Raw genomic sequence first — 115,343 nt, forward strand, 5'->3', positions numbered from 1 at the left:
ATTACAGATGCTCACAAACCAACAACCGAAATTATTGATGGTTTCGAAGACGTAAAACCAATGGTTTTTGCAGGTATTTATCCTGTAGATACAGAAGATTACGAAGAGTTGCGTTATTCTATGGAAAAACTGCAATTAAATGATGCTTCCTTAGTATTTCAACCAGAAAGTTCTGCAGCTTTAGGTTTTGGATTTCGTTGTGGATTCTTAGGAATGTTACACATGGAAATTATTCAAGAACGTTTAGAGCGTGAATTTAATATGACCGTAATTACAACTGTACCTAACGTTTCGTATCACGCATACACAAAAAAGGAACCTGATGAAATAATTATGTTGAATAACCCAACAGACTTACCAGATCCTTCTAGATTAGATAGAGTAGAAGAGCCTTTTATTAAAGCTTCTATTATTACAAAATCCGATTTTGTGGGGCAAGTAATGAGTTTGTGTATCGAAAAACGTGGGCAAATTGTAAATCAGACCTATTTAACCACACAAAGAGTTGAGTTAATTTTTGAAATGCCTTTGGCAGAAATTGTATTCGATTTTTACGATCGTTTAAAAACCGTTTCTAAAGGTTACGCTTCTTTCGATTATCATCCAATTGGTATGAAAACTTCGAAATTAGTAAGAGTAGATATTTTATTAAATGGGCAACCTGTAGATGCACTTTCTGCATTATTACACGCAGACAATGCGTATACAATTGGTAAAAAAATTGTTGAGAAATTAAAAACGTTAATTCCTAGACAACAGTTCGATATTCCTATTCAGGCTGCAATTGGAGCAAAAATTATTGCCAGAGAAACCACAAAAGCATTACGTAAAGATGTTACTGCAAAATGTTATGGAGGTGATATTTCTAGAAAACGTAAGTTATTAGAAAAGCAGAAAAAAGGAAAGAAAAGAATGCGTCAAGTTGGTAATGTAGAAATTCCACAAGAAGCATTTATGGCTGTTTTAAAATTGAATGATTAAGAAGTTTTGAAAATAATCTACTACAGAATACTAGGTGTAATAATTCTTATAATTTGTGCTTTAATACTTTTTTTGTACAAGTTTGAAAATGATGTTTTAGATTTTTTTACAGGAATTTTGGTTGCTGTAGGTATAGCTTTAACATTTGGTTTTTTGCCTAAAAAGAAAAAATAATTTTAAAAACATAGATAAAAACCTTTTTGAGAAATCAAAGAGGTTTTTTGTTTGAAGCTATTTCCAGCTTTTCGCACTCGCTTTTTTTTATGTTGAATTTATTTCAGCATCGTGCTACTAAAAGAATCTAATTTCATTATTTAGAATAGATACTGAATCGAGTTTAGCATAAAAAAAGAGCTCAAACAAATGCTACAATCTGGGCTAAACTTGTTTGATACATTATGCAAACCGAAAAACTTTTAACAAATTAAAATACATAAACCTCACAGGTTTTTAAAACCTGTGAGGTTTCTATAAAAAATTAACTCTCCAGCCACTTTCTAAAGTCAGAAGTTGTAGAAGAACTTGTCATTACTTTTTCTTTATGATTTTTAATAGAAATGAGTAATCTATTTTTAAAATGACTTTCTATATTTTCTATAAAATCGATATTTATAATTTCGCTTCTGTTAATTTTAAAGAACTTTTTAGGGTTTAATTGCTGATGAATTGCGCCTAAATTTTGAGAAATTGTATGTCGTTTTCCGTCTTTATCATTTACCAAACAAAAATCTCCAGAAGCAGTTATTAAAGCAATGTCTATGGCATTTAACAATTGAATTCCGGTTGTTTTTTTAATTACAAAACGTTTTTTATAAGTGTTGTTTTCTTCTTGCAAAGCCGATTTTAAAACATCAATAGTTTTATTATTTAAAGTATTGTATGAGCCTTTTTTAAATAAAGCTTGGTATTTTTGAATGGCTTTGTTAAAATCGTCTTGAGAGTAAGGTTTTAAAATATAAGCAATTCCGTTTGTGTTAAAAGCCTGAAACAAATAATCATCGTGAGCAGAACAAAAAATAATAGGTGCTTTTACATCAATACTATTAAATAAATCAAAAGACAAACCATCTAAAAGTTGAATGTCTGATAGAATAAAATCGTACGAATTTTCTGTTAAAAATTTTTTCCCATCAACAATAGAACGCGCCCAATCTTGCGATGTTTTTACATCAAAATAAAGATCTAAACATTTGGTTAGTTTTTGATATGCAGGAATTTCGTCTTCTAAAATTAATATTTTCATAGTTATCTTATTTTTCTACTTGCATTTCTATCTTTTGGAAAAATCTAATTGACAAAAAAATTAGCTGCTTAATTCAATAATCGGAATAAAAACTTCAAATTTAGTCTCCATATCATGAATCTGAATTTTTTCATCCGAAAGTAATTTATAGCGCGCTTTTAAATTCTCTAAACCCGTACCAAAAGATTCATTTGTAGATTTTGTTTTCGATTTAGAATTGGTAATTATCAACCAACCATCATTAATTGTTAGGGTTGTTTTAATGGCATTTGTTCCATCAGATTTGTTGTGTTTTACCACATTTTCTAATAAAGTTAAAATAGATCCTGTAGGGATAAATTTATCAATTAAAGTGATGTTTTCTTCTATTGTAAACTCATAATCATCCCCAAATCTAGTTTTAATTAAAAAGATATAGTTTTTTGCAAATTCAATTTCATTTGCAAGTTCCATAACTTCTGCGTCCTTTGTTTTAATTAAATACCTGTAAATTAAAGACAGGCGATTAATGTATTCTTTGGCTTTTGCAGGATTTGAATCAATTAAAGAGTCTAAAGTATTTAAATTATTAAATAAAAAGTGTGGGTCTATTTGCGAACGCAGTAATTTTAATTCGTTTTCCTTTTGTTGTTTTTGAACCTCTAATAAATCTTGTTGGCCTTCATAGAATTTTTTCATCAGTAAAACTCCTAAAGGAAAACCAACCATATCAGTGGCATTATACAAACCATTTTGCAAATAAGTAAAATAATTAGAAATAGTACTCAAAGATCCTCCTGAAGTTAATCTACCAATCAAATTTTCTACAGTACCAACAACAGTTAGCAATATTAAGCTAATGATAAAAAATTGCAAATAAGCTTTTTTATGAACTAAAAATGTAGGCACGATTTTTTGAATAAATACCAATATTAATACCGTTGATAAAAAGGCTGTTGATGGAAAATCTATTAAATATTCAATTAACTTATTCCCTTCTTTATAATAATCTATACAGCCTAAGAGAATAGTAACTCCGTAAATTAAGGAAAGAATTACCCAATCAGATTTGTTTAATTTCGTGTTCATAGTAGAACGAATATATTAATTACTATCGTTAATTCTGTTTTCTTCGTCTGTATTTCTGTTTCTGTTGGCTTTTTTCTTACCAAATTTAGAACCAAAACTATAAACTAATCTTAATTGAATATTTTGCCTAGAACCATTGCTTTCTACAGCTGCAGTTCCATTTCCATAATCTATAGAACCATTAAAACCTCTGTTTAGCATTTTACTAAAGCCTAGATTTATTTTTAGTTTATCGTCCATAAACTTTTTACCAAAAGAAAAATCTAAATCAGCAAACCAATCAGCTTCAATTTGCCCTTCTAAAGCTCCAGTTCCGTAATTTGCACTTAATTCAAAATTGATGTCCCAAGGTAACTGATAATTCGCTTGTAAAAACCAAATTAAGTTCCATTTGTTTAAATCTACACCATAAGTAGAAGATTGGTAATCTGTATTGGTAACAATTATACCTGTGTAACCTTCTAAACCTTTTGTAAAGTTTACAGGGGCAAACAATCTAAAATTCCAGTTGGCATTATTTTCTACATTTACATCTTGTTGTCTTATCTGTGCAGTTTCGTTGTCTTGTTTTATTAATTGAAAAAGTACATCATCTGTTTTACTATAACCTATTGTAAAAAAGGGTTGCCCTTCGTAAGTTAAGTTAAATTGATAGTTATTTGTGTAAGAAGGTGTTAAATTCGGATTACCTTCGCCAGCAGAATAAGGATCAAAATAGGTAGCAAAAGAGTTTAAACTGCTGTAAGAAGGTCTTTGAATTCTGTAGCTATAAGATAAGCTTGCACCTAAAATATCATTAAATTTTCTGCTGATAGAAGCACTTGGAAAGATTTTTTTAATTGGTCGTTTTTTTACTTCGGATATTAATACTCCATTGTCTAAAAAAGTTGAGGTTCCATCTGTATTACTATCTTCATAACGTAATCCACCAGAAAAAGACCATTTTCCAGAAGTTGCATTAATTTTAGAATACAAAGCAAAAATAGTTTCATCAATTACAAAACGACTGCTTTCATTATCATCTTTATCAAAATTACCATTTGTGTTTTGAGAAAAAGATTGTAAATCGTTGTCTGTTTTTACATCAGCAAAACGAGTACCAGCACTTACTTTTAAGTTGTCTGAAAATGTTTTTGTATAATCTGCTCTGTATGTTTTTATAGCATATGTACCATCTTGTATGTATTTTCTGTCTGTAAAAGAAATTGTACTACCTGCAACATCAGATAAAATGTTTGTATTGTCGTTAGTAAAATCTACATAATTAAAGTCGATAACTAATTTGTCTGTTTCTGTTTTGAATTCGTAATAAGGGTTGATGTTAAAGTTTTTTCGTTCTCTATCAAAACTGTTTTCAGAAAATAAAGTATTTGTAGTATTGTCATCAGAAATAATAGTTTCGCTAGTTGCAATTCTGTCTGAGTTTCTTGTATTTATTCTTGCTCCAATACCTATAGAATGTTTGTCGTTAATATAATAATCTAAACTACCACCAATTCTAAAATTAACAGGATCGTAAGGTTCTCTTGTTGCTTGGTCGTAAGTTTCATCGCCCACAGTTCTTATTAAAAACAAATCTTCTCTCCAAGTTGGTTGCGAGTAACCTGCATTTGCTTGCCAATTTAATTTGTTTTTATAGCTAGCAATCGAAAAACCAGAACCCCACTCAAAACCTTCGTCTTCACCAACCCAGGTATTTACGCTTCCATGTGTGCCTAATTTTACGTTTTTCTTTAAAATAATATTGATGATTGCTCCAGAACCAGAAGCTTGATATTCTGCACCAGGTTGTTCTACAACTTCAATTTTTGCAATATTATCCGCAGGAAAATCACGTAATAAAGTTTCAACATCCATATATTCTGTGGTTTTTCCGTTGATTAATATTCTAACCCCACTATTACCAGCAATAGATATTCCGTTGTTTGTTACTAAAACACCAGGTACTTTTCGCATAACATCTTGTAAGTTGGTATTAATCATTTCAGATTTTTCTAAATCAACAATTAGTTTTTCTGCTGTTTGTTTAATTACAGGTCTTTTACTTTTTACAACAACTTCGTTTAAGGTTTGTGTTTCTTCTTTTAAAGTGATGTTAAGTGTTTTGTCTGAATTTAAATCAAAAGCATCAATAATTTGAGATTTAAAACCTAGCATCGAAATTTCCATTTTGTAATTTCCTGTACCTATTTTTTCAAAAATATACGTTCCATCATCATTAGAAACTGTTCCATTTGGTTTTGCATCTTCACCTGTTTTGTACAAAATAATGTTTGCAAAAGGTAAAGGTTGATTTTGTTCGTCAACAATTTTACCAGAAATTTTATGTTGAGAAAATGTTGTTAAAATTCCGAAGAAAAAAATCATGGTAAATTTTAAGGTTTTCATAAGATTGATTTTTTTAGTTGCTGTTTTAATATTTGTTGATTTGTTTTAATAGAAATTGAGTTCAATTCGAATTTTTATAAACTGCTATTTTAATTACACTGTAAAATTGCTGGATTTGTAACTCTTTTAAAATGCAAATCTGATGAACTGGGTTAAAATTCCGATAAACAGATTTCTTTTTTCTATGTACACAAGACGCTTAAAATCAATAAAAAGTTTCCTGCATAAAAAAGCTTCGATTTTTATCGAAGCTTCATAATTAAAATATTTTATAAAAATGAGGTTAATCTCTACCACCTAAAACTTGCATTCCCCAATATAAAAGCATCGCTAAAGAACCCAAAGCAGCCACTAAATATGTTCTTGCAGCCCATTTTAGTGCATCTGTAGCACCTGCTAATTCTTGTTGAGAAACCATATTTTTGTTTCTTAACCAAGCTAAAGCTCTATTACTTGCATCGTATTCTACAGGTAAAGTAATAAAACTAAAAACAGTGGCAATTGCCATTAAAGCTAATCCAGCAACAGCTACATAATAACCAATACCAGCATTACCAGAAGCAGCACCTAAAATTAAACCTCCAATTACCATCCACTGAGAAAATTTAGAAGAAATACTAACAACAGGCACTAATTGAGAACGTAAAGTTAACCATTGATAAGCTTTTGCATGTTGTACAGCATGCCCAACTTCGTGCGCAGCAACAGCAGCTGCAGCAGCATTTCTTTGGTTGTAAACAGCCTCACTTAAGTTAACAGTTTTATCTTTTGGGTTATAATGATCTGTTAATCTACCAGGTGTAGAAATTACTTTTACATCAAAAATACCATTATCAGCTAGCATTTTTGTGGCAATTTCGGCACCACTCATTCCGTTTCTTAAATTAACCTGAGAATATTTTTTAAATTTTTGCTTTAATTGATTGCTTACTAACCAACTTACTAAAGAGATTACACCAATCAATATATAGAACTGCATCATATTTTATCTTATTTTAAAAGTTTATACCATATTGTTTGATAAATTTACAACATAAATTATTCCAATTTAATTTTTTAGGACTAAAGATATTTTATTGGCACAGATTTAAGAGTTAAAATTAAGAATTCATTAAGAATAGATGTCAAAATGGCAAAAAAACCTAATATATTAATTGTATATACAGGAGGTACCATTGGTATGATTAAAGATTATAAAACAAATGCGTTAAAAGCTTTTGATTTTAATCAGATTATAGAAAAGATTCCAGAATTAGAACAATTAAATTGTAATATAGAAACGATTTCTTTTGATGAGCCTATGGATTCATCAAATATGAATACACATTATTATAGAGAAATTGCAGAAACTATAGAAAACAATTATTATCAGTTTGATGGTTTTGTAATTCTTACAGGTTCAGATACCATGTCTTATATATCTTCTGCCATAAGTTTTATGTTAGAAAACTTACAAAAACCCATAATTTTTACAGGATCTCAATTGCCAATTGGTGATTTACGTACAGATGCAAAAGAAAATTTAATAACATCCATAGAAATTGCTTGTTGTCAAAAAAACAATAAACCCATTATTTCTGAGGTTTGTTTGTACTTCGAATACAAATTATATAGAGCAAACAGAACAACAAAAATAAATGCAGAGCAGTTTGAAGCTTTTACCTCTATGAATTATCCACCTTTGGCAGAAAGTGGAGTAAACTTAAATTTTAATCCCTATTATTTAAGTAAACCAGCATCCAAAGAAAAGAAACTTGTAGTAAGAAAACAATTGGTAAACGATATTGTCATTTTAAAGCTGTTTCCAGGTATTACAAAAAAAGTTATTCAAAGTATTTTTAATATCGATAATTTAAAAGGGATTGTTTTAGAAACTTATGGAGCAGGTAACGCACCCAATGAAATTTGGTTTCTAGATTTATTAAAAGAGGCAATTTCTAAAAATATAAGAATTGTAAATGTTACACAATGTTCTGGAGGTGGTGTTGTGCAAGGCCATTATGAAACCAGTTTAAAGTTAAAAGAAATAGGTGTAATAAGTGGCAAAGACATTACTACAGAATCTGCAGTAGCAAAATTAATGTACCTTTTAAATGAAAATTTACCATTAAACGAGTTTACAACCTATTTTGAACGATCAATTAGAGGTGAAATTACTGACGAATAACGTAAATTTTAACAATGATTTTTCAGAACACCGTTTTTTTCTAAATAAAACGTGTTAAAACCGAGAAATAGAGCAAAAAAATTTTTTTATGCATAACATTTTTTGTTACTTGGCAGTCTCTAAAACGAAAATGAAGCTGTTGTTCGTAAAAAATAGATAAAATGCTTTTTATTTTCTGTTTTTGAGATGAAAATTTATATCTTTAACCCGTTAACTATTAAAATTAATTTATAACTAAGATGAAAAAAGTAGTAAATGTCTTATCTGTAACAGGATTTATGTTTTTTGGAGCTGTACAATCCTCTTTTGCTCAAGAAGCAGCAACAGAATCACAAACGTTTCACCAAATATTAAAGCAAAACTTTATTGATGGTGGGCCAGGATTTATGGGAATTGTATTGGTAGCTTTAATTTTAGGATTAGCTATTGCCATTGAAAGAATTATTTATTTAAATATGGCTACAACTAATACTAAAAAATTATTGGCAAATGTAGATGATGCTTTAAGTTCTGGTGGTGTAGAAGCTGCTAAAGAAGTTTGTAGAAATACAAAAGGGCCAGTTGCATCTATTTTTTATCAAGGTTTAGATAGAGTTGATGAAGGTGTAGAAGAAGCAGAAAAAGCAGTAGTTTCTTATGGTGGAGTTCAAATGGGACAATTAGAGAAAAACGTTTCTTGGATTTCTTTATTTATTGCATTAGCACCAATGTTAGGTTTCATGGGTACTGTAATTGGTATGATTGGAGCATTTAACGATATTGCTGTAGCAAATGATATTTCTCCAGCCGTAGTTGCAGGTGGTATTAAAGTAGCCTTATTAACAACAGTATTTGGTTTAATTGTGGCTATTATTCTTCAAATTTTTTACAATTACATCGTATCTAAAATCGATAGTATTGTAAATAATATGGAAGACGCGTCTATCTCTTTGATAGATTTATTAGTAAAGTATAAAAAATAAAAATCAATATGAAAAGTAATAAAATTTTAAGTATTTTCATTGCTGCGATAGCCCTTATTGGTGGTGTCCTTTTCATAAGAATTTTTATGACAGATACTGAAGCAATTGAAACTGACGTAGAGGTAGCTAACAGTGTTGTTAGTCCGCTAATCTATTATTCAACTTGGTTGTTTTTAGCAGGTGTAATTATAACGATTGTTCTTTCTTTGATTAGTTTAATAAGAAATCCAGAGAACTTAAAGAAAACCTTAGGAGGTTTAGCAGTTTTAGCTGTTCTTTTAGTAATTGCATATTTCTTATCAGATAGTAACGCAGTTTATGATGCAAATGGAATTGCTGTTTTACAAGGTGGTGAAGAAGGTTCTTCTGTAAATCAATGGGTAGGTACAGGAATATGGTATAGTACAATACTATTAATTATTTCTGGAGCATTTTTTATTGTAGATTTATTAAAAGGATTAGTTAAATCGTAATATATGGCAAGAAGAGAAAATCCAGAAATTAACGCAGGTTCTATGGCAGACATTGCTTTTCTGTTATTAATTTTCTTCTTAGTAACCACTACAATGAACGTAGATTCAGGTGTCTCTAAGAAGTTATCAGAAAAACCACCAGCAGATTATGTTCCGCCAGTTATTAAAGAAAAAAATATCTTTGAAGTTAATATAAATAGAAATAACGAACTTCTTGTAGAAGGAGAACGTATGGAAATTAAAGATATTAAAGACGCCGCTGTTAAGTTTATTGACAATGGTGGAGGAATAGGAAAACCTGGTGAAGATGGGTCTCCTGGTAAGCCATGTGATTACTGTCAAGGAGAAAGAAGTGAGTCTTCTTCAGATCATCCTAATAAAGCTATTATCTCTGTACAAAGTGATAGAGGTACAAATTATGGAACTTACATACAAGTTCAAAATGAGCTATTAAGAGCTTACAGCGAATTAAGAAACAGATTGTCTAAACAACGTTATGGAATAACTTATGATGAATTAGAAGAATCGTTTAAAGACGCTAAAAAGAGTTCTGAGGGTGTAAACAGAGTAGAGTCATTAAGAAAGAAAGTTGAAGATATCAAAACTGCTTATCCTCAAATTATTTCTGATGCTGAGCCAACCTCATAATTAATTTAAATTTAAAACAAAACTATGTCTAAATTTAGAAAAAAGAAAAAAGGGATTCCTGCAGTTAATACAGCAGCCTTACCAGATATCGTTTTTATGTTATTATTCTTCTTTATGGTTACTACAACTATGAGAGAAACGGATTTAGTAATAGAAAACCCAAGATTACCAAGCGCAACTGAAATTAAAAAGTTAGAAGATAAAAGTTTGGTAAGCACTATTTATGTTGGTAAATCTAAAGATCCTAATACTTATGGTGTTGGTTATAACAAAATTCAGTTAAATGATAAGATTTCTACTGCAGATCAAGTTCCAGCTTTTATTTTTAGTAAAAGAGATAAAATAGCAGAAGCTATGCATCCTTTTATGACAACTTCTATAAAAGCAGATAAAGAATCTAATGTAGGTACAATTATAGATATTAGATTAAAATTAAGAGATGTTAATGCTCTTAAAATTAATTATTCATCTACTGCACCTGCTAATTAAGTAGTATAAAACTTTATATAAAAAGGGTTAATTCTTAAGAATTAACCCTTTTTATTTTTTAATAAGTACTTTTATATTGTTGTATATTTATATATCGAATATTTATAATGAAAAATTCTATTTACTTTTTATTAATGTTTTTTTGTAGCGCTACTATTTTTGCTCAAAAAGATTCGTTACAATTAGGAGATAGGTATGCAGAAGATCAAATTTATACTTCTATTTCTTACGCACAATTTTTTAATCAACCAGAAAGCATAAGTAGAAGCGGATTTTCATATGCTTTTTCTGTGGGTTTTATGAAAGATCTTACCCTAAATAAAAAAGGAAATGTTTCTTTTGCTCTCGGTTTTGGTTATGGGTTTGATTTTTTTAATCACGAGCTAAAAATTGAAGAATTCAATAATAGTACAAGTTTTAGTGATGGCAGTGATTTAACATCCAATATATTTAAATCTCATAATTTAGAGATTCCTATAGAGATAAGATGGAGAACATCAACCGCTAAAAAATATAATTTTTGGAGAATTTATGGAGGTGTAAAATTCTTATACAATCTTTCTAACACCTTCGAATTTGAAGAAAATGTAGCAGTTTCAACTTTTAAGAATGTAAGTACTTACAACTCTTTTCAATACGGATTAACCCTTTCTGCTGGTTTCGATGAGTTTAATATTAATATCTTTTATAGCTTAACTCCAATCTTTGAAAATGCTACTTTTAATGGCAAAGATATTAATTCTAGTATTTTAAAATTCGGACTAATTTTCTATATTTTATAACAAATAGTTTAAGATAAGTGGTGTAATTAAACCTATAAAAAAGCCAATATAAACCTCTTTTTTAGTATGCGCCTTAAGATGTAACCTTGCACTTGCTAAAATGCCAGATAATAAGATTAAAACAATAATTACAACAATAAAAGATTGCGAATAATTATTAGTCAAAACTAAAAAATAACCAGTAACAACACTTAGTGAAAGTAAATGTATACTAGCTTTAATTTTAAAATAGAAAAGTATGTATATAATTATTAGATCTATTGAGGTAGCATAGAAAAGTAAACTCAGTTCTCTTAAATTTGGGATACTTTGCATGGTATTTCCTAAGAAATAAAATAAGAAAACCATTAATGCAACTGGTATTTTTCTTTCGGTTATACTTTTTGTTTGATAATTTTTGATCAGTTTAAATTTCTTTAACAGAATTAATATTAAAAGCGGTATTAAATAAGAAGTTATAAAAACTAAACTTAAAATTTGGAACTTCCTTTCGCTATTTAAACCTATAGGAATTAATAAAAAGTATAACATTACTCCTAATGTAGGTATTACAGTAGGATGTAAAATTGTTGATATGAATTTATGTAAATTCACTAGATTTCTTTACGCAAACGAGCCACAGGTAAATCGAGTTGTTCTCTATATTTAGCTACTGTTCTTCTTGCAATTGGATACCCTTTTTCTTTTAAAATTTTTGACAATTTTTCATCTGTTAAAGGTTTCTTTTTATCTTCTTCTGCAATAACTGTTTCTAAAATTTTCTTTATTTCTTTAGTAGAAACATCTTCTCCTTGATCATTTTTCATAGATTCTGAGAAGAATTCTTTAATCAATTTTGTTCCATAAGGTGTAGACACATATTTGCTGTTTGCCACTCTAGAAACCGTAGAAACATCCATATTAATTTTATCTGCAATATCTTTTAAAATCATTGGTTTTAACTTGCGTTCATCACCTGTTAAAAAATAATCATATTGATAATGCATAATGGTATTCATAGTAACCAAAAGTGTTTGCTGACGCTGTTTAATAGCATCAATAAACCATTTTGCAGCATCTAGTTTTTGTTTGATAAAAAATACTGCATCTTTTTGAGATTTACTTTTAGTATTCGATTCCTTATAACCTTTAAGCATATTGTTATATTCTCTAGAAACGTGTAATTCTGGTGCATTTCTTGAGTTTAAGGTTAAATCTAATTCACCATCAATAATTTTAATAGAAAAATCGGGTACAATTTGTTCTGCAATTTTATTATTACCTGCATAAGAACTGCCAGGTTTTGGGTTTAATTTAGAAATTTCTTTGTTAACATCTTTGAGTTCATCTTCAGAAATATTAAACTTTTCTTGCAGTTTTTTGTAATGCTTTTTCACAAAATGGTCGAAAGCATTTTCTAAAATATCGATGGCTAAACTTCTGGTTTTATTGCTGGTTTTAGCTTTTAATTGAATAATTAAGCATTCTTTTAAATCTCTAGCACCAACACCAATTGGGTCTAAGGTGTGAACCGCTTTTTTTAATACAGAAATTACTTTTTCTTCGGATGTAAAAATATTTGCGGTAAAAGCTAAATCATCTACTAAATCAATAATTTCTCTTCTTATATAGCCACTATCGTCTATACTACCTACTAAAAACTCTGCAATTGCACGTTCATCCTCATCTAAATTATAGGTGTTTAATTGATTTTTTAATGATTGATGAAAACTTGTACCAGCAGCATAAGGTACATTCTTTTCTTCATCATCAGATGAGTAATTGTTAGCTTGAGTTTTATAATTTGGAATTTCGTCATCACTCAAATATTCATCAATATTGATATCTTCTGCATCTATTTTTTCTGTACCAGCATCATCATATTCGTTAGATAAATCCTCATCAAAAGTATCAGATTCATCTTTACCAGTGTCTAAAGCAGGGTTTTCTTCAATTTCTTGCTTTAAACGTTCTTCAAAAGCTTGCGTAGGCAATTGAATTAACTTCATCAACTGAATTTGTTGAGGAGATAATTTTTGAAGTAGTTTGTATTGTAAGCTTTGTTTTAGCATATAAACAAATATAAGAAATCGATTAAAATAAAATCGTCATTCTTTTTAGGAATGACGATTGGTTATAGAAATTTATAATTTTTTTAAAACTCTGCGTTTTGTGGTGTTCTAGGAAAAGGGATCACATCTCTAATATTGCTCATACCTGTTGTAAATTGCACCAATCTTTCGAAACCTAAACCAAAACCAGAATGAACAGCTGTACCAAATTTACGTAAATCTAAATACCACCATAATTCTTTTTCTTCTATATCTAGTGCTTTCATTTTTTCAACCAAAACATCATAGCGTTCTTCTCTTTGAGAACCGCCTACAATTTCTCCAATTCCTGGAAAAAGAACATCCATAGCTCTTACTGTTTTTCCATCATCATTTAACCGCATGTAGAATGCTTTTATATTTGCAGGATAATCAAACAAAATAACAGGGCATTTAAAGTGCTTTTCTACTAAAAAACGTTCGTGTTCAGATTGCAAATCTGCTCCCCAATCTGTAATAGGAAACTGAAATTTTTTCTTTTTGTTGGGTTTAGAGTTTCTTAAAATGTCTATAGCTTCTGTGTAAGAAACACGTTTAAAGTTGTTATCAACTACAAATTTTAATTTTTCTAGTAAACTCATTTCGCTTCTTTGAGCTTGTGGCTTACTTTTTTCTTCTTGGGTTAATCGTTGATCTAAAAAAGCTAAATCGTCTTTACAATTTTCTAAAACATCATTAATCACAGATTTTATAAAATCTTCTGCCAAATCCATATTACCATCTAAATCCATAAAAGCAACTTCTGGTTCTATCATCCAAAATTCTGCTAAATGACGAGTGGTATTCGAGTTTTCTGCTCTAAATGTTGGCCCAAAAGTGTATGCTTTACCTAAAGACATGGCAAAAGTTTCTGCTTCTAATTGGCCAGAAACAGTTAAGTTGGTTTCTTTACCAAAAAAATCTTTAGAATAATCTATTTTACCATCTTCTGTTAATGGCGCTTTATTGTCTTCGAAACTGGTAACTCTAAACATTTCTCCTGCGCCTTCTGCATCAGAACCTGTAATAATTGGCGTGTTTACATAATTAAAGTCGTTTTCTTGAAAATATTTGTGAACAGCAAAAGACAGTTTAGAACGCACACGCATTACTGCACTAAAAGTGTTTGTTCTCATTCTTAAATGAGCGTTTTCGCGTAAAAACTCGAAACTATGTTTTTTAGGTTGTATTGGATATTCATCTGGATTAGAATCTCCTAATATTTCAATTTCTGAAACTTTTATTTCTACAGTTTGTCCTCTACCTTGGCTTTCTACTACAGTACCTTTAACCGCAATTGCAGCACCAGTTGTAATTCTTTTAAGTATGTTTTCGTCTGTGTTTTCGAAATCGATAACACATTGTATGTTTTTTATTGTAGAACCATCATTTAAAGCTATAAACCTGTTACTTCTAAAAGTTCTTACCCAACCCTTTACGTGAACTTCCTGTAAAACTGTATCCGTTTTTAAAATTTCGGCAACGTTTTTCTCTGTCATATTTTACTATTCTTTGATTTACTACAAAATTTACTGAAATGTAAAGATACTTTTTTTGAAATAAAATTGGTAATGTTTTTTTTCTTGAAATTTAAAAAACTAAAAATAATCTATCTTTGGTTAGATTTACTTAGGAATGAAAAAAGCAATTACAAACACAAAAATTTTACAACAGTTAAAGGCAGATTTAATTGGTAAAGATTCTTATAGAGGTATTACCTTAACGTATGCTTGGCTTGCCAACCAATTTGGGCACATATCTTTAGGGTTTATTCCTACATTTTTAATGTTCCATTTCTTTGAAATTGCTGCTTTAAAAGCGGCAATATATGTTTCTTTAGCTTGGTTGTGTTTCGAGATTTATAACTTTCTAGGGCCATTATTAAGTAAAAAAGAATCTGATTCTGATGTTGTTTTTATCCCTAAAAAAGCACGGTATAGATTTAGTCCTAAATGGGGTAATGTAGCTTTTGATACGTTTACGGATGTTTGCTTTTTTACCTTAGGTGCATTTTTATACTATTTGTGTATAGCAGAAAAAATAGACAATTACGTGTTACTTTTTTTAATTCTTTTAAGCATTTATCTGTTTTTTGCTTCTAGGTATTGGTTTGTTACAAAAATGTATCAATTTTATGCCAAGTTTCCTTTTCAATTTCGGTTAAGTCAATGGGATTTTAATATCAGTACAGAAAACAAGAACAAAGTAGAACGTTTTTTAAAATCTGAAAAAGGTGAAGGAAATCATTTATTAATTTACGGCAATTTTGGAACAGGTAAAACTAGTTTAGGGGTTGGTATTTTAAACGAATTAAGTATTAAAAACAATTGTAGCTCTTATCTAAATGCGATAAAAATTTTTAATTATTTTTTTGATGAAGATGATACTTTAGAAGCTTATGAAATTTGGAATTGGAAAACTGCAGATTTTTTAATGATAGACGATATCAACCCAAGTGAACCTATTCAGGATGAGTTAATATCACCCAAAAAATTATTAAGTTTTATTGATACTTTACAGCCAGAAAATAAAAAGAATAGGGCGTATTTAAAAAGTAAAAATGTAATTTGGGTTTTAGGTAGCAAAAAGTCTTTAGAAAAGGAAAAGCACAATAAATGGAAAGAAATGCTATTGCAAATTGGTGTAAATAACAATAAGATTTTTGAAATAAATTTAGAATGAAAATAAATTATAAAATGTAATTATCGTATGCAAAACTAACCAAGTGAGGCAAACTTTTAACATTAAACCTTTTGTATAAAGGTATAATTCGTTTTTCTATAGCAGATTGACTAACACCAAGTTTAAAGGCTATTTCTTTAAAAGCATAGCCTTTAGAAGCTAATTCTAAAGCTTCTTTTTCTTTTCTAGAAATACCAAGTTTGTTAAATAATTGTTCGTTTAAGGTGTCTTCAAAACCTTCTTTTTCTGGTCCGAAAGCTGCATATTGCATTACATTACCTAATTTTCTGGCATGAATTTTTTCAGAAATACCAATAACCTCTAAAATATTTCCTTGATAAGACTTGTAAACTCCAACTCTAGAAAACAAAGGAACAACCTCACCATTTTTATGAATTTTTTCTACTTCTATAGTAAAGCTATATTTATCTAAATCTTTCTTTTTGGTTTTTAAAAACTGTAAAGCTTTGTCATTTAATTCGTTAGAGAAATTTATGTGCCTTTTAGAAGAACAGCTAACAATTTTTAATAAAGTTATCTCTTCGTCTTTATAACCTAATAAATCTTCCCAACCAAAAGCATAAACCATTCTTTGTTTTACAAAAGAGTAGATATACACAGCTTGCCCTGCAAATTGAGGTACTTTTTCTTTGTATTCTAGATAAATAGGGTCATTAACATCAAAAGGAATGTCTGAAACTCTTTCTCTTGTATATTTACCAAAATTATCTTTCATACCTACAAAATTAGTAAAAACTACGTGAAAACACAGTTGATTTAACATTTTATCTGCACTATGTTTGTAATGAAAGAAAAAGTTTGTTTTTGAAACGAAAATTGCTATGAAAAGGAAAATTTAGTTTTAATAATAATCTACTCCCCAATATTTATTAATAGAAAAGCCTTTACTAAAACTATAATTTTAGTAAAGGCTTTTTGCATCATCTATTTAAAAAAAATTACTCTTCTTCTGGAGGTATAATTTTAATTTTAGGCTCTTTAAAAACTTTTTTATTCGCTATTTTCTTTTCGAAAGTTAGTAATAAAGAAGGTAGCAATAACAAGTTAGAAACCATGGCCAAAAGTAAAGTTACAGACACTAAACCACCCAATGCAATTGTACCTCCAAAACTTGATAAAGTAAAAGTTAAAAACCCAAAAAACAGCACAATAGAGGTGTAAAACATACTTACTCCTGTTTCTTTTAAAGCGGCATAAACAGAGGGTTTAATCTTCCATTTGTTCGCTATTAATTCTTGTCTGTATTTGGCAAGAAAATGAATGGTATCATCAACAGAAATACCAAATGCAATACTAAATACCAAGATTGTAGACGGTTTTATAGGGATGTTAAAAAAGCCCATTAAACCAGCAGTAATTAATAAAGGTAAAATGTTAGGTACTAAAGAAATTAAAATCATTTGTGGCGATCTAAACATCCAAGCCATAAAAATTGCGATTAATAAAATGGCTAATGATAAAGATAAAACCAAATTTGAAATTAAATAATTGGTTCCTTTTATGAAAACTAAGGCTTTTCCGGTAAGCGAAACTTCGTATTTTTCTGATGAAAATTCTTTATCTACAACAGCTTTTAATCGTTCTTGAATAACATCCATTTTGTCTGTACCAATATCTTTCATATAGGTTGTTATTCTTGCATAACGTCCTGTAGAATCGACAAAATTATTTAACAAACCAGCATCGCTATTTGTATTTTTAGTGTAAGAAAAAATATAGCTTTCTTCTTGTCTTGTTGGCAATTGGTAATATTTAGGATTGCCTTTGTAATACGCCTGTTTAGAGTATTTTACTAAGTTTACTATAGATATTGGTTTCGATAATTCTGGAAAAGATTCTATGGTTTCATTAATTTTATCCATCTTTTGTAAGGTAGATAATTTCATTATCCCTTTTTCTTTTTTGGTATCGATTAAAATTTCTAAAGGCATTATACCTCCAAATTCATTTTCAAAAAATTTAATGTCTTTATAAAAGCCCATACTTTTTGGCATGTCTTCTATTAAACTTCCAGAAACTCTAATTTTATAAACGCCAATAATGCTTAAAACAATAAAAAGAACTGTAGTAAAATAGACCGCAATTCTTTGTTCTCTTACCATTTTTTCCATCCAATTCACTACATTTTCTATCCATCTTCTTTCTAGGTGGTTTAAATGTTTTTTCTTTGGATGAGGCATAAAGCTATAAATGATAGGTATAATCAATAAAGCAAGAATAAAAATACTGATGATATTTACAGATGCTAAAATTCCGAATTCGCGAAGTAAATTACTTTTAACAAAAACAAAGGTTGCAAAACCAGATGCAGTTGTAATGTTGGTCATTAAAGTAGCATTACCAATTTTAGAAATTACTCGTTGTAAAGATTTTGCTTGGTTACCGTGTTTTTTTATCTCTTGTTGATATTTATTAATCAAGAAAACTGCATTTGGTACTCCGATTACAATAATTAAGGGCGGAATTAAGGCTGATAAAACTGTGACTTCGTAATTAAACCATCCTATAAAACCAAAAGCCCAAATAACACCAATTAATACTACTAATAAAGTGATAAAAGTTGCTCTAAAAGATCTAAAAAAGAAAAAGAAAATAATAGCTGTAATTACTAAAGCACCTAAAACAAATAGTAGAATTTCGTCTTGTATATTTTGTGCGTTTAAGGTTCTAATGTAGGGCATACCAGATATGCGTACATCTACATTATTGTCTTTTTCAAATTTTTCTACAATAGGGATAAGACTATCAAAAATAAAGTTTTTACGTTGAGGCGTATTTATAATTTCTTTATTAATGTAAATAGCAGTTTGTAATGTACCTGTTTCTTTATTAAAAAGTAAGTTGTCGTAAAAAGGAAGTTTTTCGAACAACTGTTTCTTTATTTCGAATACTTGTTCTGAGGTTTCAGGCTCATCATCATATAAAGGCTCAAGTACAAATTTTCTTTTGTTTCTATCTGCTTTTAATTTTTGAACATCTGCAATAGAAAGTGTAAAGTCTATTTCTTCTAGCTCATCAAACTCATCAACCAAACGATTCCAAGCATTAAATTTTTGGGGTGTAAAAACAGTAGAATCTTTTATACCAAGAATCACTAAGTTACCTTCTTCTCCAAAAATTTTTAAAAATTTGTTGTATTCTAAGTTAGCTTCATGATTTTCTGGCAACAGATTAGCTTCTGTATGCGAAAATCGAATGTTTTTCATTTGCGAGGCTAATAAGCCTGTAATGATAGCAATACCTAATAAAACCAAGTAGCGGTTTCTTAAAATTATACCCGCAACTATTGTCCAGAAATTCATTTAAAAAAAATTTGTGCAAAGGTAGTTAAAAAGTAGTGGGTAATAGAAACAAAAAAGAGTGTTTTAAAAACACTCTTTTTTATGGTTTAAACAGGTATTAAACTGTCATTATTTCTTTTTCTTTTACAGAGAGAATGTCGTCTATGTTTTTAATAAAAGTATTGGTTAACTCTTGTACATCGCCTTCTGCATTTTTTTTCATGTCTTCTGAAATGTCTGTTTTTTTGATGTCGTTATTGGCATCTTTACGCGCATTTCTAACACCAACTTTAGCGTGTTCTGCTTCTGCTTTAGCTTGTTTAGCCAAACCTTTTCTGCGTTCTTCGGTTAAAGGTGGTACGTTTATCATAATTACATCACCATTATTCATTGGGTTTAAACCTAAATTTGCAATTTGAATTGCTTTTTCTATAGGTTGTAACATGTTTTTTTCCCAAGGTTGAATGCTTAGTGTTCTTGCATCTGGTGTATTTACATTGGCAACTTGGCTTAATGGAGTTTGAGAGCCATAGTAATCTACCATAACTGTACTTAACATAGCAGGTGTTGCTTTACCAGCTCTAATAGAGCGTAATTCTTTTTCTAAATGCGCTATGGCATTGTTCATTGCTTCTTTAGCCGTATCTAAAATAAATTCAATTTCTTCATCCATCTTTTTAAAATTTAAAGATTCTTTTATAAAACATCAACAACAGTACCAATCTTTTCTCCAGAAACTAATTTCATTAAGTTTCCTACTTTATTCATATCAAATATAATGATTGGTAATTTATTTTCTTCACTAAGGGTAAAGGCAGTCATATCCATTACTTTTAATCCTTTTGTAATTACATCTTTAAAAGAAATAGTATCAAATTTTACTGCATTTTTATCTTTTTCTGGATCTGCATTGTATACACCATCTACTCTTGTACCTTTTAAAATAGCATCTGCATGTATTTCAATTGCTCTTAAAACAGCAGCTGTATCTGTAGTAAAATAAGGATTACCAGTACCAGCTCCAAAAATTACAACTCTCCCTTTTTCTAAATGTCTAATCGCTTTTCTTTTAATGTATGGTTCTGCAACTTCTTTAATTTCTAAAGCGGTTTGTAAACGTGTATGTACATCTTCATCTTCTAAAGCACTCTGTAAAGCCAAACCATTTATACAAGTTGCTAACATACCCATATGATCTCCTTGTACACGATCCATACCATTACTGGCTCCTGCAACACCTCTAAAAATATTTCCACCACCAATTACTATGGCAACTTCTATACCTTTATCCACAACTTCTTTAATTTCTTTAGCATATTCTGCCAGACGTTTTGGATCTATACCATATTGTCTATCGCCCATTAAAGCTTCACCACTTAATTTTAAAAGAATTCTTTTGTATTGCATTTTAGTTGTATTTAATCCCAATTATATGGGAATTCTGGTTTGCGCAAAATTAAGTATTTTTTTTATTTATCATCTAATCACTGCTACAGTTTTAGTTTTTAATTCTTTAGAGAAATTAAATACGATTCGAAATTACTGAAATAGAACTGTTTAAAGAGTTGTGAAATCAATTTAATTGATTAATTTTGCACTCGATTTTTTAAGAACTAGATTAAAGAGAAATGAATATTACAAAAGAGAACGTAGATGCATTAAATGCAGTTGTAAAAGTTGATATTGTTGCAGAAGATTATCAAGCAAAAGTAACAGAGGTTTTAACAGATTACCGTAAAAAGGCAGATATTCCTGGTTTTAGAAAAGGCCATGTACCAATGGGTATGGTTAAAAAACAATATGGTAAATCTGTAATGATTGATGAAGTTAACAAGCTTTTACAAGATTCTTTAAATAAATTTATAACTGAAGAAAAATTAGATATTTTAGGTAATCCTTTACCAAGAATTCAAGACGATTTTAATTGGGATGCAGATACTTTTTCTTTTGAATTTGAATTAGGATTAGCTCCAGAATTCGAAATTGATTTATCAGCAAAAAATAAAATTAAGCAATATAATATTGTGGCAACTGATGAATTATTAGAAGAAGAAGTAAAAAACATTCAGACTCGTTATGGAAAAATGAGCTCTTTAGATGAAGCTACTGAACATTCTAACGTTACTGGTACATTTGTTAACGAAGAAAAAGAAATCAACAAAAAAGGTACTTTTTTAGTTAACGATTTAAAAGGTAAGAAAAACGAAAAGAAAGTTATTGGTGCTAAAGTAGGTGATGTTATTGAGTTAGAAACTAAGAAATTATTCGAAGACGATCATAAATTACAACACTTATTAGGTGTTTCTCACGATGAAATTCACGATTTAGATATTACTGTAACTTTTACTGTAGAAGAAATTACAAAAACAGAACCTGCAGAATTAGATCAAGAATTGTTCGATAAATTATTTGCTGATGGTAGTGTTACTACAGTAACTGAATTAAAAGAAAAAATTAAAGAAGATGCTGAAAAGCAATTCGAACAACAAGGAGATCAATATTTATTAAATGCTGTACAAGAGTATTTAATAGAAAATACAAAATTCGATTTACCTGCAGAATTTTTACAAAAATGGTTACAAACTGCTGGCGAAAAAGAATTAACGCCAGAAGAAGCAAAAGAAGAATATAAAAAATCTGAACAAGGTTTACGTTATCAATTAATTGAAGGTAAGCTAATGAAAGATAACGATATTAAATTAGATTATGCTGAATTGGTAGATTACGCAAAAGGATTTATCAGAACGCAAATGGCTCAGTTTGGTAACATGAATCCAGAAGAAAAAGAATTAGACGATATTGCTGGTAGAATTTTACAAAACCAAGAAGAAGCGCAAAAGTTACAATCTCAATTAATTAGTCAAAAATTATTGACTTTCTTTAAAGAGAACATCAACTTTAAAACAAAAGAAGTTTCTTACGAAGAGTTTGTAAAAGAGGCGTACAAGAAGTAATTTTTTGATGATATTTTATCATCTTTAGTAAAGAAGAGATATCATAAAATATGATAAAACCTGAATTGAAAAATTCAGGTTTTTTTGCCTAAAAACTGTAACATAATATTAAGAGAATAGTTCTTATCTTTACAAATCAAAATATTTTAAAAGAATCAAGAAATGAATTACGGAAAAGAGTTCGAAAAATATGCTACTAAACATCATGGAATCAGTAGCACTGCATATACCAAAATAACAAGTAGTTTAACCCCATACATTATGGAAGAACGCCAAATGAACATTACTCAAATGGATGTTTTTTCGCGTTTAATGATGGATAGAATTATCTTTTTAGGTACAGGTATAAACGATCAAGTAGCTAACATTATACAAGCACAATTATTGTTTTTAGAAAGTGTAGATGCTAATAAAGATATTTCTATTTACATAAATTCGCCAGGTGGTGGTGTTTATGCAGGTTTAGGTATTTATGATACCATGCAATTTATTAAGCCAGATGTGGCTACAATTTGTACAGGTATGGCAGCTTCTATGGGTGCAGTTTTAATGTGTGCAGGGCAAAAAGGAAAACGCTCAGCTTTACCACATTCTAGAATTATGATTCACCAACCTTTAGGAGGTGCACAAGGTCAAGCTTCTGATATAGAAATCACTGCAAGAGAAATCTTAAAGTTAAAAGACGAATTGTATGCTATAATTGCAAATCATTCTGGGCAAACAATAGAAAAAGTGCATAATGATTCAGACAGAGATTACTGGATGAAAGCAGACGAAGCTAAAGAATATGGAATGATTGATGAAATTTTAGCTAGAAAATAAAAAGCCATAAGCTATAAGCCATATGCAATTTGTTTAAAAACCATTTTGCATAAGGCACAAAGCATATTGCCTAAAGCCAATTAAATGTCGAAAGAAGAAAACTTAGAGTGTTCGTTTTGCGGACGTAAAAAATCTGAAACAGATTTACTAATTGCAGGTATGGATGCTCATATTTGTGATAAATGTATAGAGCAAGCACATGGTATTGTAGAAGAAGAAATTTCTGAATCTAAATCGAGTAGTTTATCTAAAGATTTAACTTTAAAAAAACCATTAGAAATTAAGCAATTCCTAGATCAGTATATCATTGGTCAAGATGAAACAAAAAGAGCAATGGCTGTTGCAGTATACAACCATTACAAAAGATTGTTACAAGAAGACACAGATGATGATGTAGAAATAGAAAAATCGAACATTGTTTTGGTGGGTGAAACTGGTACAGGTAAAACCTTAGTAGCCAGAACAATTGCAAGAATGTTAAACGTACCTTTTTCTATTGTAGATGCTACTGTGTTAACACAAGCAGGTTATGTTGGCGAAGATGTAGAAAGCATTTTAAGTCGTCTTTTACAAGCAGCAGATTACGATGTAGAAAAAGCGCAAAGAGGTATTGTTTTTATTGATGAAATTGATAAAATTGCAAGAAAAGGCGATAATCCATCCATAACCAGAGATGTTTCTGGAGAAGGTGTACAACAAGCCTTATTAAAATTATTAGAAGGTGCTGTTGTAAACGTAGCTCCAAAAGGAGGGCGTAAACATCCAGAGCAAAAATTTATCGAAGTAAATACAAAAGATATTTTATTTATTGCAGGTGGTGCATTTTCTGGCATAGATAGATTAATTAGCAAACGATTAAATAGGCAAGCAGTTGGTTTTGGAGCCTCTTTAGAAGAAGACAAAATAGACGAAGAAAACTTATTACAATACATAACACCTTTAGATTTAAAATCTTTTGGTTTAATACCAGAAATTATTGGGCGTTTACCGGTTTTAAGTTACATGAATCCTTTAGATGCTAAAACATTACGAGCTATTTTAACAGAGCCAAAAAACTCAATTATTAAACAATATGCAAAGTTGTTTGTAATGGATGATGTAACGTTTACTATAGAGGAAGATGCCTTAAATTATATTGTAGAAAAAGCAGTAGAGTATAAGTTAGGTGCAAGAGGATTGCGTTCTTTATGCGAAGCTATTTTTACAGATGCAATGTTCGATTTACCAAGTTCTGAAGAAAAAGAATTTAACGTTACCAAAGAATATGCAGAATCTAAATTGTCTAACAGCACTTTAAAAAAGTTAAGAGCAGCATCTTAATTTTTTTGCGTTACCTTTCAGGTCAGGCTTTACACTATATCTTTTTTCCGAAAAAGAAAAAAGGATGTCGTTTCAATCCTTAACGCATATTGCTAATTTTAAAGTGAAGTTCGCAAAAACAACAAAAAGAAATAAGGCTTTTTAATATTTAAAAACCCTTCAGGTTTTTATTGCCTGAAGGGTTTAAAATTTAGAAATAAACAAATGATTTCCAGAAGTACCATAGACCGAGTTTTTGAAGCTGCAAGAGTAGAAGAGGTTATAGGTGAATTTGTACAGCTTAAAAAAGCAGGAAGTAACTTTAAAGGTTTAAGTCCGTTTGCAGACGAAAAATCACCATCATTTATGGTATCTCCTGTAAAGCAAATCTGGAAAGATTTTTCTACAGGTAAAGGGGGTAATGCCGTTTCATTTTTAATGGAACACGAACATTACACTTACCCAGAAGCTTTAAAATGGCTAGCAAAAAAGTACAATATAGAAATCGAAGAAACTGAGCAAACATCAGAAGAAAAAGCTCAGATGAACGAAAGAGAAAGTATGTTTTTGGTATCTAGTTTTGCCAGAGACTATTTTCATAACACAATGCTAAATACAAATCAAGGTAAAGCCATTGGTTTAAGCTATTTTAAAGAACGTGGTTTTAGAGAAGAAACCATAAAAAAATTCGATTTAGGATATTGTATAGACGAGTGGGATAATTTTACCAAAGCAGCTTTAGACAAAGGTTACGATTTAAAATATTTAGCAGCAACAGGTTTAACCATTGTAAAAGAAAACAAACAATTCGATCGTTTTAAAGGGCGTGTAATGTTTCCTATACATTCTATGTCTGGTCGAATTTTGGGTTTTGGAGGTCGAATTTTAACTGCTGATAAAAAAGCTGCAAAATATCTAAACTCTCCTGAAAGCGAAATTTATCATAAGAGCAAAATTCTTTACGGAATTTATCAAGCTAAAAAAGAAATTGCCAAACAAGACAACTGTTTTTTAGTAGAAGGATATACAGATGTAATTTCTTTTCATCAATCTGGTATAGAGAATGTTGTGGCTTCTTCTGGTACAGCATTAACATCAGATCAAATACGGTTAATAAACAGATTAACTAAAAACATTACAGTTCTTTTTGATGGTGATGCAGCAGGAATTAGAGCTTCTATTCGTGGAATAGATTTAATTCTAGAACAAGGAATGAACGTAAAAGTAGTTCAATTTCCTGATGGAGAAGATCCAGATAGTTTTGCAAAAGCACATTCTAATGCAGAATTAAAAGCGTATTTAGACACTTCTGCTCAAGATTTTATCAACTTTAAAGTGTCTATGCTCTTAAAGGATTCAGACAACGATCCTATAAAAAAAGCGAGTGTAATTCGAGATATTGTTAGCAGTATTTCTAAAATTCCAGATTCAATTCAGCGTGAAGTTTATGTGCAAGAATGTTCTAGAATTATGGAAATTTCAGAACGTGTTTTGTTTAGTGAATTAGCTCAATTGCTAAAGAAAAATCTACAAGAAAAAGCGAAAGCAAGTAAAAAGCAAAGCGCTCCACAACAAGACCCAAATGAGCCACCTCCAGAATATTTTATGGAGCAAGAACATGCACAAATGGGTTTGGTAAAAGGGGGCAGTATTTCTTCTCAAAAAGTAGATCAATTATCAATCTTAGAAAACGAAATTATTAGATTGTTACTTTTATTTGGTAACGAAGAAGTTGAGTTTTCTGAAGAAATTGTAAATATTGATGAAAACGATAAAGAAACCATTACCATTAGAAAATATTTAAATACAGTTTCTGCAGAAATTTATGTGCATTTGCACGATGATGAAATTGAGTTTTCGAACGCTACTTTTCAAGAAATTTATAACGAGATTATTCATCAATTAAATCAATTAGAAAAAGTAGATATTGATGGTTTAATCAATCATAAAAATTCTGAAATAGCCAATACAGTAACTTCTATTTTAATGGACGAAGAGAAGCATCAATTAAGCAATTGGGAAGCTCAAAACATATTTGTAACTGGTGCACTAGAAGTTTTAAAGAAAGCTGTTAATGATGCTGTTTTTAATTTACGACGAATTTTAATTGGCGAAAAAATTGATGAATTAATGAAAGAAGCAACAGAAAATGAAGCCATTCATATCGATTTAGAAACCATTAGAAATTACACAAATCTAAAAATGCGACTTTTTGAAAAGCTAAATAGAGTGGTGTAATTTATAATTAAGTTCAACTCAATAAAGAATACTTACAAACTTGCGGAAAAACACACTTTATGTAAATCTTTAGCCCCTAAACACGTATTTAATCTTTGAAAATAATTGTATATATTTGATAGTCTGAATTTTAGGAATTGCATTCTTTTGCGTCTAAACTTTTGTAATGTTATTAAATGTTTAAAAAGGGGGTTTTTCCTGTGTAGAGTTTTTCTTTCATTAATTTCTTTTGTGTACATTTGTTGTACGAAAAAGAACAAAAAGACTATTATGAAAAAAGTATTACAAATTTTAAAAATCATTTTTATGTTCATTTCATTGCCTTTCGAGATTTCTAAAGGATCTAAAAGAAGAGCTCACGTGAAAATTAAAAAAATGATGATTGCAGCTAACCTACTTTAACGAGTAGCCAAAAAGTTTCACAAAAAAATACCTTAACAAAACCAAGTTAAGGTATTTTTTTTGTGATATGGTATTAGAATTGATGAAAAGACAATTCTAACAAATTCTTAAATGTGACTAAAGTTTAAATTTATGCGTCTAAATAAGTAGACAATATCATTTAAATGAAAATAACTTTACTTTTTAAAATTCTTTTACACCTTGTAATGCTTCCTTTTCAAATTTCTAAAGGTTCTAAAAGAAGAGCGCATAAAAAAATTAAAAAATTAATGGTAACTGCAAATTTACTTTAAACTTTCTGGTATTTCACAAACGGGTATAGGTTGCATTTTATGCTGATTAATGGTATTTAATCTTGTGTAAATTTTAAATACTTCTTGCTCTCTATCTTTAAAATCATCTACAGTTTTACCTTTATCTTGCATTTTCATTGCCCATTCTAACTCATCATAAGATGCACCAATTTGGTCTTCATCAGTTCTACTATCACCAAACAAACCATCTGTAGGTTGAGCAACTTGTATAGAATTTGGCACACCTAAATAAGCTGCTAACTCATACACTTCAGATTTCATTAAATCTGCAATGGGACTTAAATCTACACCTCCATCACCATATTTTGTGTAAAAACCAACACCAAAATCTTCTACTTTATTTCCTGTTCCTGCAACTAAAGCACTATTTATACCTGCTAAATAATACAAAGTAGTCATTCTAATTCTTGCTCTAGTATTGGCTAAAGACAAATCTACTTTAGCTTTATCGTCTATAGAAGGCACTGCACTTTTAAAATCTTCGAAAGTAGAGGTTAAATCTACTCTAACTTCACTAACATTATCAAAGCGTTTTTTTAATTGTGCTATATGTTCTTCTGCTCTAGAAACTTGACTAGCTGCTTGGTGTATAGGCATTTCTACACACAAAGTTGGCAAACCTGTTTTTGCACATAAAGTGGATGTTAATGCAGAATCTATTCCTCCAGAAACTCCAACAACAAAACCTTTTACTTTTGCATTAATTGCATAATCTTTTAACCAATTGATGATGTATTCAGCTACTTTTTCGGTTTTCATTGATAAACTATTTTAGTATTTTTATCGTTCTTTAATTCAATGACTAAGATACAAAGAATATGAGATTTTTTTTTGCAGTTTTAATGGTTTTCTGTTTGTTTTTTTCATGTTCTGATAAAAAACAGCAAAAAATAGATGTTTCTAATGTAAAAGTAGACTTTTCTGTAAACAGATATGAGGTAGATTTTTACAATGCAACCAGAACAACGCTGCCAAATGTTAAGCAAAAATATCCATATTTATTTCCTGATGCATTTACAGATAGTTTAGCTTTGGTAAAAATTAATGACAAAGACGAGCAAGAATTGTTTGCAGAAACTCAGAAAATTTATGCAGATTTTTCTGATGTAAAAGCACAACTTACATCACTTTTTAAGTATGTAAAACACTACAATCCGAAGTTTAAAACACCTAATGTAGTTACACTTTTAAGTAATATAGATTATGAGAGTAGAGTAATTTATGCAGATAGTTTATTGCTAATTTCTTTAGATGTTTATTTGGGGAATACACATCGATTTTATGCAGATTATCCTAAGTATATTAAAGAAAATAATACCAAAGAACATTTAATTGTAGATGTTGCAAATGCTATTATAGCAAAACAAATGCATCCTTCTTTAAAAAGAAGATTTATAGATAAAATGATTTATGAAGGGAAAAAATTATATCTATTAAATGCGTATTTGCCCGAAGTTTCTAGTCGAGAAAAAATTGGTTTTGCAGAAGATAAATACAATTGGGCAATTGCTAATGAAGAACAAGTTTGGATGTATTTTATCGATAAAAAGCTATTGTTTAGTACAGATACTAAACTAAATCAAAGGTTTTTAGACAATGCCCCGTTTTCTAAATTTTATATGGCAGAAGATAATTTATCTCCTGGTAGAATAGGAGTTTGGTTCGGTTGGCAAATTGTAAATTCTTATATGCAACATAATGATGTATCTTTGCAAGAATTATTAAAAATGGATGAAGATATAATTTTTACAAAATCTAAATACAAACCCAAAAGATAATGGCTGTTAAACATAATTCTGAAGTAAAATTTAAAATAGGTTTAGACGAAAATAAAGTTCCTGAAGCAATTTCTTGGACTGCAAAAGATGGTGGAATTGATAAAGAAACTTCGAAAGCAGTAATGATTTCTGTTTGGGATCATAAGAAAAAAGACACTTTACGTATGGATTTGTGGACCAAAGATATGCCTGTAGATGAAATGAAACAGTTTTATCATCAAACTTTAGTTTCTATGGCAGATACTTTTGAAAGGGCTACAGACGATCAAAAAATGAGTGCAACAATGCGCGATTTTTGCGATTACTTTGCAGAAAAATTAGAACTTAAAAAATAAGGTTTATCCTTTTTTTATTTGATTGATGATATTTGTGTAATCTTCAGGATTATTTACAAAATCGAGTTCAGAAACATCAATTACTAAGGTGTTTAAGTTTTGCTGCGTGCTTATAAAACTTTTATAACCATCGTGAATTTTTTGTAGATAAGAAGCTTCTATATTTTGCTCATAATCTCTACCACGTTTTTTAATGTTTTGTAAAAGTCTGTCTGTATTTTGGTATAAATACACATACAAATCGGGTTTTGTAATTTCTTTGTACATTAAATCGAACATTTTTCTGTACAATAAATATTCATCTTTATGTAAGGTGATTTGAGCAAAAATTAACGATTTAAAAATATAATAATCAGAAACTACGAAGTTTTTAAACAAGTCTAATTGCGCCAAATCATCTGATAATTGTTGATAACGATCTGCCAAAAAACTCATTTCTAAAGGAAAAGCATAGCGTTCTTTGTCTTCGTAAAATTTGGGTAAAAACGGATTATCAGCAAAACGTTCCAATACAATTTTAGCATTAAACTCATCAGACATCATTTTAGAAAGTGATGTTTTACCTGCACCAATATTCCCTTCTATAGCAATATAATTGTATTTTTCTGATATAGGAATTGGACGTTTTAATCTCTCTGAAATCACAGAAATTTCAGAAGAATCAACGCAATTTTGCAAACAAACCGATATTTTTTGTTTTTCTATAGGATGAATAATAGAACCTGCAATTTCTGATAATGGAACCATGACAAAATTGCGTTCTAGCATTTTAGAGTGAGGTACAATCAGTGTTTTAGAAAAGATAATTTCATCATCGAACAATAAAATATCAATATCTATATTACGATCTGCGTAACCTGTTGTTTTATTACGTTCTCTACCTAAATCACTTTCAATATTTAAGAGAATTTGCATCAATTTTTCTGGAGGATGATAAGTAGTAACTTTTAAGCAGATGTTATAAAAATCATCACTATCAAAACCCCAAGAAGCCGTTTTGTAAACTGAAGAAATTTTAAGAACAGCACCTATTTTATCAGCAATTAAATCTATTGCTTTTTGTAGGTTTTCCAATTTATTTCCTTGGTTTGTTCCTAAAGATAAATAAGTAATTCTTTGAATTTTCATAAGAAACACAAAGAAACGAAAAAGCATAAAAAAATCGCCAATTATCATTGGCGATTTTTACTATCATTTTAAAAAGATACTGAAACGAGTTCAGTATAAAATTTAATCTTCTTTTCTTTCTCTAGGTTTACGATCATCACGTCTGTTATCACGTCCACGATTATCTCTACCTCTGTTGTTGTCTCTTCCACGATTGTTATCTCTAGGTGGTCTTTCTTTAAAACCTTCTGGTTTTGGTAAAATTGCTTTTCTAGAAACTTTTTCTTTACGCGTTCTTGGATCAATCCCGAAATATTTTACATCTAAAACATCACCTAAATTAACAACGTCTGTTACATTATCTGTACGTTCCCAAGCTAATTCGCTTACGTGTAATAAAACTTCGTTTCCTGGAGCTTCTGTATATTCTACAACAGCACCAAAATCTAACATTTTAATTACTTTTACTTCGTAAACAGAACCTTTTTCAGGTTTAAATAACATTGATTCTATTTTAGCAATTACAGCATCCATTCCAGCTGGTTTAGTTCCTAAAATTTCAATAATACCTTCTTCTGTTACTGGGTCTTCTGTAATTACAATTGTAGTTTCAGTTTCTTTTTGTAATTCTTGAATATGTTTACCACCTGGACCAATAAATGCACCAATCATATCATTAGGGATACGTCTTGTTATCATTTTTGGAGCATGAGCTTTTACATCAGTATTAGGTGTTTCTATTGTATCTGTTAATTTCTTTAAGATATGTAAACGACCTTCTCTGGCTTGTTTTAATGCGTTTACTAAAATCTCGTAACTTAATCCTTTGATTTTAATATCCATTTGACAAGCTGTAATACCATCTGCAGTACCTGTAACTTTAAAGTCCATATCACCTAAATGATCTTCATCACCTAAAATATCAGATAAAACTGCATAATTATCACCATCAGAAATTAATCCCATAGCAATACCAGAAACTGGTTTTTTTAATTGTACACCTGCATCCATTAACGCCATTGTTCCAGAACAAACAGTTGCCATAGAAGAAGAACCATTAGATTCTAATACTTCACTTACAACTCTTACAGTATAAGGACAATCTGCAGGAATCATTCCTTTTAATGCTCTTTGAGCTAAATTTCCATGCCCCACTTCACGTCTAGAAGTTCCTCTTAAAGGACGAGCTTCACCTGTTGAAAAAGGAGGGAAGTTATAATGTAAATAGAATGTTTCTTCACCTTCGAAAGATGGCATATCTATTTGGTTTGCTTCTCTACTTGTACCTAAAGTAACTGTTGCTAATGCTTGAGTTTCTCCACGAGTAAAGATTGATGAACCATGTGTAGATGGTAAGTAATCTACCTCGCACCAAATTGGTCTAATCTCGTCAGTTTTACGGCCATCTAAACGTAAACCTTCTTTTAACGTTAAATCACGAATTGCAATTTTTTGAGCTTTTGCAATATACTTAGAAATTAACTTACCATATTCTTCTTGCTCTTCTTCAGAAAAAGAGTTTACTACTTCTTCTTTAATTTCGCTAAAAGCAGCACTTCTTTCATGCTTTGCAGAACCTGCTTTAGCAATTTCGTAAGTTTTATCGTATACTAAATCGTGAATTTTAGCAGCTAATTCTTCATCAGAAGCTTCTGTAGTATATTCACGAGTTTCTTTTTTGCCAAATGCTTCTGCTAATGCAACTTGAGCAGCACATTGTACTTTAATAGCTTCGTGCGCAAATTTAATTGCTTCTGCCATTTCTTCTTCAGAAATTTCATCCATTTCACCTTCTACCATCATTACTGAATCTGCAGAGGCACCAATCATCATGTCAATATCAGCTTCTGCTAATTGAGCTCTTGTTGGGTTAATTACAAACTCGCCATTTACTCTACCCACTCTTACTTCAGAAATTGGGCACTCGAATGGTAAATCTGATAATTGAATAGCAGCAGATGCAGCTAAACCAGCCATTGCATCTGGCATAACATCGTCATCATGAGACATCATCTGAATCATAACTTGTGTTTCTGCGTGATAATCTTTTGGGAATAATGGACGTAAAACACGGTCTACTAAACGCATTGTTAATACTTCTCCATCACTTGGTCTTGCTTCTCTTTTAAAGAATCCTCCAGGGTAACGTCCTGCAGCAGCAAATTTTTCTCTATAATCTACAGTTAATGGTAAAAAATCTACATCTGCTTGTTGATAATTTGACACTACTGTACATAGTAACATACATTTTCCTGATTGTACAACAACTGAACCGTGAGCTTGTTTTGCTAATTTACCGGTTTCTAATGAGATAGTTCTTCCATCTCCAAGGTCTATGACCTCTCTAAATACTTTTGGAATCATAAAATTTTTAAATTCTAATTTTTAATTTGTTTGTTGTTGTGTTGTAGTTGTTGTGTGTTTTTCCAATGGAAATTCAAAAGGGTTGTTACTTCTCTTGATTTTTTTATGAGATTCTGTTTGTTAGGCAGAATAAATACTTTTTATTGATTCCTGTTTTTGCAGGAATGATAGGTTTTCGACTTGAAACAAGTTTCAAGACATTTACCAATAAAAAAGAGGCACGTTTATAGAGCCTCTTTTTGTTAAGAAATTATTTTCTAATTCCTAATTCTTTAATAATTGCACGATATCTTGCAATATCTTTTTTCTTTAAGTAATCTAATAAACTTCTACGTTTACCTACCATCATTACTAAAGAACGCTCTGTATTAAAATCTTTACGATTTGCTTTTAAGTGCTCTGTTAAGTGGTTGATTCTGTGTGTGAATAACGCAATTTGACCTTCTGAAGAACCAGTATCATTTTTTCCTTTACCGTGTTTTTCGAAGATACCTTCTTTAATTTCTTTTGTTAAGTACATGCCAATATTATTTAAATGATTTTTATGTATATCAATGATATTTTCATTGAAGCTGCAAATATAGAATTATTTTTTTAAAGAAAACCAATAAAAGGTTCACTTTTATTGGTTTATATAACTTGTAAAGTTTTAGCTTTCTAAGCTTCTACTTCTGTTCTTATTGGTAAATTCTGAATTAAATCGATATATAGATTTACTTGTTTCTTTAGGTGTTTGCGTTCATAAATGGCATCTAAAAAACCATGTTCTAAAACAAATTCAGATTTTTGAAAACCTTCTGGTAATTCTTTACCTGTTGTATCTTTTACCACTCTTGGTCCTGCAAATGCAATTAATGCATTTGGTTCTGCAATATTAATATCGCCTAACATTGCGTAAGAAGCTGTTGTACCACCAGTTGTTGGGTCTGTACATAAAGAAATGTAAGGTATTTTTACTTCTGCTAATTGTGCTAATTTTGCTGACGTTTTTACCAATTGCATTAAAGAAAGCGATGCTTCCATCATTCTAGCTCCACCAGATTTAGAGATCATTAAAAAAGGAATTCTATTTTCTATAGAGTAATTAATTGCACGTGCAATTTTTTCTCCAACAACAGAACCCATAGAACCACCAATAAAAGCAAAATCCATAGCAGCAATAACAATATCTTTTCCTAAAGATTTACCAACTGCTGTTCTTACAGCGTCTTTTAATTTTGTTTTTTCTTGTGCCGCTTTTAATCTGTCAGGATATTTTTGAGTGTCTTCGAATTTTAAAGGGTCTTTAGAAGTCAATTTTTCGTTTAATTCTTCAAACTTATTATCATCAAAAAATAATTCGAAATATTCTTTACTACCAATTCTTACATGGTAACCATCTTCTGGACTAACATATAAGTTCTTTTTTAATTCTTCTGTATCTATAATTTTACCACTAGGCGTTTTATACCATAGACCTTTGGGTGTGTCTTTTTTGTCTTCTGTAGCAGTTTGTATTCCTTTATCAGTTCTTTTAAACCAAGCACTCATAGATTTGTTTGTTTAAAATTATATTTGTTTAATGGTTTCTTTTTTAAGAGAAACGGATTACAAATGTAAAAGATTTTTTATGAAGTATTTATAGCAAACAAAAAAAAAGCATTTTGATTTAATCAAAATGCTTTTTTAATAATTTTATTTATAAAATATTATAGCGTATCTACGTTATTTAAGTCTGCAAAAGCTTGCTTTAAACGAGCTTTAAAAGTTTCTTCACCTAAACGTAACCATTTTCTTGGGTCGTAATATTTTTTGTTTGGTTGGTCTGCACCTTCTGGATTACCAATTTGAGTTGCTAAATAATCTGCTTTACCTTGCATATAATCTCTAATGCCTTCTGTAAAAGCAAATTGTAAATCAGTATCTATATTCATTTTAATTACACCATAACCAATAGCTTCTCTAATTTCTTCTAAAGTAGAACCAGAACCACCATGGAATACAAAATCGATATGATTTTCTTCTACACCGTATTTTTTAGTGATAAATTCTTGAGAATTCTTTAAAATTTTTGGTGTTAATTTTACATTACCTGGTTTGTAAACTCCATGTACGTTACCAAATGCAGCTGCAATAGTAAATTGCGGAGATACTTTCATTAACTCTTCATAAGCATAAGCTACTTCTTCTGGTTGTGTGTACAATTTAGAAACATCTACATCAGAATTATCTACACCATCTTCTTCACCACCAGTAATACCTAATTCAATTTCTAAAGTCATACCCATTTTGCTCATTCTAGCTAAGTATGTTTTACAAATTTCCATATTTTCTTCTATAGGTTCTTCAGATAAATCAATCATATGAGAACTGTAAAGAGGTTTTCCTGTTTCTTCGAAGTGTTTTTCTGATGCATCTAATAATCCATCAATCCAAGGTAATAATTTCTTAGCACAGTGGTCTGTATGTAAAATTACAGGAACTCCGTAAGCTACTGCTAATTCATTAACGTGTTTTGCACCAGCAATACCACCAGCAATAGCAGCTTTTTGATTTTCGTTAGATAAACCTTTTCCTGCATTGAATTGCGCACCTCCATTAGAAAATTGAATAATTACAGGCGAGTTTAATTCTTTTGCTGTTTCTAAAACACTATTAATTGTATTAGAACCAATTACATTAACTGCTGGTAAAGCAAATCCTTTTTCCTTAGCATAATTAAAAATTTCTTGTACTTCTTTTCCTGTTGCTACACCAGGTTTAATATTATGACCCATTTTTTAGTTTTTTAATTGAAATTATTTATCAAAAATACTAAATTTAGTAGGCTTTTTTATAAAAAGAGTGCATAAAATAACGAAAACGTTATCTTTTTTTAGAAAGGATAATTGATACCTATATTGTACACAGCATCATTAAATGTGTAATTTTTAAACCATTTATTGCCATCTAAGTAGGGTTCGTAGGTTTTAAAACCAACATCTAAACGAATTATTAAGAAGTTAAAATCTAATCTTGCACCAAAACCAGAACCAACTGCAATATTTTTGAATGATGATAAATTGTTAAACTTTGCATCATCTTCTATAAAATTTGAACCAGAAATATCCCAAATGTTACCAGCATCAACAAAAATGGCGCCTTTTAATCTGCTAACAACATCAAAACGATATTCTGCACTTGTTAAAAATTTAAAACTACCCACATTGTATTCTAAACCAGAATCTCTTGCTCCAGGACCAAGTTCGTAGGTTTGCCAAGCTCTAATATCATTAGAACCCCCTGCAAAGTAACTTTTTGTAAAAGGGATGTCTGAGTTATCATAAGTAATAATTGCACCTAAAAATGTTCTAAAAGCAAAAACAGAATTACCAGTACCAAGTGTCCAGAATTTTTTATATTCAATGTCAGTTTTAAAATATTCTGCTAAAGGAATGCCCAATAACGTTTTTTTACCATTTGCATTTTTGTTTTTTGATAAAAGCCCTAAAATATTTCCAGAATTGGCAAGTCTAACTCTAAAGAAAGAAAAGTTATTGTCTTTAAAATCTGATTGATTATTGTAAGTATAATTATAAGCAATTGTAGGAATTAAAAAATCTGAAGTAATAATATTATATCTGTCTAAAATATTTAATGTGTTGTTAAATTCTTCTGGATTTGAGCTTTGAAAATCGTTATCATTTGCAACAGTATTCATAAAAGAAATGGCTTCTTCTGGTAAATCTAAGGTTCTGTCTGTGTTACTGTAATTAAAATTATCATAAGATTGGGCCACTTCATTTAAACTTTCGTATTCAGAATTGTAAATGGTAAAGAAACTATTAACATTTAAATTTTGAATATACTGTGCGTTAATTACCTCTAATTGTATGGTTTTTTTAGCATCATATTGCCATTTATAATCCGTTAAAAATGTAAAGGTTTGCCTGTCTAAACCAATGTTTTTTTGAAAACTAGAACCTAAAGAAAATAATGTTCTTGGAGACATTTCTTTGGGAACTAATTTACCTAATCCAAAAGGCAACAAAAATCTTGGAATTTCTATAGAAGCATCTGCACCAATTTCCCAACCAGGACCTGTATTAGAATTAAACCAAGAACCTAAAAGCGATAGTTTTAACAATTCTGCACCTTTAAATGTATTTCGATTTGTAATAGAAAATTTACCAGAAACACCAAAATTTCTGATATTAGAATGGGTTAATTCTGTTTCTACACCTAATGTATATTTTTCTAAAGGAGATAAAAAAACATCCATTTTTAACTCATCATTTGTACCAGGAATTGTGCTAAATGTTATGTTGGTAGATTTAAAATTTTGCAAAGATTTTAAATGAGATCTTGTAAGATTTCTAAGTGTATCTTTATAAATTTCGCCAGGTTTTAAAAACAAGGATTGTGATAAATATTTTGGATTGTATTTTAGTTTGCCAAAAGCCGAAAAGTTTATGCCATTATAAGTAGTGGTATCACCAAAAGATTTTCCATTTTTAGTGTAAGAATAATCTGTGATTACATTTACTTCTTTAATGGTGTGTACTTTGTAAGGTTTTTCTTTGTATTGCCCATCTTCATCTATCAACCTATTTGCAGAGATTATAAAATCTACATTGGTTTTGTAATCTGTTCTGGTAGAATCTACGTAAAATCCTAATGCGGATTCTGTAAAATGATAAATTCCTTTATTTCTAAACAGTTTTACAACATTTGCAGCTTCTTTTCTAAAGGTTTGATCTTTGTATTGGTTGCCTGTTTTTAATTCACTTTCTAAATTGGCATTTCTATAAATAGAATCTAAGGCTGGCGATTCTATTTTAATATTTATAGTGTCTAAAATAGTAGGTTTTCCTTTGTTTATAAAATAAGTTACTGTTGCTTTTTTATGAGTAGAATCTCTTTTAATTTTTGCATCTACAGAAGATTTAAAATAACCTTGAGTTTTATAATATGCCCATAAATTGTCTGCAGTTCTTTTAACTTTAAGATCGCTTACAATTTCTGGAGCTTTATAATCTAAAAAAGATTCATTTAGGTTGATAAAAGATTTTGCGTAAGCAATACTTTGTTTTTCAGAAAAAATGCTTTTTACAAAATTATAAGATCGTGGGTTTTCTTTTGCCCATTCTGTAGGAGTTTTTGGTTTATCATGATTTCCTAAATTGTGCAGGTATAAACCTAAAGGCAAACCCAAAAAACGAGGATTTGGTTTTTGTAAAATGTATTTTTGTAATTCAGAACCTTTGGTTTTTGCGCTATCGATAATTATTTCGTTTTTAATAAGCATATGCTCTCCATCATTTACATGTTTTGTAGAATTACATGAAATTAAAAAGAGGATGAATAAAAAATAGAACGAAAGTTTTTTCATTATTTTAGCAGTCCAAAGAATATCAAAAATAATACTTTTTACACGGTTTATTTCCATTTATAAATAATTAATGAATATCACTAAAAATCAACTTAAAACTATAACAAGTTTATCTCAAAAAAAGTATCGACAAAAATACAATTTGTTTATTGCAGAGGGGGTAAAAGTTGTTAATGAACTTTTAAACTCTTCTTTTAAGGTTGATGTTTTATTTGCTACTGATGATTTTGAAACTTCGATTTATAATGATAAAATTATCCGAATTTCGGAAGCTGAATTGCAAAAAATAAGCAAGTTAAAATCGCCCAATAAAGTTTTAGGATTATTTAAAATTCCGGATGAAAAACCGCTTCAAAAAAACGGATTAATTATTGCTTTAGATGCCATTAACGATCCTGGAAATTTAGGTACAATTATTCGTTTGTGCGATTGGTTTGGAGTATCGCAATTAATTTGTTCTAAAGACACTGTAGATTGTTACAACCAAAAAGTTGTGCAAGCAAGTATGGGTTCTTTAACCAGAGTTTCTATAAAATATTTAGATTTAGAAACGTATTTAAATAAAACTACTTTGCCAACCTTTATTGCTGATATGGATGGCGAAAATGTTTACAAATCTGAATTACCAAAAGAAGCCATTTTAATTATGGGTAATGAAGCAAATGGCGTTTCTGATGAAATTAAAAAGTTGATAAAAAATATAATATCTATCCCTAGATTTGGAGAAACTAAAGAAACTGAAAGCTTAAATGTAGCCACTGCAACAGCTGTTTTGTTGAGCGAGTTTAAAAGAAGTTTTGAAGATTAAAAATCAACAATCCTCTTTTTATTCAAATGCAAAATTTAAGAAAATACCACGAGTTCCCATAAAATTTATTGGAGCTGTCCAATTGCTATTTGGGTCATCATCGTATTTTATTTCGTTATTGATGGCAAAAACGCCACGAATGGAAGGAGAGAATTTAAAGAATGATAAATAAATATCAATTCCTATTCCTGCTTCGTACATAAAATTGCTAGTTGTCATTCTAAATTGTCCAGAAGAATTATCATCTTGATTGGCTTCGTTGCTAGAAAAGTTATGATCGTAAGAAATACCAGCTAATAAATATGGGCGAATGTTTTTGTATCTGTCTGTACTAAATTTAAATACCAAAGGAAAATGCAAATATGTAGAACCAATTTCTCTGATACTGTCTTGTGGATTTGCGCTAGAATTTAAGTGCTTAAAAATTATATTTTTCGAGTTACTTACCAAACCTGGCTCTAAACGCAAACTCAAGTTTTTATGCAAACGTAATTCTGCTATTAAACCAACATTAAAGCCATAAGTTGGTTCTACAGTAATATCTGCATCAAAAATGTTGCTATTTCTTAAATTGAGCTTAAAATCATTTTGATTTATTCCTAAATAAAAGCCATAATGTATTTTTCTTTCATCGAAAGTTGGTAGGTTTTCTACACGCTCTCTTTGTGCAAAAAATGTTGCTGAAATCATTAAGAAAAATCCAAAAAGAATAATTTTTTTAATCATTTTTATTTGCTTGCAGTGTAAATTGTGGCAACTCCAAAAGTTACTGGTGTGTCTTTTGTATGTGTAAACCCATTTTTTTGTAAAATATTGTTGAAAGCCTCTCCAAAAGGAAAAGAATTTGCAGATTCTGATAAATAAGAATAAGCAACTTTATCTTTAGAAAACAATTTACCAATAATAGGTAAAAATAGATTTGTGTACAATTTATACCCTTGTTTAAAAGGGAATTTTACAGGATTAGAGGTTTCTAAAATAACCAAAACTCCTGTTGGTTTTAAAACTCTTGCAATTTCTGTTAAACCTTTATTTAAATTGGCAAAATTTCGAACACCAAAAGAAACAGTAATAGCATCGAATGTATTGTCTTTAAAAGGTATAGCTTCAGAATCGCCCACCATCATTTCTATTTTATCAGATAAATCTGCTTTTGCAATTTTTTGTTTTCCTACTTCTAACATTCCTGCAGAAATGTCTAAACCAACAATTCTATCAGGATTTAAATCGGCCATCATTAAAGCCAAATCTCCTGTACCAGTTGCAATATCTAAAATTTGTTTCGGATTGTTTTTGCCAACAATTTCTACAACTTTTTTACGCCATTTAACGTCTATTCCTAAAGAAATTACTCTGTTTAATCCATCGTAATTTTCAGAAATATTATCAAACATTTGGGCAACTTGTTCTTTTTTGCCGAGTTTAGAATCTTTATATGGGTTTATTTTTTCTGCTGACATTCTTATCCGTTAATTGCTACAACTTCGTTAATTTGATTTGGTAACATTTCTTTTAATAAGGTTTCTATTCCGTTTTTTAAAGTTGCAGTAGAAGAAGGGCAACCACTACAAGCGCCTTGTAAAACAACACTTACAACTTTGTTTTGTTCATCATAAGAACGAAACGCAATATTACCTCCATCACCAGCAACAGCAGGTTTTATATATTCATCTAAAATATCTGCAATTTGTGCAGGTACACCTTCTAGTGCTACTTTTGGAGCTGTATTTTCTGTTTTTGTTTCTGTTGATGTTTGATTTGGTAATGCTGCAATAATCGTTTTTCCATCAACTAAATACTCACGAATATAAGTTCTAACTTCAGCAAAAACTTCTTTCCATTCTACCATATCATATTTGGTAACAGAAATATAATTGTCAGAAATAAAAACTTCTTTTACAAACGGAAAATTAAAAATAGCTTGCGCTAATGGCGATGATTTGCTTGCTTCTTCGATGTTTTTAAATTCAACATCGGTTTGTGTTAAAGATTTATTTGTGCCAAATTTCATTACAGCAGGGTTTGGTGTAACTTCTGCATAAACTTCAATGGCTTCTTTTTTGGTTGATGAAGTTTGTTCGTTTACAACAACATTTCCATTAGAAATATAAGCTTCAATTTGTTCTGCAACTTCATCTTGTACATCAATCCATTCTACAATATCAAAACGTTGAATTGCTATGAAGTTAGCAGTAATAAATATCTTTTTTACAAAAGGTAAATAGAATAATTGTTGTGCTAAAGGAGAGTTTTTAGCTTCGTCTATATTAGAAAATTCGTAACTACCTCCGTTTATTAAAATTTTGGTACTGTTAAATTTTAATATGGTATTATTTGTAGTTTCTTGTATGGTAATTTTTGTCTCTTGCATAATCATAATTGTTAGTCGCAAAATTACGCCAAAAAACTGAAATGCAATAAAAAAGACCTTGTATGTTTTAGAAATACAAGGTCTTTTTTAAAAATGTCTTTTGTTATTAAAGGCTTATCGAAATTGTAGCCGTAAAAACTCGGTTATCTAATGTTAAGTCTGCAGCATTTACACCAAAACCAGAATAAAAATTATAAGCAGCAGTTCTGTTGCTATCACTATAAGCAAAATCTACTTTAAAATTACCAAAATTATAGCCACCACCTAAAGAGTAGCCTTGTAAATCGTCAGTTTCTATGGCAGCAATATCTGGGCTTTGTTCAAATTTGTAACCACCCCTTAAACTAAATCTATCAAAACGCCATTCTGTACCAATATTAAAGTTGTGCGTGTTTTTGTAATTGTCTTGAAAGTCTTGGTTTTCTGGAGAAAAATCTGCACCAGAAAGTCTGATGTTTTTGTAATTTTTGTTAGTATAATCGAAACTTAATAATCCTTTTTTCCCAAAAATAAGTGCGCCACTTGCTGTTAATTTACTTGGTGTTTTTAATCGATAGACAAAGCTTTGAATTGGAAAACCACCAAAATCTGTGTTTCTGTAAGTTAAATTACTATTACTTACAACAATTTCTGTATCTCCAAAATAACCATCATTATCGAGTATGTTAGTTTCTTCTATAATTTCTGTAAACCAAGTAGGTGTTTGGTAAGATAATCCGAATCTAAAATTTTGGTTGGCTTTGTAAATAAAACCAACGTTTGCAGAAAAACCTGTTCCTGTAGAAAAGTTTTCTTGGTATAAATATGCATCTAATTCGTTGCCATTAACATCGCTATTAAACTCGGTTAAATTAGATTGCTGACTAAAGTTTAAGTCATAAAAATTAAGCCCTAAACCAACATGTAGTTTATTTTGATGTACAGAAGAAAAACCAACAGAAAATTCACTTAATTCGCCACTGTAATTGTTTTCAAAACGTTGTTCGTCTGCAATATTATAGTTTAAAATTGGATCGTTGTTATCTAAAGGGAATTCATTAAAAGTTGTTACGCCACTGTTACCAGTTGCAAAAAAACTATCATTAAAATCTTTGGTAATTCTGTAGTTAAAACCAATAGCAAATTTTGTCCAATCGCTTTTGTAAGCACTATCAAAAACCAAAACAGCACCAACTTGAGATAAGTTTACGTTTTCGTTTTGAGTTAAAACAGAATTGCCATAATAGTTGGCAGTAATATCAGAATTTCTAGCATTTAAAGTACCTGTAAATAAACTGCTATTAAATACAGTTAAACCTGCAGGATTAATATTTAATGATGAGATATCTCCACCTAATGCTCCAAATGCACCACTCATTGCTGTAAAGCGAGCTGTACCATTATTGTCGTCTTGAGAAAACAAAAGGCCTAAATCTTGGTATCCTAAAGATTGAGAAAAAGACGTAAAAGTTACTGCGAACAAAGCCGCCATTGTAAAAAATCGTTTCATATTGTTTTGAATTTTTTCTAAAGAATTTTATTAATTACCTCTTCTAGATGATGAACTACTGCTAGAACTTCTAGATGATGAAGATGATCTGCTGCTGCTTCTTGTAGATGATGACCTAGATGAGCTTCTTGTAGAAGAAGAACTTGCTCTGCTGCTAGATGATGAACTTCTTGAAGGTGTGTAGCTTCTGCTGTTTCTACTGCTAGTAGAAGATGATCTTCTTGTGCTAGAACTATTGTTTCTAGAACTAGTACTACTTCTTCTGGTTGTTGTACTACTTCTTGTTGGTGTAGATCTACGCGTTGTTGTAGTACTTCTTCTTGTTGTAGAAGAATTTCTAGTAGGAGATGTTGTAATTCTATTTCTACTACTAGTTGTAGTTGATGATCTTCTAGATGTTGTAGAAGTATTTCTTCTGCTAGTATTAATTCTGCTTACACTATTTCTTCTGTTGTAACTATTGTTGTAAGCAATTCTACTACCATAGCTATAGTTTCTGTAATATCTGTTGTTTCTCCAAAATCGATTGTTGTAAAAGTTTGTGTAAAAACCGCCATTCCAACCCCAGTAGTTGTGATAAGGATGCCAATAAGGATTGTATCTCCAGCTTCTGTATCCCCAGAAACGATTGTTCCAATAAGGATCTCCATAATAATTCCAGCCATTAAATACAAACGGATTATAACCAAACCAATAAGGATCTGATATTAAGTTTACATTTACTACAACATCATTATCTTCATAACCCCAAGGCTGATTGGCATCATAACTTAATGTTTCGTCAATAGTTTCATCATCTACATAAGTATCATCATAATCATCAACATCTGTAAATATTTCATTATTATCTATCGTTTGTAAGTTGTTTAGGCTTTTGGTAAAGTAATTGTCTTCGTAATCTTGATAATCATCATCATTAAGAACAATTACTTTTTTCTCTTGTTCTCTAGTTTGCGAATTATCACCATAAATACCATCATCATTATTATTGTAAACACTTTGGTAAGTTCCGCAAGAAACTAACATAACATTAGCCGTTACAAATAAAATCAGTTGGTTTAGCTTTAAGTTTTTATAATGTAGTTTCATAATATTTTATTTTTTGATGTACCTTTATTAATGAAATTTTGCTTTATAAACGTTAAATTATAGTAGTTTTGTATCAATTTTAGAAAAAGATACATTTAACAAAAATTTCACTATAAAGATAACAATATTTGTGCCAAAGATTAAATTATGAGTAAGAAGTTAACGAAAAGAACAGAAGATTATTCTAAATGGTATAATGAATTAGTAGTAAAGGCTGATTTAGCAGAAAACTCTGCAGTAAGAGGTTGTATGGTAATTAAACCTTATGGTTTTGCAATTTGGGAAAAAATGCAGGCTGAATTAGATAGAATGTTTAAAGAAACTGGGCACGAAAATGCCTATTTCCCATTATTTGTTCCTAAAAGTTTGTTCGAGGCAGAAGAAAAAAATGCAGAAGGTTTTGCTAAAGAGTGTGCAGTTGTTACACATTATCGTTTGCAAAATGATCCTGATAATGAAGGTAAACTAAGAGTAGATCCTGAAGCTAAATTAGAAGAAGAATTGGTAGTAAGACCAACTTCTGAAGCAATTATTTGGAATACCTATAAAGGTTGGATTCAATCTTACAGAGATTTACCTTTATTAATAAATCAGTGGGCAAATGTTGTACGTTGGGAAATGAGAACCCGATTGTTTTTAAGAACAGCAGAATTTTTATGGCAAGAAGGGCATACAGCACACGCAACAAGAACTGAGGCAATTACAGAAGCAAAACAAATGCAAGATGTTTATGCAACTTTTGCCGAAACTTTTATGGCTATGCCAGTTGTAAAAGGTGTAAAATCTGATAGTGAACGTTTTGCAGGTGCAGAAGATACGTATACTATAGAAGCATTAATGCAAGATGGTAAGGCGTTACAAGCAGGAACATCGCACTTTTTAGGGCAAAATTTTGCCAAAGCTTTTGATGTAAAATATACATCTAAAGAAGGAAAGCAAGAATATGTTTGGGCCACTTCTTGGGGAGTTTCTACTCGTTTAATAGGTGGATTAATTATGACGCATTCAGATGATAACGGTTTGGTGTTGCCTCCTAAATTAGCTCCAATACAAGTTGTAATTGTTCCTATTTATAAGAATGATGAGCAATTAGAAGCAATTTCAGATAAAGTAAATACAATTGTAAAAGATTTAAGAAAAAAAGGGATTTCTGTTAAGTTTGATGATAGAGATACTTTTAGACCAGGAGCAAAATTTGCAGAATATGAATTAAAAGGAGTGCCAATTAGAATTGCAATTGGTAATCGTGATTTAGAAAATGGAACATTAGAAATTGCCAGAAGAGATACATTTGAAAAGATAACTGTCTCTCAAGATGATGTTATTGCTTACGTAGAAAATCTTTTAGAAGAAATTCAAGAAAACTTGTTTAATAAAGCTATTGAGTATAGAAAAGAATATACTACAGTTGTAAACGATTTTAAAGAATTTAAAAAGGCAATTAAAAAAGGAGGTTTTGTTTCTGCTCACTGGGATGGAACAGAAGAAACAGAAGACAGAATAAAAGAATACACAAAAGCAACCATTAGATGTATACCAAATGACGCAAAAGAAGAAGTTGGAGCTTGTGTTTTAACGGGTAAACCATCAACAAAAAGAGTGCTTTTTGCAAAGGCATATTAATTTTTTGAAAAAAAAATAAAAAAAGGTTGCAGAATTTAAAAAACGTTGTATATTTGCATCCGCAATTGAGAGATATTTAATTGTTATGGTCCGTTCGTCTAGGGGTTAGGACGCCAGGTTTTCATCCTGGTAACACGGGTTCGATTCCCGTACGGACTACAAAAGTTTTAATAAAAAACGAAAAATAAAATTATGGCAAATCATAAGTCAGCATTAAAAAGAATTAGAAGTAACGAAGCTAAGAGATTACGTAACAAATATCAGCATAAAACAACAAGAAATGCTGTTAGAGACTTACGTGCTATTGAAGATAAAACTGAAGCAGAAGGGAAATTAGGAAATGTAATTTCTATGATCGATAAATTAGCGAAGAATAATATTATTCATAAGAATAAAGCTTCTAACTTAAAATCTAAATTAACGAAGCACGTAGCTGCTATCTAAGATTTTAAATTAAAACATTTAAAAGCTCTGAAATAGTTTATTTCAGAGTTTTTTTTGTGCTCAAATTTTAAGTTTTTTATTAAAAATCGTAGTTTTTATGAGCATCTAGTCTTATAAAGATAAAAAGCAAAATGGTAAAACCCCAAAGAGAGGAACCTCCGTAGCTAAAAAAGGGTAGAGGTATACCTACTGTTGGTAACAGGCCTATAACCATACCAATATTTACAATTACATGAAAAAATAGGATAGAAGCCAAGCCATAACCATAAATTCTTCCAAATTTATTACTATGTGTCTCTGCTAAGTAAATGATTCTGTAAAGTAATAACATAAACAGAATTACAACTAAGCTACTCCCAATAAAACCCCATTCTTCGCCAACTGTGCTAAAAATATAATCTGTATGTTGTTCTGGCACAAAATCTCCTTGGGTAAGATCTCCTTTTAAAAATCCTTTGCCTTTTAAACCACCAGAACTAATTGTTAATTCAGATTGATAAGAATTGTAACCAATACCTTTATTATCGACTTTTTTACCTAATAAAATATCAAATCTATCTTTTTGATGCACGGGTAATACATTTTTATAGATGTAACCTGTACCCACAATAAAAACTCCGATAATGAGATAAACACTCAGAATTTTGTGCCAATTGAAACGGAAAAAACGTTTACCTCCTCTATAAAATAAATAAATAACAAGTAGTGTAATCAACAAAAACGATATTGTTACCACCCATTTAGAGCCAAAGAAAATAGTTAAAATAAAAAGGATAATAAAGCCAGATCCTAAAAGGATGTAATTTAAAGTTAAACCTTCTCTATTTAACACAAAAAAGAATGATAAATAAATGATAGCTGATCCTGCATCTGGTTGTAAAAAGATTAAAAAGGCAGGAAAAAATACTATTATAAAAGCTTTTATTTGATTCTTTACTAATTTAAAGTTGTATTGCCTATCACTTAATAATTTTGCCACAGCAAGAGCTGTACAAGCTTTAGCAAACTCTGAAGGCTGTAAACCCATAAAACCAAAATTAAACCAAGATTTAGCTCCATTAATTTCTTTTCCGAAAGGAAAAAGTAGAATTAAAGAGAATATGGAAATCAGATAAAGTATACTAGCATATTTTTCGTAGAATTTTGAGTTAAAAAAAAGAATAGCAATTACCAATGGCAAGCATAAACCAATCCATATTAATTGCTTTCCATACTTTGTTGTAAGGTCTAATAGTTGATGATTGTCTTCGGATTTAGAAGCTGCATAAATATTTAACCAACCAAAGCCAATTAAACCCATGTACAGAAATACTAATATCCAATCGATACCTGCAAAAATATTATTTCGTTCTTGACGCAATTTCTATCGGTTTTTGTAATTGAATATCATAAATGTCTTGTAGACTTTTATTTAACATATTTAACTCTCTGTATTTGTTTCTTGGTGATATTTCGCCATTGATGTATTTCTCAATCAATAAACTGGTTATAGGTGCTGCAATTGTAGATCCATATCCACCATTTTCAACAAAAACAGCTAAAGCTATTTTAGGATTATCTTTGGGAGCAAAAGCAACTAAAATAGAATGATCTTCTAATTGTTTTTTAACGCCTTCAATAATAACAAAGTTTTCTGCGGTTCCTGTTTTTCCGCAGATTTCGATACCTTTTACCTGGCTATATTTTCCTGTACCTGTTTTAAATACCTCGTGCATTGCTTCTACAACAGGTTCAAAATGTTTTTTATCTATAGTTGTTTTTTTTGCTTGTGTGTATTTTGGATTATCAATAAAACTAGAGTCGATCTTTTTAACAATATGTGGCGTATAAAAATATCCTCTATTTGCAATTGCTGCTGTAAAATTTGCTAATTGAATAGGTGTTGTTAAAACTTCTCCTTGACCAATTGCGTTAGATATATTTGTAGAAGCATTCCAAGAATATCGATATCTACTATCATAATATTTACCATCAGGAATTAATCCTTTTTGACCTGCAGGTAAATCGTAACCTAAATAATTACCCAATCCAAAACTAGCAACATGTCTGTGCCAATTATCTAAACCTTCTGATGGATTATTGTCTTTTTCTACAATTCTTTTATAGGTATTAGAAAAATAACTGTTACAAGATCTAGCAATTGCAGTTTTTAATTTTAGAGGTCTTCCGTAAATATCGCAATGGCATTTCATAAATTCATGAGCTCTATTACCATATCTGTAACCACCATAACAACTAAAACCTGTTTGTTCTGTAATAACATTTTCTTGTAAACCAATTAAGGCATTCATCATTTTAAAAGGAGAACCAGGAGCATAAGCAGCTAGTAAACCTCTATCATAACTTGGTTTGCTAATTGTATCGTTAAATAATGCCACAGAATTTTTAGATCGTTTTCTACCTACTAACATATTCGGATCATAGGAAGGAGCCGTAACTAAAGCTAAAATTTCTCCAGTTGCTGGTTCAATTGCGACAATCCCACCTCGTTTTCCTTTCATTAATTTTTGTGCGTAAGCTTGTAGTTCAATGTCAAGAGTAAGCATAAGATCTTTTCCGTTTTCTGGTAAAGTATCGTAAATTCCGTCTTTAAAAGAACCTGTAATTTTGTTAAAACGATTTCTATGTAAATATTTTTTTCCTTTTCTACCTCTTAAAACATCTTCATATTGTCTTTCAATACCATCTTTACCTTCTAATTCTCCTTGTTCATAATAATCGTTTTTTCTAGCTTTTTCTTCATTTACTTCACCAATATAACCCAAAACATTAGCAGCTGCTTTTATAGGATAATCTCTAATAATTCTTTTTTGGATGTAAAAGCCTCTGAATTTATGTAGTTTTTCTTGTAAAAAAGCAAAATCTTCTTTAGCCAATTGTTTTAGAAAAACGGATGGTAAATATGTAGCATATTTTTCTGCTCTTTTAAATCGTTTTAAGAAATCTTTTTTATCAATATTTAAAAGTTTACAAAATTCTAGCGTGTCTAATTCTTTTACTTGATTGGGTTGTACCATAACATCATAAGAAAGTTGATTGGCAATTAATAACTTTCCATTTCTGTCGTAAACATAGCCACGTTCTGGATAATCGTAAATAATTTTAACAGCAGCATTATGAATAGGATCATAACTTTCGTGTTTAATTATTTGCAATTGAAACAGTCTTCCAATAAAAATTAACCCAATAAGGGTGATTAAGAAATAGAGTAAAAAACTTCTTTGCATTATTCGTTCTTAGTAAAAATATAGGTACCTAAAAAATACAAAAGTAACGTAAAAATACTCGAATATATTGTGTTTAACAGTACGTTTGAATAATTATAAAAACTAAAGTTAGCTAAAGAAAAGTAAATTAGGTGATGAATAAAAGTTAAAGTTGTAACGTAATTAAAAATTTTACCAAAAGATTCTGAATTTAAGTTAAAAAAAGGAAAATCTGCAGCTACTTTTTTAAAATATAGCCTAACAAAAAACAACCTAATATAAGCTATGCATAAAATAGAAAAGGCATGAATACCACCAGAATCTGAAAAAAAGTCGATAAAAATACCTAATAAAAAACTAAGAAAAAGAAAAGCAAATCGGTTTTCTTTTAATGGATATAAAAAAACAAAAGCAATGTATATATAAGGATTTATATAGCCCAAAAACAAAATATTGTTGAGCACAAAAACCTGCAAAAAAAGCAGGAAAAAAAACAATATGGCCATGCTAAATGGTTTATTCATTCTGTGCTTCTAAATTTTTTATTTCTTCTTTATCTAAGTTTTTAATAACTTGAACATAACCAAGATTACTCATGTCATTAAAAAGTTTAACATCAACTTTATTATCTGCTGTATTCCCTTTATTGATTTTTGATATGGTTCCAATTAAAATTCCTTCAGGAAAAATTGTAGATCTTCCACCAGTTTCTATGGTGTCTCCAATTTGTAAAGGCGCTTGTCTTGGTATGTCAGAAAGCTGAACTGTATTATAGTTTAGAGCATCCCAACTTAAAGTACCAAAATAATTGCTATTTTTTAAACGTGCATTTATCTTACTATTTCTGTTTAATATAGATTGTACTCTTGCATAACCACTATTTGCGTTATCGGTAATACCAATAATTCCCTTGCTATTAATTACAGCCATTTCTTTATCTATACCTTGATTTTTTCCTTTATTAATGGTGATAAAATTAAAGGCTTTAGAAAAATTATTATTTATAATTTTTGCTGTGGTATACGTGTATTTTTGATGGTATTTTATAGTATCTAAAACGATAGAATCTATTTGATGTATGGCAACATTCTCTTTTGCTAATAAATTTTTTAAACGGGTATTTTCTTCTGCTAAAAGTTTGTTTTCTGATTTTAAACTCCAATATTCAGAAATATTTGTAGCTTGAGAATATAACCCTCCAGTTACAGTGTTAGCAGAATTTATAAACTTACTTTTATGAAAATTAAGGTTACGAAATGTTAATGTAAGTGATGTAAGTGCTAAAAATAAAAAAAAAAGAAAATATTTAAATTTCTGTAAAAAAAAGATAAGTTGCTGCATTGTTAAACCTTAAAAATGCTAATTCATTAATACATTCTTGTATTTGTTTAGTTCCTTTAATGCAATACCAGTTCCACGAACTACAGCTCTTAAAGGGTCTTCTGTAACATAAACAGGTAAATCTGTTTTTCTAGACAAACGTTTGTCTAAACCTCTTAACATAGAACCACCACCTGCTAAATAAATACCAGTATTGTAAATATCTGCAGCTAATTCTGGAGGAGTTTTAGATAAGGTTTCCATAACAGCATCTTCTATTCTTAAAATAGATTTGTCTAATGCTTTGGCTATTTCTCTAAAAGAAACTTTTACTTGTTTTGGTTTTCCACTTAATAAATCTCTACCTTGTACAAGCATTTCTTCTGGTGGCGTATCTAAATCTTCAGTAGCAGCCCCAATTGTAATTTTTATTTTTTCTGCAGTAGTTTCACCAACATGTAAGTTGTGTTGCGTACGCATATAATACATAATATCACTAGTAAATAAATCACCAGCAACTTTTACAGACTGATCGCATACAATACCTCCTAAAGCAATAACAGCAATTTCTGTTGTACCACCACCTATATCTATAATCATATTTCCTTTAGGTTCCATAATATCAATACCAACACCAATTGCAGCTGCCATTGGTTCGTAAATTAGGTAAATTTCTTTGGCATTCATATGTTTTGCAGAATCACGTACAGCACGTTTTTCTACTTCTGTAATACCAGAAGGTATACAGATTACCATTCTTAAAGCTGGTGGAAATATTTTTTTCTTAATTGATGGAATTTGCTTTACAAATTCTTTGATCATTTCTTCTGATGCTTGAAAATCTGCAATAACTCCATCTTTTAAAGGACGAATAGTTTTAATATTTTCATGGGTTTTTCCTTGCATTAAATTTGCTTCTTGACCAATTGCAATAATTTTACCAGTAATTCTATTTCTGGCAACAATAGAAGGGCTATCTATAACCACTTTACCATTGTGAATTATTAGCGTATTTGCGGTTCCTAAATCGATCGCAATATCTTCGGTCATAAAATCAAAAAAACCCATAAAATATTTTTCTTATTTTTAAGTATGTATTCTTACAAATTTACTAAATTAAATCTGTAACTCTGTTAATTTCTTAATGTTTAAAATGTCTAGTTCCGGTCATCACCATAGAAATATTGTTGTTGTTACAATAGTCTATACTTAGTTGATCTTTTATAGAACCACCTGGCTGAATTACACTTGTTATACCTGCTTTGTCTGCAATTTCTACACAGTCTGGAAAAGGAAAAAACGCATCACTTGCCATAACTGCTCCTTTTAAATCGAAACCAAAGCTAGTTGCTTTTTCAATAGCTTGTCGTAAAGCATCAACTCTACTTGTTTGTCCTGTTCCGCTTGCTAATAATTGATTGTTTTTAGTAAATACAATCGTATTCGATTTTGTATGCTTACAAATTTTAGAAGCGAATAATAAATCTTTTATTTCGCTTTCTGTTGGTTTTGTATTGGTAACATAAGTTAAATCTTCTAAAGTATCTGTTTTAGCATCTTTATCTTGTACTAATAATCCGTTTAAAGCAGTTCTTACATTCTGAACAGGTAATTCTGTAGTTTTCTGAATTAAAATAACTCTGTTTTTCTTTCCTTTTAAGATTGATAAAGCTTCATCAGAATAACTTGGTGCAATAACCACTTCACAAAATAATTTATGAATTTCTGTTGCAGTTGCTAAATCAATTTCTGTGTTAGCTATTAAAACGCCTCCAAAAGCAGAAACAGGATCACCAGCTAAAGCATCTACATAAGCTTGTTTTATTGTGCTTCTTTGTGCAAAACCACAAGCGTTGTTGTGTTTTAAAACTGCAAAAGTAGGATCTTCGCCAATAAACTCGTTCATTAAATTTACAGCAGCATCTACATCTAACAAATTGTTGTAGCTTAATTCTTTACCATGTAATTTATCGAACATTGCGTCTAAATCTCCAAAGAAATATCCTTTTTGATGTGGATTTTCTCCATATCTTAAAGTTTTAGAAATGGTTTCGCTAGCTTTAAAAACTACTTCATCTTCATTAAAATAATTAAAAATTGCAGTATCGTAATGAGAAGAAATATTAAATGATTTTGCAGCAAACTTTTTTCTTTGGGCTAAAGTAGTTTCGCCATTATTTTCTGATATAATTGATAAAAATTCATCATACTGTTCCATAGAAGAAACTGTAAAAGTATCTTTAAAGTTTTTTGCTGATGCTCTAATTAAAGAAATACCACCAATATCAATTTTTTCTACAATATCTTGTTCTGCAGCTCCAGAAGCCACAGTTTTTTCAAAAGGATATAAATCTACAATTACTAAATCTAATTGCGGAATTTCATATTCTTGCATTTCTGCAACATCACCTTCGTGATCTTGTCTATTTAAGATTCCTCCAAAAACTTTTGGATGTAAAGTTTTTACTCTTCCTCCTAAAATAGAAGGGTAAGAGGTAACATCTTCTACAGGAACTACATCTATGCCTAGTTCTTTAATAAAATTTTCTGTACCACCAGTAGAATAAATTGTTACTCCTAATTCGTTTAATTTTTGTACAATTGGTGCTAAGCCATCTTTATGAAATACAGAAATTAATGCAGATTTAATCGTTTTTGAAGTGCTCATTTTTAGTTGTATTGTTAAGCACGCAAAACTACATAAACCTTAAAGAAAACACAATAAAAGATAGTAACAAAATAGGGTAGTAATTAACAATTTGTTAATCTAGAAAATTTACTCGGCATTATCTAAAAATTCTCTAATCCAATCTCTAAATTGATAAATTAAAGATTGTTTTTTTGAAGCATAATTAGTAGATGATTTTTGTGAAGAAAAAGTAGCAGTAGTGTCTTGATTTCTCATTTTTATAGTTTGATAGTTACGAATTTGAATTATATTCATCAAATTTAAGAAAAATGATAATAAAAATCAATAAAACTAAAGAATATGTGATAATTTTTCACAAACATACTCTAAAAGCTCCTCATCTTTTGCGGAAAATGTATTTGCAGTATGAGAATCTATATCAATTTGACCTATATTTTCTCCGTTTACAAAAATAGGAATTACAATTTCAGATTTCACTTTCCAACCACAAGAAATATAATTGTCTTGTTCAGAAACATCTTGCACAACAAAATTTTGGTTACTCACAGCAACTTGTCCACAAATTCCTTTACCAAAAGGTATAATGGTGTGTTCAGTTTCTTCGCCTGTATATTGTGCTAATTTAAGTTCTTCTTTGTCTCCGTTTTTAAAATAAAAACCCACCCAATCATAATAAGAAACTTCACCTTCTAAAAAATCGCAAATGGTTTGCAGTTTTTTTTCAATAGCTGAAGCAGATGTAATTATTTTGTCGATTTCTTGTTTTAAAAAAGGTATGTTCATAATGTTATAAAATTGTCTGCAAAAATAAACCAAAAATTTCATTATTTAAGAGCTCTATTTTTTATTTATTTTTTTAAAATCACTTTAATAAAATTTTTAATTTACTTCTTGTATTTTTGCAGCATAGAAATGAAAAAATATATTACTAAAATAACTTCTATTGCTTTAGCACTCTTTGTGTTAATTTCTACATTGTCTTTTACTGTAGAAAAACATTATTGTGGAGATTTTTTAGTTGATGTATCTTTTACAGGAGAAACAGTAACTTGTGGTATGGAAATGAATTCGGTTTCCGAAACCAAAATGAAAAGCTGTTGTAAAGATGAGGTTCAAAAAGTAGAAGGGCAAGACGAATTGCAAATTCAAAAAATTGAACAATTATCTTTTGAAAAGCAACAGTTTTTAGCAGCTTACTTTTTATCATTTAAAGAATTATGGGTAAAAAAGGCATCAAATAGCGTTTTTTATAAAGATTTTTCTCCTCCAGACCTCCCAAAAGATTTTCAGGTATTGCACCAAACTTTTTTAATTTGATTTTATTGATAAGAGTCGTTTAGCCGTTTTTAAGGTTGTCAACTCTTTAAAAATGTTGTTTCTGTAATTACAGAAATTTAGAAAATTTATGTCCTTTTTTAGGATGAATTTTTACATCAAATCAATAAAAACACAATAATGAAAAAAAATATTATAAATAGTTTACTGCTATTTGTGCCTTTTCTCATCTATGCTCAAACTACTTACAAAGGGATGATTATGGATAAGAATAATCCGAAAGATAATTTGGGTGTAGAAGGTGCATCAGTGCATTGGCTTAATACAAATGTTAGTGCAATAACCAATAGTAAAGGATGGTTTACAATCGATTATAAAAAAGAATACACTAAATTGGTAATTAGTTATTTAGGTTATCATACAGATACTGTAACTGTTGAAAATTTAAAACCAATTCATCATTTTTTAACCCCAGAAAATGATTTAGAAGAGATTACAATTAAAAGCAAAAGAAACGCTGTTCAGAAATCTTTTTTATCAACCACAAATATGTTTACCGTAAATTCTGCTGAATTGTTAAAAGCTGCTTGCTGTAATTTAGCCGAAAGTTTTGAAACAAATCCGTCTATAGATTTAAGTTTTTCAGATGCTTTAACAGGTACAAAACAAATACAAATGTTGGGTTTAACAAGTCCGTATTTGTTAATTACCCAAGAAAATATACCCTCTGTAAGAGGTGCTAGTCAGGTTTTTGGGCTAACATTTACACCAGGTACTTGGGTAGAAAGTATACAAATTACAAAAGGTGCAGGTTCTGTTGTTAATGGTTTTGAAAGTATTTCTGGACAAATAAATGCAGAGTTGGTAAAACCATTTACAGATAATAAATTCTTTTTAAATGCTTATAGTTCTATAAATGGACGTCTAGAATTAAACACACATATTAATAAAAAAGTGTCTGATAAATGGAGAACAGGTTTGTATGTTCATGGTAATTATAGAGGCGAAAAGTTTGATAAAAACAATGATAATTTTTTAGATATGCCATTGTCTAATCAAATAAATGTAATGAATCGTTGGCAATTTACAGATGCAGAAAAAGGTTGGGTAAGCTTTATAAATCTTCGTTTTTTAAACGATGAAAAACAGACTGGTGAAATTAATTTTAATCCCTCTACAGATAGAGTTTATCCAGAAACTACTTTAGTTGGTAATGAGTTGTGGGGAAGCGAAATAGCCACAAAACGTTATGATTTATCTGCTAAATTGGGGTATGTTTTTCCAGAAATGCCTTTTCAAAGTATAGGTTTTCAAATGGCATATAGCAATCATCAACAAGATTCTTATTTTGGTTTAAATGTGTATGATATTCAGCATGAAAGTGTCTATTCAACAGTTATTTTTAATTCCATTATTGGCGATACTCGAAACAAATTTAAAACAGGTTTAAGTTTTGCTCACGACAATTATAGTGAGTTGGTTAATGTATCTGATTATGATAGAAAAGAAAATTCTTTAGGAGCTTTTTTTGAATATGCTTTCGATAATTTAGAAAACTTTAGTTTAACAGCTGGCTTAAGAGTAGATACGCACAATTTGTTAGGTACTTTTGTAACACCAAGATTGCATTTACGTTACGTGCCTTGGGAAAAAGGTGTATTTAGAGCTTCTGTAGGTAGAGGAAAAAGAAGTGCGAATATTTTTGCTGAAAATCAACAGTTATTTGCGAGTTCAAGACAGATTCAGATAGATAATGTTGGTGGAGAAATCTACGGATTAAATCCAGAAATTGCTTGGAATTACGGAGTTTCTTATTTGCAGAAATTCAATTTATTTGATAATAAAGGTGATATTACTTTCGATTTTTATCAAACCAATTTTCAAAATCAAGTTATTGTTGATTGGGAAAATCCGCAAGAAATTTCATTTTATAATTTAGAAGGTAACAGTATTGCAAACAGTTTTCAATTAGAGGTAAATTATAACTTGGCACCTAATTTTAATTTAAGAACGGCATATAAATATTTTGATATTTCTACGGATTATAAATCTGGTAATTTGCAAAAACCTGTTCAGCCAAAAGATCGTTTTTTTGCAAACCTTTCTTATGAAACTGAATTGACAGAAAAAGATGCACAATGGAGGTTTGATATTACTTTTAATAATATTGGTACACAGCGTTTGCCAAATACAAGTTCTAATCCAGAGCAATATCAATTACCAGAAAATTCTGAGCCTTATCAATTGTTAAATGCTCAAATTACAAAGGTGTTTAACAGTAAATTTGAAATCTATTTTGGAGCTGAAAATCTTACAAATGTTCAACAAAATAATCCTATTTTAGCTAGTGATGATCCTTTTGGGCCAAATTTTGATACAACAATGGTATTTGCACCTATTTTTGGAAGATCGATTTATGCAGGATTAAGATTTAAAATAAAGTAAATAATAAACAACAACAACAACAATAATTTAAAATATAATAAAAATGAAAAAAATAATCTTAGTATTTAGTTTGTTTTTGATTGGATTTTCGGTTCAATCTCAAGAAGTAAAAAAGAATAAAAACGCAAAAATTTCTTTTAAAGTAGATGGAGTTTGTGGTATGTGTAAAAAGCGTATAGAAACTGCAGCTTTAAAAACCAAAGGTGTAAAGTTTGCCATTTGGAGTATAGAAACACATCAATTAAACCTAATTATGGACGAGCGTAAATCTGATGTTGCTACTGTGCAAAAAAATATTTTAGAAGTTGGTCATGACATCCTTTTAGAAGAAGATAAAAAATTGGTAGCTGAAACAGAAGCATATAATTCTGTGCATCCTTGTTGTAAATACAGAGAAGATGAAATTGTTTTAGAGCATGAAGGAGAGTTGAAAAAGCAGAAAAAAAAGAATTAAAATAGTAACCCTTTCAGGTTTTAAAATCCTGAAAGGGTTAATTGAAATTAATCAATAAAAAAATCCGATAGAAATATTTCTATCGGATTTTTGTTTTAAGATTTCTCACTAAAGTCGAATTGACTATAGCCAAGAAATATAATTTATCAATGGAGATTCTCCATTACATCATTCCTGGCATTCCACCACCCATTGGAGGCATTCCACCACCTGCAGGTGCATCTTCTTTAATATCAACTAAAGCACATTCAGTAGTTAAAATCATACCAGCAACTGAGGCAGCATTTTCTAAAGCAACTCTAGTTACTTTTTTAGGGTCTATAATACCAGCTTCTAACATGTCTACATAAGTTTCTGTTTTAGCATCGTAACCAAAGTCTTTTTTACCTTCTAAAACTTTGTTGATTACTACAGAACCTTCGCCACCAGCATTTTCTACAATTGTTCTTAAAGGTGCTTCAATAGCTTTGTTTACAATTTGTACACCAGTAGTTTCGTCTAAATTATCAGTAGCTAATTTTTCTAAAACTTTTTTAGCGCGTACTAAAGCAACACCACCCCCAGCAACAATACCTTCTTCTACAGCAGCTCTTGTTGCGTGTAAAGCATCATCAACTCTGTCTTTCTTTTCTTTCATTTCTACTTCAGAAGCAGCACCTACATATAAAACTGCAACACCACCAGCTAATTTAGCCAAACGTTCTTGTAGTTTTTCTTTATCGTAATCAGAAGTAGTAGTTTCTATTTGAGCTTTAATTTGAGAAACTCTTGCTTTAATGCTATCTGCATCACCAGAACCATTTACAATTGTAGTGTTGTCTTTATCAATAGTAATTCCTTCTGCAGTTCCTAATAAATCTAAAGTTGCATTTTCTAGAGAGAATCCTCTTTCTTCAGAAATCACAGTTCCACCAGTTAAAATTGCGATATCTTCTAACATTGCTTTTCTTCTGTCTCCAAAACCAGGAGCTTTTACAGCAGCAATTTTTAATCCGCCACGTAATTTATTAACCACTAAAGTAGCTAAAGCTTGTCCATCTACATCTTCTGCAATAATTAATAAAGGTCTACCAGATTGAGAAACTGGTTCTAAAATTGGAAGAATTTCTTGTAGGTTAGAAATCTTTTTATCAAACAATAAAACATAAGGATTTTCTAAATCTGCAATCATTTTATCTGCATCAGTAACAAAGTAAGGCGATAAATAACCTCTATCAAATTGCATACCTTCTACAACATCTACATAAGTATCTGTACCTTTTGCTTCTTCTACAGTAATTACACCTTCTTTACCAACTTTATCGAAAGCAGTTGCAATTAAATCTCCAATAACAGAATCGTTATTTGCAGAAATTGAAGCTACTTGTTGAATTTTATCTGAAGAATTACCAACTTTTTGAGTTTGTTTTTCTAAATCTGCAACAATTGCTTCTACAGCTTTATCAATTCCTCTTTTTAAATCCATTGGGTTTGCACCTGCAGCAACGTTTTTTAAGCCTTCTTTTACAATTGCTTGTGCTAAAACAGTAGCAGTTGTAGTTCCATCACCAGCTAAATCGTTCGTTTTAGAAGCTACTTCTTTTACCATTTGAGCTCCCATGTTTTCTAGCTCGTCTGCTAACTCTACTTCTTTTGCTACAGAAACACCATCTTTGGTAACAGTTGGCGCACCAAAAGATTTAGAAATAATTACATTTCTTCCTTTTGGTCCTAAAGTTACTTTTACTGCATTTGCTAATGCATCAACTCCACGTTTTAAGCCATCTCTAGCTTCTATATCAAATTTTATATCTTTTGCCATTGTTTTTTATTTAAAGTTCCAAGTTTAAAATTTCGAAAAATTTACTCGGAATTAATTATTTTTTAGTTTAGTTATCAGTTTTACCATAAACTTTCTAGTTCCTTCCCTTAGGGAAGGCTAGGATGGGCATTATTTATATAATTGCCAAAATATCAGATTCACGCATCATTAAATAATCTTTACCTTCTAGTTTTAAATCAGTTCCACCATATTTACCATATAACACAGTATCACCAACTTTTACAGTTAAAGGCTCATCAACTTTACCATTTCCAACTGCAACTACAGTTCCTTTTTGAGGTTTTTCTTTTGCATTATCTGGAATTATTAATCCAGAAGCTGTTTTTGTTTCTGCTGGAGCAGGTTCTACAAGAACTCTGTCTGCTAAAGGTTTAATGTTTAAACTCATTGTTTATAAATTTTTAATTAATTAAATTATTAATAACGTTTTTAAATAGTCAGAAATTATGCCATCAAACTAAAACTGACAATTTTACTTTGATTGTTTTTTTCTTTAACTTTTGTGTAAAAAAAAATGCCAACGTGTCATTTTTACGTTGGCATTTAAATTTTGTATTGATAGTTTGTTAAATACTATCGTTAGTTGCAGGAGCATCATTCTCTACAGGTATTGTAGATTCTATACCATCTAAAGTATTGTCTAGATTAACACCATTATCTCCTGCTCTTGGAATAGCAACATTAGAAATTAGTATTAAAAAAAACATAGCTATAGCCAATGTCCATGTAGTTCTGTCTAAAAAGTTATTTGTGTTTTGTACGCCACCTAAAGATTGTGCGCCTCCACCTCCAAAAGAAGAAGATAATCCTCCACCTTTAGGGTTTTGAACCATTACTATTAAAATTAAAGCTACTGCTACAATTAAAATTAGGATTAAAAATGCTGTATAACTCATTATTTATGTTTTTGTAAAATTTGTACTCTTTTAATTTGGTCTGCAAAGAAACCACTTTTTTCTGGATATTTCAAACTTAAAATTCGGTAAGCTTGTATTGCGTTTTCATACTTTTTTTGTTCTAGATAAACTTTGGCCAAAGTCTCTGTCATTAAAGAGGAATCTTGGGTGTTTTTTGCTACAGAAATTGATACTTTTTTATCTTTAGAAAGTGGTTCTATTTTTGGATTACTCTGAATGAATTTTTCTATAATCTTTACTTTTTTAGCAATCGGTTTTGGTGTAGTTTCTTTTCTAACCACTGGTTTTTTTGTAGATAATTGCAACCATTGATTAAAAGAATGACTCTCTGAACTGTTAAATGTAATAGGTTTACCAATTTCTAATTTTTCTTCTGTTTCTTTTACTGGTTCTATAACAGTTTCTTCTATTGGTTTTTCAGTAACATCAATCTTTATTTCTTCTGATGTTGTTTCTCCTGATGTTGTTTCGTCTTTTTTAGTTGATGTTACTTCTGGCTGTTCATTTACAGATTCAATAAAAGTTTCATCAGAAATTTTATCAATTATTTTTTGATGAATTTCTTCGTTCGGATTTGTGAATTTTTTAGAAGTAATAAAATCAAACAAAATAGTTCTGTCTGTGGTATAAGCAGCCGTTATTTTTAATTCGTTGTTGTATTTAAAACTATCCTGATTTTTTAATCCTTTTAAATATAATGCTCTTGCCGATTGAAAATAGGGGTAATTGTCTATAACCGTTTTTAATTCAACAGTTTCTAATTGCTGAATTTTTTGTTTTTCGCTTATAACTTCTATGAACTTATTTTTATTCAAACTTCTTTTTTTTAATCTAACTTCTAACTTACTACCACTTTGCAACAGAAGCATTAAAAATATCTTGTGTTATTCTTTCTATAATTTCATCCAAAGCCGCTTCTAGAACGCTTCCTGTTAGTTGAGAATTTGCATCAAAATCAGAATAAAAAGAAAACGTTTTTTCGAAATCGTCTTTTTCTTCTAGCTTGTTTTCAAAACGAACATTTACAGTAACTGTTAATCTATTTTGTGCAGCAGTTTGGTCTGATGTTCCACTCATTGGTGTTACTCTATAGCCTGTAATTTCTCCACTAAAATGTAAATCACCATTTTTGTTTGTAAGTGTTAAATTAGTTTGACGAGTAAACAAATCTTGTAATTCGTTAGTAAAACGTTGTGTTAAAGCAGGTTCTACTAAAGGTGCTTGATTTGGGAAAAAATCAATTTGAATAGTTTTTGCATCACCAGTATTTCCTCCAGTAAAAGAGTAAGCTCCACAACCAATTAAAGTTGTAATTATGATTAAGGATAAAATTATTTTTTTCATTTTAAAAATCATTTGCAATTGATAGGTTTAAAATATCTTGTGTAATTCTTTCATTGATTTGATTTATCAAATTATTTAGAAGGTCTCCAGAAAGTTGAGCATTTGCATCGAAATCAGAATAGAATGAAAATACTTTCTCAAAATTTTTATTACTATTGTTTTTATTCTCAAATCTAACATTAACTGAAATTGTTAGTCTATTTTGTGCTGCAGTTTGATTTGATATTCCACTTACAGGTCTAATTCTATAGTCTATAATTTCACCACTAAAATACAAATCTCCATTAGAGTTTGTTAATTGTAATTTGGTTTGTTCAATAAATAAATTTTGAAGACTCTCTGTGAATTTTTGACTTAGTTGTGGTTCTATCAAAGGTGCTTCGTTTCTAAAAAAATCTATTTGTAAGGTTTTAGCGTTACCGATATCAAAATTTTTGAATGTATATGTTTTACATCCTACTGAAATTAATAATGTTAAGGCTAAAAGTGTTTTTTTCATTGTTACTTACCAAGTTCTTTGCAAAAAAATTACAAATCGTATTGTTTTATTTTTCGGTATAAAGTTCTTTCAGAAATACCTAATTCTTTAGCTGCCAATTTACGTTTATTGTTGTTTTTTTCTAAAGATTTTTTAATCATCTCTATTTCTTTGTCTTGTAAAGATAAAGATTCGTCTTCTTCAATGGTCTCAATAAAATCATAATCTTTTTCTTTGGATGAATTCTGAGGTATGTTTAAAACTTCGATGTCGTTTTCTCGTAATTCTTTATCGCTGTAAATTTTTTCTAACAAATGATGATTTTCTTCTTGTACTTCTTCTACATTTCCGTTTTTCATCAAATCTAAGGTCAATTTCTTTAAATCGTTGATGTCATTACGCATATCAAACAAAATCTTATACATAATATCACGTTCAGTAGAAAAATCATTTTCTTTTTTACCGCCAACAATTGCAGGTAAATTGCCAGAATTATTTGGTAGGTATTGTTGCAGTTTTGATGCAGAAACTATTCTATCTTCTTCTATTACAGATATTTGTTCTGCTAAATTTTTTAATTGACGGATGTTACCAGGAAAACGATAATTTAATAAAATGTTTACTGCATTTTCATCTAATCTGATAGAAGGCATTCTGTATTTTTGGGCAAAATCTGAAGCAAATTTTCGAAACAATAAATGAATATCTTCATTACGATCTCTTAAAGCTGGCAAGCTAATTTCAACAGTGCTTAATCTGTAATATAAATCTTCTCTAAACTTTTCTTTTTGAATAGCAGATCGCATATTTACATTGGTTGCTGCTACAATTCTAACGTTAGTTTTTAGTACTTTAGAAGAGCCTACTTTTATAAATTCTCCATTTTCTAAAACACGCAACAAACGTACTTGTGTGGTTAAGGGTAATTCTCCAACTTCATCTAAAAAAATAGTTCCACCATCAGCAACTTCAAAATATCCTTTTCTATCTTGTGTAGCTCCTGTAAAAGCTCCTTTTTCGTGTCCAAATAACTCACTGTCTATGGTTCCTTCAGGAATTGCACCACAGTTAACCGCAATATATTTGGCATGTTTTCTGTGCGATAAAGAATGTATAATTTTAGGAATACTTTCTTTACCAACACCACTTTCTCCTGTTACTAAAACAGAAATATCAGTAGGCGCAACTCTAACTGCTTTTTCTAAAGCTCTGTTTAATTGAATATCGTTACCAATAATTCCAAAACGTTGTTTTAATGCTTGTAAGTTTTCCATAAATAAGCCCCTTTTAATTTCCTCAAAGAGGAAAAATTTGCACATCCTAACCTTCCGAAAGGGAAGTAATTCTGAACGTCTTTTTTATTCCTTTGTCTTGTATTTTTTTTAATTTTTAAAACTCCAACCTAAATACCCCAATTTTCCACAAAGATTGGAGTTCCTCCCTTTTGGGGAGGTTAGGAGGGGCTTATTTAGTTGTTATCAGAATACCCAACAGCAGTTCCTTTTAAGGTTGCTGAGGTACAATCTTCTACTTTTACATTTACAAAATCTCCTAATTTATAATGTTCTTTAGGAAAAACGATTACTGTATTTTGTGTGTTTCTTCCTTTCCATTCATTAGGATTTTTCTTAGAAGTACCTTCTATTAAAACTTCTTCTATTTTGCCTAAATGTTGTTGTGTTCTATATAATGAGTGTTTTTGTTGTAAATCGATAACTTCTGTTAAACGACGTTTTTTTACAGCTGCTGGTACATCATCATCCATTTTTTTGCCAGCTAAAGTTCCTGGTCTTTCAGAATACGCAAACATAAATCCGAAATCGTATTTTACATACTCCATTAAATCTAAAGTGTCTTTATGATCCTGTTCTGTTTCTCCACAAAAACCAACAATCATATCTTGTGATAAAGCCATTTCAGGAATAATTTTATAGATATTATCTATCAATTCCATATATTCTTCACGTGTATGTTGTCTGTTCATGGCTTTTAACATGGCATTACTTCCACTTTGTACAGGTAAATGAATGTACTTGCAAATGTTTTTGTGTTTGGCCATAGTGTGAATAACATCTAAACTCATATCTTGAGGGTTTGATGTAGAAAAACGGAAACGTGTTTTAGGAAATTTTGTAGCACACATATCTAAAAGCTGAGCAAAATCTACTGCTGTAGCTTGCGCCATTTCAGAAGCTTTATTAAAATCTTTCTTTAAACCACCTCCATACCAAAGAAAACTATCTACATTTTGACCTAAAAGCGTTATTTCTTTAAAGTTTTTATCAACCATAGATTGTATTTCTTCTAAAATACTTTTTGGGTCACGACTTCTTTCTCGTCCACGAGTAAAAGGCACTACGCAGAACGTACACATATTATCACAACCTCTAGTTATAGAAACAAAAGCGGAAACTCCGTTAGAATTTAAACGCACAGGAGAAATGTCTCCATAGGTTTCTTCTTTAGATAAAATTACATTTACAGCATCTCTACCTTCGTTAACTTCTTCTAATAAATTTGGGAGGTCTTTATACGCATCTGGCCCAACAACTAAATCAACAATTTTTTCTTCTTCTAAAAACTTTTCTTTTAAACGTTCAGCCATACAGCCCAAAACGCCTACTTTCATTGTTTTGTTCGATTGTTGTTTTACTCTATTATATTTCTGTAATCTTTTACGAACTGTGGTTTCTGCTTTTTCGCGAATTGAGCAAGTGTTTACCAAGACCAAATCTGCCTCTTCTAAAACCTGAGTGGTGTTATAACCTTGCTTGTCTAAGATAGCAGCTACAATTTCACTATCGTTCATATTCATTTGACAGCCATAGCTTTCTATGAATAATTTTTTAGAATTTTCATTTTTATTTTCAGTAACAAGCGCTTTGCCTTGTATTCTTTCGTCGATAATTTTTTCTACTTGTTCCATCTCTAAATTTATCATTTGAAGGTGGGCAAAGATACAACCAAATTTATATTTTAATGACAAATTGGCAGAAAAAATATTGTGCTAAATCTGTTAATTATTTATCGAAAAGTGATGAAAAAATTTTTTTTAACAAAAAACTGACTACTTTTGCAGTAAGAAAAGCTACGTTTTTAAAGCGTTTTAGTGATAAAAGAAAGATAAATGGCAAAGAATTTAGTAATAGTTGAGTCACCTGCAAAAGCAAAAACCATCGAAAAATTTCTTGGAAAAGAGTTTCAAGTAGAATCGAGTTATGGTCATATTGCAGATTTACCATCTAAAGAATTGGGTATTGATGTAGAAGGAGATTTTAGTCCTAAATATATTATATCAACAGATAAAAAACCAGTTGTTAAAAAGTTAAAAAATTTAGCAAAAAAAGCAGAAACTGTTTGGTTAGCAAGTGATGAAGATCGAGAGGGAGAAGCAATTGCTTGGCATTTAAAAGAACAATTAGATTTAAAAGATGAAAATACCAAACGTATTGTATTTCACGAAATTACTAAAAAAGCCATTTTAAAAGCTGTCGAAAATCCTAGAGATATAGATTATGATATGGTAAACGCACAGCAAGCACGTAGAGTTTTAGATCGTCTTGTGGGGTATGAGCTGTCTCCAGTTTTATGGCGTAAAGTAAAAGGAGGATTGTCTGCGGGTAGAGTACAATCTGTGGCTGTACGTTTAATTGTAGAAAGAGAAAGAAGTATTTTAGATTTTAAAGCAGAAACACATTATAAGGTAACTGCAGAATTTACAAACGAAGAAGGTAAAAAGTTTAAAGCTTCTATTCCTAAGAATTTTGATACTAAAAAAGCTGCAGAAGACTTTTTAAAATCTTGTGCAAATGCAGATTTTTCTATTGCAGATTTAACTAAAAAGCCAGCTAAAAAATCTCCAGCTGCGCCATTTACAACATCAACATTACAACAAGAAGCATCACGTAAATTAGGTTTTGCAGTTGGTAGAACCATGCAAGTTGCACAACGTTTGTACGAGGCAGGTTTAATTACTTATATGAGAACAGATAGTGTAAATTTATCTGTAGATGCAAGAGATGCTGCTGAAGAAGAGATTACCAATTATTATGGTGCAGAATATAGCAAACAACGTGTTTTTAAGTCGAAAGCAAAAGGTGCTCAAGAAGCTCACGAAGCTATTCGTCCTACAAACATGAAAATGCATGCTATAGATACTGAATACGATCAAAATAGATTGTACGATTTAATCTGGAAAAGAACTTTAGCGTCTCAAATGAGTGATGCTCAGTTAGAAAGAACCAACATAAAGATAGAGAATACCGAAAACAAAAAAATCTTTACTGCTAATGGAGAAATGATAAAGTTTGATGGTTTCTTAAAAGTGTATTTAGAAGGAACTGATAACGAAGAAGAAGAACAAGCAGGAATGTTACCAAACTTAAAAGTTGGTGAAAACTTAAATTACGCTTTTATTAATGCTACACAGCGTTTTACAAGTCCTCCTTATCGTTTTACAGAAGCGTCTTTGGTAAAGCAGTTAGAAGAATTAGGTATTGGTCGTCCATCTACATATGCACCAACAATTTCTACAGTTCAAAGAAGAGGTTATATCGAAAAAGGACAAAATGAAGGGGAAGAAAGAAATTATGAACAAATGATTTTGGTTGATGGAACTGTAAAAAGTCAGAAATTAACAGAAAAAACAGGTTCTAATAAAAATAAACTAGTGCCTACAGATATTGGTAATATTGTAAACGACTTTTTAGTGGCCAATTTTTCGAACATTTTAGATTTCGGATTTACTGCAAAAGTTGAAAATTCTTTTGATGATATTTCTGAAGGTGATGAAGATTGGATAGAAATGATAAAAAGTTTCTACGCAAAGTTTCACGACAATGTAGAAGATGTAAAAGAAAATGCAGAAAGAGAATCTGGTGAGCGCATTTTAGGAAAACATCCACAAAGTGGAAAAACAGTTTTAGTACGTTTGGGTAAATTTGGGCCAATTGCTCAAATTGGTGCTCCAGAAGATGAAGAAAAGCAATTTGCAAGCCTAAATAAAGATCAACATTTAGGAACAATTACATTAGAAGAAGCATTAGAATTGTTCTTGCTTCCAAAAACTTTAGGTACTTACGAAGGCGAAGAAGTAATTGTTTCTAATGGTAGATTTGGACCTTACATTCGTTTTGGAAAAATGTTTGTTTCTTTAGATAAAGGAGAAAACCCTATGGAAGTAGATTTGCCAAGGGCAGAAGAGTTAATAAGAGCTAAGCAAAAGGCAGATGCACCAATTTATCATTACGAAGATTTACCAGTACAAAAAGGTGTAGGACGTTTTGGGCCGTTTATAAAATGGAATGGAATGTTTATCAACGTAAATAAAAAGTACGATTTTGATAATCTTTCTGATGATGATATTGTTGAATTAATTGAAGTTAAAAAACAGAAAGAAATTGATAAAGTAATCCATAATTGGGAAGATGTTGGTATTCGTGTAGAAAAAGCTAGATGGGGGCGTTTCAATGTTTTAAAGGGTAAAATTAAAATTGAATTACCAAAAACTACAGAAATTGAAAAACTTTCTAAAGAAGAGGCTGTTAAAATGATTGAAGCAAAAACGCCTAAGAAAAAAGCGACAAAACGAAAAACAGCTAAAAAGAAATAAGATTTTTTATATCTTGCATATTCAATAAAAATTGATGAATAAAGAATTCTTGTCCCCTGTAAAAGATACGGCTTTAGCACACTTGGTGCTACACTCACCTTTTTGTTTGGGTAATAGAATTAAAATCTATACAGAACAAGAGGGGTTTCCTGATTTAGGTGATGTTAAACTAGCTATTTTTGGTGTAGAAGAAGACCGAAACTCTGAAAACAATTTTGGATGTGGAGATAATCTGCATTTTATCCGTAGAAAATTATACGAGTTATATCCTGGAAAATGGGATGCAGAAATTGCAGATTTAGGTAATATTTTAAAAGGAGAAGCTGTCTCTGATACTTATTTTGCGGTTTCAGAAATTATTACATCACTCTTAAAACAAAATATTATACCCATTATTATTGGTGGTGGTCAAGACCTAACTTACGTAAATTACAGAGCTTACGATTCTTTAGAGCAAACTGTAAATATTACTGCAGTAGATAGCCGTTTTGATTTAGGAAGTTTAGAAGACGAACTTACCTCACAATCTTATTTGAGCAAAATTATTATGCAAAAACCTAATAATTTGTTCAATTATAGTAATGTTGGATATCAAACCTATTTTAATTCGCAAGGAGAAATTGATTTGTTCGATTCTCTTTTTTTTGATACTTGCAGACTAGGTAAAGCCAAAGAATTAGAAAATATTGAACCTGCTTTTAGAAATGCAGATATTGTGTCTATAGATATTGGAGCTGTAAGGCAAAGCGAAGCACCAGCAAATAATAATGCATCTCCAAATGGTTTTTATGGCGAAGAAATTTGTGCCATAACAAGATATGCTGGCATTAGCGATAAAGTTACCTCATTTGGTATTTACGAGTATAATTCTAAATACGATAACAATCACCAAACAGCAAGTTTAATTGCTCAGATGATTTGGTATTTTATAGAAGGATATAATTTTAGAGTAAAAGATTATCCTTTTTCAGGGAAAGAAAACTATCAAAAATTCACTGTAATCTTAGAAGATGATGATCCTTTAATCTTTTATAAGAGCAATAAAACCGGAAGATGGTGGATAGAGATTAATATTTTGTCGGATAATAAATACAAAAGACATGCGTTAGTACCATGTACATACAGAGATTACACAGAAGCTACAAAGCAAATAATACCAGAAAGATGGTATAAGGCAATGCAGAAAATGATGTAATTTAAGAATATAATAAAAATCATAACGTTAAAATGTAATTTCAACATTGTATTTTAGCAAAAAAAATAATAGGTTTACGAACTTTTAGTAAAGACAAAAATAAAATATGAAGAAAGCAGCAATATTTGCACTTTTAATAACCGTTTTTTACAGTTGTGGTTCTAATGATAGAGGAGAATTAGTAGGTGTAAAGTCAAAGAAAAAGTGGTTTTCAGAAAAACCTTATGGAATGGCCTTAATTCCTGGAGGTTCTTTTACCATGGGTAAGCAAGATCAAGATATTTTAGGAACACTAAACACCCCTACAAAAACAGTTACAGTAAGGCCTTATTATATGGATGAAACTGAAATTACAAACAAAGAATACAAAGAGTTTGTTTTTTGGGTTAGAGATTCTATAGTTAGAACAAAATTAGCTGAACAAGCTGAATTTGCTTCTTTAGGAGCTACTCCAAACCCAAATGGTAATAACAGAACTTCTGGTATTCAGAGTTATGCCTATAAAGCTTCAGATACTACAAATTCTAATGCGTATCAAAAATATATGAATGAAAACTATTGGAGTTTTGATACGATTAAACCCTTAAATTGGGATGAAGAAATTGTATGGAATAAAGAAGATTATCCAGATGTAGATTATGTAGAAGTTATGGATTCTGTTTACATCAGTAAAGAAGAAGCTGTAGATGGAGTAAGAACATTTAATACCAAACTTTTAAATTATAAATATTCTTGGTTTGATAGAGATAATGCTGCTAGAAAAGGTGGTAGTAGAAAAGATTTTGTACAAACAGAAGTTTTAAACATCTATCCAGATACTACAGTATGGGTTAGAGATTTTAATTATTCTTATAATGACCCTATGCACCAAGATTATTTTTACCACCAATCTTATGGAGATTATCCTGTTGTGGGTGTTACTTGGGGGCAAGCAAATGCTTTTTGTAACTGGAGAACAAAAAAGAAAAACGATTATTTAAGAGAGAAAAAAGGTTCTACTTTAGTACCTGACTTTAGATTACCTACAGAAGCTGAATGGGAATATGCAGCAAGAGGTGGATTAGAATTTGCTACTTATCCTTGGGGGACAGGAAGCACAACTAGTGATAGAGGTTGTTTCTTGGCAAACTTTAAACCTGTAAGAGGTAATTACGCTGTAGATGGTGCTTTGTATACGGTTGAGGCTGATTCTTACAACGCAAATGATTATGGTTTGTACAATATGGCTGGTAATGTTTCTGAATGGACAAACACTGCTTATAATTTATCTTCATATTACATGGCATCAACGATGAATCCAAATGTGGAGGATAGAAAAAATAAGAGAAAAATTATTAGAGGTGGTTCTTGGAAAGATGTAGCCTATTATTTAGAAGTAGCTTCTAGAGATTATGAATATGCAGATACAGCTAGAAGTTATATAGGTTTTAGAACAGTACAAAACTACATTGGTACAACAAATAAGTAAAAAAAGTTAAAAAAAAGCAAGAAAAAGGATTAGTAATCAAATAACAAACACAAAAAAAAATGGCACAATCAAAAACAAAAAAAAAGTTATTTAATATTGCATACAACGTAGGAGCATCAATCGTAATTTTAGGAGCTTTATTTAAATTAAATCATATTAGTTATGGCCCTTTAAATGGAGCAACTGTATTAGCAGTTGGTTTATTGGCTGAAGCTATTATATTTCTTTTATCTGCTTTTGATACTCCAGAAGAAGATTTAGATTGGTCTAAAGTGTATCCTGAATTAGGAGAAGACGGATTGTCTACCAAAGACACATTACAAGAAGAAAAAGTTGGAGCAGAAGGTTTATTGTCTCAAAAATTGGATAATCTTTTAAAAGAAGCTAAAATAGACGCTTCTTTAATGTCTAGCTTAGGAAACAGTATGAAAAACTTCCAAAATGCTGCAGAAGGTTTATCTTCTGCATCAGAGTCTGTTGCATCTACAAATAAATATAACGAACAAGTTTCTTTAGCTGCAGTTCAAATGGAATCTTTAAATAGCCTATATAAGGTTCAAGTAGAAAATACATCTAAACAAGCATCTTTAAATACAGAAGTAGTAGAAAATACTCAAAAATTAAAAGAGCAAATGGATGCTTTAGCAAATAACTTATCTTCATTAAATGGAGTGTATGGTAATATGCTTTCTGCAATGTCTAGCAAATAATTAGCTGAATTAAATGTATAACTTTAAAAAAACTAATTAAGCTATGGCTGGAGGAAAAATGTCTGCAAGACAGAAGATGATAAACCTAATGTATCTTGTTTTTATTGCAATGTTAGCAATGCAAATGGATAGGGAAGTTTTATCAGCTTTTGGTTTTATGAATGAGAAACTTACCGAAAATAATATTTCTACAACAGAAAAGAACAATGAAGCTTATGCTAATTTAGCAACTAAAGCTTCTGAACAAGCTGCAAAGTTTGGAGAATTAAACAAACAAGCGAATCAAATAAAAAATTACTCTAATGAATTTTATGCTTATCTAGGTGACTTAAAAACCACAATCACTTCCGATTTAGAAGATAAAAAGGATTATGAAACTATGGATAAAACGGAAGCTTTAGACTTATATTTCTTTAAAGGTGATGGATATACTGCAGAAGGTCAAGAGTTCTTAGATAAAATTAATAATTACAGAACTAATGTAATTAATGTTTTAGGTGAAAACAGCAAATTTACACCTATTTTAACTGATAGATTTTCTACTGAACCTGTTAAAAACAGTAAAACTGGAATTAAAGAAGAATGGTTAAAGGCAAGATACGAAGGTTTTCCACTAGTTGCTTCTTTAACAAGCTTAACACAAATGCAAGCTGATATTAAAAACACAGAAGCAGATATAGTAAGTTCTTTATTAGGTGGTAAATTAGAAGAAGCGCTATCGTTAAATAATTATAAAGGAATTGTTGCTTTAGATAAAAATGCATATTTCGCAGGTGAAAAAGTAACAGGTAAAATTGTTTTAGGACGTTATGATGCTACTATGATTCCTGATAATGTAATTTTAAACGGAAAAGATTACGAAAACATCCAGTCTGGACAAGTAATTATAGACATGCCTGCAGGTAATGTGGGTAATCATGATATAAAGGGTAAGATTACTTTTACTCAAAATGGAGAACCAGTTGAAGTACCTTTTGAAAGCTCATATTCTGTAATACCAGAACCAAGTAATGCAGTAGTTTCTGCAGATAAAATGAATGTAGTTTATAGAGGTTTAAGTAACCCTATCTCTGTTTCATTACCTGGTGTTGGCGATAACAATTTAAATGTTTCTGCTTCAGGAGGATCATTATCTGGTAGTAGAGGTAAATATGTTTTAAAACCAGGAGGTGGTAAAATTGCAACAATTAATGTAAGTGCAAAATTAAGTAGTGGTAAAACTGTAAACTCTAAAGCAACTTTTAGAATTAAAGATATACCAGCTGCAATGGGTTCTGTTCGTGGTCAATATGGTACTGTAAGAATGCCAAAATCTGGTTTATCTAGAACACCAATATCTGCTGGCTTACCAGATTTTGAATTCGATTTAACAATAAAAGTACAAAGCTTTCAAATAAAAGTGCCAGGACAATTAACAATAACTGTTAACGGTACTACTTTAAGTGCGGCTGCTAAAAAAGCATTAGCAAAAGCTAAAAGAGGAGACCAAATTAATATTTTTGGTATTAAGGCAACTGCTAATGGTGTACCAATTAAAAAAGTATTGCCCGTAAATATAGAGCTTACTAATTAGTATAAAAGATTAAAATATGTATAAAAAAGTTTTCATATTATTTATAACCCTTTTAACTACGGGTTTGGTAAATGCACAAGCAAACATACTAAACGCTAAAACCGCAGAAGAAATTGGTGAAAAAAATGAACAACAATTACTTTCTGATAACGATGGTCCTATACCTTATGGCTATGTAGATGATAGAGATGTAATGTGGTCTAAAGTGGTTTGGGAATTTATAGATTTAAATCAAAAAATAAATTTACCTTATTATTTTCCAATAGACACCATGAACATTTCTCCAAACAGAAGATCTTTGTTCGATACCCTTTTAAAAGGGATTAGACAAGGCAGAATTAAAGATGTTTATACAGATTCTTTTTTTACATCAAAAATGACTCAAGAAGACGTAGAATCTCTTTTAGTAGACATGAGAGAAGTTGATGGATATACTGATGCATATAATTTAACTTCAGAAGATATTGGAGGATACATGATAAAAGGAATGTGGTATTTTGACAAACGTCAAGGAGAAATGAAATATCGATTATTAGCACTAGCGCCAATGGGTAAAGATGTAAAAACAATTGGTGTAGAAGGCATAGAAGAAGATCAATCTTTGTACGAGTTATTTTGGATATTTTTTCCATCAGCAAGAGAAGTTTTACACGATGCTAAAGTATTTAACCCAATGAATGCTTCACACCCAATTTCTTACGATCATTTATTAAACGCAAGAAGATTTAGTGGGGTAATTGTAAAAGAAGAAAATATTTATGGTAACAGATCTATTTCAGATTATGTTAGAGGTAACTCTTTATTTCAGCTTTTAGAAGCCGATAAAATAAAAGAAGATATCAGAAACAAAGAAATTGATATGTGGAACTATTAATGTTACTTAATTAAAAAATATCTAAAATCGTTTACGCAAGTAAGCGATTTTTTTTTGAAGCTATTTCCAGCTTTTCGCACTCGCTTCTCGATTAAAATCGAGAGAGCTCAAACAATTGCTACAATCTGGGCTAAACCAGTCTATAAACTTACAGAAAACTAGTAAAAGCAAGTAAAACTTATTTATTTTTGTATTGTGAAAGTAGATTATATAATTGTAGGTTTAGGGTTAGCTGGTTTAGCTTTTATAGAAGAATTATTAGCAGCCAACAAAACATTTTTAGTTTTTGAAGACGATTCTCAAACATCATCATTAGTAGCAGGTGGCGTGTATAATCCTGTTATTTTAAAACGATTTACGCCAGTTTGGAATGCCAAGCAACAGTTAGAAGTCGCTTTGCCTTTTTATAAAAGTTTAGAAACAAAATTCAACAGCAAATTTGATAAGAAATTTGAAACCAAAAAAGTATTTAAATCTATAGAAGATCAAAACAATTGGTTCGAAGCTGCAGACAAACCTTTATTGTCAGATTATATAGATCCAGAAATAGAATCAAAAAAAATTAAAGGAATAATAGCCGATTTTGGTTTTGGAAACGTTAAACAAACAGGAAGAGTAGACACCAAAAAATTGGTAGAAATCTATAGAGTTTATTTAAAATTTGCTCATAAAATACGTTTCGAAAAATTTGATCATCAACAAATAAACTTTGATGTAGATTCTGTTGAATACAAAAACATTACTACAAATAGAATTGTTTTTTGCGAGGGTTATGGAATGAAAGAAAATCCATTTTTTAATCAGTTGCCCTTAAATGAAGCAAAAGGAGAATTAATTACCATTTATGCACCTGAACTTAAAATCAATTTCTTATTAAAATCTACATTGTTTGTTTTTCCTTTAGGCGATAATCATTATAAAGTTGGTGCCACTTTTAACTGGAAAGATAAAACCTCTAAACCATCAAAAGCAGGTAGAGAAGAATTGATAGAAAAATTAAAGAAAGTAATTACTGTTCCTTATAAAATTATAGATCAAACAGCTGGTGTAAGACCCACAGTTAAAGATCGTAGACCTTTGGTTGGCGTACATCCTACATATTCTAACTTAGCAATTTTAAACGGCTTAGGAACAAGAGGTGTAATGATTGCACCTACTGTTGCCAAACAGCTATTTCATCATTTAGAAAAAGGAGAGGAGTTAGATCCAGTTACAGACATTCAAAGATTTGAGTAGTTGTAACCGGCAATTTATAACGTCTAAGATTATTCTTTTTCTTTATAATTCACAAACATATTAATCCAAAGAATTCGAGATAAACGCAAGTTTATTGGTGCCAAAACCACCAAAGCTACAATCACAGATAAAAAAGATTGCAATAGATCAAAATCTAAAAATAGTTTTGTAATTACAAAAACAGCAATAGAAATGGCAACTGTAATTCCGTAATTTACATACATAGCTCCATAAAAAAATGAAGGTTCCATCATATATTTTAAATTACAATTTGGGCAATTATCGTGTAATTTTGTAACTTTTGATGGATGAAAAGTAAAAGAATATTTAAAGAAATCTCCTTCATGACATTTAGGGCATTTACCATTTGCAATACTATATAATTTTGTGCCTTTTTTAAACATCATAACTTTAAATTTTATCTACTTTTGCAAAGGTAAATTTTTTACCAATCTAATTAAGTAACAATTATTACAATTCATGTTAAACGTTCATAATTTAACAGTTTCATTTATGGGAACTGATTTGTTTTCTGGCATAACTTTTAAATTAAATAAAGGAGATAGAATCGGTTTAATTGGTAAAAACGGAGCAGGAAAATCGACTTTATTAAAAGTGCTTTCTAAAGATATAGAAAGTAGTGGAGGCACAATGGCGTTTGATAAAGATGTACAAATTGGCTTTTTAAGACAAGATATAGATTTTGTAGAAGGTAGAACTATTTTAGAAGAAGCGTATCAAGCTTTCGAAGAAATTAAAAAAATTGAGTTAGAATTAGAAGATATTAATAATCAGTTAACAACTAGAACAGATTATGAAAGCGATTCTTACACGCAATTAATACAAGATTTAACAGACAAACAAGAACGTTACGAACTTTTAGGAGGATACAATTACCAAGGAGATACAGAAAAAATATTACAAGGTTTAGGTTTTCAAAGAGAAGATTTTAATAAACTTACAGATACATTTTCTGGTGGATGGAGAATGCGTATAGAATTGGCCAAATTGCTTTTACAGAATAATGATATTTTGTTGTTAGATGAGCCAACCAATCACTTAGATATTGAATCGATCATTTGGTTAGAGAACTTTTTAAAAGGATATTCTGGAGCTATTGTCTTGGTTTCGCACGATAAAATGTTTTTAGATAACGTAACCAACAGAACTATAGAAATTTCTTTAGGACAGATTTACGATTATAAAAAACCATACACTCAGTTTTTAGCATTACGAGCAGAAATTAAAGAAAAACAGTTACAAGCTCAGAAAAATCAAGAAAAAGAAATTAAGCAAAAACAACAACTGATTAATAAGTTTAAAGCTAAAGCCAGTAAAGCTTCTATGGCGCAATCTTTAATGAAACAGTTAGATAAAGTTGAGCTTATAGAAGTAGATCAAGATGATAATGCAGCAATGAATGTACGTTTTGCCATTTCTAAAGAGCCTGGAAAAATTATTATTGAGGCAGAAAAATTATCGAAAAGTTATGGAGATAAACATGTTTTAGAAGGTGTAGATTTATTAATAGAAAGAAATAGTAAAATTGCTTTTGTTGGTCAAAATGGACAAGGAAAATCAACTTTGGCTAAAATGATGGTTGGCGAAATTCCGTTTGAAGGGCATTTAAAACTCGGTCATAATGTAGAAGTTGGGTATTTTGCACAAAATCAATCAGAATATTTACCACCAGAAAAAACAGTGTTAGAAATTATGGAAGATGCTGCAACAGACTCTAACAGAATGCGAGTTAGAGACATGTTAGGTTCTTTCTTATTTGGTGGAGATGCAGTAGATAAAAAAGCCAAAGTGCTTTCTGGAGGTGAAAGAAACAGGTTAGCTTTATGTAAATTATTATTACAACCTTTCAATGTTTTAATAATGGATGAGCCAACAAACCACTTAGATATTGCCTCTAAAACTGTTTTAAAAGAAGCGTTGAATAATTTTAATGGTACTTTAATTGTGGTTTCTCACGACAGAGAATTTTTACAAGGATTAACAAGTACTGTTTACGGATTTAAAGACAAAGAAATTAAAGAATATTTAGGTGATATTGATTATTTCTTAGAGCAGCACAAAATGGAAAGTTTGCGTGAAGCTGAAAAGAAAACTGTAGTTAAAGTAGAAAAAGATACTTCTAAAAACGAAGCCTTTCAATTGTCTAGAGAGCAAGAAAAGGAGTTGAAAAAGCTAAATAATAAGCTTTCTAAAATAGAAACTGAAATTGCAGATTTAGAAACTGAAATTGAAAAACTTGACTTAGAATTGGCAAATAATTACGATGAAGTTTCTGCAAGACCTAATTTCTTTAAAAACTACAAAGCTAAAAAAGCCAAAGTAGATACTTTAATGGAAGATTGGGAAAAGGTAGAAGAGCAGATTTCTAAGTTTTCTTAATAATTGGTAAGTAAGTTCATCTTTGGAAATTAAAAAATGGATTTTGATAAACGTTATATTTCCGAAAACCAAAACATAAACCTTCCAATTCTGGAAGAAAAAAAGATTGAACTCTGTATTAAAAGAGAAGATCTAATTCATCCTTTTGTTTCTGGTAATAAATTTAGAAAATTAAAGTACAATCTACAACAAGCAAAACAGCAACAAAAAGAGACTTTACTTACTTTTGGTGGGGCATTTTCTAATCATATTGTGGCAACAGCTGTTGCAGGTCATTTGTCTAATTTTAAAACCATTGGTGTTATTCGAGGTGATGAATTAGGCGAAAATTTAGAAAAAACCTTAGCTTCAAATTCAACTTTAAAAGAGGCACACAAAAACGGAATGACCTTTGAATTTGTTTCTAGAGCTCATTATAGACATAAATCTGATGACGATTTTATACAGCAACTTAAAGAAAAATTTGGCGATTTTTATTTAATTCCTGAAGGAGGTACAAATGAATTTGCCATAAAAGGTTGCGAAGAAATTTTAACAGCAGATGATTCTAATTTCGATTATATTTGTTCTGCAGTTGGCACAGGTGGTACAATTTCTGGTTTAATTAATGCTTCTAAACAGCATCAACAGGTAATTGGTTTTCCTGCGTTAAAAGGAAATTTTTTAGCAAAAGATATCAATTCGTTTGTCAATAAAAAGAATTGGCATTTACAAACCAATTATCATTTTGGTGGTTATGCTAAATATAATGATGAGTTAATTCAATGCATCAACAATTTTAAACAGAAAACGAATATTTTATTAGATCCTATTTATACAGGTAAAATGGTTTTTGGTATCTTAGATTTGGTTCAAAAAAATTACTTTAAACCAGGAACAAAAATTTTAGCAATTCATACTGGAGGAATTCAAGGCATTGCAGGTTTTAATCAAAAATTAAAAAGAAAAGGACAACAAATAATACAATAGATATGAAATTTAGGATTTTACTTTTTTTAAGCTCAATTTTGTTTTTTGCCAGCTGTGGTTCTAAAAAAAAGGTGGTTAATAAAAAAAATCCTGGAGTTGTAATTGTAGAGCCTAAACCAATTGAGTTGCCTTCTGTAAACGAAAAGGAATTAACCAGAGAATTAAAAAAGAAAAATCCGTCTTTAGACAAATATACCCTTGCTTATATTAGAAAATATGCGCCAATTGCAGTAAAAGAAATGCACGAATATAAAATACCTGCAAGCATTACATTAGCACAAGGAATTTTAGAATCTTCAAGAGGTAGAAGCGAATTGGCTTTAAAATCGAACAATCATTTTGGTATAAAATGCCACACAGGTTGGACAGGCGAACGTGTATATCATGATGATGATGAAAAAGGAGAATGTTTTAGAAAATACGTTTATCCAGAAACTTCTTATAACGATCATTCTTTATTTTTAACCCAAAGAAGACGTTATGCTTTCTTGTTTGATTACAATATAAAAAACTATAAAAAATGGGCTTATGGCTTACGAAAAGCGGGTTATGCCACAGATAAAAAATATCCTGCCAAGTTGTTAAAGATTATAAAAGATTATAAATTATATGAATTTGATGATGTTAAAAAAGGCAAATACACCAAAGAAATTAAAAAACTAAACGAAGGTAAAACTTTTAAAAAACCGGTTGTAATTAAAAAAACAAAAGAGAATATGTATCAAGTTAGAAAAGGAGATACTTTGTATTCTATTAGTAGAAAATTTGGAATTACCGTAGATTTTTTAAAGAAAATAAACAGCTTAACAGACAATACCATTTCTATAGGTCAGCAATTATTGGTAAAATAAAAAAGCCTGTAAAATAGATTACAGGCCCTAAACAAATCTACCAACCACTAAACTACCAACTGTAGTTTTTCAACTTTGCTTGTCTTTTTATCGCTTTAATCATAACATTATTTAGAACATCTTTTTGAGTTCCTTCTTTTTGTTTTTTTGCGATAAAACTTCTCCTTTTTGCATCTAATTCTTTAATTTTTTCTTGAATTTCAGCTCTTTCTTTTGCTTTTTGTTTTACATAATTTTTTAGTTCTGCTTCAGATTTGTTTTGTAAATATTTTGGTAATTTATTCTTTTCTATAGTTTTATAATCTACTTTTCCTTTTTTATCAGCATCAATTAAATCCCAATTGGCATTTTCATACAATCGAGAACTTTTACTTACGGCTCTTTTTACAGCAACAACTTCATCCATTTCAATAGCATTTATATCTTGTTCTTTTTGATTTGAATATTTTGCATATCCAGCATTGCCAAAATAAACATAAGTAGCATTTAGTTTTTTGTTTAAAATGATAATATCATTATCATAAGGAGTAATAATATGCACTACTTTTTTATCTTGATTAATGGTTAAATAATCTCCACCACCTAAATCTGCACCATCTTTCCACATTACAGAAATTCCATTAGAATAATTGCCACAAAAAATAGTATTGATTACCACATCCTTTTCTTTAGCATCTGTAATTGCATTTTTATAATTAATTTTTCCTTGCGTAAAAGGTTCGTTACCAGCAATAAATAATAATTTTAAATCGTTTTTGTTGTTGCCCCAATCTAGTTCATTTAAAGAAGTTTGAATTACTTGTCCGCAAAACTCATTTCCACCATTTGTGGTCAGTGAAAATAGTTTTTCAGAAATTTCATCTAAATCGTTACTAAACTGTAAAACTTGTCTAATAAATCCTTCTCTAGAAGGTAAATTTGAGTTTCCATATTCATACAAAGCAATTTCTAAATCTGGTTTTTGCATTCCGTATTTGGCATAAGAAAGTTCGTTTACAATTTCCCAAAGTTGTGCTTTTGCTTGATTGATTAATCCGTCCATACTATTACTAGTATCTAATAACAACGCCACTTTTATGGTTTGTTTTTTTAGTTTTTCTTTTTCTGATGGATGATTAGCATAACCCAAAGTGGTTGCTAAAACAAATAGAATTGAGGTTACTTTTAACGCAAGAGATTTCATAATTAATGTTTTTAAAATTGATATTTTGATTAAAAGTTTGGTTTTTGTTGATCTTATTTTATTTCGAATTTTACATAAATAGATGAACTGATTTTTATTTTTTTGAATTCTACAGCTCCATTTTTTACGTTTCCTGTTTTGCTTAATGATGCATAACCACGAGTTTGTTTAATATAATTTGCATTTACAAAATTAGGTTGTATGCTGTTATTGATCTCATTTATAATAATGGGTTTTCCTGTTTGATTGCCTATTGCATTTAGTAAATAATCAGCTTTTTCTTTTGCAACTTTTATTGCTTTAATTCTATTTTTCTTCTTTAAGTCTATTAAATCTGAGTGTGTAGCTTTTATTATATTTACATCAGAAATTTTCATCTTTTTAAAGTTCTCAAAAAGTAATTTTAGTTTGTTTGCACCATTAACTTTTAAGGTGTAATTGGCAATTGAGAAAACCTCTTCTTTCCACCAACCGGTTTTTGCTAGCACTGCATTAACATCAGAAATAGAAAGATTTTTTTCGGGTATACCAATCTTCCTTAAAACCATTTTTAATTCATTTTCTAAATAGTCAATATTTAATTTTTTCCCATTTTCATTTCTTTCTTTTATGCAGATGTCTAAATAAATTTCATTGGGTATAATTTCAGTTTCAGCAACACCAGTTACTTCAATATATGGTTTTTGAACTTGTGCTTGTGCAAAAAATGTAATTGTAAAAAGGCAACAGATGAGCAGGTTAATTTTTTTCATTTTATAATGTTTTATTTGTTTAATGTTATCCAATATTAATGCCAACTTTTTTCTAAATAAAACCAGAATGAGTAAAGAGGTTCATTGAGTGAGTGAACAAGAATATAAATTGAGTAAACCCTGTTTTTGGATTGTTTTTATAGGCTATTACTCACTTTAGTGATTTTTTTGGATGCTAATTTGTGTATATGTTTACAAAGAATTTAAATCGATTTACTATGAAATATCAAATTACTATACCAAAACCTTGTCATGAAGATTGGAGCAAAATGACATCAACAGAAAAAGGAAAGTTTTGTAAAAGTTGTAGTAAAGAAGTTATTGATTTTACAAATTTATCAAACTCAGAAATTGCTAATAAAGTAAGAAAACACAAAAATCTTTGTGGTCGTTTTAAAAACAATCAATTGAATACAGAGTTAGCAGTTTTAAAGAAAAATAATGTATCGAAAGTTGCTGCTGGTTTGGCTTTAATTTCTGCAATTTCGGCTTCAGAACCTGTTTTTACGCAATCCAAAAAAGAAAATGTAGAAGGAGTAAGTATTAGATTGGGAAAAGTTTTTGTTGAGAATGATTCCATTCAGAAAGACATTATCATTACTGGTAAAGTGAAAGATTCTTTTGATGTTTTACCTGGAGTCAGTATTGCGTTAAAAGGATCCACTTTAGGTACAGAAACCGATTTTGATGGAAATTTTTCCATCAAAATACCAAATAAAAAGGCAAAGTCAACTATATTAGTTATCTCTTATTTGGGGTATAAAACACAAGAAATTGATATTTTATCAATCAAAAAACCGCTTATCATTGAAATGGAAGAAGCTAATGAACTTTTAGGAGAAGTTGTAACTGTAGGAATGGTTACTATAAAAAGACCAAATATTTTTAAAAGAATTGGAAACCTTTTTAGAAAAAAGGAAAACAGAAGATATTAAATGTTAAAAAAAACGTACATATTATTCACTTTTTTATTGTTCAGTTTTGCAACAATTTGCAGTCAAGAAAATATTATTACTCAAAAAGGAGTTGAGTTTTCTGTAAGAATTACAATTGTTGATGATAGTACTAACGAAAAAGTAAAAAATGCTGAAGTTTCTGTAAATGGTATTACCTACAGTTACCCAGATATAAGTGGCAGGTATATTGTAAAAGCTAAAGTTGGTGATGAACTTAGAGTATCTCACCCAGATTTTGAAACGATTTATTATAGATTAAAATCGAGTGAAGATATTAAGATTTTAGTTGAAAATGCTGGAAATAGTAGAAGTGGAAATTCAAAATATTTAAGTAAAACTAGAAGTCAAGATTTGTATTTGCAGCATTTAGATTCTGTGAAGTTTTACAAAGAAAAAGACATCGAAAAAAGTTTGTCTTTTATAGAAAAAGCCTTAGAAAATAAGCAAAATAAACAAAGAAATGCAGCTACATACAAACTGCTTGCAGATGTATATCTGTACTGGAAACAATACGATTTGGCTGTGTATAACTACAAATTATCGCATCAAATTAAAGAAGATTTAGCCACTAAATTGGCATTAGCAAATGCACAGTTTTTACAGAAAAAATATACAGATAGCCAACAATCATATCAAGAATTATTAAAAGAAAGATTAAGCAATTACGAAGAAATTCAGGTTTTCGAAGGTTTAGGTGATGTAAATTTTGCTCAAAAAAAATGGGATATAGCAAACGATAATTATCAAAAAGCGTTGCAAATTGCCAAAGAGAATTCAATATCGCCTAAAATTACAGATATAAGTTCTAAAATAGCAGATGTTTTGGCAGCACAAGGAAAAATTAATGAAGCTGAAAATCAATTTAAAAATTCTTTAAATTTTGCTAAAAAAGAAAATCCAGAAAGAGCTTTAGAAGAAGAAGAAAAAGTAGCAGATTTTTACAATTCTAATCAACGTTTTGATGAAGAAATAGCCATTCGTAAAAAGAGTTTACAGAAGGCAGAAAGTAATTCTGCGAGGATATTATTGAATGAAAAAGATTCAATTACCCCGCAAAAAATTAATTATAAAATTGGGAATGCTTACCTTTTAAAAGAAGATTACCAAAGTGCCATTCCGTTTTTAGAAAAGAGTATAAATGATGCAAAAGAGAAAAAAGATATTGTAGTTGCTAAAGATGCCACAAGAAAAATTTCTGAGGTTTTTGCCAATTTAGGTGATAACGAAAAAGCGCTTAAAAATTATAAAGAATATGTGGCTTTGGTAGATTCTTTGTATGTTAGAAAAGAACAAGAAATTCAAAGAGCCAAAAGGTTTTCTAAAAACATTGCAGACAATCAAAATAGAATTGCAAGCTTAGAAAAAGACAAAGAATTGGCACAAAGTAAAATCAGTTTAGCTTATATAGATCAAAAATTATCAGAAGAAAGCAATCGAAGACAACGATTAATTATTTACTCTTTAATTGGTGGTTTTTTGTTGATGAGTTTGCTAGCTTATTTTATGTTTAGAACAAACAAACAACAAAAATTAGCTAACAATTTATTGGCTTTAAAATCGATGCGATCGCAAATGAATCCGCATTTTATTTTTAACGCACTAAACTCTGTAAACAGTTTTATTGCTGTAAATGACGAACGAAATGCAAACCGTTATTTAAGTGAATTTTCGGTTTTAATGCGTTCGGTTTTAGAAAATTCTGATGAAGATTTTATTCCGTTAAACAAAGAAATTGAATTGCTAGAATTGTATGTAAAATTAGAACACAATCGTTTTAAAGACAAGTTCGATTATAACATTTCTGTTGATAAAACTATCGATTTAGAACAATTTTCAATTCCGCCAATGTTATTGCAACCGTATATAGAAAACGCAATTTGGCACGGATTACGTTATAAAAAAGAGAAAGGGAATTTAGAAATTTCTATTCAAAAAAAAGATGATGACACTGTTGTAATTTCTATTGTGGATGATGGAATTGGACGAAAAAAATCGCAAGAAATTAAGACTAAAAATCAGCTAAAACAAAAGTCTAAAGGAATGAGTACCATAAAAAATAGAATTGCCATTTTAAATGATATGTACAAAGAACGCATTGCTGTAAATGTTACTGATGCTTTAGCAAATGGAGAAGGAACAAAAGTTGAGTTGTTTTTAAAAAAGAAATAGTTATTTCACAGAGTTTCGCAGAGAAAACGCTGAGTTCCACAAAGCATTTTTTCAAATTACGAAAAGAAAATGTACTGGTAACAACCTTTAAAAACATTGAGGAAAATATAAATTGAAAACTTTGAGAAAGCTCTGTGGAAAAAACTCTGTGAATCTCAGTGTAATAATAAAAAACAATGAAATTAAAAGCCATAATAGTAGAAGACGAACAAATTAGTAGAGAAATTTTACGCAACTATTTAGGTAAATATTGCCCAAATGTTTCTTTATTGGGCGAAGCCGAAAATATTGATGAAGCGTATCAATTAATACAAAAACACGAATTAGATTTGGTGTTTTTAGATGTAGAAATGCCTTTTGGCAACGCGTTTGATTTGTTAGAAAAAGTAGAAAACAGAACTTTTGAAACGGTTTTTGTAACGGCTTACGATCATTATGCAATAGAGGCGTTAAACAACCATGCAAGTTATTATTTGTTAAAACCAATTTCTATTGATGAGTTGATTAAAGCTGTAAATATTGTATCAGAAATTAAAGAAAAAGAAAATGAATTACAGCATCAAATATTGGCACCAAAAACAAAATCTGCAGAAGGTAAAATAACCATTCCACAACAAGATGGTTTTGAAGTTTTAAATATTGATGACATTGTTTTTTGCAAAGCCGATGATAATTATACAGAAATTCATTTGGCAAATTCTAAAAAATTAGTGAGCAAAACGTTAAAATATTTTGAAGAAGCTTTAACAGAATACACGTTTGCAAGAATTCATAAATCGTATTTGGTAAATGTAAACGCAATTACCAAATACAAAAAAGGAAAAGGAGGAAGTGTAATTGTTTCTAATGGAAAAGAAATTTTGGTTTCTGCTTCGCAAAAAAGTAATTTATTATCTTATTTTAAATAAAAAAAGCCCTTCTTATTCTTCCCAAAAGAAAGTGTAAGTAGATTGAAAATTATTGGAATTAATTTGATTTTTTATCAAATTTCTATTCAGGTATTTTTTTAATTTTTACATTTACTGCTAAACTAAAAGACAAAAGAATATGCCTATCATAAAATCAGTAAGAGGAAATCATCCACAGATACCAGAAGATTGTTATATCGCAGAAAACGCTACTATTTTAGGTGAAGTTTCTTTAGGTTCAGATTGTTCTATATGGTTTAATGCTGTGATTAGAGGCGATGTGCATTTTATAAAAATTGGTAATAAAGTAAACATTCAAGATGGAGCTGTAATCCACGCAACTTATCAAAAATCGCCAACAACAATAGGGAATAATGTTTCTATTGGGCACAATGCAATTGTGCATGGTTGTACAATTCACGATAATGTTTTAGTAGGTATGGGGGCTATTATTATGGATGATTGTATTGTAGAATCGAATTCTATAATTGCAGCAGGTGCAGTAGTTACTAAAAATACAAAAGTAGAAAGTGGAAGTATTTATGCAGGTGTACCCGCTAAAAAAGTAAAAGACATTTCAGAAGAATTAATTTCTGGAGAAATTGATAGAATTGCCAACAATTATTTAAAATATTCGAGTTGGTTTAAAGAGTAGAATTTAACTCTGCTTTTAACGAAAGAAAATATCAAACAAAAAAAGAAACCTAAAAAATATTTTTTGGAAGATTTTTGTGCTGTTTTAAAAGCATAAAAAAAGCCCAATTTCCTCTAAAGGAAATTGAGCCAGATATAAACCAATCAACCAAATCAGTTGCTTTTAATCTCTTTTTTCTCTTGCCATTCTGCGTTCTTTCATATCTTTTTTGTTCCCCTTCATTTTTCTTTTCATCTTTCTGCCTTTATTCATTTTCTCAAACTTTTCAAATTGCTCATCATTTAAGATTTTTTTCATGTTGCTCTTAAATGCAATTTGAGCGTCTAAACGTTTGCTTTGCATTGCATACATTTCATCAGCAGTAGGCTTCTCATCATTTTTTCTAGCCTCTTTTCTTTTTTCCATGGCTGCTTTTCTTTCTTCTGCTTGTGCTTTAATCAAAGGTTTAATTTGATTTTGTTGCTTGTCAGATAAATCTAAAGCCAATGTCATTCTTTTAACAGCCAATTCTGTATGTTGTTCAACTGTCATTTTTGATCCTTTATTACCTCTTTTTTTCTGTGCTTGTGCAGTTAAAGTAAAAACGAATACTAAAACTACTATACCTATTATTTTTTTCATGATTTAAATTATTTTTGTTATGCTTCTTTGACATCAAAAAAATTAAAAGGTTTAAATTTGTTTCATTAATTAACAGCTGTTTAACAAATTATTGATATGAAAAAACTACTTATTTTTATTTATTTACTAACCTTTTTAACTCAAGCTCAAGAAAATGTTACTGTAGATTTAAGTAGCCCAAAATCAACAGTTTATACGCATATTTATTTTTTGCAGAACGATTCTTATCAACCTAAAAAAGCAGCAAAATCTATTTTAGGTTTGCCCGAAAAAGAAGCGATAGAAAAAGCCATAAAAATTAAAAAAGTTTTAGATGGTAAAGGTTTATTTATCGATTTTAATAGAGTTCCATCAGACCCAAATTACAAAGATTCGTTAGATTTTACCACTAAAGATAGGTATGTATTGTTTCCGCAAAGAATGCCAAATATTTATGTAGAAAAGGTAGAAAATAGTTGGTATTACTCATCAGAAACCATTGCGAGAATAGATGGTATTTACAAAGAAGTTTTTCCTTGGTATGTAGATAAATTTCAAGATTTTATTCCGAATTCTGGTTATAAAAAAGTGTTAGGAGTTGAGTTGTGGCAATTTGCAGCTGTAATTATTTTGTTTATTTTATCTTTTTTAATCTTTCTCATTTTCAGGAAAATTGCCTTTTTAATTTTACAGAAATTACAACATTATATTACAAAAAGTAATACCAATATTGGTATAAATCAAGTGTTAAAAAAGTTAGCACAACCCATTAGTTTATTGGTTGCTGTAAAATTTATTGATACTATTTTTCCTTCTTTACAGTTTTCTTTAACCATTAATAAATGGGTGTTTTTATCAATAAATATTGCAGAAACTGTTTTTTGGATTTATGTTTTCTTGAAATTGGTAAAAGTAATTATGAAAATCTATTCAGAATTTACCTCTAAAACAGACAATCGATTAGATGATCAATTAGTGCCAATTTTAAATAATTTACTAACAGGTGTTGTTTTAATCTTTGGTTTCTTTAAAGTTTTGCAATTATTTGGTGTAGATACAACAACCATTTTAGCAGGTGCTACCATTGGAGGTTTGGCTTTTGCATTAGCCTCTCAAGACACTGTTAAAAACTTTATTGGTACTGTTGCCATATTTTTAGACAAACCTTTTCATATAGACGATTGGATTTCTGCAGGCGAAGTTACAGGTACTGTAGAAGAAGTTGGTTTTAGATCTACAAGAGTTAGAGCTGCAGATACAACTGTGTATCAAATTCCGAATAGTAAATTGGCAGAAATGGTAATTAACAATAGTGGTTTACGTTTGTACAGACGTTACAACACCAATTTAGGATTGCGTTATGACACACCACCAGAATTAATAGAGGCTTTTGTAAACGGAGTTCGTATTATTATTAAAGAACATCCAGAAACAAAATCTGATTCTTATAATGTAGAGTTTACTGGTTTTGGAGATTCTGCTTTGTTGGTAATGATGAATGTTTATTTTAAAAGTTTGGCTTGGAGCACAGAACAATCATCAAAACACAGATTGCATATGGCTATTTTAAAATTAGCTGCAGAATTGGGAGTAGAATTTGCTTTTCCGTCTACAACTGTTTCTATTGAGCAATTTCCAGATAAAAGCAATTTATCACCAAAATACAATACAGATAAAGAAAAAATTAAAAAATCTTTAGATAAGGTTTTAGAAGATTTTAGAAACGATACTCCACCAGAAAATACGCCAGAAAGCTAGTGAAACGTTTTTTAAAATTTATTTTTCGATTTTTTTTACTGTTGATAGTAGCCTTTGTCGTTTTCTTTTTTTGGGCTTCTTCATCTACCTTAAACAAAAGTGAGTATGAAAAGTTAACAGAAAAAAAAGTAGATTATCAACCAAAAAATGATTCTATTTTTAGCATTGTTACTTATAATATTGGTTATTTAAGTGGAATGACCAATAACTTACCTGTTGCAAAACCAAAGAGTTTGTTTGATGAAAATATGCAACAAGTTTTATCAGAAACAAAAAAGATGAATCCAGATATTATTGCATTTCAAGAAATCGATTATAATGCTTCTCGTTCTTACAACATAAATCAGGAAGAAGAAATAGCAAACTTAGGTTATGGTTTTAGAGCAACAGCTGTTAATTGGGACAAACGTTATTTACCTTTTCCTTATTGGCCTATTTCTATGCATTTTGGTAAAGTAGTTTCTGGGCAATCTATTATTAGTAAATATTTGTTAAAAGATCAACAGAGATTTGTTTTGCAAAGAGTTGCAGATGCACCTTTTCATAGAAATGCTTTTTATTTAGATCGTTTGGCGCAAATCGTAAAAGTTACTTTAAATAAACAAGAGGTTGTTTTAATAAATGTGCATTTAGAGGCTTTTGATAAAAATACCAGAGTTAAACAATTTGATGAGGTTTTAGCATTATTCAATCAATATAAAAAGGATTATCCAACAATTTTATTGGGTGATTTTAATTCTAAAGCTAGAGATAAATATGCTATTATTCAAAAAATGTTTGCTTTAGAAGATATTGGAAATGCAGCTTTTGATGCATCAGATATTAAGAATACTTTTGATTCTAAAGCGCCTGCTAAAAGAATTGATTATATTTTTTATACCAAAAACTCAATCGAATATATTTCTGGAAGAGTCTTAAATGAGTTTGAACAAGCTTCAGATCATTTACCTGTTTATATGCAATTTAAACTTAAATAATCGAATTAAATTTATAAAAAAAAGCATCAAAATTAATTGATGCTTTTTTTATTAATATTAACTAAAAATACGTATTTATATTAAAACTCGCCAACCATAAGGATCTTCAGTTTTATTAGTTTGTATGTCTGTAATTAACTTCTTTAATTTTGCAGCATAAGTATCTTCTAATTCTGGTAAATCATAATCACTATCTTGATAACCAAAACCAGAAATTGGCGATATTACAGCAGCAGTTCCTGCTCCAAACATTTCTTTTAAACTACCATTTTTAGCAGCTTCTACAACTTCACCTACAGAAATTTTTCTAATTTCAGTATCAATGCCATTATCTTCTGCAATTTGTAAAATACTTTTACGTGTAATTCCGTCAAGAATTCTATCACTTGTTGGGCTAGTAATTAAAGTATCGTTAATTCTTACAAAAATATTCATGGCTCCAGCTTCTTCAATAAATTGGTGCGAGTTATCATCTGTCCAAATTACTTGATTGTAACCTTTCTCTATAGCCAGTTGTGTTGGGTAAAATTGCGCAGCATAATTACCACCAGCTTTAGCATAACCAACACCACCATTTGCAGCACGTGCATATTTTTCTTCGATTAAAACTTTTACTTTACCAGCAAAATAAGGACCAGAAGGAGCAGAACAAATAATAAACTTATAAGCGTCTGCAGGTGATGCATGAAAACCATTACCAGAAGCAAACATAAAAGGTCTTATGTATAAAGAACTTCCGTCGTTTGTAGGTATCCAATCACGATCAACTTCAAGTAAGGCCTTTAAACCATCCATAAAAATATCTTCAGGAATTTCTGGTATAACCAAACGTTCAGCAGATTTGTTTAGTCTTTTACAATTGTCTAAAGGTCTAAAAAGCATCACATTGTCATCAGCATCTTTATAAGCTTTCATCCCTTCAAAAATAGATTGCCCATAATGAAAAATCTTAGCAGAAGGGTCTAATGTAATAGGTGCAAAAGGTACAATTTTAGGCTCTTGCCATTTGCCATTTACAAAATCGCAAGTTAACATATGGTCAGAATATACACTTCCGAAAGGTAAATTATCAAAATCTACAGAAGCTATCTTCGAATTTTTAACACGTTGAATTTCTATATTTGATGTCATTTTTTGTTGATTATGTAACAGCAAATGTACGTAATTTATTTATTCAAAACTCATAAGTAAATTCACATTTCTCATTAAATTTAGTACTTTTGTTAGGAATCTATTAAAAAAATATAAGATGAAAAATTTGATAAAATTCTGTGCCGTATTTCTTTTAGTATTTACCGCTTGTAAAACTTCTAAAGAAGAAAAAGCAACTGTAAATGAAGAAAAGGTAGCTATGAATTTCGATTCTTTTGGCGATAAAATTTCGGCAGATAAAGCATTATCATCAGAAGAAATGTTGGCAAAATTCAACACTTTAAATGTTGGTGACACTATAAATGTAAAATTTGCATCTAAAATTAATGAAGTTTGTTCTAAAAAAGGATGTTGGATGAAATTACCAGTTGGCGAAACTGAAACAATGGTTCGTTTTAAAGATTATGGTTTTTTTATGCCTTTAGATGCTAAAGACAGAGAAGTTATTGTAGAAGGTAAAGCATTTTTAAAAGAAACTTCTGTAGATGAGTTAAAACATTATGCAGAAGATGCAGGAAAAACAGAAGAAGAAATTGCTAAAATTACAGCACCAAAAAAAGAATTTTCTTTTGAAGCTAATGGTGTTTTAATGAAAAAATAATGAAAAAATTACTTTGTATGTTGTTGTTTATAAGTATTTTATCTTGTGTCGATAAAAAAGAAAACAAAGTAATTATACAAGAAAATAAAGCATATCAGCAGTCAGAAATGGCTGCTTTAATGCTTAGTATGTACCAAGTAAATTTAGAAAACAAAAAACTGATTTTAGAAGGGAAATCTCCTGAAAAATATCATCAAGAATTTTCTAAAATTCACACTGCAAAACTTACAGATTCTACAGATAGAAATACCGTTTTTAAAGGTTTTTCTGACTTTTATTTAAACAATTATAAAATGCTTTTTGAAACACCAAAAGACTCTTTAAAATTTAGTCATAATAAAACCATTAACAGTTGTATTGCTTGCCATAAAACTACCTGTATAGGGCCTATACCTAAAATTAAAAAACTATTGATTCAATAATTTGAAAAGAGAAATTATAACAACTTCTGATGGTTCTACGTCCATACATTTACCAGATTGGAATGAGCAATACCACTCCAAACACGGAGCTATACAAGAAGCGTATCACGTTTTTATAAAAGCAGGTTTTGAGAAGTTTTATAATGATTTTCTTGTAGAAGTTGATAAAAACAAGTTTGATGAAATATCTATTTTAGAAATTGGTTTTGGCACTGGTTTAAATGCATTTATTACTTTTTTAGAAGCCCAAAAGAAAAACTTAAAAGTAGATTATATTGGTGTAGAAGCTTATCCTGTTTTAGATGATGAAATTCTTAAACTAAATTATGTTTCTGAATTAAAAGCGCTAAAAAATAAATCAGAATTTGAACAAATGCATCAAATTTCTTGGGATGTAGAACATCAAATTTCGGAGCTTTTTAAACTCACTAAAAGAAAACAGTTTTTCGAAAATATAAATGATGAAAATCGATTCGATATCATTTATTTTGATGCTTTTGGAGCTACAAATCAACCAGAATTATGGACGGAATCTATTTTTAAAAAAATGTATCACGCTTTAAAAATAGAAGGTGTTTTAACTACCTACTCTGCAAAGGGCAGTGTAAGAAGAGCCATGCAAAGTGTTGGTTTTTATGTAGAAAGATTAGAAGGGCCTCCAGGAAAAAGAGAAATGTTAAGAGCAATCAAAAAGAAATTAGATTAATTTTTGTATTATTTTTTTGATGAAAATAACATCCTCTTAAGATTGGCAAAACTATCAATAACATTTACTAGCTTTACATCTAAATTAAAAACAACAATTAAAGCAATGGAATTCAAAAGAAAATTTGGAAGAAAAAAAGAATCGAAACCTGCAAAAGGGCTTTTTTTAGTTATATTATTGGCATTGGCTTTGTTTTTATGGTATAATGCAGAATCGCTTTTAAAATCTTTATTTTAACTATTTGGCGCTAGAAAAAATTATTTTAGGAATAGACCCTGGAACAACAATAATGGGTTTTGGAATTATAAAAGTTGTGGGTAAAAAAATGGAATTTATTCAAATGAATGAATTAATTCTAAAAAAATACGACGACCATTACCTAAAATTAAAACTCATTTTCGAAAGAACAATAGAACTTATAGATACCTATCATCCAGATGAAATTGCCATAGAAGCCCCATTTTTTGGTAAAAATGTACAATCTATGTTAAAATTGGGCAGAGCACAAGGAGTTGCAATGGCTGCTGGTTTATCTAGAGAAATTCCTATAACAGAATATTTGCCAAAAAAAATTAAAATGGCAATTACAGGTAATGGAAGTGCAAGTAAAGAACAAGTGGCTTTAATGTTAAAATCGCTTTTAAACTTAAAATCATTACCAAAAAATTTGGATGCTACAGATGGTTTGGCTGCTGCAGTTTGTCATTATTATAACTCAGGAAAAGTTGTTGGTGGTAAAAATTATTCGGGTTGGGCTTCATTTGTTAAACAAAACCCTTCTAAAATTAAATAAATGAAAATTAGATTAATTTTCTTTATTTTAATTCTTGTTTTTGGTTCTTCTTTATTATTAAAAACTCAGTTGAAAAAAATGGATATTTTAAATTCTGGAAAAGAAATCAGAATCGAAAAAGATAATTTTTCAACACCAATTAATTGCGAGTATTTAAGTAAGAATAATTCAAAATTTTTAAAGTTTAACTACAAAAATAAATCACATTCTTTAAGAATTAAATCAAAAGATTGTATGAAAATTAAAAAACAAAATTTTCTTTTGTTAATGACCAATAAAAAACAAAATGTTTTCATTTATGATATTAATTCATTAAAAATAGAGTTGATTTCATCTTTTTTGATTTTTCTACTTGTAATAATTTGTGCATTTAAGTTTTTAATTCATAATTATAATCAATGAAGATTAAAAATTTATACACAGATAGGAGTTCCTCTCCTTTGGAGAGGTTAGGAGAGGCTTCAGGAATCTACATACACATCCCATTTTGCAAACAAGCTTGTTATTATTGCGATTTCCATTTTTCTAAATCATTAAAAAAGAAAGAGGAGTTAATTGCTTGTTTAATTAAAGAGATTGAAATTAGAAAAGAAGAGCTGAATCAATCAAAAATAGAAACCATTTATTTTGGTGGCGGAACTCCGAGTTTATTATCAACTAAAGAAATAGAAAAGTTGGTAAATGCTGTTTATCAAAATCATACTGTTGTAGAACATCCAGAAATTACGCTCGAAGCAAATCCTGATGATTTATCCGAAGAAAAAATAATTGAGCTTTCTAAATCACCCATAAACAGATTGAGTATTGGTGTGCAATCTTTTTTTGAACACGATTTAAAATTGATGAATAGAGCACACAATGCATCAGAAGCCAAAAAGTGTTTAAGGCTAGCAACCAAATATTTTAAAAATATTTCTGTGGATTTAATTTACGGAATTCCAGATTGTACTAATGAGCAATGGATTGCAAATATTGCAACTGCTTTAAGTTTCGGAATTCCTCATATTTCGAGTTATGCTTTAACAGTTGAGCCAAAAACTGCGTTGGCAAATTTTATACAAAAAGGAATTATTAAAAATGTTGATGACGAAAAAGCCCAAGAGCAATTTCATATTTTAATTGATGAATTAGAAAAAGCCAATTTTGTACATTATGAAACTTCTAATTTTGGTAAAGAAGGTTTTTTTAGTAAAAACAATTCTGCATATTGGTTGGGCAAACCGTATTTAGGTATTGGTCCTTCTGCCCATTCTTTTAGCGGAAATCAACGAAGTTGGAATGTTAGAAATAACGCAAAATATATAAAAGCAATTCAGCAAAATCAGCTGCCTATAGAAAGAGAAACCTTATCGAAAACAGACAGGTATAATGAGTATATTATGACAGGTTTACGAACTATTTGGGGAGTTTCTATCAATAAAATTAGTAAAGATTTTGGAGCTCATTTTGCAGCATATTTAGAAAATCAATCTAAAAAATACATTAACGAAGAATTATTGTATATTGAAAACCAAATTTTAAAAACCACAAAAAAAGGTAAATTTTTATCAGATGGAATTGCTTCAGATTTATTTATGCTGCATTAAAAAAAGCATTTGTAAATTAGCATTTTAAAATAAGGTATCAATTTGTTTTTAGCAGTTCTAGAAATCAAAAGAAAGTAATTAATTATAATAAAAAATACTGAAATCAGTTCAGCATAAATGAAAGCAACAGTAGAATACAACTCAAGAAAAATAATAGTAGATATTTCTAATCCTATAGACATTTCAATTCCTATTGATTCGTCTAAAAAAAATGTAAATGCTTGGTATACAGATGGACCAAAAATTTCTGCAGAAACCCAAGAAGGATATGAAATAAGTGTTGCAAATGGAGCTGTGGTTAACTTTAACAGTATACATTTTAATCCACATTCGCACATAACACATACAGAATGTGTGGGGCATATTACCAAAGAAGTACATTCTGTAAATAAGAATTTAAAGTATTTTATTTTTTTAGCAGAAGTGGTTACTATTGCTCCTTTGTTTCATAATGGCGATTTTTTAATTGGCGTAAAACAATTAAAAACTGCTTTAAAAAACAAAAAAAGAGATGCTATTGTTATTCGTACATTACCCAATTTAGAGGATAAAAAAAGTATGGAATATTCGAATACAAATCCTACGTATTTATCAGAAAAAGCGGCCATTTATTTAAGAGAAAAAGGGATTAAACATTTGCTTATAGATTTACCTTCTGTAGATAAAGAAAAAGATGATGGTAAACTTTTATCGCACAATGCTTTTTGGAATACAGCAGGAGAAATTAGAATGGATGCCACCATTACAGAGTTTATTTATGTGCCAAATTCTGTAGAAGATGGTGAGTATTTATTAAACTTAATGATTGCACCTTTTGAGAATGATGCTACACCAAGTAAACCAGTTTTGTATGAAATTATAAAGTAATTTTTTGCTTTTGTAAAAGGTTTTTTGTTGATGAAAGCACTTCTTAAAAATACCAAACTTTTGCTTGTGTTTATAACTTCGCTATGTATTTATTTATATATGGAGTTTTCAGAAAATATAAAAAACCTACTCAATTTATTAGTAACAAGTAACAATTCCTATGCCTTTGGATATTATCTATTGATTCAAATTGCCAAATGTGCTGCCTTTCTATTTAGCCTAATTTCATTAATTTTTCTGATAAAACTAATCGTTGTTAAAAAGAAAAATTAAAACCATTTTTTACGTTTAAAATACCAAACAGCAATGGCAGTTACCAAAACCATAATACCTAACAAAATAAAATAACCATTCTTGTATTTTAATTCAGGGATATTTTCAAAATTCATTCCGTATATACCTGCCAAAAAAGTAAGCGGAATAAAGATTACAGAAAAGATTGTTAAGGTTTTCATCACCTCATTTAATCTATGACCTTGTATACTAAATATCAGGTTTATCTTACTTTCTAATTCTTGCAATTCAAAATCTATATTCGCAGTTAAATTATTGGTTTGTTCTTTTAATTCGCTAAAATATTTGATATCAAAATGATCAATTTCTATTTTTTCGAGTTTAATAATAGTATCTCTTAAACTTAAGGTTGCTTTTTTAAAATTGAACAATTCTTGCTTTCTTTTTTCTACTGCAGCAGTAAATTCTGGAGTTGGTTTTATCTGAGTAGAGTTTAATTTATCTGCACTTAAAGCTGCATTTTTTTGATACGTTTCCTGATAATTATCTACAATCGATTCTAAAATTAAAAACAATAAATAATCTGTTTTCTTTTTTCTAACAATGCCTTTATTGGCTTCTAAACGCTCACGAATCCAATCAAAATAATCGCCTTCTTTTTCTTGAATACTCCACAAATAACTAGAAGAAACTACAAAAAGCATTTGTTCAGATTCTAAAGTTTCGCTTTTGGTAATTAAAACACGAGTAGACACAAACACCAAATCGTCTAACAAAATAACTTTATTAGAATGCTCATCATCCATAAATAATTTTATCAAAAAATCGTCTAATTTATTGTGGTTTACAATAGTTTTAAAAATTTCTGAATACTTGTTTCCATAAGTATTTACCCATTCTGTAGAAGGTGTTTTGTTCGATAAAATAATATCAGAAATCGCATTGTAAGTATTCTTTTGATAATGATTTACAGAATAACTAATTAGCGATGTCTGTTTTAAAAAATCCTTCTCCATTTTAAAATTAATTGTAGATTTGGTTTTATAAAGATACTTTTTTAAAACCAACAACTAAAATGCACATAGAACAATTACGAGATTTTTGTATGGCTAAAAAAGGCGTAACTGAACATTTTCCTTTTGATAATGTTACGCTTGTTTTTAAGGTGATGAACAAAATGTTTGCTTTGGTGGGCTTAAATCATTGGGAAAAAGGCGAGCAGAAAATCAACCTAAAATGTAACCCTGAAAAGGCTTTAGAATTGCGTGCTGAATATGAAGGTATTTACCCAGGTTTTCATATGAACAAAAAACATTGGAACACCGTAAAAATTAACACTGCTGATGTTTCTGATGAATTAGTTTTTGAGTTGATACATCATTCTTACGATTTGGTTGTGCAAGGTTTAACAAAAAAAGTAAAAGCTGAATTAGCCAATTTGTAAAATGAAAAAAGCCGAACTCAGAAAAATATACAAGCAAAAAAGGCAAAATTTATCTTCGGATGAAATTCATCAGCTTCAAGAAAGTATCTACAATCAAATTTATGATTTGGATATTTCGAACATTAAAACCATTCATATTTTTCTTTCGCTAGAAAAGTTTAAAGAGATTGATACAAAACCAATTATTGATTATTTTAGAGATAAAAAAATAAAAATTGTAGTTTCTAAAAGCGATTTTACAAACAATACCTTAACTCATTTTTACTTAGAAAAAGACACAGAAATAGAAGTAAATACATACGGAATTCCTGAACCCAAAAATGCAGAACCAGTTTTAGAAACAGCAATAGATTTGGTTTTTGTACCTCTTTTAATTTCTGATGAATTGGGCTACAGAGTTGGATATGGTAAAGGTTTTTACGATCGATTTTTATCGAATTGTAGAAAAGACGTAAAAAAAATAGGTTTAAATTTCTTTAAACCTATTTCGAATATTTCTGATGTTAATGCTTTTGATGTTGCTTTAGATGAGGTTATTTATCCAAAGAAAGAAATAAATAAGCAACAATTCCATTTTTACTCATGACAACTACAAGTTGGAGTTGTAAAACTATTGGTTTTTGTGTTAAAAGGAACTCCTTGATTATAGCCATCCATTTCAAAATAAAATTGGGTTCTTTTCTTATCGTAATTACCAATTTCATTCATTGTATCAACATCATACAAACGCCCATTTACCATTGTGTAAATTACAGAATTCGAGTTTTTAATATCCTCTAAAGGATTTTTATCAAGTATAATTAAATCTGCCAATTTTCCTTTTTCTAAAGAACCAATTTCATCAGCAACACCAATATAATTTGCACCATTTATTGTGGCAGCTTTTAAGGCTTCTAGATTGCTTAAACCACCTTGTTGTAGCATCCATAATTCCCAATGCGCACCTAAACCTTGTAATTGGCCATGTGCGCCTAAATTTACTTTTACACCTTCTTTAGCCAAAGCTGTAACTGTTTCAGAAGTTAAAACATGTCCGTTTTTATATTCTTCTTCAGGTATCATAGTTCTGTGTCTAGAACGAGTATCTACCACATATCTTGGTGTGTATTTCAGTAAGGTTTTGTTCTCCCAAACATTTGTTTTTTGATACCATTCATATTCACCATTCATACCTCCATAATTTACAATTAAAGTTGGTGTGTAACCAGTTTTACTGTTTTTCCAAAGTGATATTACATCTTTATACACAGGATTTACAGGAATGTTATGTTCAATTCCTGTATGCCCATCAAAAATCATAGACATGTTAGAGAAAAAATTAGAACCACCTTCAGGCACCACATTTACACCCAATTCTCTAGCTGCTTGCATAATTTGCTGGCGCTGTTCTCTTCTGGGTTGATTGTAACTTTTAATCGATTTTGCACCAAAAGCTTTGGTTCTTGCAATGGCAAAACGTGCATCGTCTAAATTATTTACAACAGCTTTAAAATCGCCTTCTGCTCCATATAAAATAAAACCTGTTGAAAACATTCTTGGGCCAACTAGTTGTCCACTTTTTTGTAATTCTTCTAAGGTAAAAGCGGCTGCTGTATGCACAGAAGGATCATGAGAAGTAGTCACTCCGAAAGCCAAATTCGCATAAAATTGCCAGTGTTTTTGAGTGCTTAAACCGTTTCTAAAAGCGCCAACATGTGCATGCACATCTACAATACCAGGCATAATTGTTTTGCCTAACATTTTATACACTTTTGCATCAGCAGGAATATCAATATCATTGGTTTTACCAATCTTTTCAATTTTATTTTTATAGATGATAATTGTTCCGTCTTCAATAACCTCATTACCATTCATTGTAATAATTCTGGCATTTTTAAAGGCAATTCTACCTTCTGGAACATCAGATTTTGCTGTTAAGTTTATTTTGATGCTTGTTGCTTCATCTGCCACTAAATTGGTTTTTGCAAAAGGATTTGTTGTATTGTTTACAATTGATTTTGATGCATAATCATCACCTAAAGTCCAGAATACTTTAGAATCGTTTTTTGCCCAATGTAAATTAATACCAGCGTTTTTAGATAGGCTTTCTACATGAAAAGATTTGGTATTGTTATCTAGATTGATTTCACTTCCGTTTTTTACAAAAGGAGCTACATATAGTTTATGTAAATGAATAAAAGCAATAAATTTATTATCGTTACTTGGTACTAACCTATTGGCTAGTTTTGATGAAAAATGACTTCTTTCTTCTTTACCATTTAAATTGACACTTTTTAGTTTTTTGGTTAATCCTCCAAAAAAAGAACCACCAGTTTGAAAGAAAATACGTTTATCATCCGCAGAAAAAATTGGGAATTCTCCATTTTTAGAAACTCTTTTAGCATCAGTACCATCAGCATTGGCAATATAAATTCCTGTTTTCTTGGTGTAATCATAACCTTGATCTCCATTTCCAGATTCTTTTCTGTATACAATTTTAGAATCATCACTATTAAAAGCAGGAGTTCTGTAAATTCCTTTTTCTTTGGTGATTTTAGTTAAGTTGGTTCCGTCTAAATTTACACTATAAATTGCACCTAATTCTTCATCATTCCAAGTTACAAATACTACTGATTTACCATCAGCAGAAAAATGAGGTTCTGCTTCAAAATCGGTTAAAGTTGTAATTCTTTTCGGAACACCATTAGGTAACTTTTTCTTATAAATATGGCCTAATGCTGTAAAAACAATAGTAGAATCGTTAGGAGAAGTTTGCACATCTTTAATCATTTTTGATGTAAAATTTTCTTCAAAAACCTTTCTTTTTACACTGTGAGTTTTGGCCAGTTTAATTTCTTCATTAACCTCAAAAGGAATATTTTGAATCTGTTTTGTTTCAATATTTATTCTGTTAATTTTACCTTGCGCCCAAATAATTATGTCTTTACTATCTGGCATCCAAGCAAAATGAGGATATACACCAAATACAGCCCAAGCTTCACTTTGGTCTTTGCTCAAATTCTCATAAATAGGCCATTCTTTACCTGTTTCTAATTCGTGAATGTATAAAACTGACTTTGTTCTTACACGTTTTACAAAAGCTAATAATTTGCCATCTTTAGAAATTACAGGTCTTGCTGCTCCTCCAGGACCACCTGTAATTTGCTCAATTTCTCCAGTTTCAAAATTGTAACGTTTTATTACATAAATCTGTTGATTAGGATCTTTATTGTATTGAAAACTTCCTCCAGGATACATGTCTTCTGCATAATACAAATATTTTCCATCAGGAGATATTGATGGATCATTTACGTCTTGTTGATCGTTTTTTCTTTTGGTTAATTGCAAACCTGCTGCTCCAGAAAGTGGATATTGCCACATTTCTCCTGCACCTACAGAACGTTGAGAAGTGTAGTGTTTTCTGGCCACTAAAGATTTTCCATCTGGTGTCCAAACTGCATTGTTTAGTAGTCTATATTTTTCTTTGGTAATTGATTTTGCATCATTACCATTTGCTTTCATCACCCAAATATTATTACCACCTTCAGCATCACTTGTAAACGAAATGTATTTTCCATTTGGGCTAAATCTTGGTTGCACTTCGTATGCCAAACCAGAACGCAAAATAGTAGTTGTACCACCAGAAATTGGCATTTTGTAAATATCACCTAACAAATCGAAAACTATGGTTTTTCCATCTGGCGAAACATCTAAATTCATCCAAGTACCCTCTGTAGTATTCAATTGAAAAGAGTTGTATCTCCACGTTTCATGAGGATTGTTTACATCCCATTTTTTAGGTTTTTCTTGCGAATTGATTTGTATCGAAAACGCTAAGCAAAGCAGAAGTAATATATTTTTAGTCATCATTGATCTTAGTTAAAAATTGTACTTGATAAATGTAAGACTATTATTTTAGATTTTTTGAAACGGATTTCACAGATTTTCACGGATAAATGATTTATTGTGAATAAAAATCTGTGTAAATCTGTGAAATCCGTGTCTTGTTTTTTACAAAGAAGAAAGTTTAAATAATAAATTAGGATTTGGGCAAATCATTTTCCAATAGTCAAGTTCACTTTCTAAAACCACACCAGGAAAATCATTTTTATACTCTAATAATGAGAGTATTACTTGAAAGTGTAAATGAGGCACCCATTCTCCATTTTCTGAGTAATTTCCTAAATCACCTATTTTATCACCAACTTTTAAGATGTTGCCAATGCTATGTTTTAAGGTGCTTTCTTTAGATAAATGTCCATATAAAGTATAAAATTCAACTTGGTTTATTTGATGTTTTAAAATGATAAAACCACCATAGCCTTTTAAATCTTTTTGATGAATAGCACAAACAATTTTGCCTTCTAAAATGGAATGAACTGCCGTTTTTTCTGGCAACCAAAAATCGACACCCAAATGAATATTTCTTTTTTCTGATGAATTTTCGGCCTCATAAATATCAGAAGTATACAAAGCACGTTTTTCTAAATAACCACCAGCAATAATTTTATTTGGATGTTGATTCTGGATTTCTAATAATTTAGCTTCAAAAAAAGTAGGATTATTGAACTCAGCTTCCGTTTTTACAGTGGAGTTAGAAATGCTTAAATCTATATGACAAAGTTCTTCCTTTTGAACAGTTGGAAATAATTCTTTTATAGAAAATTGTTGGGTTTTGACCCAATTCATAAAATTTTGATACTGTAGTTTTTCATCCATATTCAAAAATAATACTTTGGTCTAAATCTACAATACAGTTTTTTTACAAGCAATCTGCATATTTTTTTTATCCAAATACAAATCCTTTTTTATTATTTGTAGTTTTGTGTAAAAGCAAAAAAATGATAGTACAAGGAAACATTGTCGATATTCAGAATAAAACCATTTTTAAAGGAGAAGTTGAGGTAAAGAATGATAAGATTGTCGCCATTCGTAAAGCAAATCATACTAACGAAAATTATATTTTACCCGGTTTTATAGATGCACATATTCATATAGAAAGCTCAATGTTAGTACCTTCAGAATTTGCTAAAATTGCAGTTGTACATGGTACAGTTGCTACTGTTTCAGATCCGCATGAAATTGCCAATGTTTTGGGTGTAAAAGGTGTGGATTTTATGATTGAAAACGGAAAAAAAGTGCCGTTAAAATTTAATTTTGGAGCACCAAGTTGTGTGCCAGCCACTTCTTTTGAAAGTGCAGGAGCTGTTATTGATGCAGACGACATCAAAAAAATGATGGAAAACCCAGACATTAAATATTTGGCAGAAATGATGAATTATCCTGGTGTTTTGTTCGATGATGCAGAAGTGCTAGCCAAAATAAATCACGCAAAAAATAACAACAAACCTATTGATGGCCATGCACCAGGTTTACGAGGTGATGATGCTACAAAATATATTGCTGCAGGAATTTCTACAGATCATGAATGTTTTTCTTTTGATGAAGCCAAAGAGAAACTAGAAAAAGGAATGAAAGTAATTATTAGAGAAGGTTCTGCTGCCAAAAATTTTGAAGCCTTGATTGATTTGTTAGCAGATAATTACGAAAATATGATGTTTTGCTCAGATGATAAACATCCAGATGATTTGTTGTTGGGGCACATCAACCAATTGTGTAAAAGAGCAGTTGCTAAAGGAATTGATGTTTTTAAAGTGTTACAAGCAGCTTGTATAAACCCTGTAAAACATTATAATTTAGATGTTGGTGTATTACAAAAAGATGATTTTGCTGATTTCATTGTGGTAGATAATTTAACCAATTTTAATGTTTTAGAAACCTACATTAATGGAGAGTTGGTGGCAAAAAATGGAAACTCATTTGTAAAAGATGTTGACTTCGAAATTTTAAACAATTTTAATACGGATAAAAAGAAAGTAGAAGATTTTAAATTCGAATCTTCATCAACAAAAATTAGAGTGATTGAAGCTTTAGATGGCGAATTAGTTACAAATCAAAAAGAGGCAGCATCTTTAATTGAAGATGGAAATTTAGTTTCGAACACTAAAACTGATGTTTTAAAAATGACGGTTGTTAATCGTTATAAAAATGCTGAACCATCAATTGCATTTATCAAAAATTTTGGATTAAAAGAAGGTGCTATTGCAAGTTCTGTTGGGCACGATTCTCATAACATTATAGCCATAGGTGTTTCTGATGAAATGATTTGCAAAGCTGTAAATTTAATCATCGAAAATAGAGGTGGAGTTTGTGCTGTAACGTCATCCAAAGAAAAAATTGTTTCATTACCAGTTGCTGGAATTATGTCTGATAAACCTGCAAATGAAATTGGAAAATCTTATGCAGAATTAGATAAAATGGCCAAAGAAATGGGTAGTAAATTAAGAGCACCTTATATGAGTTTATCGTTTATGGCGTTGTTGGTAATACCTGCTTTAAAGCTTTCTGATAAAGGTTTGTTTGATGGAGCTAGTTTTCAGTTTACATCATTAGAAATCGATTAAAACTTAAATTTTATTTATTTTTTTTACCAAATTTTCTGATAAATTCAGCAACCATTTTACTTGTTCAAAAACCAATTGAGTTTCATGCAAAGCAACTTTCATTTCATTAGAAATCGGAATTCCTTTTTTTATTTCTTTATCTCTAGTAGAGGATAAATTTTTGAAGTGATTTTCGTAGTTTTTTCTAGCCATTTTTAATCCTTTTGTATCTAAAGAATTGTTAGATTCTATATCGTTTGTACTGTCTATAACTCGATCTAAATTGGTAAGAATATTGGTAACATAAATCTCAAATTGTTCTGGTGCAATGCCAGTTTCATTACTTCTAATATACATTCCTAAAGAAGTAAGCGAAGATAAAAAAGTGTTGCTTATAGAAACCAATTCGTAAATTAGGGCACTGTTTTCTTGTTTCGATTTTGGTTCTTGCACCAATCTTTGATAAGCAGCATTTAAATTACCAACCTTTAAAAATGCTTCTTTTCTAGCCAATCTGTAAGCCAAAGATATTTCTCCTTTTTTATGATAATAGGTGTTAATTTCTTTTAAAAAAGTAGAAAAACTTTTGGTAGATTCTTTTAAAAAATCTTTTATACTCTTAGCCTCCCAAGCTGGCCAAAACAAATAATTACCCGCAAATGCTAAAAAGGCACCAATTAAAGTATCGTAAACTCTAAATTGAATAACCTCTAAAATATTAGGATAAATTAAAGCATACATATTAATTACATATAGGGTAATAAATGCAGCACCATTTCTGTAATTCTGTTTTACCAAAGAGAAACCTATAATTAAAGAAATTAGAGCAATAGAGGCATAAATAATTGTATTTTGAGTAATTAAAACAATGGTAACCCCAACAAAAGCACCAATAATTGTACCTAAAACCCGGTTTTTAGTTCGTTGTTTGGTTAAACTATAACTAGGTCTCATAATAACAATTATGGTTAACAAAATCCAATAAGATTGTTGTAACTCTATAAAATTACCAATTAAATACCCAATTAATGTGGTTAGTGTTAAACGTAAAGAATGCCTAAATATGGGTGATTTTATACTAAAGTTAGCTTTTAACTTTTTAAAATCATAATCTTGAGGAGTGATAAATTTTTCAGGATTTTTAATTCCTCTAATTTTATTGTTTTTAGCGTAATTACTTAAAACCCTAACAATATCTACCAAGTTTTGGATTTGTTTTTCTTGATAAGTTTTATAATTCAATAATAAAATTACATCTTCTCTAGATTCTGGTAACCCTACCTGAAGTTCAAAAAGTTCTATTTGATTTTCTATTTTTTTTAAGAGAATATCAAAATTTGTAGCAAAAGACAGTTTTTCTTCTTTTAAAATTACCTTAGAAATATGGAGTAATCTGTTCGAAATTTCAAAAATTAAAACCTTAAAATCGTCTATTTTTTCTGGGTGATTTTCAAATAACTCATCAAACTTATCGTAATTAATAGGATTAGAAATTGCCAATTCATAAATTTCTAAAAGTTTAGAAAAAATTAATTGCTGTCTTCTAATTCTATTGCTAAAACCTGCATTAGATCTTCTTTCTAAAATAACTTCTCTAAGGGTTTCATGCAGTTCGTTTATTTCTATTTGAAGTTTAAAACTAGTTTCTAAAAGTTGTGCTCTGTCTTCTTTTTCAATTAATAATTCGCCTCTAAGCTTTATAAATTTTGATGTTTTTTCTAACAAGTTAACAAAGAGAAAATCGGTTTGAACTTTTGGGAAAATTAATTGTGTAGCAATGGTTAAAAACAAGTACCAAAATCCACCTAAAACAATGTATAAAGCATGTTCTAAAATAGAGATTTCTGTACTATCGTAGGCAAATGCTAGAACCAAAGCTAATAAACCCGCCAACGAAATTAAAGAAGCCCTAAAGCCAAAAACAGAAATATATGAAACTGAAAACACAAAGATTAACAGCAAAACAATTAAAATTGCTGGTGAATCTATAAAAAAGCCAATGAATAAAGTAATGGTAAAAGCTAAAATAATAGAAGCTAAAATGCCATAAAATTTATGTTTTAAACTTCCACTGGTGTCTGCAGGTGCACTTAAAATAGCTCCTAAAGCTATGCTAAAACCAATATCCATGCTATTATAAAAATAGATGGATATTAAAACAGGAATAGCCATTGCCATGGCAACTAAAACTCCTTTTATAAATTGGATACTTTTAATGTACCTTATAAAAGCTTTAATCATACTTAAATTTATGCCGCAAATTTAAGAAGTATTTTTGCGAGAACTTCTCTACTAAAGTTATTAATATTATAAAGTTTTTAATTCTATTTTTTCAAATCAATAAATAAAAGGGTTTGTTTACTTTTGCTCTTATAAATTATAATGAAATATGAGTTTACAACAAGATTTAGAAAAAAGAAGTGGTAACCAATGCGAATTGTGTGCAGCAACAAATAATTTGTCTATTTACGAAGTGAAACCAGTTTCTACAGGTGGTTTTGATGGAAGTATTTTAGCTTGTGAAACTTGTGTAACTCAAATCGAAAATCCTGAAGAAGTAGATGCTAACCATTGGCGTTGTTTAAATGATGCAATGTGGAGCGAATTTACGCCAGTAAAAGTTACAGTTTGGCGAATGTTACATCGTTTAAAAAACGAAGGTTGGCCACAAGATTTGTTAGGGATGATGTATTTAGAAGATGATGAAATTCGCTATGCAAAAGAAACTGGAGATCATTTATCTGAAAGCGAAAAAATAATTCACAGAGATGCAAATGGTGCAATTTTACAAGCAGGCGATTCTGTTGTATTGATAAAAGATTTAAAAGTAAAAGGTTCTAGTATGGTTGCAAAACAAGGAACAGCTGTTCGTAGAATTTCTTTAGATCACGAAAATGCAAAATATATTGAGGGTAAAGTTGGACCAACACAAATTGTAATTATAACAGATTATGTTAAGAAAATGGCAGAAAAGGAATAATCGATTTCTTTTAACATTTTTAAAAAAGGGTTTGGAATTTCATGTGAATTTCAAACCCTTTTTTTTTGATTTAAAATTTTAAATCAAAAAAAATAATAATCATTTTTCAACTAAATAATTAGTTTAAATAATATTTTTTGCTATATTTGTTTTATAAAACTAAAAATTTAGTTGAAAATTATGCAAAAACAATTAACAAAAGCAGAAGAGCAGATTATGCAAGTTTTATGGGATTTACAAGAATCTTCTGTAAAAGAAATCATAGAAAAATTACCAGAACCTAAACCCGCTTACAATACAGTTTCTACCATTATAAGAATTTTAGAAACCAAAGAATTTGTGGCTCATAAAGCAAAAGGTAGAGGTTATGTGTATTACCCAATTGTAGAAAAAGAAACGTATAGCAACCAAAGTTTACATAAATTAATGAACGGTTATTTTAATGGATCCTTTAAAAGTTTGGTGTCTTTTTTTGTGAAAGAAAACAATATGGATGTTACTGAATTAGAATCTATTTTAAAAGAAGTGAATAAAAAAGAGTAAGCATTTGTCAGTTCGAGTGAATTTTGAAGAATAAAAAATTTGTATCGAGAACAATTTACTTCTCGATACAATTTTATTTCGATGAGCATCTCAATAAAATCACTCGAAGTGACAGTTTAAATAATAAAAAGCTATGATCAATTACATCCTTCAAATCATCTTATTCCAAGTGTTATTCTTGGCAGTTTATGATTTTTTTCTGAGCAAAGAAACCTTTTTTACTAAAAACAGATGGTATTTGTTAGGTACACCAATTTTATCTTTTGTGTTGCCGTTGATAAAAATACCAACGTTTCAAAAAGCTGTTCCACAAGAATTTGTAATACAATTGCCAGAAATTGTTTTAAATCCTGATAAAATAATTAAAGAAAGCATTACAACATCAAGTTTTACAAACTCTATCAATGCTATCAATATTTTATTTTGGATTGGTGTTGCTCTTTTCTCGGTTTTATTTTTTATAAAATTGGTGAAGATTATCTCGTTTATCAAAAACAATGAAAGCATAAAAAAATCTGATTTTATCTTGATTTTAATTCCAAATCAGACCAAAGCATTTTCGTTTTTCAATTATATTTTTTTAGGGAAAGAAGTGCCCAAACATCAACAAGAAAAGGTAATTCAGCACGAGTTGGTACACAGCCAACAAAAGCATTCTTTAGATTTATTATTTTTTGAAGTATTAAAAATAGTAATGTGGTTCAACCCCATGATTTATTTCTATCAAAAGCGAATCACTTTAGTACACGAATATATTTCTGATGCAGTTGTTGCCAAATTAGAAACCAAAGAAAGTTATATCAATAATTTGTTATCTAGTTTTTTTCAGGTAGAAAATATTGAATTTGTAAATCAATTTTATAAAAAGAGTTTAATTAAAAAAAGAATTATTATGATGAAAAAGAATCAATCTAAAAAAATGAATCAGTTAAAGTATTTAGTATTAGTTCCAGTTTTAATAAGTATGTTGTTTTATACTTCTTGTGCTGATGAAAGTTCAACTGAAATAATAGAAAGTAAACTTGAACTTCAAAAAATGTATTTTTCATCTAAAGAAGGTGAAATTAAAACAACTGAGTCTAGTGATAAATACTCTTATTTTGACCTTTATTTTGGTGCTACAGTTCCTTCAGATTTCAAAAAAATAAATATTGAATCGCTATCAACAGAAGAAATGACAGAATTTGATACAATGTTTAAAGCCGCAAAAGAAAGAAGTTCAAAAATTACACTAGATGATTATCAATTTTATCAAATGAAAACAGGTAGAAAGGTATTAATTCATCTTTTTAACCTAGATGATTATAAAAAAGGTTCTACAGATTCTAAAACAGAAACTGAAGAAATCTCTTTTATAAATATTGACAAAGTACCAACTTTTCCTGGTTGTGATGAAGGAGATAGAAAGTGTTTTTCTAAAATGGTTCAAAAGCATTTTGCTAAAAACTTTGATGCAGATATGCCAAACACACTAGGTTTATCACCAGGTAGAAAAAGAGTTTTTATCGCTTTTAAAATTGATAAAGAAGGAGATGTTGTTGATGTACAAGCTAGAGCACCACATGAAGAAATTAAAAATGAAGTTTTAAATGTGATGAATTCTTTACCAAAAATGATTCCAGGAGAACACCAAGGAAAAAATATAACAGTAAAATATTCAATACCTTTTACATTATTTATAGAATAAACGACTTATGAAAAAGAAGATTTTATTTATATTACTATTTGCAATTGTAAAAGTTGAAGCGCAAACTTCAACTTTTTCTGTTGCTGACAGTTTGTTTGCTAAAGGAAGATATAAACTCGCTTTAATAGAATTAGACACCAAAGAAGCTTCATTTTTGTGCAACTACAAAAAAGCAGTTATTTACGAATCTATAGATAATTATAAAAAAGCAGCTTATTTTTTAGAAAAAGCCATCACTTTTAAAGATGATGAAAAGGCAAAATTAAAATTAGCTAAAATTTATAGAGCATCAAAATTATCAAAAAAAGCCATTCCTATTTACGAAGAAATTCTAGACAAAGACTCTTTAAATTTAGTGTTAAAATATCAATTAGGGAAATTGTACATCATCAATAAAAAACCAAAAAAAGCTATTGAAACCTTTACCTACTTAATTAAAAACGATACAGAAAACCCAAATTATTCTTATCATTTAGGGTTATCTTATGCTTTAAATGGGCAAAGAGATCCTATGATAAATAGTTTTATAGATACGTATCAAAAAGATTCTACACATATTAGAGCAATTTCTAGATTGGCTAAAAGTTTCCTTAAATTAAAAGATTTAGATTCTACGCGATTGTTTGTAAATAAAGGTTTAGCAATTTCGCCAAACGATTTAGACTTAAATAAAATAAAGATTAATCAATTTTTTAGAGATAAAAAGTACAAAGAAAGTATTCCCTATTTATTAAATATCGATTCTTTATATAAAAAAGAAACCTATAGCACATCACTTTTGGGCAAAGCCTATTACAATATAGATAGTTTAGAAAAAGCCAAAAAATATTTTACCAAATTAAAATTTATAGATAGAGCAAACTTTAAAGCACATACTTATTTAGGGCATATCGATTTTAAGCAAGAGAAATATAATGCAGCAAGAATGAATTATATGATGGCTACTTTTATTGGTAAAGAAAGTAGAGACGAAGAATATTATGGAATGGCAAGAGTATATTATGAGTTAAAAAAGCCAAAACAAGCTATAAATGCTTATCAAAATGCTTTTAAAGAAAACCCAAGAAATTACAGGGCATTATATCAATTAGCCAAACTTTCAGATGATTATTATAAAGATAAAAAGATAGCCTACAAGCATTATATAAAATATATAGAAACCTTTTATGATTTTGATGAAGGGATGTCTGCTTTTGTTAGAAACAGGATAAAAGAGATTAAAAAGGAGTATTTTTTAAGAGGAGAAACTTTAAAGTAAAAGTCATTAAAATTTAGTAATTTTACGCTTTATAAGAAATCTATAAATGCGTGTTTTTTCTTTTTTAATAGTGATGATTTTTTGCACTTCGTGTGATAAATTATCATTCTCAAAAAACAAGAATAATGAACAACTTATAGATACAATTGTAGATTATACTTCTGTAGATACTTTTCCGTCTTTTACAGTTTGCGATTCCATTATCGATAAAATAAAAAAGCAAGATTGTTTTAGAAATACAATTCATCAAAAAATAGGAGAGGAGTTACAAAAACATACTTTTACTATTAAAGATTCTATAGATAAAATGGTTTTGGTAGATTTAATTATCAATGCCAAAGGCGAAATAGTTTTTGACGGATTAAATTCAGAAAAAATAAAAACAGAATTGCCAGAATTAGAAAGTGTAATTCGTAAATCTGTTGGCAATTTACCAAAAGTATTGCCCGCAGTAAAAAGAGGAATTCCTGTTACAACCAAATATCAATTGCCCATTCGAATTTTGTTAGAAGAATAGTTTTTAAAGTTTTAGAGTTTCTTTAAAAAAAGAAATTCCTGCTTTCACAGGAATTAAATTTTATATTTTATAGAAAATTAGTTCAACATTTTCCAGAGTTTGTCTTTCAATTCTTGCAAACCTAATTGCGCTACAGAAGAAATAAAAATCGCTTCTACACCTTTTGGTAATTCAGCTTTAATTTCAGCTTTTAGCTCATCATCTAACATATCTGTTTTAGAAATAGCCAACAATCTGTCTTTATCTAACAATTCAGGATTGTGTTTTTTAAGCTCATTCAATAAGATGTCATATTCTTTGTTGATGTCATCAGAATCTGCAGGAATCAAGAATAACAAAGCAGAATTACGTTCTATATGACGCAAAAAACGATGCCCTAAACCTTTACCTTCTGCAGCACCTTCTATAATTCCAGGAATATCTGCCATTACAAAAGTTTGATGATTTCTATGTTCAACAATTCCTAAATTGGGTTTTAATGTTGTAAACGCATAATCTGCAATTTTAGGTTTTGCAGCAGTAATTACAGATAATAAAGTAGATTTACCAGCATTAGGAAAACCAACCAAACCAACATCTGCTAATAATTTTAATTCAATTCTAAACCAACCTTCTGCACCATCCATACCAGGTTGTGCATATCTAGGAGTTTGATTTGTAGATGATTTAAAATTCCAGTTTCCAAGTCCTCCTTTTCCACCACGTAATAAGATTACTTCTTTTTTATCTTCGGTAATTTCTACAATTACTTCATCAGTATCTGCGTCTTTTATAATAGTTCCTAGAGGTACATCAATATAAATATCTTCTCCATCAGAACCTGTACTTCTACTTTTACTACCAGCACCACCACCTTCTGCTCTAAAATGACGTTTAAATTTTAAGTGGTATAATGTCCACATATTTTTATCTCCACGTAAAATAATGTGTCCTCCACGTCCACCATCACCACCATCTGGACCACCTTTGGTTATATATTTTTCTCTGTGTAAATGCGCAGAACCTTGTCCGCCTTTACCAGAAGAAGCATATATTTTTATGTAGTCTACGAAATTTCCTTCAGTCATTGTTATCAGTTCAGCGTTCAGAGTTCAGCGTTCAGAGTTATGTACTCATAACTTAAAACTTATAACTCTGAATTTGTTACAGTTTGTCAAATACTTCTGCAATTCTTTTGGTAATTTCTTCTATAGAGCCAACACCATTAATACCATAGTATTTGTTCTGAGCTTCGAAATAATCTTTTAAAATTGCTGTTTTTGTATTGTATTCGTTAAAACGATTTCTAATTTTGCTTTCATCAGTATCGTCTGTTCTACCACTTGTTTTTCCTCTTTCTAGTAAACGAGTTACTAAAACATCTTCTGGTACTTCTAAAGCAACCATAGCATTAATCTGCTCGCCTTTATCAGCTAAAAAAGTATCTAAAGCTTCTGCTTGCGATTGTGTTCTTGGAAAACCATCAAAAATAAAACCATTGGCATCTGCATTTTTTTCTACTTCTGCTTTTAGCATATTTATGGTTACTTCATCTGGCACTAAATCGCCTTCATCCATATATTTTTTGGCTAATAAACCTAATTCAGTAGCGTTTTTAATATTGAAACGGAAAACATCTCCTGTAGAAATATGTACTAAATTATACATTTCTTTTAAGAAGTTTGCTTGTGTTCCTTTTCCTGCTCCTGGAGGGCCAAATAATACGATGTTTTTCATTTTAGGTTTTGTTGTTAATTGATATATTTCTGGGTAATTTCTTCCTATTCCATTGTAATCTAGTCCATATCCAACTATAAATTTGTCTTCGATACTTTTACCTATATAATCTATTGGTAATTCTTTTCTAAATACATCTGGTTTAAAAAATAAAGAAACTACTTTTAATTTTTTAACATTTTGCTTTTTAAAGATATTATAAATTTCTTGTAGTGTATTTCCTGTATCTATAATATCTTCTAGAATTATAACAGTTCTGCCAGTTAAATCTTCGTTAATACCTACCAATTGTTTTACATTATCTGTAGATGAGGTACCTTGGTAAGAAGCTAATTTTACAAAAGAAACTTCGCAATTTCCATTAAATTCTCTAATAAAATCTGCAGCAAATAAAAAGCATCCGTTTAAAATACCTACAAAAAGTGGTACTTCGTCTTTAGGTAAATCTGCGCTTACTTCTTCTGCTAAATGTTTTACAATGGCACTGAGTTCATCTTTTTTGATGAAAGGTTTAAAGTATAAATCGTGAAGTTTTAAAATACTCATAAGGATGCAAATATAACAGCTATATATGTAAAGAAAAAACCGTTTTTAATCTGATTTACAGAGTTTAAAAACGGTTTCTCTTATTTAAAATAAAACTATTTGTTTTTTTCTTCTTTTTTTGTTGTATCGAACATAATTGGTGTTGCCACAAATAATGATGAATAAGTACCTACAGCTACCCCAACAATTAAGGCAAACATAAATCCTTTAATAGAATCACCACCAAATAAGAAAATAGCTAACATTACTAATAATGTTGTTAAAGATGTATTTATGGTTCTTCCTAAAGTAGAACTTAAGGCTTTGTTTACAACATCGCTATATTTCCAGTTTGCATGTGTTTCTGTAAACTCTCTAATTCTATCAAAAATAACCACGGTATCATTTAGTGAATAACCAACCACAGTAAGCAGAGCTGCTATAAATGATTGGCCAATTTCCATATCAAAAGGCATAAAACTGTACGTTATAGAGAATACACCTAATACAATTAAAACATCGTGGAAAACTGCTAATACAGCACCAATAGAGAAAGATACTTTTCTAAATCGTAATAAGATGTATAAGAATACTACTAATAAAGATCCGAATACTGCATATAATGCTGATGTTTTAATATCATCTGCAATTGTTGGTTCTACTTTCATAGAGCTCATTACACCTGCACCTGCTTTCTCGAAACCTGGTTTAAAGTTTTCGTAAGATAAATTACCTAAATACGGTTTTAAAGCTGTGTATAATGCTGTTTGTACTTCTTCGTCTACTTCTTGACCTTCTTCATCAATTTTATAAACTGTTGTAATTTTTAATTGATTCGATTGTCCGTAAGTTTTTACTTCTGGAGCTGTACCAAAAGCATCTTTTAAAGTACCAGCAACTTCTGTAGCGTTCATATCTTGGTCAAATCGTACTGTGTATGTACGACCTCCTTTAAAATCTACACCTTGTTTTAAACCAATAGAGAATATAGAAATTAAACCACCAACAATTATAGCACCAGAAATGATGTAAGCAATTTTACGTTTCTTTAAGAACTCAACATTTATATTTTGGAACCATCCTTTAGAAATAGATGTGTTAAATGTTAAATCTGTTCCTTTGTTTGTAGCTCTATCTACTAAAATACGAGTAATAAAAACTGCAGTAAATAAAGAAGTTGCAATACCAATCATTAATGTTAAAGCAAAACCTTTAATTGGTCCTGTACCAAAAACGTATAAAATAATACCTGTTAAAAACGTAGTAATATTTGCATCTATAATTGCAGATAATGCTCCTTTAAAACTAAACCCTTCTTCTATAGATTGTTTTAAACCTTTCTTTTTAAATAAACCTTCTTTAATTCTTTCGAAGATTATTACGTTGGCATCTACAGACATACCAATAGTTAAGATAATACCTGCAATACCTGGTAAAGTTAATACGGCTCCAAATGAAGCTAAGATTCCGAAAATGAATAAGATGTTTACAATTAAGGCAATATCTGAATATAAACCAGCTTTACCATAGTAAAGAATCATCCAAAGTAATACTAAAACAATAGCTAAACCAAAAGAAAGGAAACTGGCATTAATTGCTTCTTGTCCTAAAGATGGCCCAACAACTTGTGCTTGAATCATTCTTGCTTCTGCTGGTAATTTACCTGCTTTTAATACAGTAGCAATGTCTTCTGCTTCAGCAACTGTCATGCTTCCACCAGAAATAGAAGTTCTACCACCTGTAATTGCACCAGGAACAGAAGGTGCTGTATATACATAATCATCTAAAACAACAGCTACAAAACCACCAGTATTATCTCCGGTTAATTTAGCCCACTGTTTAGAACCAGAACTGTTCATTGTCATGCTTACTTCTGGTTTGTTTAATTGATCAAATACTTGAGCAGCATCTAAAATTACATCACCTTCAATATTTGCTTTGTCATTTCTATTTCCTTTAATAGCATATAAACTAATAAAAGGTTCAGCATTTTCTGTGTTTGCATTATTGTTTTCAATGGCTTTATAATCCCATAAAAATTTAGCATATTTTATATCTGATGATAATAAAGCTCTAATTTCTTTTTTAGCTAATAATTCATTTACAGTTGCTGTATCTGCTACTTTAGCATAAGCTACAACAGAACTCATTTGTTGTTGGCTTTGTGCAAAATTAGGACTTAAGTAAGTAAATAAATTTTTCTGAACTTTGGTAGAATCTGCTTCATCACCTAATAAATCGTCAATATCATCTTTTTTAGCAGTATCTTTTTCTTGTTCTAAAACTGAATCGTCTTTTAACATTTCTGCTACTTTTGCGTTTGCAGCAAAGAAAAAGTTTTGTACTTCTGCATTGGTGTGTACTTCCCAAAACTGTAATTCAGCTTTACTTGTAATTAGTTTAGATACACGATCTATATCTTTAGCACCTGGTAATTCAATTTGAATTCTACCAGAGTTACCAATTCTTTGAATTTTAGGAGACGATACCCCAAATTTATCAATTCTACTTCTTAAAACTTCTAAAGTAGTAACAATAGAACCGTTAATTTCTTCTTGCAATGTTTCTTTTACAGTTGCATTAGCTTCATCAAAAGCTATTTTTTCGCTTAATGCTTTTGTACCAAAAATAGAAGGATCGCTTAATTTTGTAGTACCAGCAATTTTTTCGAATTCTTCGAAAAATAAATCTAAATAATTTTCATTACTAGCTTTAAGTCTTGCGTCTGCAGCTTCTAAAGCTTGGTTAAATACTACGTTTTTAGAGTCGTTAGCTAAGCTTTTTAATACTTCTTTTACAGATACTTGTAAAATGGCATTAATACCTCCTCTTAAATCTAGACCAAGATTCATTTCTTTGTCTTTTACATCATTGTAAGAATATTCTGCAATTCCTAAGTTAATGATGTCTTTATTGGCAACACTATCTAAGTATTTTCTTTCGTAAGCTGCCTTTTGTCTTGGATCATCATTTTCAGTAGCTTTATTATTTGCGTATACTACTGCTTCTTTTTCTACTTTATTGGCTAAGAAAGTAAATGATAATTGATACAAACTCACTATTCCAAAAAGGATAGCGAATAATTTAATTAGT

The 115,343-nt window shown here is 29.9% G+C and carries 103 protein-coding genes and 1 tRNA gene (2 of these 104 running past the window's edge); 54 read left to right on the plus strand and 50 right to left on the minus strand.

What is annotated here, in order from left to right:
• On the plus strand, positions 1–981 hold the 3' portion of the coding sequence (gene lepA / locus ACWYN7_RS00970) for a translation elongation factor 4 (protein WP_462857977.1). It extends 816 nt beyond the left edge of the window; only the last 981 of its 1,797 coding nucleotides appear in the window; its start codon lies off the left edge, out of view; the stop codon is at positions 979–981.
• Between the two features lie 478 nt (positions 982–1,459).
• Here the strand turns inward: lepA and ACWYN7_RS00975 are convergent, their stop codons facing one another.
• The 4 genes from ACWYN7_RS00975 to ACWYN7_RS00990 all read right to left on the minus strand — a co-directional run bounded on the left by ACWYN7_RS00975 (position 1,460) and on the right by ACWYN7_RS00990 (position 6,662).
• A complete protein-coding gene (locus ACWYN7_RS00975; RefSeq protein ID WP_462857978.1) occupies positions 1,460–2,224 on the minus strand; it encodes a LytR/AlgR family response regulator transcription factor in 765 nt (254 codons plus the stop codon).
• Between the two features lie 60 nt (positions 2,225–2,284).
• Entirely contained in the window at positions 2,285–3,292 is a 1,008-nt protein-coding gene (locus tag ACWYN7_RS00980; protein ID WP_462857979.1) for a sensor histidine kinase, read from the minus strand.
• Between the two features lie 15 nt (positions 3,293–3,307).
• Positions 3,308–5,680 (minus strand): TonB-dependent receptor, encoded by a 2,373-nt coding sequence (locus ACWYN7_RS00985; RefSeq protein WP_462857980.1) that lies wholly within the window; start codon positions 5,678–5,680, stop codon positions 3,308–3,310.
• A gap of 283 nt (positions 5,681–5,963) precedes the next feature.
• Positions 5,964–6,662, minus strand: a complete 699-nt coding sequence (locus tag ACWYN7_RS00990) for a zinc metallopeptidase (RefSeq protein WP_462857981.1) — start codon at positions 6,660–6,662, stop codon at positions 5,964–5,966.
• Between the two features lie 147 nt (positions 6,663–6,809).
• On the opposite strand from ACWYN7_RS00990, the gene ACWYN7_RS00995 reads away from it, so the two are divergent.
• The 6 genes from ACWYN7_RS00995 to ACWYN7_RS01020 all read left to right on the plus strand — a co-directional run bounded on the left by ACWYN7_RS00995 (position 6,810) and on the right by ACWYN7_RS01020 (position 11,201).
• Positions 6,810–7,847: an asparaginase gene (locus ACWYN7_RS00995; protein WP_462857982.1), complete on the plus strand. Its 1,038-nt coding sequence runs from the start codon at positions 6,810–6,812 to the stop codon at positions 7,845–7,847.
• A gap of 239 nt (positions 7,848–8,086) precedes the next feature.
• Entirely contained in the window at positions 8,087–8,809 is a 723-nt protein-coding gene (locus ACWYN7_RS01000; RefSeq protein WP_462857983.1) for a MotA/TolQ/ExbB proton channel family protein, read from the plus strand.
• Between the two features lie 8 nt (positions 8,810–8,817).
• Complete coding sequence (locus ACWYN7_RS01005; protein ID WP_462857984.1) at positions 8,818–9,282, plus strand: hypothetical protein; 465 nt, start codon at positions 8,818–8,820, stop codon at positions 9,280–9,282.
• 3 nt (positions 9,283–9,285) lie between these two features.
• A complete protein-coding gene (locus ACWYN7_RS01010; protein WP_462857985.1) occupies positions 9,286–9,930 on the plus strand; it encodes an ExbD/TolR family protein in 645 nt (214 codons plus the stop codon).
• A gap of 24 nt (positions 9,931–9,954) precedes the next feature.
• The gene (locus ACWYN7_RS01015) at positions 9,955–10,419 is read left to right on the plus strand and encodes an ExbD/TolR family protein (protein WP_462857986.1); all 465 of its coding nucleotides are present in this window, start codon (positions 9,955–9,957) and stop codon (positions 10,417–10,419) included.
• Positions 10,420–10,526: 107 nt separating this feature from the next.
• On the plus strand, positions 10,527–11,201 hold the full coding sequence (locus tag ACWYN7_RS01020; protein ID WP_462857987.1) for a porin family protein: 675 nt from the start codon (positions 10,527–10,529) through the stop codon (positions 11,199–11,201).
• On the opposite strand, the gene ACWYN7_RS01025 is transcribed toward ACWYN7_RS01020, so the two are convergent.
• The 3 genes from ACWYN7_RS01025 to asnS all read right to left on the minus strand — a co-directional run bounded on the left by ACWYN7_RS01025 (position 11,196) and on the right by asnS (position 14,769).
• On the minus strand, positions 11,196–11,795 hold the full coding sequence (locus ACWYN7_RS01025; RefSeq protein WP_462857988.1) for a hypothetical protein: 600 nt from the start codon (positions 11,793–11,795) through the stop codon (positions 11,196–11,198). The two genes, ACWYN7_RS01020 and ACWYN7_RS01025, sit on opposite strands and share 6 nt — an antisense overlap.
• Positions 11,795–13,252, minus strand: a complete 1,458-nt coding sequence (gene rpoN, locus ACWYN7_RS01030) for an RNA polymerase factor sigma-54 (protein ID WP_462857989.1) — start codon at positions 13,250–13,252, stop codon at positions 11,795–11,797. The genes ACWYN7_RS01025 and rpoN overlap by 1 nt, the downstream gene beginning before the upstream one ends.
• 83 nt (positions 13,253–13,335) lie before the next feature.
• Positions 13,336–14,769 carry an asparagine--tRNA ligase gene (asnS, locus tag ACWYN7_RS01035; RefSeq protein ID WP_462857990.1) on the minus strand — a complete coding sequence of 478 codons (1,434 nt, stop codon included), beginning with the start codon at positions 14,767–14,769 and terminating at the stop codon, positions 13,336–13,338.
• Between the two features lie 136 nt (positions 14,770–14,905).
• Here asnS and ACWYN7_RS01040 point away from each other — a divergent pair, with 136 nt between their 5' ends.
• A complete protein-coding gene (locus ACWYN7_RS01040) occupies positions 14,906–15,952 on the plus strand; it encodes a hypothetical protein (protein ID WP_462857991.1) in 1,047 nt (348 codons plus the stop codon).
• A gap of 7 nt (positions 15,953–15,959) precedes the next feature.
• Here ACWYN7_RS01040 and ACWYN7_RS01045 read toward each other — a convergent pair whose 3' ends face one another.
• From ACWYN7_RS01045 to pyrH, 4 genes are all read right to left on the minus strand, one after another.
• A complete protein-coding gene (locus ACWYN7_RS01045) occupies positions 15,960–16,688 on the minus strand; it encodes a helix-turn-helix transcriptional regulator (protein WP_462857992.1) in 729 nt (242 codons plus the stop codon).
• Positions 16,689–16,911: 223 nt separating this feature from the next.
• Positions 16,912–19,275, minus strand: coding sequence for an efflux RND transporter permease subunit (locus ACWYN7_RS01050; protein ID WP_462857993.1), 2,364 nt, complete (start codon positions 19,273–19,275; stop codon positions 16,912–16,914).
• A gap of 97 nt (positions 19,276–19,372) precedes the next feature.
• The gene (gene frr, locus ACWYN7_RS01055; RefSeq protein WP_462857994.1) at positions 19,373–19,927 is read right to left on the minus strand and encodes a ribosome recycling factor; all 555 of its coding nucleotides are present in this window, start codon (positions 19,925–19,927) and stop codon (positions 19,373–19,375) included.
• A gap of 23 nt (positions 19,928–19,950) precedes the next feature.
• A complete protein-coding gene (gene pyrH, locus ACWYN7_RS01060) occupies positions 19,951–20,661 on the minus strand; it encodes a UMP kinase (RefSeq protein WP_462857995.1) in 711 nt (236 codons plus the stop codon).
• 221 nt (positions 20,662–20,882) lie between these two features.
• On the opposite strand from pyrH, the gene tig reads away from it, so the two are divergent.
• The 5 genes from tig to ACWYN7_RS01085 all read left to right on the plus strand — a co-directional run bounded on the left by tig (position 20,883) and on the right by ACWYN7_RS01085 (position 26,969).
• On the plus strand, positions 20,883–22,208 hold the full coding sequence (tig, locus tag ACWYN7_RS01065; RefSeq protein ID WP_462857996.1) for a trigger factor: 1,326 nt from the start codon (positions 20,883–20,885) through the stop codon (positions 22,206–22,208).
• 162 nt (positions 22,209–22,370) lie between these two features.
• Positions 22,371–23,030 (plus strand): ATP-dependent Clp endopeptidase proteolytic subunit ClpP, encoded by a 660-nt coding sequence (clpP, locus tag ACWYN7_RS01070; RefSeq protein ID WP_462857997.1) that lies wholly within the window; start codon positions 22,371–22,373, stop codon positions 23,028–23,030.
• Between the two features lie 84 nt (positions 23,031–23,114).
• On the plus strand, positions 23,115–24,350 hold the full coding sequence (gene clpX, locus ACWYN7_RS01075) for an ATP-dependent Clp protease ATP-binding subunit ClpX (protein ID WP_462857998.1): 1,236 nt from the start codon (positions 23,115–23,117) through the stop codon (positions 24,348–24,350).
• 204 nt (positions 24,351–24,554) lie between these two features.
• Positions 24,555–26,567, plus strand: coding sequence for a DNA primase (gene dnaG, locus ACWYN7_RS01080; protein ID WP_462857999.1), 2,013 nt, complete (start codon positions 24,555–24,557; stop codon positions 26,565–26,567).
• A gap of 270 nt (positions 26,568–26,837) precedes the next feature.
• On the plus strand, positions 26,838–26,969 hold the full coding sequence (locus ACWYN7_RS01085; RefSeq protein ID WP_462858000.1) for a hypothetical protein: 132 nt from the start codon (positions 26,838–26,840) through the stop codon (positions 26,967–26,969).
• A 284-nt stretch (positions 26,970–27,253) separates the two neighbouring features.
• On the opposite strand, the gene nadE is transcribed toward ACWYN7_RS01085, so the two are convergent.
• Entirely contained in the window at positions 27,254–28,042 is a 789-nt protein-coding gene (gene nadE, locus ACWYN7_RS01090) for an NAD(+) synthase (RefSeq protein WP_462858001.1), read from the minus strand.
• Positions 28,043–28,101: 59 nt separating this feature from the next.
• On the opposite strand from nadE, the gene gldB reads away from it, so the two are divergent.
• Together gldB and gldC are read left to right on the plus strand one after the other, a co-directional pair.
• The gene (gene gldB / locus ACWYN7_RS01095) at positions 28,102–29,061 is read left to right on the plus strand and encodes a gliding motility lipoprotein GldB (RefSeq protein WP_462858002.1); all 960 of its coding nucleotides are present in this window, start codon (positions 28,102–28,104) and stop codon (positions 29,059–29,061) included.
• Positions 29,061–29,396 carry a gliding motility protein GldC gene (gene gldC / locus ACWYN7_RS01100; protein ID WP_068362779.1) on the plus strand — a complete coding sequence of 112 codons (336 nt, stop codon included), beginning with the start codon at positions 29,061–29,063 and terminating at the stop codon, positions 29,394–29,396. Before gldB ends, gldC begins: the two co-directional genes overlap by 1 nt.
• A 3-nt stretch (positions 29,397–29,399) precedes the next feature.
• Here the strand turns inward: gldC and folK are convergent, their stop codons facing one another.
• The 6 genes from folK to tamL form a co-directional block, all read right to left on the minus strand.
• The gene (gene folK, locus ACWYN7_RS01105; protein ID WP_462858003.1) at positions 29,400–30,524 is read right to left on the minus strand and encodes a 2-amino-4-hydroxy-6-hydroxymethyldihydropteridine diphosphokinase; all 1,125 of its coding nucleotides are present in this window, start codon (positions 30,522–30,524) and stop codon (positions 29,400–29,402) included.
• A gap of 102 nt (positions 30,525–30,626) precedes the next feature.
• Positions 30,627–32,867, minus strand: a complete 2,241-nt coding sequence (locus ACWYN7_RS01110; RefSeq protein WP_462858004.1) for a polyribonucleotide nucleotidyltransferase — start codon at positions 32,865–32,867, stop codon at positions 30,627–30,629.
• A gap of 250 nt (positions 32,868–33,117) precedes the next feature.
• Positions 33,118–33,387, minus strand: a complete 270-nt coding sequence (gene rpsO / locus ACWYN7_RS01115; protein ID WP_462858005.1) for a 30S ribosomal protein S15 — start codon at positions 33,385–33,387, stop codon at positions 33,118–33,120.
• A gap of 137 nt (positions 33,388–33,524) precedes the next feature.
• The gene (accD, locus tag ACWYN7_RS01120) at positions 33,525–34,397 is read right to left on the minus strand and encodes an acetyl-CoA carboxylase, carboxyltransferase subunit beta (RefSeq protein ID WP_462858006.1); all 873 of its coding nucleotides are present in this window, start codon (positions 34,395–34,397) and stop codon (positions 33,525–33,527) included.
• 158 nt (positions 34,398–34,555) lie between these two features.
• Complete coding sequence (gene fbaA / locus ACWYN7_RS01125; protein ID WP_462858007.1) at positions 34,556–35,623, minus strand: class II fructose-bisphosphate aldolase; 1,068 nt, start codon at positions 35,621–35,623, stop codon at positions 34,556–34,558.
• A 98-nt stretch (positions 35,624–35,721) separates the two neighbouring features.
• Entirely contained in the window at positions 35,722–38,217 is a 2,496-nt protein-coding gene (gene tamL, locus ACWYN7_RS01130) for a translocation and assembly module lipoprotein TamL (RefSeq protein WP_462858008.1), read from the minus strand.
• Between the two features lie 70 nt (positions 38,218–38,287).
• Between tamL and ACWYN7_RS01135 the strand changes: the two genes are divergently transcribed.
• Entirely contained in the window at positions 38,288–39,025 is a 738-nt protein-coding gene (locus tag ACWYN7_RS01135; protein ID WP_462858009.1) for a TrmH family RNA methyltransferase, read from the plus strand.
• An 18-nt stretch (positions 39,026–39,043) separates the two neighbouring features.
• On the opposite strand, the gene porT is transcribed toward ACWYN7_RS01135, so the two are convergent.
• The 5 genes from porT to ACWYN7_RS01160 all read right to left on the minus strand — a co-directional run bounded on the left by porT (position 39,044) and on the right by ACWYN7_RS01160 (position 43,974).
• Entirely contained in the window at positions 39,044–39,751 is a 708-nt protein-coding gene (gene porT / locus ACWYN7_RS01140; RefSeq protein ID WP_462858010.1) for a type IX secretion/gliding motility protein PorT/SprT, read from the minus strand.
• Between the two features lie 2 nt (positions 39,752–39,753).
• Complete coding sequence (gene ubiE, locus ACWYN7_RS01145; RefSeq protein ID WP_462858011.1) at positions 39,754–40,485, minus strand: bifunctional demethylmenaquinone methyltransferase/2-methoxy-6-polyprenyl-1,4-benzoquinol methylase UbiE; 732 nt, start codon at positions 40,483–40,485, stop codon at positions 39,754–39,756.
• A gap of 2 nt (positions 40,486–40,487) precedes the next feature.
• Positions 40,488–41,396 (minus strand): NifU family protein, encoded by a 909-nt coding sequence (locus ACWYN7_RS01150; protein ID WP_462858012.1) that lies wholly within the window; start codon positions 41,394–41,396, stop codon positions 40,488–40,490.
• A 106-nt stretch (positions 41,397–41,502) separates the two neighbouring features.
• Entirely contained in the window at positions 41,503–42,885 is a 1,383-nt protein-coding gene (locus tag ACWYN7_RS01155; protein ID WP_462858013.1) for an OmpP1/FadL family transporter, read from the minus strand.
• A gap of 30 nt (positions 42,886–42,915) precedes the next feature.
• Positions 42,916–43,974 carry a hypothetical protein gene (locus tag ACWYN7_RS01160; RefSeq protein ID WP_462858014.1) on the minus strand — a complete coding sequence of 353 codons (1,059 nt, stop codon included), beginning with the start codon at positions 43,972–43,974 and terminating at the stop codon, positions 42,916–42,918.
• A gap of 147 nt (positions 43,975–44,121) precedes the next feature.
• Between ACWYN7_RS01160 and proS the strand changes: the two genes are divergently transcribed.
• The 3 genes from proS to rpsT all read left to right on the plus strand — a co-directional run bounded on the left by proS (position 44,122) and on the right by rpsT (position 46,041).
• A complete protein-coding gene (proS, locus tag ACWYN7_RS01165) occupies positions 44,122–45,597 on the plus strand; it encodes a proline--tRNA ligase (RefSeq protein WP_462858015.1) in 1,476 nt (491 codons plus the stop codon).
• A gap of 87 nt (positions 45,598–45,684) precedes the next feature.
• A tRNA-Glu gene (locus tag ACWYN7_RS01170) sits at positions 45,685–45,756 on the plus strand.
• 33 nt (positions 45,757–45,789) lie between these two features.
• The gene (rpsT, locus tag ACWYN7_RS01175; RefSeq protein ID WP_459484401.1) at positions 45,790–46,041 is read left to right on the plus strand and encodes a 30S ribosomal protein S20; all 252 of its coding nucleotides are present in this window, start codon (positions 45,790–45,792) and stop codon (positions 46,039–46,041) included.
• 79 nt (positions 46,042–46,120) lie between these two features.
• Here the strand turns inward: rpsT and rodA are convergent, their stop codons facing one another.
• The 7 genes from rodA to ACWYN7_RS01210 all read right to left on the minus strand — a co-directional run bounded on the left by rodA (position 46,121) and on the right by ACWYN7_RS01210 (position 54,000).
• Positions 46,121–47,401 carry a rod shape-determining protein RodA gene (gene rodA / locus ACWYN7_RS01180; RefSeq protein WP_462858016.1) on the minus strand — a complete coding sequence of 427 codons (1,281 nt, stop codon included), beginning with the start codon at positions 47,399–47,401 and terminating at the stop codon, positions 46,121–46,123.
• A complete protein-coding gene (mrdA, locus tag ACWYN7_RS01185; protein WP_462858017.1) occupies positions 47,382–49,268 on the minus strand; it encodes a penicillin-binding protein 2 in 1,887 nt (628 codons plus the stop codon). The genes rodA and mrdA overlap by 20 nt, the downstream gene beginning before the upstream one ends.
• 495 nt (positions 49,269–49,763) lie before the next feature.
• Positions 49,764–50,588, minus strand: coding sequence for a rod shape-determining protein MreC (gene mreC, locus ACWYN7_RS01190; protein WP_462858018.1), 825 nt, complete (start codon positions 50,586–50,588; stop codon positions 49,764–49,766).
• 18 nt (positions 50,589–50,606) lie between these two features.
• Positions 50,607–51,635, minus strand: a complete 1,029-nt coding sequence (locus ACWYN7_RS01195) for a rod shape-determining protein (protein WP_462858019.1) — start codon at positions 51,633–51,635, stop codon at positions 50,607–50,609.
• A gap of 73 nt (positions 51,636–51,708) precedes the next feature.
• On the minus strand, positions 51,709–53,235 hold the full coding sequence (gene purH / locus ACWYN7_RS01200; RefSeq protein ID WP_462858020.1) for a bifunctional phosphoribosylaminoimidazolecarboxamide formyltransferase/IMP cyclohydrolase: 1,527 nt from the start codon (positions 53,233–53,235) through the stop codon (positions 51,709–51,711).
• 108 nt (positions 53,236–53,343) lie between these two features.
• On the minus strand, positions 53,344–53,472 hold the full coding sequence (locus ACWYN7_RS01205) for a hypothetical protein (protein WP_462858021.1): 129 nt from the start codon (positions 53,470–53,472) through the stop codon (positions 53,344–53,346).
• Between the two features lie 75 nt (positions 53,473–53,547).
• Positions 53,548–54,000, minus strand: a complete 453-nt coding sequence (locus ACWYN7_RS01210) for a GAF domain-containing protein (RefSeq protein ID WP_462858022.1) — start codon at positions 53,998–54,000, stop codon at positions 53,548–53,550.
• A gap of 129 nt (positions 54,001–54,129) precedes the next feature.
• Between ACWYN7_RS01210 and ACWYN7_RS01215 the strand changes: the two genes are divergently transcribed.
• The 3 genes from ACWYN7_RS01215 (at position 54,130) to ACWYN7_RS01225 (ending at position 57,391) form a co-directional block, all read left to right on the plus strand.
• Positions 54,130–54,534, plus strand: a complete 405-nt coding sequence (locus tag ACWYN7_RS01215; protein ID WP_462858023.1) for an HYC_CC_PP family protein — start codon at positions 54,130–54,132, stop codon at positions 54,532–54,534.
• A gap of 138 nt (positions 54,535–54,672) precedes the next feature.
• Positions 54,673–56,937 (plus strand): TonB-dependent receptor, encoded by a 2,265-nt coding sequence (locus ACWYN7_RS01220; RefSeq protein WP_462858024.1) that lies wholly within the window; start codon positions 54,673–54,675, stop codon positions 56,935–56,937.
• 43 nt (positions 56,938–56,980) lie between these two features.
• Positions 56,981–57,391: a heavy-metal-associated domain-containing protein gene (locus tag ACWYN7_RS01225; RefSeq protein ID WP_462858025.1), complete on the plus strand. Its 411-nt coding sequence runs from the start codon at positions 56,981–56,983 to the stop codon at positions 57,389–57,391.
• A gap of 163 nt (positions 57,392–57,554) precedes the next feature.
• On the opposite strand, the gene groL is transcribed toward ACWYN7_RS01225, so the two are convergent.
• The 8 genes from groL to miaB form a co-directional block, all read right to left on the minus strand.
• On the minus strand, positions 57,555–59,192 hold the full coding sequence (groL, locus tag ACWYN7_RS01230; RefSeq protein WP_462858026.1) for a chaperonin GroEL: 1,638 nt from the start codon (positions 59,190–59,192) through the stop codon (positions 57,555–57,557).
• Positions 59,193–59,325: 133 nt separating this feature from the next.
• Entirely contained in the window at positions 59,326–59,601 is a 276-nt protein-coding gene (locus ACWYN7_RS01235; protein ID WP_068362848.1) for a co-chaperone GroES, read from the minus strand.
• 178 nt (positions 59,602–59,779) lie between these two features.
• Positions 59,780–60,109, minus strand: coding sequence for a preprotein translocase subunit SecG (gene secG / locus ACWYN7_RS01240; RefSeq protein WP_462858027.1), 330 nt, complete (start codon positions 60,107–60,109; stop codon positions 59,780–59,782).
• Positions 60,109–60,945 (minus strand): hypothetical protein, encoded by an 837-nt coding sequence (locus ACWYN7_RS01245; RefSeq protein WP_462858028.1) that lies wholly within the window; start codon positions 60,943–60,945, stop codon positions 60,109–60,111. The genes secG and ACWYN7_RS01245 overlap by 1 nt, the downstream gene beginning before the upstream one ends.
• A 31-nt stretch (positions 60,946–60,976) precedes the next feature.
• Positions 60,977–61,474 (minus strand): LptE family protein, encoded by a 498-nt coding sequence (locus ACWYN7_RS01250; protein WP_462858029.1) that lies wholly within the window; start codon positions 61,472–61,474, stop codon positions 60,977–60,979.
• A gap of 1 nt (position 61,475) precedes the next feature.
• Positions 61,476–61,973: an LptE family protein gene (locus tag ACWYN7_RS01255; RefSeq protein ID WP_462858030.1), complete on the minus strand. Its 498-nt coding sequence runs from the start codon at positions 61,971–61,973 to the stop codon at positions 61,476–61,478.
• 29 nt (positions 61,974–62,002) lie between these two features.
• On the minus strand, positions 62,003–63,226 hold the full coding sequence (locus ACWYN7_RS01260; protein ID WP_462858031.1) for a sigma 54-interacting transcriptional regulator: 1,224 nt from the start codon (positions 63,224–63,226) through the stop codon (positions 62,003–62,005).
• Positions 63,227–63,420: 194 nt separating this feature from the next.
• Positions 63,421–64,878: a tRNA (N6-isopentenyl adenosine(37)-C2)-methylthiotransferase MiaB gene (miaB, locus tag ACWYN7_RS01265; RefSeq protein ID WP_462858297.1), complete on the minus strand. Its 1,458-nt coding sequence runs from the start codon at positions 64,876–64,878 to the stop codon at positions 63,421–63,423.
• Between the two features lie 201 nt (positions 64,879–65,079).
• Here miaB and topA point away from each other — a divergent pair, with 201 nt between their 5' ends.
• From topA to ACWYN7_RS01300, 7 genes are all read left to right on the plus strand, one after another.
• Positions 65,080–67,563: a type I DNA topoisomerase gene (gene topA, locus ACWYN7_RS01270; RefSeq protein ID WP_462858032.1), complete on the plus strand. Its 2,484-nt coding sequence runs from the start codon at positions 65,080–65,082 to the stop codon at positions 67,561–67,563.
• Positions 67,564–67,597: 34 nt separating this feature from the next.
• The gene (locus tag ACWYN7_RS01275; protein WP_462858033.1) at positions 67,598–68,758 is read left to right on the plus strand and encodes a formimidoylglutamase; all 1,161 of its coding nucleotides are present in this window, start codon (positions 67,598–67,600) and stop codon (positions 68,756–68,758) included.
• Between the two features lie 106 nt (positions 68,759–68,864).
• Positions 68,865–70,226 (plus strand): T9SS ring complex lipoprotein PorK/GldK, encoded by a 1,362-nt coding sequence (gene porK / locus ACWYN7_RS01280; RefSeq protein ID WP_462858034.1) that lies wholly within the window; start codon positions 68,865–68,867, stop codon positions 70,224–70,226.
• Between the two features lie 59 nt (positions 70,227–70,285).
• On the plus strand, positions 70,286–70,936 hold the full coding sequence (porL, locus tag ACWYN7_RS01285; protein ID WP_462858035.1) for a type IX secretion system motor protein PorL/GldL: 651 nt from the start codon (positions 70,286–70,288) through the stop codon (positions 70,934–70,936).
• 43 nt (positions 70,937–70,979) lie between these two features.
• On the plus strand, positions 70,980–72,509 hold the full coding sequence (porM, locus tag ACWYN7_RS01290) for a type IX secretion system motor protein PorM/GldM (protein ID WP_462858036.1): 1,530 nt from the start codon (positions 70,980–70,982) through the stop codon (positions 72,507–72,509).
• A 16-nt stretch (positions 72,510–72,525) separates the two neighbouring features.
• Positions 72,526–73,383 (plus strand): type IX secretion system ring subunit PorN/GldN, encoded by an 858-nt coding sequence (gene porN / locus ACWYN7_RS01295; protein ID WP_462858037.1) that lies wholly within the window; start codon positions 72,526–72,528, stop codon positions 73,381–73,383.
• 195 nt (positions 73,384–73,578) lie between these two features.
• On the plus strand, positions 73,579–74,619 hold the full coding sequence (locus tag ACWYN7_RS01300) for an NAD(P)/FAD-dependent oxidoreductase (protein ID WP_462858038.1): 1,041 nt from the start codon (positions 73,579–73,581) through the stop codon (positions 74,617–74,619).
• A 29-nt stretch (positions 74,620–74,648) separates the two neighbouring features.
• Here the strand turns inward: ACWYN7_RS01300 and ACWYN7_RS01305 are convergent, their stop codons facing one another.
• Positions 74,649–75,026, minus strand: a complete 378-nt coding sequence (locus ACWYN7_RS01305) for a DUF983 domain-containing protein (protein ID WP_462858039.1) — start codon at positions 75,024–75,026, stop codon at positions 74,649–74,651.
• 73 nt (positions 75,027–75,099) lie between these two features.
• Here ACWYN7_RS01305 and ACWYN7_RS01310 point away from each other — a divergent pair, with 73 nt between their 5' ends.
• Genes ACWYN7_RS01310 through ACWYN7_RS01320 form a run of 3 tightly spaced genes read left to right on the plus strand, consistent with a single transcriptional unit; the run spans position 75,100 to position 78,839 of the window.
• Complete coding sequence (locus ACWYN7_RS01310; protein ID WP_462858040.1) at positions 75,100–77,019, plus strand: ABC-F family ATP-binding cassette domain-containing protein; 1,920 nt, start codon at positions 75,100–75,102, stop codon at positions 77,017–77,019.
• A 36-nt stretch (positions 77,020–77,055) separates the two neighbouring features.
• Positions 77,056–77,988, plus strand: coding sequence for a 1-aminocyclopropane-1-carboxylate deaminase/D-cysteine desulfhydrase (locus tag ACWYN7_RS01315; protein ID WP_462858041.1), 933 nt, complete (start codon positions 77,056–77,058; stop codon positions 77,986–77,988).
• Between the two features lie 2 nt (positions 77,989–77,990).
• Complete coding sequence (locus ACWYN7_RS01320; RefSeq protein WP_462858042.1) at positions 77,991–78,839, plus strand: glucosaminidase domain-containing protein; 849 nt, start codon at positions 77,991–77,993, stop codon at positions 78,837–78,839.
• A 52-nt stretch (positions 78,840–78,891) separates the two neighbouring features.
• Here the strand turns inward: ACWYN7_RS01320 and ACWYN7_RS01325 are convergent, their stop codons facing one another.
• Both ACWYN7_RS01325 and ACWYN7_RS01330 read right to left on the minus strand, forming a co-directional pair.
• The gene (locus ACWYN7_RS01325; protein ID WP_462858043.1) at positions 78,892–80,022 is read right to left on the minus strand and encodes a vWA domain-containing protein; all 1,131 of its coding nucleotides are present in this window, start codon (positions 80,020–80,022) and stop codon (positions 78,892–78,894) included.
• Positions 80,023–80,075: 53 nt separating this feature from the next.
• The gene (locus ACWYN7_RS01330; RefSeq protein ID WP_462858044.1) at positions 80,076–80,774 is read right to left on the minus strand and encodes an SIMPL domain-containing protein; all 699 of its coding nucleotides are present in this window, start codon (positions 80,772–80,774) and stop codon (positions 80,076–80,078) included.
• A gap of 218 nt (positions 80,775–80,992) precedes the next feature.
• On the opposite strand from ACWYN7_RS01330, the gene ACWYN7_RS01335 reads away from it, so the two are divergent.
• The 4 genes from ACWYN7_RS01335 (at position 80,993) to ACWYN7_RS01350 (ending at position 85,462) form a co-directional block, all read left to right on the plus strand.
• Positions 80,993–81,709: a carboxypeptidase-like regulatory domain-containing protein gene (locus ACWYN7_RS01335; protein WP_462858045.1), complete on the plus strand. Its 717-nt coding sequence runs from the start codon at positions 80,993–80,995 to the stop codon at positions 81,707–81,709.
• Positions 81,710–83,899: a tetratricopeptide repeat-containing sensor histidine kinase gene (locus ACWYN7_RS01340; protein WP_462858046.1), complete on the plus strand. Its 2,190-nt coding sequence runs from the start codon at positions 81,710–81,712 to the stop codon at positions 83,897–83,899.
• Between the two features lie 176 nt (positions 83,900–84,075).
• The gene (locus ACWYN7_RS01345; protein ID WP_462858047.1) at positions 84,076–84,807 is read left to right on the plus strand and encodes a LytR/AlgR family response regulator transcription factor; all 732 of its coding nucleotides are present in this window, start codon (positions 84,076–84,078) and stop codon (positions 84,805–84,807) included.
• A gap of 139 nt (positions 84,808–84,946) precedes the next feature.
• The gene (locus ACWYN7_RS01350) at positions 84,947–85,462 is read left to right on the plus strand and encodes a gamma carbonic anhydrase family protein (protein ID WP_462858048.1); all 516 of its coding nucleotides are present in this window, start codon (positions 84,947–84,949) and stop codon (positions 85,460–85,462) included.
• Positions 85,463–85,624: 162 nt separating this feature from the next.
• Here the strand turns inward: ACWYN7_RS01350 and ACWYN7_RS01355 are convergent, their stop codons facing one another.
• Positions 85,625–86,083: a Spy/CpxP family protein refolding chaperone gene (locus tag ACWYN7_RS01355; RefSeq protein ID WP_462858049.1), complete on the minus strand. Its 459-nt coding sequence runs from the start codon at positions 86,081–86,083 to the stop codon at positions 85,625–85,627.
• Positions 86,084–86,179: 96 nt separating this feature from the next.
• Between ACWYN7_RS01355 and ACWYN7_RS01360 the strand changes: the two genes are divergently transcribed.
• Positions 86,180–87,820, plus strand: a complete 1,641-nt coding sequence (locus tag ACWYN7_RS01360; RefSeq protein ID WP_462858050.1) for a mechanosensitive ion channel family protein — start codon at positions 86,180–86,182, stop codon at positions 87,818–87,820.
• A gap of 41 nt (positions 87,821–87,861) precedes the next feature.
• Positions 87,862–88,797 carry an endonuclease/exonuclease/phosphatase family protein gene (locus tag ACWYN7_RS01365; protein WP_462858051.1) on the plus strand — a complete coding sequence of 312 codons (936 nt, stop codon included), beginning with the start codon at positions 87,862–87,864 and terminating at the stop codon, positions 88,795–88,797.
• 75 nt (positions 88,798–88,872) lie between these two features.
• Here the strand turns inward: ACWYN7_RS01365 and ACWYN7_RS01370 are convergent, their stop codons facing one another.
• The gene (locus tag ACWYN7_RS01370; protein WP_462858052.1) at positions 88,873–89,928 is read right to left on the minus strand and encodes a branched-chain amino acid aminotransferase; all 1,056 of its coding nucleotides are present in this window, start codon (positions 89,926–89,928) and stop codon (positions 88,873–88,875) included.
• Positions 89,929–90,046: 118 nt separating this feature from the next.
• Between ACWYN7_RS01370 and ACWYN7_RS01375 the strand changes: the two genes are divergently transcribed.
• From ACWYN7_RS01375 to ACWYN7_RS01410, 8 genes are all read left to right on the plus strand, one after another.
• Positions 90,047–90,550 carry a DUF4920 domain-containing protein gene (locus ACWYN7_RS01375; protein WP_462858053.1) on the plus strand — a complete coding sequence of 168 codons (504 nt, stop codon included), beginning with the start codon at positions 90,047–90,049 and terminating at the stop codon, positions 90,548–90,550.
• Positions 90,550–90,972, plus strand: coding sequence for a hypothetical protein (locus tag ACWYN7_RS01380; RefSeq protein WP_462858054.1), 423 nt, complete (start codon positions 90,550–90,552; stop codon positions 90,970–90,972). The genes ACWYN7_RS01375 and ACWYN7_RS01380 overlap by 1 nt, the downstream gene beginning before the upstream one ends.
• Position 90,973: 1 nt before the next feature.
• Positions 90,974–91,678 (plus strand): tRNA (5-methylaminomethyl-2-thiouridine)(34)-methyltransferase MnmC2, encoded by a 705-nt coding sequence (mnmC2, locus tag ACWYN7_RS01385; RefSeq protein ID WP_462858055.1) that lies wholly within the window; start codon positions 90,974–90,976, stop codon positions 91,676–91,678.
• 105 nt (positions 91,679–91,783) lie between these two features.
• The gene (locus tag ACWYN7_RS01390; RefSeq protein WP_462858056.1) at positions 91,784–91,915 is read left to right on the plus strand and encodes a hypothetical protein; all 132 of its coding nucleotides are present in this window, start codon (positions 91,784–91,786) and stop codon (positions 91,913–91,915) included.
• Between the two features lie 4 nt (positions 91,916–91,919).
• Positions 91,920–92,471: a crossover junction endodeoxyribonuclease RuvC gene (gene ruvC / locus ACWYN7_RS01395; protein WP_462858057.1), complete on the plus strand. Its 552-nt coding sequence runs from the start codon at positions 91,920–91,922 to the stop codon at positions 92,469–92,471.
• 78 nt (positions 92,472–92,549) lie between these two features.
• Positions 92,550–92,873 carry a hypothetical protein gene (locus ACWYN7_RS01400; RefSeq protein ID WP_462858058.1) on the plus strand — a complete coding sequence of 108 codons (324 nt, stop codon included), beginning with the start codon at positions 92,550–92,552 and terminating at the stop codon, positions 92,871–92,873.
• On the plus strand, positions 92,870–94,057 hold the full coding sequence (gene hemW / locus ACWYN7_RS01405; protein ID WP_462858059.1) for a radical SAM family heme chaperone HemW: 1,188 nt from the start codon (positions 92,870–92,872) through the stop codon (positions 94,055–94,057). Before ACWYN7_RS01400 ends, hemW begins: the two co-directional genes overlap by 4 nt.
• Positions 94,058–94,174: 117 nt before the next feature.
• Positions 94,175–94,924, plus strand: coding sequence for a cyclase family protein (locus tag ACWYN7_RS01410; protein ID WP_459484536.1), 750 nt, complete (start codon positions 94,175–94,177; stop codon positions 94,922–94,924).
• Positions 94,925–95,193: 269 nt separating this feature from the next.
• Here the strand turns inward: ACWYN7_RS01410 and ACWYN7_RS01415 are convergent, their stop codons facing one another.
• Complete coding sequence (locus ACWYN7_RS01415; RefSeq protein WP_462858060.1) at positions 95,194–96,174, minus strand: CorA family divalent cation transporter; 981 nt, start codon at positions 96,172–96,174, stop codon at positions 95,194–95,196.
• Between the two features lie 59 nt (positions 96,175–96,233).
• On the opposite strand from ACWYN7_RS01415, the gene ACWYN7_RS01420 reads away from it, so the two are divergent.
• A complete protein-coding gene (locus ACWYN7_RS01420) occupies positions 96,234–96,602 on the plus strand; it encodes an MmcQ/YjbR family DNA-binding protein (protein WP_462858061.1) in 369 nt (122 codons plus the stop codon).
• A gap of 1 nt (position 96,603) precedes the next feature.
• Positions 96,604–97,188 (plus strand): 5-formyltetrahydrofolate cyclo-ligase, encoded by a 585-nt coding sequence (locus ACWYN7_RS01425; RefSeq protein ID WP_462858062.1) that lies wholly within the window; start codon positions 96,604–96,606, stop codon positions 97,186–97,188.
• Here ACWYN7_RS01425 and ACWYN7_RS01430 read toward each other — a convergent pair.
• Both ACWYN7_RS01430 and ACWYN7_RS01435 read right to left on the minus strand, forming a co-directional pair.
• Positions 97,179–100,448: an amidohydrolase family protein gene (locus tag ACWYN7_RS01430; RefSeq protein WP_462858063.1), complete on the minus strand. Its 3,270-nt coding sequence runs from the start codon at positions 100,446–100,448 to the stop codon at positions 97,179–97,181. The two genes, ACWYN7_RS01425 and ACWYN7_RS01430, sit on opposite strands and share 10 nt — an antisense overlap.
• A gap of 144 nt (positions 100,449–100,592) precedes the next feature.
• Positions 100,593–101,270 carry a peptidoglycan DD-metalloendopeptidase family protein gene (locus ACWYN7_RS01435; RefSeq protein ID WP_462858064.1) on the minus strand — a complete coding sequence of 226 codons (678 nt, stop codon included), beginning with the start codon at positions 101,268–101,270 and terminating at the stop codon, positions 100,593–100,595.
• A gap of 152 nt (positions 101,271–101,422) precedes the next feature.
• On the opposite strand from ACWYN7_RS01435, the gene ade reads away from it, so the two are divergent.
• Positions 101,423–103,045: an adenine deaminase gene (gene ade / locus ACWYN7_RS01440; protein WP_462858065.1), complete on the plus strand. Its 1,623-nt coding sequence runs from the start codon at positions 101,423–101,425 to the stop codon at positions 103,043–103,045.
• Positions 103,046–103,048: 3 nt separating this feature from the next.
• On the opposite strand, the gene ACWYN7_RS01445 is transcribed toward ade, so the two are convergent.
• Positions 103,049–105,265, minus strand: coding sequence for an FUSC family protein (locus ACWYN7_RS01445; RefSeq protein ID WP_462858067.1), 2,217 nt, complete (start codon positions 105,263–105,265; stop codon positions 103,049–103,051).
• 148 nt (positions 105,266–105,413) lie between these two features.
• On the opposite strand from ACWYN7_RS01445, the gene ACWYN7_RS01450 reads away from it, so the two are divergent.
• The 5 genes from ACWYN7_RS01450 (at position 105,414) to ACWYN7_RS01470 (ending at position 110,009) form a co-directional block, all read left to right on the plus strand.
• On the plus strand, positions 105,414–106,004 hold the full coding sequence (locus ACWYN7_RS01450; RefSeq protein WP_462858068.1) for a PhnA domain-containing protein: 591 nt from the start codon (positions 105,414–105,416) through the stop codon (positions 106,002–106,004).
• 180 nt (positions 106,005–106,184) lie between these two features.
• Positions 106,185–106,547, plus strand: a complete 363-nt coding sequence (locus tag ACWYN7_RS01455) for a BlaI/MecI/CopY family transcriptional regulator (protein WP_462858069.1) — start codon at positions 106,185–106,187, stop codon at positions 106,545–106,547.
• A 133-nt stretch (positions 106,548–106,680) separates the two neighbouring features.
• The gene (locus ACWYN7_RS01460; protein WP_462858070.1) at positions 106,681–108,234 is read left to right on the plus strand and encodes a M56 family metallopeptidase; all 1,554 of its coding nucleotides are present in this window, start codon (positions 106,681–106,683) and stop codon (positions 108,232–108,234) included.
• Positions 108,235–108,241: 7 nt separating this feature from the next.
• Positions 108,242–109,492 carry a tetratricopeptide repeat protein gene (locus tag ACWYN7_RS01465; protein WP_462858072.1) on the plus strand — a complete coding sequence of 417 codons (1,251 nt, stop codon included), beginning with the start codon at positions 108,242–108,244 and terminating at the stop codon, positions 109,490–109,492.
• A gap of 46 nt (positions 109,493–109,538) precedes the next feature.
• Positions 109,539–110,009 (plus strand): hypothetical protein, encoded by a 471-nt coding sequence (locus tag ACWYN7_RS01470; protein ID WP_462858073.1) that lies wholly within the window; start codon positions 109,539–109,541, stop codon positions 110,007–110,009.
• Between the two features lie 77 nt (positions 110,010–110,086).
• Here ACWYN7_RS01470 and obgE read toward each other — a convergent pair whose 3' ends face one another.
• The 3 genes from obgE to secDF all read right to left on the minus strand — a co-directional run.
• Entirely contained in the window at positions 110,087–111,076 is a 990-nt protein-coding gene (gene obgE, locus ACWYN7_RS01475) for a GTPase ObgE (RefSeq protein ID WP_462858074.1), read from the minus strand.
• 76 nt (positions 111,077–111,152) lie between these two features.
• On the minus strand, positions 111,153–112,271 hold the full coding sequence (locus ACWYN7_RS01480) for an adenylate kinase (RefSeq protein WP_462858075.1): 1,119 nt from the start codon (positions 112,269–112,271) through the stop codon (positions 111,153–111,155).
• Positions 112,272–112,366: 95 nt separating this feature from the next.
• Positions 112,367–115,343, minus strand: partial view of a protein translocase subunit SecDF gene (gene secDF, locus ACWYN7_RS01485; RefSeq protein ID WP_462858076.1) — the 3' portion only. 14 nt of this gene lie beyond the right edge of the window; 2,977 of the gene's 2,991 nt are visible here — the last part of the coding sequence; the start codon falls outside the window, past its right edge; it ends in the stop codon at positions 112,367–112,369.

The organism is Polaribacter sp. M10, from assembly GCF_054968445.1.

Bases quoted from the DNA above. Each gene is read 5' to 3' on its own strand.
- ACWYN7_RS01085 (WP_462858000.1), top strand. From the start codon at position 26,838: ATGAAAAAAGTATTACAAATTTTAAAAATCATTTTTATGTTCATTTCA.
- rpsT (WP_459484401.1), top strand. From the start codon at position 45,790: ATGGCAAATCATAAGTCAGCATTAAAAAGAATTAGAAGTAACGAAGCT.
- ACWYN7_RS01420 (WP_462858061.1), top strand. From the start codon at position 96,234: ATGCACATAGAACAATTACGAGATTTTTGTATGGCTAAAAAAGGCGTA.
- ACWYN7_RS01375 (WP_462858053.1), top strand. From the start codon at position 90,047: ATGAAAAATTTGATAAAATTCTGTGCCGTATTTCTTTTAGTATTTACC.
- gldB (WP_462858002.1), top strand. From the start codon at position 28,102: ATGAGATTTTTTTTTGCAGTTTTAATGGTTTTCTGTTTGTTTTTTTCA.
- ACWYN7_RS01150 (WP_462858012.1), bottom strand. From the start codon at position 41,396: ATGCAAGAGACAAAAATTACCATACAAGAAACTACAAATAATACCATA.
- pyrH (WP_462857995.1), bottom strand. From the start codon at position 20,661: ATGCAATACAAAAGAATTCTTTTAAAATTAAGTGGTGAAGCTTTAATG.
- hemW (WP_462858059.1), top strand. From the start codon at position 92,870: ATGAAGATTAAAAATTTATACACAGATAGGAGTTCCTCTCCTTTGGAG.
- clpP (WP_462857997.1), top strand. From the start codon at position 22,371: ATGAATTACGGAAAAGAGTTCGAAAAATATGCTACTAAACATCATGGA.
- porK (WP_462858034.1), top strand. From the start codon at position 68,865: ATGAAGAAAGCAGCAATATTTGCACTTTTAATAACCGTTTTTTACAGT.
- proS (WP_462858015.1), top strand. From the start codon at position 44,122: ATGAGTAAGAAGTTAACGAAAAGAACAGAAGATTATTCTAAATGGTAT.
- ACWYN7_RS01235 (WP_068362848.1), bottom strand. From the start codon at position 59,601: ATGAGTTTAAACATTAAACCTTTAGCAGACAGAGTTCTTGTAGAACCT.
- ACWYN7_RS01155 (WP_462858013.1), bottom strand. From the start codon at position 42,885: ATGAAACGATTTTTTACAATGGCGGCTTTGTTCGCAGTAACTTTTACG.
- ACWYN7_RS00975 (WP_462857978.1), bottom strand. From the start codon at position 2,224: ATGAAAATATTAATTTTAGAAGACGAAATTCCTGCATATCAAAAACTA.
- tig (WP_462857996.1), top strand. From the start codon at position 20,883: ATGAATATTACAAAAGAGAACGTAGATGCATTAAATGCAGTTGTAAAA.
- ACWYN7_RS01400 (WP_462858058.1), top strand. From the start codon at position 92,550: ATGGATATTTTAAATTCTGGAAAAGAAATCAGAATCGAAAAAGATAAT.
- ACWYN7_RS01415 (WP_462858060.1), bottom strand. From the start codon at position 96,174: ATGGAGAAGGATTTTTTAAAACAGACATCGCTAATTAGTTATTCTGTA.
- ACWYN7_RS01340 (WP_462858046.1), top strand. From the start codon at position 81,710: ATGTTAAAAAAAACGTACATATTATTCACTTTTTTATTGTTCAGTTTT.
- ACWYN7_RS01250 (WP_462858029.1), bottom strand. From the start codon at position 61,474: ATGAAAAAAATAATTTTATCCTTAATCATAATTACAACTTTAATTGGT.
- ACWYN7_RS01210 (WP_462858022.1), bottom strand. From the start codon at position 54,000: ATGAACATACCTTTTTTAAAACAAGAAATCGACAAAATAATTACATCT.
- ACWYN7_RS01450 (WP_462858068.1), top strand. From the start codon at position 105,414: ATGAGTTTACAACAAGATTTAGAAAAAAGAAGTGGTAACCAATGCGAA.
- ACWYN7_RS00990 (WP_462857981.1), bottom strand. From the start codon at position 6,662: ATGATGCAGTTCTATATATTGATTGGTGTAATCTCTTTAGTAAGTTGG.
- ACWYN7_RS01435 (WP_462858064.1), bottom strand. From the start codon at position 101,270: ATGAATTGGGTCAAAACCCAACAATTTTCTATAAAAGAATTATTTCCA.
- porL (WP_462858035.1), top strand. From the start codon at position 70,286: ATGGCACAATCAAAAACAAAAAAAAAGTTATTTAATATTGCATACAAC.
- ACWYN7_RS01455 (WP_462858069.1), top strand. From the start codon at position 106,185: ATGCAAAAACAATTAACAAAAGCAGAAGAGCAGATTATGCAAGTTTTA.
- ACWYN7_RS01425 (WP_462858062.1), top strand. From the start codon at position 96,604: ATGAAAAAAGCCGAACTCAGAAAAATATACAAGCAAAAAAGGCAAAAT.
- ACWYN7_RS01010 (WP_462857985.1), top strand. From the start codon at position 9,286: ATGGCAAGAAGAGAAAATCCAGAAATTAACGCAGGTTCTATGGCAGAC.
- ade (WP_462858065.1), top strand. From the start codon at position 101,423: ATGATAGTACAAGGAAACATTGTCGATATTCAGAATAAAACCATTTTT.
- ACWYN7_RS01355 (WP_462858049.1), bottom strand. From the start codon at position 86,083: ATGAAAAAAATAATAGGTATAGTAGTTTTAGTATTCGTTTTTACTTTA.
- ACWYN7_RS01360 (WP_462858050.1), top strand. From the start codon at position 86,180: ATGAAAAAACTACTTATTTTTATTTATTTACTAACCTTTTTAACTCAA.
- ACWYN7_RS01380 (WP_462858054.1), top strand. From the start codon at position 90,550: ATGAAAAAATTACTTTGTATGTTGTTGTTTATAAGTATTTTATCTTGT.
- fbaA (WP_462858007.1), bottom strand. From the start codon at position 35,623: ATGGGTCATAATATTAAACCTGGTGTAGCAACAGGAAAAGAAGTACAA.
- miaB (WP_462858297.1), bottom strand. From the start codon at position 64,878: ATGGAACAAGTAGAAAAAATTATCGACGAAAGAATACAAGGCAAAGCG.
- ACWYN7_RS01445 (WP_462858067.1), bottom strand. From the start codon at position 105,265: ATGATTAAAGCTTTTATAAGGTACATTAAAAGTATCCAATTTATAAAA.
- accD (WP_462858006.1), bottom strand. From the start codon at position 34,397: ATGAGTGCTTGGTTTAAAAGAACTGATAAAGGAATACAAACTGCTACA.
- purH (WP_462858020.1), bottom strand. From the start codon at position 53,235: ATGAGCACTTCAAAAACGATTAAATCTGCATTAATTTCTGTATTTCAT.
- ACWYN7_RS01315 (WP_462858041.1), top strand. From the start codon at position 77,056: ATGGATTTTGATAAACGTTATATTTCCGAAAACCAAAACATAAACCTT.
- mrdA (WP_462858017.1), bottom strand. From the start codon at position 49,268: ATGCAAAGAAGTTTTTTACTCTATTTCTTAATCACCCTTATTGGGTTA.
- porN (WP_462858037.1), top strand. From the start codon at position 72,526: ATGTATAAAAAAGTTTTCATATTATTTATAACCCTTTTAACTACGGGT.
- rpoN (WP_462857989.1), bottom strand. From the start codon at position 13,252: ATGCTAAAACAAAGCTTACAATACAAACTACTTCAAAAATTATCTCCT.
- ACWYN7_RS01325 (WP_462858043.1), bottom strand. From the start codon at position 80,022: ATGAAATCTCTTGCGTTAAAAGTAACCTCAATTCTATTTGTTTTAGCA.
- folK (WP_462858003.1), bottom strand. From the start codon at position 30,524: ATGAAAATTCAAAGAATTACTTATTTATCTTTAGGAACAAACCAAGGA.
- ACWYN7_RS01350 (WP_462858048.1), top strand. From the start codon at position 84,947: ATGCCTATCATAAAATCAGTAAGAGGAAATCATCCACAGATACCAGAA.
- ACWYN7_RS01135 (WP_462858009.1), top strand. From the start codon at position 38,288: ATGAATATCACTAAAAATCAACTTAAAACTATAACAAGTTTATCTCAA.
- ACWYN7_RS01040 (WP_462857991.1), top strand. From the start codon at position 14,906: ATGAAAAAAGCAATTACAAACACAAAAATTTTACAACAGTTAAAGGCA.
- ACWYN7_RS01205 (WP_462858021.1), bottom strand. From the start codon at position 53,472: ATGAGAAATCAAGACACTACTGCTACTTTTTCTTCACAAAAATCATCT.
- ACWYN7_RS01020 (WP_462857987.1), top strand. From the start codon at position 10,527: ATGAAAAATTCTATTTACTTTTTATTAATGTTTTTTTGTAGCGCTACT.
- nadE (WP_462858001.1), bottom strand. From the start codon at position 28,042: ATGAAAACCGAAAAAGTAGCTGAATACATCATCAATTGGTTAAAAGAT.
- gldC (WP_068362779.1), top strand. From the start codon at position 29,061: ATGGCTGTTAAACATAATTCTGAAGTAAAATTTAAAATAGGTTTAGAC.
- secG (WP_462858027.1), bottom strand. From the start codon at position 60,109: ATGAGTTATACAGCATTTTTAATCCTAATTTTAATTGTAGCAGTAGCT.
- ACWYN7_RS01225 (WP_462858025.1), top strand. From the start codon at position 56,981: ATGAAAAAAATAATCTTAGTATTTAGTTTGTTTTTGATTGGATTTTCG.
- ACWYN7_RS01220 (WP_462858024.1), top strand. From the start codon at position 54,673: ATGAAAAAAAATATTATAAATAGTTTACTGCTATTTGTGCCTTTTCTC.
- ACWYN7_RS01000 (WP_462857983.1), top strand. From the start codon at position 8,087: ATGAAAAAAGTAGTAAATGTCTTATCTGTAACAGGATTTATGTTTTTT.
- ACWYN7_RS01255 (WP_462858030.1), bottom strand. From the start codon at position 61,973: ATGAAAAAAACACTTTTAGCCTTAACATTATTAATTTCAGTAGGATGT.
- ACWYN7_RS01005 (WP_462857984.1), top strand. From the start codon at position 8,818: ATGAAAAGTAATAAAATTTTAAGTATTTTCATTGCTGCGATAGCCCTT.
- ACWYN7_RS01160 (WP_462858014.1), bottom strand. From the start codon at position 43,974: ATGAAACTACATTATAAAAACTTAAAGCTAAACCAACTGATTTTATTT.
- ACWYN7_RS01305 (WP_462858039.1), bottom strand. From the start codon at position 75,026: ATGATGTTTAAAAAAGGCACAAAATTATATAGTATTGCAAATGGTAAA.
- ACWYN7_RS01050 (WP_462857993.1), bottom strand. From the start codon at position 19,275: ATGAATTTCTGGACAATAGTTGCGGGTATAATTTTAAGAAACCGCTAC.
- rpsO (WP_462858005.1), bottom strand. From the start codon at position 33,387: ATGTACTTAACAAAAGAAATTAAAGAAGGTATCTTCGAAAAACACGGT.
- ACWYN7_RS01110 (WP_462858004.1), bottom strand. From the start codon at position 32,867: ATGATTCCAAAAGTATTTAGAGAGGTCATAGACCTTGGAGATGGAAGA.
- ACWYN7_RS00995 (WP_462857982.1), top strand. From the start codon at position 6,810: ATGGCAAAAAAACCTAATATATTAATTGTATATACAGGAGGTACCATT.
- groL (WP_462858026.1), bottom strand. From the start codon at position 59,192: ATGGCAAAAGATATAAAATTTGATATAGAAGCTAGAGATGGCTTAAAA.
- ACWYN7_RS01390 (WP_462858056.1), top strand. From the start codon at position 91,784: ATGGAATTCAAAAGAAAATTTGGAAGAAAAAAAGAATCGAAACCTGCA.
- ACWYN7_RS01430 (WP_462858063.1), bottom strand. From the start codon at position 100,448: ATGACTAAAAATATATTACTTCTGCTTTGCTTAGCGTTTTCGATACAA.
- ACWYN7_RS01465 (WP_462858072.1), top strand. From the start codon at position 108,242: ATGAAAAAGAAGATTTTATTTATATTACTATTTGCAATTGTAAAAGTT.
- ACWYN7_RS01310 (WP_462858040.1), top strand. From the start codon at position 75,100: ATGTTAAACGTTCATAATTTAACAGTTTCATTTATGGGAACTGATTTG.
- topA (WP_462858032.1), top strand. From the start codon at position 65,080: ATGGCAAAGAATTTAGTAATAGTTGAGTCACCTGCAAAAGCAAAAACC.
- porM (WP_462858036.1), top strand. From the start codon at position 70,980: ATGGCTGGAGGAAAAATGTCTGCAAGACAGAAGATGATAAACCTAATG.
- clpX (WP_462857998.1), top strand. From the start codon at position 23,115: ATGTCGAAAGAAGAAAACTTAGAGTGTTCGTTTTGCGGACGTAAAAAA.
- ACWYN7_RS00980 (WP_462857979.1), bottom strand. From the start codon at position 3,292: ATGAACACGAAATTAAACAAATCTGATTGGGTAATTCTTTCCTTAATT.
- tamL (WP_462858008.1), bottom strand. From the start codon at position 38,217: ATGAAAAAACTTTCGTTCTATTTTTTATTCATCCTCTTTTTAATTTCA.
- ACWYN7_RS01460 (WP_462858070.1), top strand. From the start codon at position 106,681: ATGATCAATTACATCCTTCAAATCATCTTATTCCAAGTGTTATTCTTG.
- ACWYN7_RS01470 (WP_462858073.1), top strand. From the start codon at position 109,539: ATGCGTGTTTTTTCTTTTTTAATAGTGATGATTTTTTGCACTTCGTGT.
- ACWYN7_RS01215 (WP_462858023.1), top strand. From the start codon at position 54,130: ATGAAAAAATATATTACTAAAATAACTTCTATTGCTTTAGCACTCTTT.
- ACWYN7_RS01015 (WP_462857986.1), top strand. From the start codon at position 9,955: ATGTCTAAATTTAGAAAAAAGAAAAAAGGGATTCCTGCAGTTAATACA.
- ACWYN7_RS01410 (WP_459484536.1), top strand. From the start codon at position 94,175: ATGAAAGCAACAGTAGAATACAACTCAAGAAAAATAATAGTAGATATT.
- ACWYN7_RS01480 (WP_462858075.1), bottom strand. From the start codon at position 112,271: ATGAGTATTTTAAAACTTCACGATTTATACTTTAAACCTTTCATCAAA.
- ACWYN7_RS00985 (WP_462857980.1), bottom strand. From the start codon at position 5,680: ATGAAAACCTTAAAATTTACCATGATTTTTTTCTTCGGAATTTTAACA.
- ACWYN7_RS01195 (WP_462858019.1), bottom strand. From the start codon at position 51,635: ATGGGTTTTTTTGATTTTATGACCGAAGATATTGCGATCGATTTAGGA.
- dnaG (WP_462857999.1), top strand. From the start codon at position 24,555: ATGATTTCCAGAAGTACCATAGACCGAGTTTTTGAAGCTGCAAGAGTA.
- ACWYN7_RS01370 (WP_462858052.1), bottom strand. From the start codon at position 89,928: ATGACATCAAATATAGAAATTCAACGTGTTAAAAATTCGAAGATAGCT.
- ACWYN7_RS01320 (WP_462858042.1), top strand. From the start codon at position 77,991: ATGAAATTTAGGATTTTACTTTTTTTAAGCTCAATTTTGTTTTTTGCC.
- ACWYN7_RS01330 (WP_462858044.1), bottom strand. From the start codon at position 80,774: ATGAAAAAAATTAACCTGCTCATCTGTTGCCTTTTTACAATTACATTT.
- asnS (WP_462857990.1), bottom strand. From the start codon at position 14,769: ATGACAGAGAAAAACGTTGCCGAAATTTTAAAAACGGATACAGTTTTA.
- ACWYN7_RS01045 (WP_462857992.1), bottom strand. From the start codon at position 16,688: ATGAAAGATAATTTTGGTAAATATACAAGAGAAAGAGTTTCAGACATT.
- ACWYN7_RS01335 (WP_462858045.1), top strand. From the start codon at position 80,993: ATGAAATATCAAATTACTATACCAAAACCTTGTCATGAAGATTGGAGC.
- mreC (WP_462858018.1), bottom strand. From the start codon at position 50,588: ATGCAGCAACTTATCTTTTTTTTACAGAAATTTAAATATTTTCTTTTT.
- ACWYN7_RS01275 (WP_462858033.1), top strand. From the start codon at position 67,598: ATGAATAAAGAATTCTTGTCCCCTGTAAAAGATACGGCTTTAGCACAC.
- frr (WP_462857994.1), bottom strand. From the start codon at position 19,927: ATGGATGAAGAAATTGAATTTATTTTAGATACGGCTAAAGAAGCAATG.
- ACWYN7_RS01260 (WP_462858031.1), bottom strand. From the start codon at position 63,226: ATGGAAAACTTACAAGCATTAAAACAACGTTTTGGAATTATTGGTAAC.
- obgE (WP_462858074.1), bottom strand. From the start codon at position 111,076: ATGACTGAAGGAAATTTCGTAGACTACATAAAAATATATGCTTCTTCT.
- porT (WP_462858010.1), bottom strand. From the start codon at position 39,751: ATGATTAAAAAAATTATTCTTTTTGGATTTTTCTTAATGATTTCAGCA.
- ubiE (WP_462858011.1), bottom strand. From the start codon at position 40,485: ATGTCAGCAGAAAAAATAAACCCATATAAAGATTCTAAACTCGGCAAA.
- ACWYN7_RS01345 (WP_462858047.1), top strand. From the start codon at position 84,076: ATGAAATTAAAAGCCATAATAGTAGAAGACGAACAAATTAGTAGAGAA.